Origin of the sequence: Streptococcus oralis subsp. tigurinus (assembly GCF_002096275.1) — a bacterium.
GTDB lineage: Bacteria > Bacillota > Bacilli > Lactobacillales > Streptococcaceae > Streptococcus > Streptococcus oralis_CN.
In genome coordinates, this window is the sequence record NZ_NCUG01000018.1 from 173,015 (window position 1) to 288,357 (window position 115,343).

Annotated in this window: 109 protein-coding genes and 3 pseudogenes (2 of these 112 running past the window's edge); 23 read left to right on the plus strand and 89 right to left on the minus strand. The window is 37.4% G+C overall.

Annotated elements, in window-relative coordinates; translation table 11 throughout:
* From B7725_RS05960 to B7725_RS06005, 10 genes are all read left to right on the plus strand, one after another.
* On the plus strand, positions 1-251 hold the 3' end of the coding sequence (locus tag B7725_RS05960) for a uracil-DNA glycosylase (protein WP_084875123.1). The gene continues 403 nt to the left of window position 1, outside the view; the window shows 251 of its 654 coding nt (coding positions 404-654); the start codon falls outside the window, past its left edge; it ends in the stop codon at positions 249-251.
* Positions 252-260: 9 nt separating this feature from the next.
* Positions 261-725: an NUDIX hydrolase gene (locus tag B7725_RS05965; protein ID WP_084875125.1), complete on the plus strand. Its 465-nt coding sequence runs from the start codon at positions 261-263 to the stop codon at positions 723-725.
* A gap of 12 nt (positions 726-737) precedes the next feature.
* Positions 738-2,006 carry a dihydroorotase gene (locus B7725_RS05970; RefSeq protein WP_084875126.1) on the plus strand — a complete coding sequence of 423 codons (1,269 nt, stop codon included), beginning with the start codon at positions 738-740 and terminating at the stop codon, positions 2,004-2,006.
* Between the two features lie 41 nt (positions 2,007-2,047).
* Positions 2,048-3,388 (plus strand): MATE family efflux transporter, encoded by a 1,341-nt coding sequence (locus B7725_RS05975; RefSeq protein ID WP_084875128.1) that lies wholly within the window; start codon positions 2,048-2,050, stop codon positions 3,386-3,388.
* A gap of 178 nt (positions 3,389-3,566) precedes the next feature.
* Positions 3,567-4,535: a thiamine pyrophosphate-dependent dehydrogenase E1 component subunit alpha gene (locus B7725_RS05980; RefSeq protein ID WP_084875130.1), complete on the plus strand. Its 969-nt coding sequence runs from the start codon at positions 3,567-3,569 to the stop codon at positions 4,533-4,535.
* A 15-nt stretch (positions 4,536-4,550) separates the two neighbouring features.
* Complete coding sequence (locus B7725_RS05985; RefSeq protein ID WP_000448714.1) at positions 4,551-5,543, plus strand: alpha-ketoacid dehydrogenase subunit beta; 993 nt, start codon at positions 4,551-4,553, stop codon at positions 5,541-5,543.
* A gap of 557 nt (positions 5,544-6,100) precedes the next feature.
* Complete coding sequence (locus B7725_RS05990; RefSeq protein ID WP_061598371.1) at positions 6,101-7,144, plus strand: dihydrolipoamide acetyltransferase; 1,044 nt, start codon at positions 6,101-6,103, stop codon at positions 7,142-7,144.
* A gap of 44 nt (positions 7,145-7,188) precedes the next feature.
* A complete protein-coding gene (gene lpdA, locus B7725_RS05995; protein WP_084875132.1) occupies positions 7,189-8,907 on the plus strand; it encodes a dihydrolipoyl dehydrogenase in 1,719 nt (572 codons plus the stop codon).
* A gap of 42 nt (positions 8,908-8,949) precedes the next feature.
* Complete coding sequence (locus tag B7725_RS06000; protein ID WP_084875133.1) at positions 8,950-9,939, plus strand: lipoate--protein ligase; 990 nt, start codon at positions 8,950-8,952, stop codon at positions 9,937-9,939.
* Between the two features lie 108 nt (positions 9,940-10,047).
* Positions 10,048-10,689 (plus strand): hypothetical protein, encoded by a 642-nt coding sequence (locus B7725_RS06005; protein WP_084875135.1) that lies wholly within the window; start codon positions 10,048-10,050, stop codon positions 10,687-10,689.
* Between the two features lie 79 nt (positions 10,690-10,768).
* Here the strand turns inward: B7725_RS06005 and xerS are convergent, their stop codons facing one another.
* The 5 genes from xerS to B7725_RS06025 form a co-directional block, all read right to left on the minus strand.
* Positions 10,769-11,839 carry a tyrosine recombinase XerS gene (xerS, locus tag B7725_RS06010; RefSeq protein ID WP_084875137.1) on the minus strand — a complete coding sequence of 357 codons (1,071 nt, stop codon included), beginning with the start codon at positions 11,837-11,839 and terminating at the stop codon, positions 10,769-10,771.
* 248 nt (positions 11,840-12,087) lie between these two features.
* Entirely contained in the window at positions 12,088-12,732 is a 645-nt protein-coding gene (locus B7725_RS10120; RefSeq protein ID WP_239823774.1) for a zinc-ribbon domain-containing protein, read from the minus strand.
* 32 nt (positions 12,733-12,764) lie between these two features.
* Positions 12,765-13,172: a zinc-ribbon domain-containing protein gene (locus B7725_RS10125; protein ID WP_239823775.1), complete on the minus strand. Its 408-nt coding sequence runs from the start codon at positions 13,170-13,172 to the stop codon at positions 12,765-12,767.
* Between the two features lie 133 nt (positions 13,173-13,305).
* Positions 13,306-13,593, minus strand: coding sequence for a hypothetical protein (locus B7725_RS10295; RefSeq protein WP_463606918.1), 288 nt, complete (start codon positions 13,591-13,593; stop codon positions 13,306-13,308).
* A gap of 175 nt (positions 13,594-13,768) precedes the next feature.
* Positions 13,769-14,269, minus strand: a complete 501-nt coding sequence (locus B7725_RS06025; protein WP_081103118.1) for a restriction endonuclease subunit S — start codon at positions 14,267-14,269, stop codon at positions 13,769-13,771.
* A gap of 265 nt (positions 14,270-14,534) precedes the next feature.
* On the opposite strand from B7725_RS06025, the gene B7725_RS06030 reads away from it, so the two are divergent.
* Entirely contained in the window at positions 14,535-15,548 is a 1,014-nt protein-coding gene (locus tag B7725_RS06030; RefSeq protein ID WP_084875139.1) for a hypothetical protein, read from the plus strand.
* Positions 15,549-16,021: 473 nt separating this feature from the next.
* A pseudogene (locus B7725_RS06045) lies at positions 16,022-16,548 on the plus strand (IS982 family transposase); the annotation flags it as partial.
* Positions 16,549-17,318: 770 nt separating this feature from the next.
* On the opposite strand, the gene B7725_RS06050 reads toward B7725_RS06045, so the two are convergent.
* Genes B7725_RS06050 through ylqF form a run of 3 tightly spaced genes read right to left on the minus strand, consistent with a single transcriptional unit; the run spans position 17,319 to position 20,499 of the window.
* Positions 17,319-18,869, minus strand: coding sequence for a ClC family H(+)/Cl(-) exchange transporter (locus tag B7725_RS06050; protein ID WP_084875141.1), 1,551 nt, complete (start codon positions 18,867-18,869; stop codon positions 17,319-17,321).
* A 12-nt stretch (positions 18,870-18,881) separates the two neighbouring features.
* Positions 18,882-19,661 carry a ribonuclease HII gene (locus tag B7725_RS06055; protein WP_084875143.1) on the minus strand — a complete coding sequence of 260 codons (780 nt, stop codon included), beginning with the start codon at positions 19,659-19,661 and terminating at the stop codon, positions 18,882-18,884.
* Positions 19,648-20,499, minus strand: a complete 852-nt coding sequence (gene ylqF, locus B7725_RS06060) for a ribosome biogenesis GTPase YlqF (protein ID WP_084875145.1) — start codon at positions 20,497-20,499, stop codon at positions 19,648-19,650. The genes B7725_RS06055 and ylqF overlap by 14 nt, the downstream gene beginning before the upstream one ends.
* A 211-nt stretch (positions 20,500-20,710) precedes the next feature.
* On the opposite strand from ylqF, the gene mazE reads away from it, so the two are divergent.
* Together mazE and B7725_RS06070 are read left to right on the plus strand one after the other, a co-directional pair.
* A complete protein-coding gene (mazE, locus tag B7725_RS06065) occupies positions 20,711-20,926 on the plus strand; it encodes a type II toxin-antitoxin system PemI/MazE family antitoxin (RefSeq protein ID WP_033585252.1) in 216 nt (71 codons plus the stop codon).
* Positions 20,910-21,266: a type II toxin-antitoxin system PemK/MazF family toxin gene (locus B7725_RS06070; protein ID WP_000560798.1), complete on the plus strand. Its 357-nt coding sequence runs from the start codon at positions 20,910-20,912 to the stop codon at positions 21,264-21,266. The genes mazE and B7725_RS06070 overlap by 17 nt, the downstream gene beginning before the upstream one ends.
* A gap of 33 nt (positions 21,267-21,299) precedes the next feature.
* Here B7725_RS06070 and B7725_RS06075 read toward each other — a convergent pair whose 3' ends face one another.
* From B7725_RS06075 to rexB, 3 genes are read right to left on the minus strand one after another with little or no spacing between them, the layout of a single operon-like run.
* On the minus strand, positions 21,300-22,478 hold the full coding sequence (locus B7725_RS06075) for a hypothetical protein (protein WP_084875147.1): 1,179 nt from the start codon (positions 22,476-22,478) through the stop codon (positions 21,300-21,302).
* Positions 22,479-22,495: 17 nt separating this feature from the next.
* Positions 22,496-26,149: a helicase-exonuclease AddAB subunit AddA gene (addA, locus tag B7725_RS06080; RefSeq protein ID WP_084875148.1), complete on the minus strand. Its 3,654-nt coding sequence runs from the start codon at positions 26,147-26,149 to the stop codon at positions 22,496-22,498.
* Entirely contained in the window at positions 26,146-29,421 is a 3,276-nt protein-coding gene (rexB, locus tag B7725_RS06085) for an ATP-dependent nuclease subunit B (RefSeq protein WP_084875150.1), read from the minus strand. Before rexB ends, addA begins: the two co-directional genes overlap by 4 nt.
* Positions 29,422-29,542: 121 nt before the next feature.
* Here rexB and B7725_RS06090 point away from each other — a divergent pair, with 121 nt between their 5' ends.
* From B7725_RS06090 to B7725_RS06100, 3 genes are all read left to right on the plus strand, one after another.
* Complete coding sequence (locus B7725_RS06090; RefSeq protein ID WP_009730153.1) at positions 29,543-30,352, plus strand: Cof-type HAD-IIB family hydrolase; 810 nt, start codon at positions 29,543-29,545, stop codon at positions 30,350-30,352.
* Positions 30,353-30,496: 144 nt separating this feature from the next.
* The gene (locus B7725_RS06095; RefSeq protein ID WP_009730152.1) at positions 30,497-31,405 is read left to right on the plus strand and encodes an ABC transporter ATP-binding protein; all 909 of its coding nucleotides are present in this window, start codon (positions 30,497-30,499) and stop codon (positions 31,403-31,405) included.
* A 10-nt stretch (positions 31,406-31,415) separates the two neighbouring features.
* Positions 31,416-32,171, plus strand: a complete 756-nt coding sequence (locus tag B7725_RS06100; RefSeq protein WP_000581981.1) for an ABC transporter permease — start codon at positions 31,416-31,418, stop codon at positions 32,169-32,171.
* A 38-nt stretch (positions 32,172-32,209) separates the two neighbouring features.
* Here the strand turns inward: B7725_RS06100 and B7725_RS06105 are convergent, their stop codons facing one another.
* The 17 genes from B7725_RS06105 to B7725_RS06185 all read right to left on the minus strand — a co-directional run bounded on the left by B7725_RS06105 (position 32,210) and on the right by B7725_RS06185 (position 47,372).
* Positions 32,210-33,088 (minus strand): sensor histidine kinase, encoded by an 879-nt coding sequence (locus B7725_RS06105; protein WP_084875152.1) that lies wholly within the window; start codon positions 33,086-33,088, stop codon positions 32,210-32,212.
* Positions 33,088-33,786, minus strand: coding sequence for a response regulator transcription factor (locus B7725_RS06110; RefSeq protein WP_084875154.1), 699 nt, complete (start codon positions 33,784-33,786; stop codon positions 33,088-33,090). Before B7725_RS06110 ends, B7725_RS06105 begins: the two co-directional genes overlap by 1 nt.
* Before the next feature lie 106 nt (positions 33,787-33,892).
* Positions 33,893-34,630, minus strand: a complete 738-nt coding sequence (locus tag B7725_RS06115; RefSeq protein ID WP_084875156.1) for a TraX family protein — start codon at positions 34,628-34,630, stop codon at positions 33,893-33,895.
* Between the two features lie 144 nt (positions 34,631-34,774).
* Positions 34,775-35,650 carry an N-carbamoylputrescine amidase gene (gene aguB, locus B7725_RS06120; RefSeq protein WP_084875158.1) on the minus strand — a complete coding sequence of 292 codons (876 nt, stop codon included), beginning with the start codon at positions 35,648-35,650 and terminating at the stop codon, positions 34,775-34,777.
* A 9-nt stretch (positions 35,651-35,659) separates the two neighbouring features.
* Complete coding sequence (gene aguA, locus B7725_RS06125) at positions 35,660-36,745, minus strand: agmatine deiminase (RefSeq protein WP_084875160.1); 1,086 nt, start codon at positions 36,743-36,745, stop codon at positions 35,660-35,662.
* A complete protein-coding gene (gene nspC, locus B7725_RS06130; protein ID WP_084875162.1) occupies positions 36,742-37,869 on the minus strand; it encodes a carboxynorspermidine decarboxylase in 1,128 nt (375 codons plus the stop codon). The genes aguA and nspC overlap by 4 nt, the downstream gene beginning before the upstream one ends.
* A complete protein-coding gene (locus B7725_RS06135) occupies positions 37,869-39,128 on the minus strand; it encodes a saccharopine dehydrogenase family protein (RefSeq protein WP_084875164.1) in 1,260 nt (419 codons plus the stop codon). The genes nspC and B7725_RS06135 overlap by 1 nt, the downstream gene beginning before the upstream one ends.
* On the minus strand, positions 39,125-39,985 hold the full coding sequence (gene speE, locus B7725_RS06140; protein ID WP_009730144.1) for a polyamine aminopropyltransferase: 861 nt from the start codon (positions 39,983-39,985) through the stop codon (positions 39,125-39,127). The genes B7725_RS06135 and speE overlap by 4 nt, the downstream gene beginning before the upstream one ends.
* Entirely contained in the window at positions 39,986-41,446 is a 1,461-nt protein-coding gene (locus B7725_RS06145; RefSeq protein WP_084875166.1) for an aminotransferase class I/II-fold pyridoxal phosphate-dependent enzyme, read from the minus strand.
* A gap of 592 nt (positions 41,447-42,038) precedes the next feature.
* Positions 42,039-43,055, minus strand: coding sequence for a hypothetical protein (locus B7725_RS06150; RefSeq protein ID WP_084875168.1), 1,017 nt, complete (start codon positions 43,053-43,055; stop codon positions 42,039-42,041).
* Positions 43,048-43,515 carry a hypothetical protein gene (locus B7725_RS06155; RefSeq protein ID WP_057489102.1) on the minus strand — a complete coding sequence of 156 codons (468 nt, stop codon included), beginning with the start codon at positions 43,513-43,515 and terminating at the stop codon, positions 43,048-43,050. The genes B7725_RS06150 and B7725_RS06155 overlap by 8 nt, the downstream gene beginning before the upstream one ends.
* A gap of 43 nt (positions 43,516-43,558) precedes the next feature.
* The gene (locus B7725_RS06160) at positions 43,559-44,353 is read right to left on the minus strand and encodes a DUF4261 domain-containing protein (protein ID WP_084875170.1); all 795 of its coding nucleotides are present in this window, start codon (positions 44,351-44,353) and stop codon (positions 43,559-43,561) included.
* Positions 44,354-44,401: 48 nt separating this feature from the next.
* Entirely contained in the window at positions 44,402-44,899 is a 498-nt protein-coding gene (locus B7725_RS06165; RefSeq protein ID WP_084875172.1) for a hypothetical protein, read from the minus strand.
* A 10-nt stretch (positions 44,900-44,909) separates the two neighbouring features.
* Complete coding sequence (locus B7725_RS06170; protein ID WP_084875174.1) at positions 44,910-45,464, minus strand: hypothetical protein; 555 nt, start codon at positions 45,462-45,464, stop codon at positions 44,910-44,912.
* Complete coding sequence (locus B7725_RS06175; protein WP_193431821.1) at positions 45,451-45,963, minus strand: hypothetical protein; 513 nt, start codon at positions 45,961-45,963, stop codon at positions 45,451-45,453. The genes B7725_RS06170 and B7725_RS06175 overlap by 14 nt, the downstream gene beginning before the upstream one ends.
* A gap of 18 nt (positions 45,964-45,981) precedes the next feature.
* Positions 45,982-46,833 carry a CbrC family protein gene (locus B7725_RS06180; RefSeq protein ID WP_084875178.1) on the minus strand — a complete coding sequence of 284 codons (852 nt, stop codon included), beginning with the start codon at positions 46,831-46,833 and terminating at the stop codon, positions 45,982-45,984.
* Between the two features lie 32 nt (positions 46,834-46,865).
* A complete protein-coding gene (locus B7725_RS06185) occupies positions 46,866-47,372 on the minus strand; it encodes a YfbM family protein (protein ID WP_084875180.1) in 507 nt (168 codons plus the stop codon).
* A gap of 119 nt (positions 47,373-47,491) precedes the next feature.
* Here B7725_RS06185 and B7725_RS06190 point away from each other — a divergent pair, with 119 nt between their 5' ends.
* The gene (locus tag B7725_RS06190; RefSeq protein WP_000495209.1) at positions 47,492-48,511 is read left to right on the plus strand and encodes a hypothetical protein; all 1,020 of its coding nucleotides are present in this window, start codon (positions 47,492-47,494) and stop codon (positions 48,509-48,511) included.
* A gap of 52 nt (positions 48,512-48,563) precedes the next feature.
* On the opposite strand, the gene B7725_RS06195 is transcribed toward B7725_RS06190, so the two are convergent.
* The 22 genes and pseudogenes from B7725_RS06195 to B7725_RS06295 all read right to left on the minus strand — a co-directional run bounded on the left by B7725_RS06195 (position 48,564) and on the right by B7725_RS06295 (position 63,884).
* On the minus strand, positions 48,564-48,875 hold the full coding sequence (locus B7725_RS06195) for a hypothetical protein (protein ID WP_084875181.1): 312 nt from the start codon (positions 48,873-48,875) through the stop codon (positions 48,564-48,566).
* Positions 48,865-49,233 (minus strand): hypothetical protein, encoded by a 369-nt coding sequence (locus B7725_RS06200; RefSeq protein WP_084875183.1) that lies wholly within the window; start codon positions 49,231-49,233, stop codon positions 48,865-48,867. Before B7725_RS06200 ends, B7725_RS06195 begins: the two co-directional genes overlap by 11 nt.
* 196 nt (positions 49,234-49,429) lie before the next feature.
* Entirely contained in the window at positions 49,430-50,212 is a 783-nt protein-coding gene (locus B7725_RS06205) for an NUDIX hydrolase (RefSeq protein ID WP_084854227.1), read from the minus strand.
* Positions 50,213-50,971, minus strand: coding sequence for a hypothetical protein (locus B7725_RS06210; protein ID WP_084854225.1), 759 nt, complete (start codon positions 50,969-50,971; stop codon positions 50,213-50,215).
* Positions 50,972-50,973: 2 nt separating this feature from the next.
* The gene (locus B7725_RS06215) at positions 50,974-51,978 is read right to left on the minus strand and encodes a hypothetical protein (RefSeq protein WP_084854223.1); all 1,005 of its coding nucleotides are present in this window, start codon (positions 51,976-51,978) and stop codon (positions 50,974-50,976) included.
* Between the two features lie 131 nt (positions 51,979-52,109).
* Positions 52,110-52,946 carry a DUF4300 family protein gene (locus B7725_RS06220; protein WP_084875185.1) on the minus strand — a complete coding sequence of 279 codons (837 nt, stop codon included), beginning with the start codon at positions 52,944-52,946 and terminating at the stop codon, positions 52,110-52,112.
* Positions 52,947-53,050: 104 nt separating this feature from the next.
* The gene (locus B7725_RS06225; protein ID WP_084875187.1) at positions 53,051-53,932 is read right to left on the minus strand and encodes a diacylglycerol/lipid kinase family protein; all 882 of its coding nucleotides are present in this window, start codon (positions 53,930-53,932) and stop codon (positions 53,051-53,053) included.
* 45 nt (positions 53,933-53,977) lie between these two features.
* Entirely contained in the window at positions 53,978-54,364 is a 387-nt protein-coding gene (locus tag B7725_RS06230; RefSeq protein WP_084875189.1) for a hypothetical protein, read from the minus strand.
* Between the two features lie 262 nt (positions 54,365-54,626).
* The gene (locus tag B7725_RS06235) at positions 54,627-54,869 is read right to left on the minus strand and encodes a hypothetical protein (protein ID WP_000781504.1); all 243 of its coding nucleotides are present in this window, start codon (positions 54,867-54,869) and stop codon (positions 54,627-54,629) included.
* 105 nt (positions 54,870-54,974) lie between these two features.
* Positions 54,975-55,541, minus strand: a complete 567-nt coding sequence (locus B7725_RS06240; protein ID WP_084875191.1) for a hypothetical protein — start codon at positions 55,539-55,541, stop codon at positions 54,975-54,977.
* A gap of 46 nt (positions 55,542-55,587) precedes the next feature.
* Positions 55,588-56,442, minus strand: coding sequence for an ADP-ribosylglycohydrolase family protein (locus B7725_RS06245; protein WP_084875192.1), 855 nt, complete (start codon positions 56,440-56,442; stop codon positions 55,588-55,590).
* 40 nt (positions 56,443-56,482) lie between these two features.
* Entirely contained in the window at positions 56,483-57,100 is a 618-nt protein-coding gene (locus B7725_RS06250) for an SAP domain-containing protein (protein ID WP_084875194.1), read from the minus strand.
* A 104-nt stretch (positions 57,101-57,204) separates the two neighbouring features.
* Entirely contained in the window at positions 57,205-57,333 is a 129-nt protein-coding gene (locus tag B7725_RS06255; RefSeq protein WP_000900001.1) for a hypothetical protein, read from the minus strand.
* An 11-nt stretch (positions 57,334-57,344) separates the two neighbouring features.
* Positions 57,345-58,151: an alpha/beta hydrolase gene (locus tag B7725_RS06260; protein ID WP_084875196.1), complete on the minus strand. Its 807-nt coding sequence runs from the start codon at positions 58,149-58,151 to the stop codon at positions 57,345-57,347.
* A 205-nt stretch (positions 58,152-58,356) separates the two neighbouring features.
* A complete protein-coding gene (locus B7725_RS06265; protein WP_084875952.1) occupies positions 58,357-58,974 on the minus strand; it encodes an RpiB/LacA/LacB family sugar-phosphate isomerase in 618 nt (205 codons plus the stop codon).
* A 26-nt stretch (positions 58,975-59,000) separates the two neighbouring features.
* Positions 59,001-59,267 (minus strand): transcriptional regulator, encoded by a 267-nt coding sequence (locus B7725_RS06270; protein ID WP_084875198.1) that lies wholly within the window; start codon positions 59,265-59,267, stop codon positions 59,001-59,003.
* 373 nt (positions 59,268-59,640) lie between these two features.
* Positions 59,641-60,429, minus strand: coding sequence for a class I SAM-dependent methyltransferase (locus tag B7725_RS06275; RefSeq protein WP_084875200.1), 789 nt, complete (start codon positions 60,427-60,429; stop codon positions 59,641-59,643).
* Positions 60,430-61,011: 582 nt separating this feature from the next.
* A pseudogene (locus tag B7725_RS09905) lies at positions 61,012-61,134 on the minus strand (phosphomethylpyrimidine kinase); the annotation flags it as partial.
* Positions 61,135-61,217: 83 nt separating this feature from the next.
* Positions 61,218-61,757, minus strand: coding sequence for an RDD family protein (locus B7725_RS06280; RefSeq protein ID WP_084875202.1), 540 nt, complete (start codon positions 61,755-61,757; stop codon positions 61,218-61,220).
* A complete protein-coding gene (locus B7725_RS06285) occupies positions 61,750-62,127 on the minus strand; it encodes a hypothetical protein (RefSeq protein WP_239823776.1) in 378 nt (125 codons plus the stop codon). Before B7725_RS06285 ends, B7725_RS06280 begins: the two co-directional genes overlap by 8 nt.
* A 53-nt stretch (positions 62,128-62,180) precedes the next feature.
* Positions 62,181-63,464: a cellulose synthase gene (locus B7725_RS06290; protein WP_084875203.1), complete on the minus strand. Its 1,284-nt coding sequence runs from the start codon at positions 63,462-63,464 to the stop codon at positions 62,181-62,183.
* Between the two features lie 75 nt (positions 63,465-63,539).
* Positions 63,540-63,884 (minus strand): hypothetical protein, encoded by a 345-nt coding sequence (locus B7725_RS06295; RefSeq protein ID WP_084875206.1) that lies wholly within the window; start codon positions 63,882-63,884, stop codon positions 63,540-63,542.
* A 184-nt stretch (positions 63,885-64,068) separates the two neighbouring features.
* On the opposite strand from B7725_RS06295, the gene B7725_RS06300 reads away from it, so the two are divergent.
* On the plus strand, positions 64,069-65,055 hold the full coding sequence (locus tag B7725_RS06300) for an AbiH family protein (protein WP_084875207.1): 987 nt from the start codon (positions 64,069-64,071) through the stop codon (positions 65,053-65,055).
* Between the two features lie 245 nt (positions 65,056-65,300).
* Here B7725_RS06300 and B7725_RS06305 read toward each other — a convergent pair whose 3' ends face one another.
* The 10 genes from B7725_RS06305 to B7725_RS06355 form a co-directional block, all read right to left on the minus strand.
* A complete protein-coding gene (locus tag B7725_RS06305) occupies positions 65,301-65,900 on the minus strand; it encodes a hypothetical protein (RefSeq protein WP_084875210.1) in 600 nt (199 codons plus the stop codon).
* A gap of 579 nt (positions 65,901-66,479) precedes the next feature.
* Entirely contained in the window at positions 66,480-68,156 is a 1,677-nt protein-coding gene (locus B7725_RS06310) for a recombinase family protein (protein WP_084875211.1), read from the minus strand.
* A gap of 91 nt (positions 68,157-68,247) precedes the next feature.
* A complete protein-coding gene (locus B7725_RS10000; RefSeq protein WP_004611466.1) occupies positions 68,248-68,409 on the minus strand; it encodes a hypothetical protein in 162 nt (53 codons plus the stop codon).
* A gap of 488 nt (positions 68,410-68,897) precedes the next feature.
* Entirely contained in the window at positions 68,898-69,308 is a 411-nt protein-coding gene (locus B7725_RS06320; RefSeq protein ID WP_048786796.1) for a sigma-70 RNA polymerase sigma factor region 4 domain-containing protein, read from the minus strand.
* A gap of 249 nt (positions 69,309-69,557) precedes the next feature.
* A complete protein-coding gene (locus B7725_RS06330; RefSeq protein WP_084875213.1) occupies positions 69,558-70,142 on the minus strand; it encodes an MptD family putative ECF transporter S component in 585 nt (194 codons plus the stop codon).
* 10 nt (positions 70,143-70,152) lie between these two features.
* Positions 70,153-70,857 (minus strand): energy-coupling factor transporter transmembrane component T, encoded by a 705-nt coding sequence (locus B7725_RS06335; protein ID WP_070496769.1) that lies wholly within the window; start codon positions 70,855-70,857, stop codon positions 70,153-70,155.
* Positions 70,847-72,364, minus strand: a complete 1,518-nt coding sequence (locus B7725_RS06340; protein ID WP_084875215.1) for an ABC transporter ATP-binding protein — start codon at positions 72,362-72,364, stop codon at positions 70,847-70,849. Before B7725_RS06340 ends, B7725_RS06335 begins: the two co-directional genes overlap by 11 nt.
* Positions 72,365-72,366: 2 nt before the next feature.
* Positions 72,367-74,076, minus strand: coding sequence for an ABC transporter ATP-binding protein (locus B7725_RS06345; RefSeq protein ID WP_084875216.1), 1,710 nt, complete (start codon positions 74,074-74,076; stop codon positions 72,367-72,369).
* A complete protein-coding gene (locus B7725_RS06350; RefSeq protein WP_084875218.1) occupies positions 74,069-75,856 on the minus strand; it encodes an ABC transporter ATP-binding protein in 1,788 nt (595 codons plus the stop codon). Before B7725_RS06350 ends, B7725_RS06345 begins: the two co-directional genes overlap by 8 nt.
* Positions 75,857-75,959: 103 nt before the next feature.
* Positions 75,960-76,532, minus strand: a complete 573-nt coding sequence (locus tag B7725_RS06355) for a TetR/AcrR family transcriptional regulator (protein WP_084875220.1) — start codon at positions 76,530-76,532, stop codon at positions 75,960-75,962.
* Positions 76,533-76,830: 298 nt separating this feature from the next.
* Here B7725_RS06355 and B7725_RS06360 point away from each other — a divergent pair, with 298 nt between their 5' ends.
* Both B7725_RS06360 and B7725_RS06365 read left to right on the plus strand, forming a co-directional pair.
* Positions 76,831-77,181: a plasmid mobilization protein gene (locus B7725_RS06360; protein ID WP_084875221.1), complete on the plus strand. Its 351-nt coding sequence runs from the start codon at positions 76,831-76,833 to the stop codon at positions 77,179-77,181.
* 5 nt (positions 77,182-77,186) lie between these two features.
* Positions 77,187-78,518: pseudogene (locus tag B7725_RS06365) on the plus strand (relaxase/mobilization nuclease domain-containing protein).
* A 68-nt stretch (positions 78,519-78,586) separates the two neighbouring features.
* Here the strand turns inward: B7725_RS06365 and B7725_RS06370 are convergent.
* From B7725_RS06370 to B7725_RS06515, 29 genes are all read right to left on the minus strand, one after another.
* A complete protein-coding gene (locus tag B7725_RS06370; RefSeq protein WP_005542084.1) occupies positions 78,587-79,243 on the minus strand; it encodes a hypothetical protein in 657 nt (218 codons plus the stop codon).
* Between the two features lie 42 nt (positions 79,244-79,285).
* On the minus strand, positions 79,286-88,009 hold the full coding sequence (locus B7725_RS06375) for a helicase-related protein (RefSeq protein WP_084875223.1): 8,724 nt from the start codon (positions 88,007-88,009) through the stop codon (positions 79,286-79,288).
* Positions 88,010-88,199: 190 nt separating this feature from the next.
* Positions 88,200-89,666 carry an RNA-binding domain-containing protein gene (locus B7725_RS06380; RefSeq protein ID WP_005542086.1) on the minus strand — a complete coding sequence of 489 codons (1,467 nt, stop codon included), beginning with the start codon at positions 89,664-89,666 and terminating at the stop codon, positions 88,200-88,202.
* An 84-nt stretch (positions 89,667-89,750) separates the two neighbouring features.
* The gene (locus B7725_RS06385; protein ID WP_084875224.1) at positions 89,751-91,457 is read right to left on the minus strand and encodes a DNA topoisomerase 3; all 1,707 of its coding nucleotides are present in this window, start codon (positions 91,455-91,457) and stop codon (positions 89,751-89,753) included.
* Positions 91,458-91,551: 94 nt separating this feature from the next.
* The gene (locus B7725_RS06390) at positions 91,552-93,033 is read right to left on the minus strand and encodes a CD1107 family mobile element protein (RefSeq protein ID WP_084875226.1); all 1,482 of its coding nucleotides are present in this window, start codon (positions 93,031-93,033) and stop codon (positions 91,552-91,554) included.
* Positions 93,008-93,247, minus strand: a complete 240-nt coding sequence (locus B7725_RS06395) for a hypothetical protein (protein WP_006627220.1) — start codon at positions 93,245-93,247, stop codon at positions 93,008-93,010. The genes B7725_RS06390 and B7725_RS06395 overlap by 26 nt, the downstream gene beginning before the upstream one ends.
* A gap of 12 nt (positions 93,248-93,259) precedes the next feature.
* Positions 93,260-95,266, minus strand: coding sequence for a CD1108 family mobile element protein (locus tag B7725_RS06400; RefSeq protein ID WP_084875227.1), 2,007 nt, complete (start codon positions 95,264-95,266; stop codon positions 93,260-93,262).
* Positions 95,267-95,269: 3 nt separating this feature from the next.
* Complete coding sequence (locus tag B7725_RS06405) at positions 95,270-97,699, minus strand: VirB4-like conjugal transfer ATPase, CD1110 family (RefSeq protein WP_142357354.1); 2,430 nt, start codon at positions 97,697-97,699, stop codon at positions 95,270-95,272.
* The gene (locus B7725_RS06410; RefSeq protein ID WP_040333537.1) at positions 97,611-98,000 is read right to left on the minus strand and encodes a PrgI family protein; all 390 of its coding nucleotides are present in this window, start codon (positions 97,998-98,000) and stop codon (positions 97,611-97,613) included. Before B7725_RS06410 ends, B7725_RS06405 begins: the two co-directional genes overlap by 89 nt.
* 3 nt (positions 98,001-98,003) lie before the next feature.
* Positions 98,004-98,267: a hypothetical protein gene (locus tag B7725_RS06415; RefSeq protein ID WP_040333539.1), complete on the minus strand. Its 264-nt coding sequence runs from the start codon at positions 98,265-98,267 to the stop codon at positions 98,004-98,006.
* A 17-nt stretch (positions 98,268-98,284) separates the two neighbouring features.
* Complete coding sequence (locus B7725_RS06420) at positions 98,285-99,148, minus strand: VirB6/TrbL-like conjugal transfer protein, CD1112 family (RefSeq protein ID WP_000466908.1); 864 nt, start codon at positions 99,146-99,148, stop codon at positions 98,285-98,287.
* Between the two features lie 19 nt (positions 99,149-99,167).
* Positions 99,168-99,383 carry a Maff2 family mobile element protein gene (locus tag B7725_RS06425; protein WP_000863833.1) on the minus strand — a complete coding sequence of 72 codons (216 nt, stop codon included), beginning with the start codon at positions 99,381-99,383 and terminating at the stop codon, positions 99,168-99,170.
* A gap of 3 nt (positions 99,384-99,386) precedes the next feature.
* A complete protein-coding gene (locus B7725_RS06430) occupies positions 99,387-99,698 on the minus strand; it encodes a single-strand DNA-binding protein (protein ID WP_005541371.1) in 312 nt (103 codons plus the stop codon).
* Positions 99,699-100,233: 535 nt separating this feature from the next.
* Positions 100,234-100,602, minus strand: coding sequence for an EXLDI protein (locus B7725_RS06440; protein ID WP_003042548.1), 369 nt, complete (start codon positions 100,600-100,602; stop codon positions 100,234-100,236).
* Between the two features lie 80 nt (positions 100,603-100,682).
* On the minus strand, positions 100,683-102,464 hold the full coding sequence (locus tag B7725_RS06445) for a VirD4-like conjugal transfer protein, CD1115 family (protein ID WP_005541372.1): 1,782 nt from the start codon (positions 102,462-102,464) through the stop codon (positions 100,683-100,685).
* Positions 102,461-102,946: a PcfB family protein gene (locus B7725_RS06450; protein WP_005541374.1), complete on the minus strand. Its 486-nt coding sequence runs from the start codon at positions 102,944-102,946 to the stop codon at positions 102,461-102,463. The genes B7725_RS06445 and B7725_RS06450 overlap by 4 nt, the downstream gene beginning before the upstream one ends.
* A complete protein-coding gene (locus B7725_RS06455; RefSeq protein ID WP_005541377.1) occupies positions 102,943-103,794 on the minus strand; it encodes an ATP-binding protein in 852 nt (283 codons plus the stop codon). The genes B7725_RS06450 and B7725_RS06455 overlap by 4 nt, the downstream gene beginning before the upstream one ends.
* Entirely contained in the window at positions 103,791-104,570 is a 780-nt protein-coding gene (locus tag B7725_RS06460; RefSeq protein ID WP_084875230.1) for a replication initiator protein A, read from the minus strand. The genes B7725_RS06455 and B7725_RS06460 overlap by 4 nt, the downstream gene beginning before the upstream one ends.
* Positions 104,571-104,657: 87 nt before the next feature.
* Positions 104,658-104,939 (minus strand): CD1845 family protein, encoded by a 282-nt coding sequence (locus B7725_RS06465; protein WP_005541379.1) that lies wholly within the window; start codon positions 104,937-104,939, stop codon positions 104,658-104,660.
* Between the two features lie 18 nt (positions 104,940-104,957).
* Positions 104,958-106,589: a 23S rRNA (uracil(1939)-C(5))-methyltransferase RlmD gene (rlmD, locus tag B7725_RS06470; RefSeq protein WP_084875232.1), complete on the minus strand. Its 1,632-nt coding sequence runs from the start codon at positions 106,587-106,589 to the stop codon at positions 104,958-104,960.
* 74 nt (positions 106,590-106,663) lie between these two features.
* Entirely contained in the window at positions 106,664-107,638 is a 975-nt protein-coding gene (locus B7725_RS06475) for a DUF1002 domain-containing protein (RefSeq protein ID WP_084875234.1), read from the minus strand.
* Between the two features lie 74 nt (positions 107,639-107,712).
* Positions 107,713-108,327, minus strand: a complete 615-nt coding sequence (locus B7725_RS06480) for a lysozyme family protein (protein WP_084875235.1) — start codon at positions 108,325-108,327, stop codon at positions 107,713-107,715.
* The gene (locus tag B7725_RS06485; RefSeq protein ID WP_162279016.1) at positions 108,327-109,301 is read right to left on the minus strand and encodes a nucleoid-associated protein; all 975 of its coding nucleotides are present in this window, start codon (positions 109,299-109,301) and stop codon (positions 108,327-108,329) included. The genes B7725_RS06480 and B7725_RS06485 overlap by 1 nt, the downstream gene beginning before the upstream one ends.
* A 7-nt stretch (positions 109,302-109,308) precedes the next feature.
* Entirely contained in the window at positions 109,309-110,565 is a 1,257-nt protein-coding gene (gene glyA / locus B7725_RS06490; RefSeq protein ID WP_084875238.1) for a serine hydroxymethyltransferase, read from the minus strand.
* 49 nt (positions 110,566-110,614) lie between these two features.
* A complete protein-coding gene (locus B7725_RS06495) occupies positions 110,615-111,046 on the minus strand; it encodes a GNAT family N-acetyltransferase (protein WP_084875240.1) in 432 nt (143 codons plus the stop codon).
* A 1-nt stretch (position 111,047) separates the two neighbouring features.
* Positions 111,048-111,650 carry an L-threonylcarbamoyladenylate synthase gene (locus B7725_RS06500; protein WP_084875242.1) on the minus strand — a complete coding sequence of 201 codons (603 nt, stop codon included), beginning with the start codon at positions 111,648-111,650 and terminating at the stop codon, positions 111,048-111,050.
* Positions 111,634-112,470, minus strand: coding sequence for a peptide chain release factor N(5)-glutamine methyltransferase (prmC, locus tag B7725_RS06505; protein WP_084875243.1), 837 nt, complete (start codon positions 112,468-112,470; stop codon positions 111,634-111,636). Before prmC ends, B7725_RS06500 begins: the two co-directional genes overlap by 17 nt.
* Entirely contained in the window at positions 112,470-113,549 is a 1,080-nt protein-coding gene (prfA, locus tag B7725_RS06510) for a peptide chain release factor 1 (RefSeq protein ID WP_001028815.1), read from the minus strand. Before prfA ends, prmC begins: the two co-directional genes overlap by 1 nt.
* The gene (locus B7725_RS06515; protein ID WP_084875245.1) at positions 113,546-114,136 is read right to left on the minus strand and encodes a thymidine kinase; all 591 of its coding nucleotides are present in this window, start codon (positions 114,134-114,136) and stop codon (positions 113,546-113,548) included. Before B7725_RS06515 ends, prfA begins: the two co-directional genes overlap by 4 nt.
* Before the next feature lie 122 nt (positions 114,137-114,258).
* Here B7725_RS06515 and B7725_RS06520 point away from each other — a divergent pair, with 122 nt between their 5' ends.
* A complete protein-coding gene (locus B7725_RS06520; protein WP_001117401.1) occupies positions 114,259-114,441 on the plus strand; it encodes a 4-oxalocrotonate tautomerase in 183 nt (60 codons plus the stop codon).
* A gap of 135 nt (positions 114,442-114,576) precedes the next feature.
* Positions 114,577-115,343: the 5' portion of a tRNA uridine-5-carboxymethylaminomethyl(34) synthesis GTPase MnmE gene (gene mnmE, locus B7725_RS06525; protein WP_084875247.1), read on the plus strand. It continues 607 nt past the right edge of the window; only the first 767 of its 1,374 coding nucleotides appear in the window; it begins with the start codon at positions 114,577-114,579; its stop codon lies off the right edge, out of view.

Genomic DNA, 115,343 nt, shown 5'->3' on the forward strand with positions numbered 1-115,343 from the left:
TATGGGAGCCTTTTACTGATGCTGTGATTCAGGTGGTCAATAATCTAGACAGACCAGTAGTCTTTGTGCTCTGGGGTGCTTATGCACGTAAGAAGAAGGCCTTAGTTACCAATCCTCACCACTTGATTATCGAATCAGCCCATCCCAGTCCGTTATCTGTTTTTAGAGGATTTTGGGGTTCCAAGCCTTTTTCCAAGGCTAATGCATTTTTAAAAGAGACAGGACAAGAGCCAATCGATTGGCTTAGATAAGGAGAGAATATGCCTCAGTTAGCGACAATTTGCTACATTGACAACGGAAAAGAACTACTCATGCTCCATCGCAATAAAAAGCCCAATGATGTCCATGTGGGTAAATGGATTGGTGTGGGTGGTAAGTTAGAGCGAGGGGAGACACCTCAGGAATGTGCAGCGCGTGAAATCCTCGAAGAAACAGGTCTCAAAGCCAAGCCTGTGCTAAAAGGCGTTATCACTTTTCCTGAGTTTACGCCTGATTTAGACTGGTACACCTATGTTTTTAAGGTGACGGAGTTTGAGGGTGACTTGATTGACTGCAATGAGGGAACATTAGAATGGGTTCCCTATGACGAGGTTTTGAGCAAGCCAACTTGGGAGGGTGATCACACCTTTGTTGAGTGGCTTTTAGAGGACAAACCCTTCTTTTCAGCTAAGTTTGTTTATGATGGGGATAAATTGTTGGATACTCAAGTTGATTTCTATGAATAAAGGAGAAAGCAGATGTTACTAATCAAAAATGGTCGTGTAATGGATCCCAAGTCTGGTTTGGATCAAGTGTGTGATGTTTTGGTCCAAGATGGGAAAATTGTCAAAATTGCGCCTGAAATTAAGGAAGAAGGAGCAGAACTGATTGATGCTACTGGGCTTGTAGTTGCGCCTGGACTCGTGGATATTCATGTTCATTTTCGTGAACCTGGTCAGACCCACAAGGAGGATATCCATACTGGTGCTCTAGCAGCCGCTGCAGGTGGTTTTACAACGGTTGTCATGATGGCTAATACCAATCCAACCATCTCAGACGTGGAGACTTTGCAAGAAGTTCTCCAGTCAGCTGCTAAAGAGAAAATCAATGTTAAGACGGTTGCGACCATTACTAAGAATTTTAATGGCCAAGACTTGACTGACTTTAAGGCGCTTTTAGAAGCAGGTGCCGTTGGTTTCTCAGATGATGGTATTCCACTTGAAAGCAGTAAGGTTCTCAAAGAAGCCTTGGAAACTGCTAAAAAACTTGGAACCTTTGTTTGTCTACACGAGGAAGATCCCGGCTTGAACGGCATTCTTGGCTTTAACGAAAACATTGCTAAAGACCACTTCAAGATCTGTGGTGCGACAGGTGTAGCAGAATATGCTATGATTGCGCGTGATGTCATGATTGCCTATGCAACTAAGGCCCATGTTCACATCCAGCATTTATCTAAGGAAGAAAGTGTCAAAGTAGTAGAGTTTGCTCAAGGTTTGGGGGCCCAAGTCACAGCAGAAGTGGCACCACAACATTTTTCTAAGACAGAAACTCTTCTTTTAACTCAAGGTAGCAATGCCAAAATGAACCCTCCGCTTCGTTTGGAATCAGACCGTCGTGCCGTTATCGAAGGTCTCAAGTCAGGTGTTATCACAGTTATCGCGACAGACCACGCGCCTCACCATACAGATGAGAAAAATGTAGAAGATATCACCAAAGCGCCATCTGGTATGACTGGTTTGGAAACCTCTCTTTCTCTTGGTTTGACTTATTTGGTGGAAGCTGGTGAACTAAGCTTGATGGAATTACTAGAAAAAATGACTGTCAATCCAGCCCAACTTTACAACTTTGAAGCAGGCTACTTGGCTGAAAATGGTCCAGCGGACATCACTATCTTTGATGACAAGGCTGATCGTACTGTTGGTCCAAACTTCGCTTCAAAATCAGCCAATTCTCCATTTATCGGGGAAACTTTAAAAGGGCAGGTCAAATATACTATCTGTAAGGGACAAATCGTCTATCAAAACTAGATGGGACTCTGCTCTATAAACTATAAGAATAGAGAGCGTATATGTACCCAACCCATCAATTTAAAGACAAGTTTGTTTTATTTCTTAAGATATTTTTCCCTATCCTGATTTATCAATTTGCCAATTATTCTGCCTCTTTTGTCGATACAACAATGACTGGGCAGTACAATACCATGGACTTGGCTGGTGTGTCTATGGCAACCAGTATCTGGAATCCCTTCTTTACATTCCTAACAGGGATTGTATCAGCCCTGGTGCCCATCATTGGTCACCATCTTGGTCGAGGTAAAAAGGAAGAAGTTGCGTCAGATTTTTACCAGTTCATCTATTTGGCCTTGGGTCTATCTGTGGTCTTACTGGGACTGGTACTTTTCTTGGCACCTCCTGTCTTAAATCATATCGGACTAGAAGCTCAAGTAGCGGCAGTTGCAGTTTCCTATCTTTGGTACCTTTCTATCGGGATTATTCCCTTGTTGCTTTTTAGTGTCATTCGATCATTGTTAGATTCTCTTGGATTGACCAAGCTATCTATGTATCTGATGCTCCTATTACTTCCTCTAAATAGTGGTTTTAACTATCTCTTGATATATGGAGCCCTTGGTTTTCCAGAGCTTGGTGGCGCAGGAGCAGGTCTAGGAACTTCTCTAGCCTATTGGGTTTTACTGGGAATTTCCCTGCTTGTTTTGTTCAAACAGGAAAGATTAAAAGCGTTACATCTTGAAAAACCTATTCCACTCAATATAGATAAAATCAAGGAAGGTGTTCGATTAGGTCTACCAATCGGAGGAACCGTATTTGCGGAAGTGGCTATTTTCTCCGTGGTGGGACTAATCATGGCTAAGTTTTCATCGCTCATCATCGCCAGTCACCAGTCAGCTATGAATTTTTCGAGTCTCATGTACGCTTTTCCCATGAGTATTTCCTCTGCTATGGCAATTGTTGTGTCTTACGAGGTGGGGGCTAAACGTTTTGAGGATGCAAAAACCTATGCTCGTCTGGGGAGAATAACAGCCCTTATTTTTGCTGGTCTTACCCTGTCCTTTCTCTACATTTTTAGAGATCGTGTAGCAAGTCTATATGGGAATGACTCTCAGTTCATTGAAACAACTGCTGTATTTCTGACTTACAGTCTCTTCTTCCAGTTAGCAGATACCTTTGCGGCACCGCTCCAGGGGATTCTAAGAGGCTATAAGGACACTATCGTTCCTTTCTATCTTGGCTTAATCGGGTATTGGGGAGTAGCGATACCTCTAGGATATCTACTAGATCAGGCAACTGACTTAGGAGCATATGCCTACTGGATTGGGTTAATTGCCAGCTTGATTGTTTCTGGTTGTTTGTATCAATGGCGTTTGAAAACCGTAATGAAAAGATTGAGCTAATTTTTGGAAAATATTCCGAAAAATAACTTTGTGAAAAAATGATCTAACTGAAGAGAATCCCTGTTAAAACGGGGATTTATTTTTTTACCTTGTGAAATTTTATCGGTCATATACTTTGACAGTGTTTTCTAAAAACGGTAAAATAGTAGAGTAAGTACAAAGTTAGAAAGGCAAGATTATGTCAACTTTAGATAAAAATCTCTTGCTAGAGATGTTCCTTAAGATGGAAGAAATCCGTCGAATGGACTTAAAAATTGCGCAATTAGTAAAGAAAGGGAAAGTGCCAGGAATGACGCACTTTTCTGTTGGAGAAGAGGCAGCTAACGTGGGTGCTATGTTGGCTCTCAATCCAGATGATCTAATTACCTCAAACCACCGTGGTCACGGACAAGCTATTGCCAAAGGAATTGACCTCAACGGAATGATGGCTGAAATCCTTGGCAAATACACTGGAACTTGTAAAGGAAAAGGTGGTTCCATGCACATTGCTGACCTTGATGCTGGTAACCTTGGTGCCAATGGTATCGTAGGTGGTGGTATGGGAATCGCTGTTGGTGCAGCCCTCAGTCAGCAAATGCAGAAAACTGGAAAAATCGTCGTCTGCTTCTTTGGAGATGGCGCGACTAACGAAGGTGTCTTCCACGAAGCAGTGAACATGGCTTCTATCTGGAACCTTCCAGTGATTTTCTACTGCATTAACAACGGTTATGGGATCTCTGCGGATATCAAGAAAATGACTAACGTGGAACATATCCATCACCGTAGCGCAGCTTATGGAATTCCTGGAATGTTTATTGAAGATGGAAACAACGTCATCGACGTTTATGAAGGATTTAAGAAAGCCGTAGACCATGTTCGTGGTGGCAATGGCCCAGTCTTGATTGAAAGTGTCACTTATCGTTGGCTTGGTCACTCATCATCTGACCCTGGTAAATATCGTACCCGTGAAGAAGTGGAATTGTGGAAACAAAAAGACCCAATCGAAAACCTTCGCAAATACCTCATTGAAAACAATATTGCAAGTGCAGAAGAATTGGAAGAAATCCAAGCACAAGTCAAGGAAGCAGTAGAAGCCTCTGTTAAATTTGCAGAAGAAAGCCCATTCCCACCACTAGAATCGGCATTTGAAGATATTTACGCAGACTAAGGAGAAAGAGATAAAATGGAAACAAAAACAATGTCCTTCCGTGACACCATTATCCTTGCTATGTCTGAGGAAATGCGTCGCGATGAAAATGTGTTCTTGATGGGAGAAGACGTCGGTGTCTTCGGAGGAGACTTCGGAACTTCTGTTGGAATGCTTGAAGAATTTGGTCCAGAACGTGTCCGTGACTGTCCGATTTCTGAAGCTGCCATCTCTGGAGCAGCAGCAGGAGCAGCCATGACAGGACTTCGTCCAATTGTCGATATGACCTTTATGGACTTCTCTGTTATTGCTATGGACAATATCGTCAACCAAGCTGCTAAAACACGTTATATGTTTGGTGGTAAAGGTCAAGTCCCAATGACTGTCCGCTGTGCAGCTGGTAATGGAGTTGGTTCTGCAGCACAGCACTCCCAATCTCTAGAGTCTTGGTTTACTCATATCCCTGGACTTAAGGTTGTAGCACCTGGCACGCCTGCGGACATGAAAGGACTGCTTAAGTCTTCTATCCGTGATAACAACCCAGTTATCATTCTTGAATACAAGTCAGAATTTAACCAAAAAGGGGAAGTGCCAGTTGATCCAGACTACACAATCCCACTTGGGGTTGGGGAAATCAAACGCGAAGGTACAGATGTAACAGTTGTTACTTATGGAAAAATGCTTCGCCGTGTGGTTCAAGCTGCTGAAGAATTAGCAGAAGAAGGAATCTCGGTTGAAATTGTTGACCCGCGTACTCTTGTTCCTCTTGATAAAGATATCATCATTAACTCAGTGAAGAAGACTGGTAAAGTTGTTCTAGTCAACGATGCCCACAAAACAAGTGGCTATATTGGAGAGATTTCAGCAATTATTTCAGAATCAGAAGCATTTGACTATCTAGATGCACCAATCCGCCGTTGTGCCGGAGAAGATGTGCCAATGCCTTACGCACAAAATCTAGAAAATGCTATGATTCCAACCGTTGAAAGCATCAAAGATGCAATCCGAAAAACTTATAACAAAGAATAATCTTGCATAAATTAAATTATGTAAGATTTTAGAGGTTTTTAACTTTAGTAACTTAAGATATGTTTTGTATCTAACTTATTTGTAAAGTTGTGACAGTTTTTTGACGAATCAATAATATTCGATAAAAAACTTAGTAAGTCTACTAGGTTGGTCGCCTAATAGCGACAACCGTAGTAGCTTGAGACACGTTTTGTGTCCAAGTTACTTGTAGAGTTGAACACGGGCTAAAAGCTCGGAAAAAAGATAAATCTCCTTGGCTTCATCAAAGTCTGCGTAGATTTCCTATTTTTCAGTCGCTTTTTACGCCCTTAGTATCATGTAATTGAATTCGGACGGAGGTCTGCGAAAAAAAGATAGATTTCCTTGTGTTCATCGAACACATCGTCAATCTCCTATTTTTTCATTGCCCTCTTCGTCCTTAATATCTTATATTCGAACACGGGCTAAAAGCTCGGAAAAAAGATAAATCTCCTTGGCTTCATCGAAGTCTGCGTAGATTTCCTATTTTTCAGTCGCTTTTTTACGCCCTTAGTATCATAATTAGAATTGGAGAGGTCATGGCTGATGACAAGCTAAGAGCGACTCCTGCGGCTAGAAAGTTAGCGGATGATCTAGGGATCAACCTCTACGACGTTTCTGGCTCAGGTGCAAACGGTCGTGTCCACAAAGAAGACGTGGAAACTTATAAAGACACAAATGTGGTTCGCATTTCGCCACTTGCAAAACGAATTGCCCTCGAACACAATATTGCTTGGCAAGAGATTCAAGGAACTGGCCATCGTGGCAAGATTATGAAGAAGGACGTTTTGGCCTTGCTTCCTGAAAATATCGAAAACGACACTATCAAGTCTCCTGCTCAAATCGAAAAAGTGGAAGAGGTTCCAGACAATATCACTCCTTATGGTGAGATTGAGCGTATTCCAATGACACCAATGCGTAAGGTTATCGCCCAACGTATGGTTGAATCTTACCTAACTGCGCCAACTTTCACACTCAACTATGAAGTTGATATGTCTGAAATGCTAGCTCTTCGTAAGAAGGTTCTTGATCCGATTATGGAAGCGACTGGTAAGAAGACTACTGTAACAGACCTTCTTTCACTCGCTGTTGTGAAAACATTGATGAAACACCCATACATCAACGCTTCATTGACTGAAGATAGTAAGACCATTATCACTCACAACTATGTCAACCTTGCTATGGCAGTTGGGATGGATAACGGATTGATGACACCTGTTGTCTATAATGCTGAAAAAATGAGCTTGTCAGAGTTAGTAGTAGCCTTTAAGGATGTGATTGGTCGTACTCTGGATGGTAAATTGGCTCCAAGCGAACTGCAAAATTCAACCTTCACAATCAGTAACTTGGGAATGTTTGGCGTTCAGTCCTTTGGTCCTATTATTAACCAACCAAACTCAGCTATCCTCGGGGTTAGCTCAACAGTTGAGAAACCTGTAGTTGTCAATGGTGAGATTGTCATTCGCCCAATCATGAGCCTTGGATTAACCATTGACCACCGTGTCGTAGATGGTATGGCTGGTGCTAAGTTTATGAAAGACTTGAAAGCCTTAATTGAGAATCCGATCTCAATGTTGGTTTAAGTCAGCTATTGTTTTTTTAGAGATTTAGATAAAGGAAGTAAGACATGGCCTTAGAAGTAATTATGCCAAAAGCCGGCGTGGATATGACAGAAGGACAAATTGTCCAATGGAATAAGAAAGTCGGAGAATTTGTAAAAGAAGGAGAAATCCTTTTGGAAATCATGACTGACAAAGTCAGCATGGAATTGGAAGCCGAAGAAGATGGATACTTGATTGCCATCCTCAAAGGAGATGGTGAAACTGTTCCAGTAACTGAAGTTATCGGTTACCTTGGAGAAGAAGGGGAAAACATCCCAACTGCTGGAGCGGCTACGCCAGAATCAAAAACTGCACCTGCAGCTAGTGCCTCAAACGACGACGGTAAGAGCGATGATGCCTTTGATATCGTTGTGATTGGTGGAGGACCTGCTGGTTATGTAGCGGCTATTAAAGCGGCTCAATTAGGTGGTAAGGTTGCCCTTGTTGAGAAATCTGAACTCGGTGGAACCTGTTTGAACCGTGGCTGTATCCCAACTAAGACCTACCTTCACAACGCTGAAATCATCGAAAATATCGGTCATGCAGCAAGCCGTGGTATCGTCATAGAAAATCCAAACTTCACTGTTGATATGGACAAACTTTTAGAAACTAAATCTAAAGTTGTCAATACCTTGGTAGGTGGAGTTGCAGGTCTTCTTCGTAGCTACGGAGTTACTGTTCATAAAGGAATTGGTACCATCACTAAAGACAAGAATGTCTTAGTTAATGGTTCAGAATTGCTTGAAACCAAGAAAATCATCCTTGCTGGTGGTTCAAAAGTCAGCAAGATTAACGTTCCTGGTATGGAATCATCACTTGTAATGACCAGTGATGACATTCTTGAAATGAACGAAGTTCCAGAAAGCCTTGTTATCATCGGCGGTGGCGTTGTCGGTATCGAACTCGGTCAGGCATTCATGACATTTGGTTCAAAAGTAACTGTTATCGAAATGATGGACCGTATCGTTCCAGCTATGGATGCGGAAGTGTCTAAGAATCTTCGCTTGATCCTTGAGCGTAAAGGAATGACCATCTTGACAGGTACAAAATTGCAAGAAATCATCGAAGAAAATGGTCAACTTCGTATCAAGGTTGAAGGAAAAGATGATATCATCGCAAGCAAAGCGCTCCTTTCAATCGGTCGTGTGCCGGATCTTGAAGGTATTGGCGATGTTGAGTTTGAATTGGATCGTGGACGTCTCAAGGTCAACGAATATATGGAAACTTCTGTTCCAGGTATCTACGCACCAGGTGATATCAATGGTACCAAGATGTTAGCGCACGCAGCCTTCCGTATGGGTGAAGTTGCCGCTGAAAATGCCCTTAAAGGAAATCATGCTGTTGCCAAACTTAACTTGACTCCTGCAGCTATCTACACTCTTCCTGAAGTAGCAGCAGTAGGTCTAACTGAAGAACAAGCTCGTGAGAAATACGATGTAGCCATCGGTAAATTCAACTTTGCTGCGAATGGACGTGCTATTGCATCGGATGCTGCTCAAGGTTTCGTAAAAGTCATTGCAGATAAGAAATACGGAGAAATCCTTGGTGTTCATATCATCGGTCCTGCAGCTGCAGAATTGATCAACGAAGCGTCAAGCATTATTGAAATGGAAATTACTGTTGAAGAAATGCTTAAGACCATCCACGGACATCCAACCTACTCTGAAGTGATGTACGAAGCATTTGCAGATGTTCTAGGAATGGCCATCCATTCACCTAAGAAAAATAAAATGAAGATAGACTAGACTGGAAGATTATTTCCAGTCTCTATCGTATAAAGGGATATCATGAAATACATTATCAATCATTCAAACGACACTGCTTTTAATATCGCCTTGGAAGAATATGCCTTTAAACACTTACTAGATGAGGAGCAAATCTTCCTTCTTTGGATTAACAAACCTTCTATCATTGTTGGACGTCACCAGAACACTATCGAAGAAATCAACCGTGATTATGTTCGCGAAAATGGTATTGAGGTTGTCCGCCGTATCAGTGGTGGTGGAGCTGTTTATCACGATTTAAACAACCTCAACTACACCATCATTTCAAAAGAAGATGAAAACAAGGCCTTTGACTTCAAGAGCTTCTCAACTCCAGTTATCAATACCTTGGCTCAACTAGGCGTTAAAGCTGAGTTCACAGGCCGTAATGACCTTGAGATTGATGGCAAAAAATTCTGTGGCAATGCCCAAGCCTATATCAATGGGCGTATCATGCACCACGGTTGCTTGTTATTTGACGTTGATTTATCAGTCCTTGCTAATGCCCTCAAGGTTTCAAAGGATAAATTTGAGTCAAAAGGTGTGAAATCCGTCCGTGCCCGTGTAACCAATATTGTCAATGAATTACCAGAAAAAATCACAGTTGAAGAATTCCGTGATTTGCTATTGGAATACATGAAAAAAGAGTACCCAGAGATGACTGAGTACGTTTTTTCTGAAGAAGAATTGGCTGAAATCAATCGCATCAAGGATACTAAGTTTGGAACTTGGGACTGGAACTATGGTAAATCACCTGAGTTTAACGTCCGTCGTGGAACGAAATTCACTAGTGGTAAAGTAGAAGTCTTTGCCAATGTTCTTGAATCAAAAATCCAAGACATCAAGATTTATGGTGACTTCTTTGGTATCGAAGACGTTGCTGCGGTAGAAGATGTCCTCCGAGGCGTTAAATACGAACGCGAAGATGTTCTTAAAGCTCTTCAAACCATCAACCTAGGTCGTTACTTCGCTGGAATTACAGCAGAAGAAATTGCCGAGGCAGTTGTTGAATAAAGTCAAAGATATCCATTCAACATGGATATCTTTTATCTTAAACTTGATATTCAAAAAAATGAGAGTATAATATAGAGGAAGTCTGAAACAAAAAGGGGATCAAATTCAATGATTAAAGTTCCAGTGGCAAATCTTGGTCTATTTGAACAGTTAGATCGTATCGTAGTGGCTTTTTTTAGGAAGCAACAATCTTCCAGTCCATATGATTTGAATGTCAGTATTACACAAGAACATCTTGACCAGAAAAAGCAAGAGCTAGAACCATTAGGCTATCAAGCTGTCCAAATACCATTAGGAATGGCTTTAGATAATATCATTCAACAACCTTATTATAAAAACTTAATCATTGGAGGACTTGCTCCCGACGAAATTATGGTTAGTAAAGAAGAATTAATACCTTTGAAAGATATTGTAGATAGTTTTTGCATTATGTACGCTGCAGCGAATAACAGACTGGAAAATAGTAAGGCTTATGAATTAATGAAAGATAAGACGGTTTATTTTATTGGTAAACTGTTAACTGATGATCTTAAAAGTGGTGACGAAATTTCTTATATGGGAATCGAAAGAAAATCAGCTGATGGTACTTCTTATGAAGCAGTAAAATGTTTTCTAACTAAAGAGAGTGCTGAGCAGTACAATGATTCAAAAAAACCTATAAGCTCAGCAAATCTAGCCTATCTGCAAGCCTTTTGGGGTAAACCAGTAATTATAGAGCCACACCGTAACTACTGGATTGAGTTTAAATAACTAAAAAACGAAAGATAAAAGGAATTGATCTTTCGTTTTTTAGCGATAGTTGATTTACATAATTTATAATATGTAACATCTATAAACTATCTAAAGCATTCTTTTGTTCATCATTGACGATATGTGTATAGAGGTCAGTGACTTGTGTGCTGGCATGTCCTAATTGGTGGCTGACCAAAACTTGCGATTTAGTTGCATCATAGAGCCTAGTTGCCAGGGTATGGCGTAGTTTGTGTGGAGTTACACGCACTTTGAAGTCCTCAGAATACTTGGCAACCATTTTTTCAACACTAGAAGCATCAATGCGATTGGGAACACCTCGATAGAGTGTCAAAAAGAGTGCTGTGTCCGACTTTTCTGTCTTATAGCGTTGATTTCGAATGGCTAGATAATTTTCTAGATAAGGCTTGGCGAAGGCAGCGACATTAACCGAGTCTCGTTTACCCCCTTTTCGAGTGACATCGATCACCATCATTTTGAGATTGAGATCTCTTAGATCCAGATTAACAGCTTCAGATAAGCGGACACCTGAGGCCAAGAGAAGGGCAATAATGGCCAAATCTCGCTCCTTGTTCTTATTAAAGGAAGATAGAGCTCGGTTGGAGAGCTGTTGTGGGTACTCTTGGTCGATATAGGTTAGAAAACCATCTGTTTCATCACCTAGAAAGAGTTTTTGCTTGATGTTTTCAGCTCTGGCAGCAAGAGTTTCTTTCTTTTTCTTTGTTGAAACTTTCTTCATTACATTACGATAGAAATAGGGCTCTCCTTGGTCATTTTCAACTTCCTCAGTTAGATACTTGTAAAGACTAGAAAGTGCTGACAAGGTCCGATTGATAGTTGTCTGTGAAACACCTTGCTTTGTTGTGTTAGCATTCAGCAAAGGACGTTCTCGTAGATAAAGAATAAAGGATTCCATATCTTTCTTTGACATATTTTCCAAGACCAATAAAGGAATATCAGCAATTGTATCAGCATTTGAAATTCCAGACTCTAAAACCCAGCTGAAAAAACGATCGTATTCCTTGAGATATTCGTACAAGGTTGTAAAACTATAGGGAACAGCCAGCTTAGATTGGTAGTATTCCAGAACATACCAGGGCATGATTTGTTTTAGTTTGTCGATTCGTTCCAGTAGAATCTCACGTTTCATGTATTTTCTCCATAATTAAGTCTACTAGTAGTATAGCATAGACTAATATATTTTTCAAGAAAATTATAGTTTTTCGGAAAGATGTTGTAGAGTTTTTTAGAAGTAATAAAAAAGAATAAAAAACATAACCAAAAATTTTTTTCAGGCAAAAATTGTTCAAAAATGTACTTTATTTAAGTGATAACTAAAAATTTTTCAAATGTACAATTTTGACAGAATAAGAACACTTTATATTATTTAAAGTGTTCTCATTTTTTTATATCTTTTTTAAACTGTACAAAATGTTCTTGCTTTCTTCTGTATCCTTTGCAAATTGAATATGCCTTTTTATTTCGCTTTCTGTACGTCATTCTTTCTTTAACTTGAATTTTATAACGATGATCTGGATTTTCTTGACATATCCACCATACAGACATATTACTCAACTCTGTGATTTCAGTTGGATTTGCTATTAGGAGGTTATTTACATAATCCCACTCATTCATTAGACTTTGTTGTGTTGTTGCTAAGTCATTAAACCCTTTTAAAACTTTTTGATTTCTACAATATGGACAAGAATTATCTCTGTAAAATTTTTCTTTAATGACTTGCCGATATTCTCCAGTACATACAGGACATTTCCACCATGCGGTATATGTTGAATTAACTCTTACTGAAGACATTTCTTGTTTATTTAATGTAGACCATTCTTTAATTAACCAAGGATGTGTTGTTTCTAGATCGTTATAACCCTTTGCAGTCTTTTTAAAAGAACAATATGGACAACATTGGTCGTTTTCGGAGCGTTCAGAAATTTTCGCTTTATAACTCCTGTGACATTTACGACAAATCCAATCAACTATTATATTTGAATCATAGAAGAAAGTATCAATATCTCCGTTAAGTTCTTTCACCCATTCATTGATTAAGTAGGGCTTAACATAGTTTACTGTTTCATTTGGTTTAGGGAGTTTTTATTGCAGTAAGGACATATAGAGTTAAGTTTACTAGAATTATTTTTTGTAAATGCCTCCAAAACAATCCCTAATCTTTCCTGAAATTCTAAATTGCAACAATCACAAATCCAAGTAAATATTTTATTCTCAGCTTCAACCGATCTCGTCACCTCATCAGTTTTTACTAAGTTCTTGCTACTCCAATAATCACATAATTCAGGATAAATATCTGGAATTGTATTATAGCCTTTTAATGCTTGTTCGTTATTGCAATATGGACAAGTATTAGGCACTTCTCTTCTAATTGGAATTGAACACAAGTATTCACCTCTACAAACGGAGCAATTCCACCAATATTTTTTTGTTTGAATGTGACTCAATGCTAAATGAACAGGCAATCCATTTTTATCGCTCCATTCTTCCTGTAATTATGGAAATTGTAGAGTATATCATTGTTAAAAACAAGTGTATCCCAATCACAGTTGTTAGGACATGTTTCAAAATTACTATTTTCTAAGTCGGTTCTTGAAATCATTTCAATAGGACTGCAATAAAAACTGACATGGCAACAAGGGCATTCCAATTTATACATTCAGAAGACTTATACCAGTATTCAGAAATAGATTTATCATTACTTTTATCCCAAAATTTCTCTAAATAAGGATGAGTTTCTTGTAAAGTATTATACCCTTTTAACATCAACTTATCATCACAATAAGGGCATCCTTCAAGATGCCTTTTAACAACACAACAGTCATATTGACCATGACACTTAAAACACTGCCATCTTACTAAGATGTCGGATAAGCTATCAATCATATTACTTTTTACAAGAGTTGGAATAAATTGCTTAAAAAGATTTCTATCTGTATGTAATTCCGATAAAGTATCTGAAATAAAAAAGAATGCTGATAAATCAACATTCTCTTCTTGTATTTTTTGAGAAAAAATGTTCCTTTTGTCTGTTTAGCTACCAAAAAGATACCATATAACCTTATTTAAAAACAGTTGATTTGCTCTTGCTGATGTATTCATTTTTATATTCAACAACGTCCTCAATAAGCTGTTTCTTTATTACTTGAATATATTTTTCCATGTATTCAAAATCAATAGTACCACTTTTTGTCACTGGAAGTTCAATATCAATATTTGAAATAACATCAAGAGCAAAAGAAGATTGACCCCAAGAAAAATTTGTAAAAGCTTTTTTCATCGAACTAATTAAATACAAAGCAATATTTTCTGTTAATTTCCCATATTTTTTATTTAACTTAAATATTTGAATCTTATCTCCTGTAAAGTAGGCATTTGGTTGATAATACATAGTTACAGTATCTTGACCGAAAGAAATAGTATTGGAGGGATTTAAAAATTTTTCATCAAAATCAATATATCCTCTGATTCCATTTTCACCTTCTCCTCTAGCAACATATGGGAATTCACCGTTAAAAGTAACAATATTCGCATTTATCTTCTTCTTAGTAGTAGGTATGATATCAAAAAAAAGTTAACTACAGAAACAACGGAATTAAATTTGTTTTTTGCGCTAAAATGATGCGCACGTTTAGAATAAAACAAGTATTAAAATTAATACAATTTTAACATAGCGGAAAAGAGGTGTAAAGAATAAATACTCTGAAAAGCTTGTATACATTTTTGATTCGTGCACAAGTATGTAAATATTGTAAAACAATTTCAAAATGTGGTAGACTAGATATGAATTTTGATGGACGATAATTAGGTCAGAGAAAAGGTTACAGATGGAAAAATTTGTTTTTATCGGAATGCTAGTGTTCTTGGCATTTGTGTTTATTGGAATATTGTTTTGGCTGCGTTTTAGAATGAAGAACACCTTTGAGAACGGTGTTCCAGTGTACGATGCCCCAGCAAATAATCAGACTAGGACGAGTAAGCTAAGCGTAGGAGAGTATGCAGTGCACATAATTTTAATACTAATTAGCGCTGTAATTGCCTTTAAGGTCATGAGCATGTTCCGTCATGGGGCGGCGCCAATTGGTGCTGCTATAATCACGCCTTCTATAATGTCGCTTTTCAATGCACGAAGGAGAACCGGGAAATCTTGGATGGGTATCGTTGCAGTGCTTATGATATTCGTGTTTTTGATGTTTGTATATATAATTATAGGTCTACCTGATAACGCACCTCCACTTAAAATTGACGGAACTGAAATTCATCTTACAGAGACTAAGATTTCGGATTTGATAGACAAGGGGTTTGAAATTTATGTGTCAAATGGTAGACATGATTATCCTAATTATAACGAGCTTTTGACAACGGGAAGCTATACTAAATACCAAGGAGCTGGGGTTAGCGTACCAAACGGCTTTAAGTCATATGACTCAGCAGTTTCGCGATCTACCTATCTTCTTGTAAAGAAGAATGTAGTTCTCGGATGTATAGGTGTTTACGGAGATAAGAGGAAGAGTACGGAGCTGAAGGACTGTGTAGTTACGCAGGTTTGCTTCGATTCTGAGTGCACAGCTGTTGCCAAAAAATATGAAATTTCATATAATATAGATGGTATAGATTTGCTAAAGAAGCTTGACGAAAACGAGTTCACGAAAGTATTTGGGAAAAAAATATGGCTGACTCCAAGCGAGCCAAGAGATGAATATTTGGGTCATTATGGCGTGCAGTGGGGAGCAGGTAACAATGAATTCTTTTGGAATCATTATTTTATGAATTTAGACCTTGATTCGAATAATGATATAGTTAATTTTAATTTTAGTTCTAATATTGCAGCAGAGCGATAGAAGAATTTGCAGGGATAATTAGGCAAAATGAAAAAGAAAAAAGTACTAAGTAAGACAAAGTATGCTATTTATCTTCTAGTGGTCCACCTTATATGCATACTTTTCACTATAAGCAAAATAGTGATACCTTCATGGGGTCACTGGTTAGAGACGACACGCTTTCTTTGGACAAGCTTTCCTACCTATGTATGCGTGTTAATAGCCATTCTCCCAATGGTATGCTTTTGGCCATATTTGATTAGTGCAGATTTTAAGCCGGGTACAGCAAAGACCTTGCTTGCGACTTTTGGTCTAATAGTAGGTAACGTGACTCTGATTTTGATATATACGACTATTTTGCACAAGGTATTATAGGTATAAAAAAATCCCTTTATAGGGATTTTTTGATTGCTTCAAGTAGCTCGTCATATTCTTCAAATGCTGGAACCTCTGGGTGATCCTTCTTGATTGATTCGGTGCTTCTAAACAAGAATCCTTGTGGGTGTCTCCTTGAAAGAAGTCGGTTTAATCGACGGTCAAGGCAGTTGATTTGGTTAGTCCAAATTATTCGGCAAGCCATAAATACTCAAATTTCTCCCAATAACATTGTCATCATAGATAGTTTCCCCTTATCACTTTGTCAACCAGTCCGTAACCATAGAGCACATGTTTTTAATGAACTAGCCGACATTGGTTACAATTCCTCTAAGCACCTTTGGTTCTATGGATTCAAAGTACATATGCTGGTCACCCCTATCAGGCTATATTCTGAATTATGTTGTAACGCCTGCCTCAGTACATGATATTAGGGCAGTTGATGACTTACTAGAAAATTGTTCTCAACCATATGTTTTAGCTGATTTAGCTTATCTTAGCTATGAACTCAGAGAACAGTTGAAACAGAAAGGTTACCATCTTTGGACGCCTTTACGTCAAAATATGGCAAGAGCTAAACAACATAATCATTTGTGCTTTTTTTGATGTCGAACAAACACTAGCTAGAGGCTTAACAAGATTGTAGTTGAGAATGGAGCAAATTGTACTGACTTATAATCTGAGATACTTTGAGATTAACTAGCACCACGAGTAAAAATCTATATCTTACTATCAATAAGACCTTAAATGAGCAGCAAAAAATGTACAATTGAACCACTACTTCTTCTGCACCTATTAGAGTAAAAATGTACAAATCAATTCCTTAAATCAGATGATGTTATGAACTAGAAAATATACAAAATAACACTTCAAAATAATGTACAAAATAAAAATAAAGTACACTCCTTAAAGAATGTACTTTCTGCTTCTAATTCAGTTGTATCAATGGTTTAGCTCTAGTTTAGTCAATTGTACATAAACTTTTAGTTTTAGAAGTAATAAAAAAGACTTAGACCTGTGTAATACGGATCTAAATCTTTGGAGTTTCTATTGTGAATCATTATCTAGTACTTTTTCTAGCTTCCAAATACTAAACCAGAATGAAATAGTCAGCAGAATAAGGAAAATAAAAAAGAGATTATCAGTAACGAAACTTCTGTTCATTCTACACATCTCAAGAGCTATATAGGGAGCTATGGGATACAAAATACATTCTGTATAGATTAAATACAGTAAACTCCTTTCTAGCTTTTATGCTTTATCATTTCTAACTTAATTATTATCTTATTTTTAAGAAAATTCAATTACTTGCATGTGAAATACCTTATCAGTAAGAAATAACCGATCTCATTACTGAGAATCGGTTTTCTAAATACATTAAGAAAGTATTTTACATAATTTATGTTATGCAAAATACTACAACAACAAATCTTTGACTTTTCCAATTTCACTTTTTGGAATCACTAGGTGAATCATATCACCCAGATACATTCTAGTTGAGCCGTGAACTGTTTGGCTCTTACCATTATGGACTTGGGTGGTGATGAGTACGTTATGTGGCAAGTTGAGCTCGTGAACCTGTTTTCCTGCTATTTTATCTGAAACAGGAATTTCAATTAGTGTTACTTCTCCTTCGTCTGTTGCTTCTTCTGGTAGCATTTTTTCTAGCATGGCCTCATAGACCGGAGCACCCTTGAGCAGATCCATGATGATGTAGGCGACTAAAGTCACTAAGCCAAGTGGCATGAGGTTGCGAATATCTCCAACCATCTCGGTTACGAGTATCATAGCAGTTAAGGGAGCCTTGGAAATTGCTCCAAAGTAGCCACTCATTCCTAAAATGACAAATATAGGGAATTGTTGCTGACTGACAAGTCCAAGATTGACACAAATAACACCAACCAGGGCACCAAGTAAGGAACCGAGAGCCAGAATGGGAAGGAAAATTCCTCCTGGGAGACCACTTCCATAACTAATCATGCTCCAAACAAAGCGAATCAAAAAGTAAGCTAATAGAATTTGGAAACTAAAATTTTGCTCAGTCAAGGAAAGAACGACCTGATTTCCACCACCGAGAATTTGTGGCAAGAAAATCCCGACTGGTATGATAAGGATAAAGGCTAGGATTGGATAATAAGCTCTATCTAAATGGATTGTTTGGCCAACCCAATCATAAACTCGACCAACATTGAGTACAGCCTTCTCATAGAGAAAACCAGAAAGCCCGAGAAAAACTCCCATAAGGAGGTATATCCAATACTGGTCTAGGGTCATGAGAGGGATGTTATCTGGCATATCCAGTACGGGGGTTAGGCCAAATATGAGCAGAGAAATAAAGTTTGCTACGAGACTAGCTGCTAAAGTTGAGACCCAAAAAAAGCGTGAAAAATGGTGGTAAACTTCTTCTATAACAAAGAGAAGACCTGCGATTGGTGCATTAAAGGCAGCTGCTAATCCTGCTGCAGCACCACTGGCAATCAAGGAACGTTCCTCTACTGGGCTAGATTTGAGCCACTTGGCAATGCCTTTACCACCAACTGCTCCAAGTTGAATACTTGGCCCTTCTCTACCTAGCATAAGGCCACTGGCAATAGCAAGAATCCCTAAAATATATTTTTTCCAGAGGACACTCCACCAGTTAAGAGTCATGAGTCCTTTTAATTCGGCTTCGACTTGAGGAATTCCTGAACCCTTGATATCTTTTTCCGATCGAGTCAACTTCGCACTGAGCCAGCTAACAATTAAATAAAATAGACCAACGGTAAAAAGATTGCGCACTAGGTGCGCTTGATCTTGATAGAGCCCTTGTATCAAGTGGAAGCCCTTTTCGATTAAGAAACGAAAGGATCCGACGATGAGCCCGACGACGAGACCGACAATAATCCCTCGTCCAACTTGGGATAATATAGTGCTTGAGGCAAATGCAAATTCTTTCTTGGAGCGGATTATTTCTGACTGTTCCTCCATAATTATTTCCTCTTACTTATCTTTCTTAGTTGAAACCAGTGTTTTGACTGGTTCAAAACTGGTTCGATGAATTTGGGTGACACCTAGTTTTTCCAATCCTTCTAGATGTTTAGCTGTTCCATAGCCAGCATTAGCCGTGAAATCATAGCCAGGATATTGGTTGTCATAGTCCTTCATAATATTATCCCGTGTCACCTTGGCCACTATAGATGCAGCTGCAATAGAGAGAGAGTTTGCATCTCCTTTGATGATTGCTGTTTGAGAAATCGGCAACTCCAGTTTCATGGCATCTATCAAGAGGTGCTCAGGTTGTGGACTGAGCTGGGAGATTGCTTCCTTCATGGCCAGTTTGGTCGCCTCGTAGATATTGACTTGGTCAATGATGTGATTATCCTTGATACCAATACCTATTGCCAAGGCCTGGTCTTGAACGGTTTGATAAATTTCCAGATGTTTCTTTTTAGGGATCTTCTTGCTGTCGTTGAGCCCTCTAATCTTACAATTTTTTGGTAAAATAACGGCTGCAGCGACCACAGGACCAGCCAGAGGACCACGGCCGACCTCGTCAACACCTGCTATTAAGGTCAATCCTTGTTTATAAAGCTCTTCTTCATAGGAAAGCATGGATTCCAAACGAAGGTTTTCATCCAGTTCTGCCTGAATGGCTTTTTTACGCTTGCTGATTTCCTTTTGAACTCCAGAACGAGTATCTTTTTCGAATTCTAGAAAAAGAGGATTGTCTAATTCTTTAACAGTGGCAAGAAGTTCTCTGATTTCTTTAATCGTCGTCATCAATGTCGTCCAATGTATCTAAGGTATAGTTACCGAGTTTTCCATCACGGACTTCCTTGACGAAGAGACTATAAAAACGGTCGTAATCATCTCGGAAACCGAGGGCACGTGTCATATCCATGATGATAACAGGTGCTTCTTCTTCTATCTTCATTTGTTTGAAGCGTTCAGCTAGCTTTTCTGGATAATGTTTTTTGAAATAATTGAGACCAAAAATAGTCACTTCATCCATTGGGAGTAGTTGATCTTTGATAGCTCCCGTCAAGGCTAGTTTAAGTGCGACAGCATCATCCTCAAACTTAGGCCAGAGAATCCCTGGTGTATCTAGGATTTCAAGGTCTTTATTGGTTTTTAGCCATTGTTGCCCCTTGGTAACACCTGGTTTATTGCCGACCACCGCAATCTTTTTACCAGCCAAACGGTTCATGAGAGTTGACTTACCGGCATTTGGAATTCCGATAATCATGGTCCGCAAGGTTTCAATTTTGATACTGCGTTCTTTCTGGCGTGCAATCTTATCAGCCATAAGCTTTTTAGCAGCATCAGTCACAACTTTTACAGTAACTTGCTCTTTGGAGTTGATTGCTAGAGTTTGAATCCCTTGTGATTCAAAGTACTGACGCCATTCTTTTGTCATTGCTGAATCAGCCAGGTCTGCCTTGTTTAAAATTAAGAGTTTGGGTTTATCACCAACAATTTTATTTAACATAGGATTTTGACTAGATAAAGGTAGACGCGCATCCACCAAAATTGTCACAAAATCAACAAATTTTAAATTCTCCTGAACTTGTCGCCGAGCCTTAGACATGTGGCCCGGAAACCATTGAATAGTAGCCATAAATTTCCCTTTCCGACTAAAAAAACGTAATAAAACGTTTTCTTTCTCACCATCTATTCTATCATAAATTAGGTGCTTTTGCACAGGCTTTGACCACAATAAATGACAAATAGTATTGGTCCGAAACATCTTTGATGCCAGTCACGATTTACTTGACTTTTTTTGCTAACAGGTATATACTTAGTGTATACTAATTCGTGGAGGTAGAGCAATGAATACAGTAAAGACTCGGAAGGTAGGAAATTCTCTCACTGTGACTATTCCGAAAAATTTGGGGATGACAGAAGGTCAAGAAATGGTTGTCTACAAAGGGATTGACGGAGTCATTGTCTTAGCTCCAAAAATGAAAGATCCTTTTGATGGGATTACTGATTTGAGAATGACAAATGATTTTGAAGGGGTAAGGTCACTTGATAGCGAAATCTGACTATATTCCTGAAAAGCAGGATATCATTTGGCTGGACTTTGATCCATCAGTCGGTCGAGAAATTCAGAAAAGGCGACCAGCCTTGGTTGTTTCTAGGAGAGAATATGCCTTGCAAACTGGTTTTGTGGCTGTCTGTCCCATCACTCATGGCCAACAACGGTTGGCAGAAAAAGGCTTGCTCGTTCCTGTCTCGTCGGATAAGGTAGATGGCGCTGTCAATCCATTTCAACTGTATACCTTTGATTTTCGGATGCGAAATGCTCAAAAAATAACAAGAATGGACACGCAGTGTTTTCAGAAAGTCGTCCAGCTTTACCAGTACATCTTCGGAGATACATAAATCCTACCATGCATAGACAAGGTAGGATTTTTTCTATATGAGTAACCTATCTAAGAACGGGTGAAGGCAATTGAGAAGAATTCCTCTAATCCAGCTTTCTTGTGCAGATGATAGATGTTCTGCTTGAAGGCATTCTTTTAGAAAATCGCGGACTTGTTCTGGAGCAATCTCAAACTCAAAGGCCTTCATCTTGTAGAAAAAATCGATGAGATGCTCAGATAAGTTTTCATCTGAAAAGGCTACTTCTCCACTTTTTCGAAATTCTAATAAGAGTCGAGCAAATCTGGCTTTTTCATCAGGCAAATCACGAAAATAGGAATTAAGAAGCCAAGTCTGCTTCTGCTTTCGTTCAATAGGATCTTGATTTGCAATTCGCTGATCCTTTTCCAACTCCTTTTGGTTTTGTTTAGTCTTGATAGCCCGTTCGTCTCTATTCTTACCAAAGAGGATTTTTTCCCATTTTCGTTCTTCTTGGGTCAAGGTTTCTGTAAAGCCGAAGTAATCTTGATAGGCTCGTTCTGCAGGCCCCATAGCAAGAATGAGGTTGTCAGCGTATTGCTTGGCGATTTTATCTCTTTTCTTGCGTTCTTTCTCTGCCTGAATCCGTAAATGCTGCTCGTAGTCGATTTTCTCCTTGCCTAGTTTGACAAGGTAGAGTTGGTCATCGGTCTTACCAAGTAGAAAAGGTTTGATACACTTTTCCAGCACTTCTTCCATACGAGCCTTCTTCTTTGGCTCTGCCTTGGTCCAACTTCCGCCTTGAAAGACCTCTAGGAAGAGCTGATAGTCTCTTTCAGGTGCGAATTGATTGCCACGATTGGCTTTGAAAACACCTTTTTCCCAAAACCATTTTAGAAGTCGTTCGTCAAAATCGCTTTTAGTGACCTTGATTTTTCCCTTTTTCTGAGCCTTTCTGGTTAGATTTTCAACTTTTCTGAGAAGTTTGTCTTCCTCTTCGAGTTGCTGGTCTAAAGTCAGTCGATGAAAATGGCGAACACAGTCGCTTCCTATAGGAAAGAGACGTTGGCCTGTAACTCCGTTAAAGAGTTCGTAGGCGTATTTTATGGCATTCCCGCAGACACAGTTACTACGACCAATGCCATTAAAAATCAAGGAAACTTCATTCCATTCCTTGGTAGCTTGATCCCAAGTATCTGCTTTTGAAGCCTGTAAAACCGCATCGTGCAGGGATTTTCTAACTGGAAGAGTCATGAGGTTTCCTTTCTAGGTTATACTTTTACAACTTGAACCTCGTCTTTACCGAGTAAAATCAAGTATTTCTCAATATTTTCAATCAAATAAGCTCGTGATAAGGCCTCTCCGTATAGGGCTAACTGACCACGATAGCGGTCTATGAGTTGACTTGGCTCATCGTAGCGGTCTGTCTTGTAGTCGAAAAGAACGATACGATTCTCATAAAGCAGATAGCCATCCAAGATTCCACGGACAACAAAGTCTTCCTGGCTCTTTTGGTCGCGTTTGAGCATAGAAAAAGGTTGCTCGCGGTAAAGATGGTCTGTATTGGCAAGAATTTCCTGACCAAGTGCTGTGTCAAAGAAAGCAAGAATTTTAGAAAGATTGATCTTGTCTCTAACAGCTGGACTAGTTTGAACTTGTTTAAGTGTTTCTGTTAGACTAGCAAGTGTTGGTTGTTGACTGAGGTCAATTCTCTGCATGAGTTCATGAGTGGCACTACCAATCTCTGCTCCAGTTACCTTTTTTTTAGTTGAAAAATCAGGTAAATTGAAGCTGATTTGCTTCTCTGGTGATTTGGTTTGGTTAGTAATTTCTACCCCTTCCATATCCATAACGGGTTCGTAGAATTTCTTGATTTGGCTTGGGGTTTGAACACTTGGTAGTTCAATAGCTGCGCGGTGAAAAGTATTATAAACTTCCACCTCTTTCAGCATTTCAAGGGCTTCTTTGATGATTTCTGACTGGCGGTTGTCTGCTTGAGAGCTGTCTTTTAAAGGGCTCTTGTTTTCCAATTCCCCGATAGCTTCTGTAGTCAACTGGTCTTCACCAACAAAGCGATAGCTAAAATTGAGATTGTCCTTGGCAAAAACTTTACTGATAGCCCAGATCCAATCTTGAAAATTTCTTGCTTGCAGTCTGGTATTGCTATCTAATTTTCCATTGTTTGCTGCTGGGTATTCCTTGGCTTCTAGCTTTTCACGAGACCCCTTACCGACAAGATAAAGTTTTCTCTCCGCCCTCGTCATGGCAACATACAGCAGACGCATCTGCTCTGAATAGCTAGCCAGTTGCAGTTCTTTCTCATTCTGCGTATAAGTTACGCTAGGAATGGAGAGTTTGATGGTTTTAGGATAGTGTGCTTCCGCTGCTCCTGTTTCCACCTTGGCAATGTATTTGACACCAAGCCCATTTTGACGACTGAGAATAACGTCTGACATCGAGTCTTGTTTGTTGAAGTCCTGATCCATGTTGAGGATAAAGACGTAAGGAAACTCCAGTCCTTTGCTCTTGTGAATGGTCATGAGTTCTACTGCATCTTTTGGCGGTGCGACAGCGACACTTGCAAGGTCGTGCTGAGCTTCTAGGACTTGGTCAATCATACGGATAAAACGAGACAAGCCCTTGAAATTACTCTTTTCAAACTGGTCAGCACGTAGCGCTAGGGCATAGAGATTGGCCTGTCTAGCAGGTCCGTTTGGTAAGGCTCCAACATAGTCATAATAAAAACGGTCATTATAAATCTTCCAAATCAAGTCATAGAGAGAGTGGGTTTTGGCGTATAAGCGCCAAGAATCCAAGATATCCATGAACTGATTTAATTTTTCAGCTAGAGATGTATGAATCAAGTTTTTCTGACTTGTTGTCAGTTTTTGAGCATTGACAAGCTTCTCGTAAAGATTCTCTTGTACTTTATCTTCTGATTTCTGAAGGGACAAGCGTGCCAACTCGTCCTCATCAAAGCTAAACATAGGAGACTTCATAAGGGCAACCAAGGCGTAGTCTTGCAGGGGATTGTGGATGACACGAAGAGTGTCTAGCATGACTTGTACTTCTAGGGATTGGAGATAATTGTTTTGCTCACCGTCGGTTTTGACAGGAATCCCGTACTCAGACAAGGCAAGTAGAATCTGATCATTTCGACTGCGACTGGAGGTCAAAAGTGCGATTTCTTTAAATGTAACACCTTTTTCCTGATGAAGCTTCAAGATTTCCTTGATGACCAGACGCATTTCCCCAGTGAGTTTAGTTTCTGCTTGGCTCTCTTCCTCCTCTTGCCCGCTATCGCCCTTATCGTAGAGGAGAAATTCTGCCTTGTTGTCTGGATTAGGAGTCAGTTTGGTATTGGCAAAAACAAGCTGGTGCATGCTGTCATAGTTGATTTCTCCGACCTCTTGGTCCATAAGGCGTGAAAAAACATCATTGGTTGCTGACAGAACTTCTGAACTACTACGGAAATTTTCCTTGAGGAGAATCAACTTGCCTTCTTGAGGATTTTGCGCATAGCGTTGGAATTTTTCATTGAAGATCTGCGGATCTGCCTGACGGAAACGGTAGATGGACTGCTTGATATCCCCCACCATAAAGCGATTGTGACCATTCGACAGCAATTCCAGCATCCGTTCTTGAATATGGTTGGTATCCTGATACTCATCGACCATGACTTCGTGAAATCGTTCCTGATAAGCCTCACGGACTTGTGGGAAATTCTCTAAAATCTCAATGGTTAAATGACTGATATCAGCAAATTCAAAAGAATTTTCCTGACGTTTACGTTCTCGATAAGCCTCCACAAAATCACTCATAAAGGTTTGGAAAGTTTTAGCTAGCTCCCAAGTATCTTCATGATAATGTTCTTGGTAGTCGAGAATGGTTATCTGGTCCGCCAGTTGTCCTAGTTTAGAAAACAGGGTCTTTCTCTCATCGTTATAGGCATCAGCCAGTGTCTTCAAATCGGACTTACGACTAGAATTAGCCAGAGCTCGACCATTTTTCTCCTTAGAGATGATGATAACACGCGCAAGCACTGCTTGATAAGCCTGACTATCGGACTCTTGATTTAAGGAGCCAATTTCACCCAGAACCTGTTGAACAGCTTCTAAATAGGCAGCTTTGGGAAACTCCTTGGCATCGTTATCCAGATGATAACGGAAGAAACTTTCCATGTTACAAAGCGCCTGCTTGATTTGCTCAGTTAGTTTGTCTTTCTCATTTGCAAAGTCAGCTTCTTCAAATCCTTTGAGAAAAGACTCGCTCAGCCATTTTTGAGGACTGCTGGTGGATTGAAGGAAATCATAGATTTTGTAGACTTGCTGGCGCAGGCCTCTTTCATCCTTGCCTCGCCCAGCAAAGTTCTTCACCAAACGGCTAAATTTCTCTTTATTCTCACCTTGGTAATGGTCTTCAAAAACCTGATGAAAAACTTCGTTCTTTAAGAGTAGCTGTTCACTTTCATTTTGCAGAATACGGAAGTTCGGTGCGATATCAATCAGATAGCCATGTTTGCCAAGGAATTTTTGTGTGAAAGAGTCCATGGTTCCGATAGCAGCGTTTGGCAGGTCTGCCAATTGGCGTCCCAAGTGTTGTTTGAGATCGACATCATCGGTTTCTTGGATTTGTTGGCCGATTTTTTTCTCCAAGCGCTCCTTGAGTTCATTAGCAGCCTTGACGGTAAAGGTCGAGATAAAGAGTTGGCTGATTTCCACACCACGCGCTAACTGATCCAGAATACGCTCTGCCATGACAAAGGTCTTCCCTGAACCAGCAGACGCTGAAACTAGGATATTTTGCCCCGCCGTATAAATGGCTTCGATTTGCTCGGCAGTTTTCTTTTGTTCCTTGCTCGAATTCGCTTCTGCTTCTTGCAATTTTTGAATTTCTTCCTCAGTTAAAAAGGAAATGGGCTTCATCGATTCAACTCCTCTCTTATTTTTTCAAACCAAGCTTGTTTGAGTTTTTCTCCGACCAGACGCTTGCCGTCAGATAAGTCTAATTTCTCAAGGAAACGGGCTTGTCCCAAGTGGTAATTGGCTTCAAAACCTGTGATGGCTTGGTGTTGCTGAACGTACGGGGCAATACTTCTGCCATTCTCTGTGTATGGATTGATGGCGAACTGACCTTCTAAAATCTTCTCAGCTGCTTTCTTATAAAGATGTGCATTGTAGTCTATCAAGAGCTGAAACTCTTCATCTGTCAGCTGATTGGCCTTGTTTTTGTTATATAATTCGCCCAAATGACTGCTTTCTTTTTCTAAAAAGATTCCCTGGTATTTCATTGACTTGCTGGCTTCTGCTACTGCTCCAGCCAAACTTTTAACAGCTAATAAAGATTGGACAGGTTCAGCCATTTCTAGGTACATAGCGCCGAAAAAGTTCTGCTCTCCTTCTCCCTTAAGAGCAGCAAGATAGGTTGGTAGTTGGGAATTGAGCCCATTAAAGAAATTCGGAAACTGGAACTGGGTCAAACTAGACTTGTAGTCTACCACTCCTAACGCTCCATCAGCTTTCAAACGGTCAATACGGTCAACCTTGCCTCGCACATGAACACTTCGCCCATTATCCAATTGAATAAATGCCTGGTCTTTGCCGCCAAATGTTGCCTCCTCTTGGATGGTTTCGATGGCTGGATTATGACGTAGGATTTGGCCAGTGGTCCGAGCGACATCAAGCAGAACTTCCTTGGTAAACTGGGCTTCCAAACTTTCCTGATAAATAGCCTCAAATTCGCGTTCCTGACCAGTTTCTTGGATAGCCTGTTCCAAACGTTGGTCAAAGGAATCTTCGTCAGGTAACTGCAAGGCACGTTCAAAAATACGGTGCAAGAAATTCCCGTGACTGCGAGCATCTGGACGCAGGCGTAATTCTTCCTGCAAACCAAGGACATAACGGAGGAAATAACTGTATTCATTGCGGTAAAACTCCGTCAAACCAGAGGTAGACAGGTAAAACTCTTTGTCAGCTGGATAGAGAGCCTGCAAGGTCTCTTTCTCTAATGGTTTGCTACTTGGACTAGTTGGGATAGCTGGATTTGTAAGGCCTTTTTGATCTAGTTTTTTCCCCATCACACGAGCCAAAACCTTGACAAAGGTCAAATCTTGCTCTCTATCACTCGTCTCGCCCTGCTGGTGATAGGCAACTAAGCTAGACAAGAGACTGTGATAAGAACCCATATCTTCCTTAGACAGACCTTTGTGATGAATCTTCTTCTCTGTCCGATTAAATCCAAAACTCACCAATTCCTGAAGATAGGCCGATTCTTTACTCTCATTTTCATTGAGGAGACTTGGTGCTGACAAAATCAATTGTTTACGAGCAGCATTGACCAAAGAAAGCATAGTATAGCGATTTTTCTTGAGATTTTCGCTACTTGCAATCAGTAATTGTGCTCCCTCTTCAGTAGCTTGGTTTAGGCTTTGTCTTTCTTCATCTGTCAATAGACTGGTGTTTTGCGCAATTTTTGGTAAATGATCCTGAGTCAGCCCAATAGCGTAGACAAAGTCAGCTGTCAGTGGTGCAATCAAATCGTAACTCTGCACCAGAACAGTGTCCACTGTCGCTGGAATAGTGCGATACTGAGATAAACTCATCCCTGAGTGGAGCAAGGCTAGGAAGTCCTCCAGACTAACTTGTGAACCATCAAAAACTGTCGCAAATTGTTCTAAAACATGACTAAAAGCTTTCCAAACTTCGGCTTGTCTTTCCTGTTCTAGAGCTTCCATAGTAGCTGTCAAGTCTTGCATCTGCTTGCTTAAAGCAGCGTTTGTTAGAAAAGTATTCCACTTTTGCAAGAGATTTTCGGTCTTGTGCTTCCGACTGGCAAATAAGGTTTCAAGTGGCGTCAAAACTCGCAGACGAATGGCGTTCAAACGTGCCAAATCAAATTTTCCGTGGTGGGATTTTGTGAAGGGCTGCTGAAAAGCTGGCAAGCCATTGATGCCAAGATAGCGGAGATATTGCTCAAAAGCATCAATATCATCCTGGCTAAGGTCAGTATACAAACCAGTTTTGAGGAGATTAATCAAATCTTCTTGACGAAAACGGTAGCGTTTCAAACGCAAAATAGACTCCACAAACTGAGTTAAGGGGTGGTGAGCCATAGATTCACTTCTACCAAGATAGAAAGGAATCTGGTACTGGTCAAAAATGGTTTTCAGTGATAACTGGTAAGAAGCCACATCACCCAGCAAAATACGGAAATTCTTGTAACTCAGTTCTGGATGGTCATGTAATTTCTGACGAATGCTACGGGCTACTAATTCCAACTCCTCTTTTTGCGTCAAGCAGGACCAGATTTGCAGATTTTCACGGTCCTTCTCATCTACATCTAAAGCAAGTTCTGAAAAATCATAAGAAGACTCCAGCAAACGAGAGGCCTTGTCAAAACTATCCATTTTCTCATGTGTCTGAGAACGATCCTGAGCAGGTGTTTGGTATTTTGCCCCCAAATGATGAAGAAATTCCACACTGGCTTGGTAGAGATTCCCTTCAGTGAACGGACTGGTATAGCCTTTCTTGCTTGCATAGGCCCCAATAACAATCTCAACACCCTTGCCATGGAGTAGATCCACCACGCACTCTTCCTCAGCAGAAAAACGGGTAAATCCGTCAATGACCAAGACAAGCTGACTAAAATCACTACTTACCTTGTCATTATCAATAGCCTCAATCAAATGGGACAACTGACTTCCCTGAGCCAACTGACCTTGATTGAGATAGGCAGTCACTTGCTCAAAAATCAAGAGTAAATCAGCTCTCTTGTCCTCATCCGTCAAACTTTCTAAGTCCAAAAAGCTCATCTGAGCAGTCATCATCTCATGATAAAGTTCAATCAACTGCTGGATAAATTGAGGATCCTGCTTAATAGCACCATAAACTCGCAATTCTTTAGGATCAAGTTCCGCAAGGCATTTATAAAAGGCCATCCCAAGGCCGATGTCATCTAGACTAGTTTTAGTCGGCAAATCATTCAAGACCAGGTAACGAGCCATTTGAGCAAAACGCGTAACGGTAATCGCAAAAGAAGCCTGCTGGGACAAGCATTCCAGCACGGCGCGTTCCTTTTCAAATGAAAGAGAGTTGGGGGCGATGTAGAAGACCCGCTTGCCAGCAGCAACTAGCTCTTCCGCCTCTCTGGTCAAGATTTCTGTCAAAGAAGTCCGAATATCAGTATACAGTAATTTCATCTCAGCCTCGTTACACTTTCTGTCATTATTCTATATTATACCATGATTTAGCCGAAGATTCTGCCTCCTTATCACCAAAATATGCTATAATAAAAGCAAAACACATAGAAAAGGAAGTCTTATGATTAAACTACTAGCCTTGGATATGGACGGAACCCTCCTTAATGAAGCCAAGGAAATCCCACAAGCCCACATTACTGCCATTCACCAGGCTATTGAAAAAGGCGTCAAATTGGTTCTCTGTACGGGTCGACCGCTTTTCGGTGTTCTTCCTTATTACAAAAAACTGGGTCTTGATCTCCAGAATGAGTATGTCATTGTCAATAACGGTTGCTCAACTCACCAGACTAGTGACTGGAGTCTAGTTGACTGGCAAGAACTCAGTCCAGCTGACATTGAATACCTCTATGACCTGGCTGAAAAAAGCGACGTCCAGTTGACTCTTTTTGATGAAGAACATTATTTTGTCCTCGGTGGTAAGCCAAATGAAATTGTTCAAAATGATGCCAAGCTAGTCTTTTCAGACCTGACTGAAATTTCCCTTGAGGAAGCCACTAGTGGCAAATATCGGATGTTCCAAGGTATGTTTTTGGGAAACGAAGAGCAAACAGACGATTTTGAGCAGCATTTTGCCAAGGAACTCTGCCAACGATTCAGTGGAGTTCGTTCGCAGCCTGTCATTTATGAAGCAATGCCCCTTGGAACGACCAAGGCTACTGCTCTTTCACGACTAGCTGAGATTTTGAAGATTGATTCCTCAGAAATCATGGCCATGGGCGATGCTAATAACGATATCGAAATGCTCCAGTTTGCAGGGCTTGGTATTGCTATGGGAAATGCCAGCGACCATGTCAAATCCCTTGCTAATGACGTTACAGCTAGCAACGAAGAAGACGGCGTTGCGCGTGCGATTGAGAAATATATTTTATAGAGAAAATTCCCAGTTAAATCCTTAACTGGGTTTTTGACATTTTAAAAATCAGAAAACTTTAGAAACTCTTTAGAAATACTTGAGCTTTCTTTGATTTCTATAGCTTATACTAAAGTTAGAAAAATAAATCAAAAGGAGAAAATCATGAAAACAGTACTCGAAATTCATGGACTGACCAAAGAATTTGGTAAACAAGCTATTCTTCAAGATCTTAGTCTAACGATAAAAGAGGGAGATATTTATGGTTTAATTGGAAAAAACGGAGCAGGTAAAACTACTCTTATCAAAATCATTACACAACTACTGTTTGCGGATAAAGGAACTATTTCCCTCTTTTCTAGTCAAGAACAAAATGAATGGACCAAAGCTCTATCTCGAGTAGGTTCAGTTATCGAATCACCTGTAGCCCATAATCACTTAACAGCATACCAGAATCTGAAATATTATTGTATGATACGTCATATTCCAAATGCTGATAAAGTCATTCAAGAAACACTGGATTATGTAGGTTTGTCAGATACAGGTAAAAAAGTCTTCCGTGATTTCTCGCTAGGAATGAAACAAAGACTTGGTATCGCCATTGCGCTTCTATCCAAACCTGATTTCCTGATTCTTGATGAACCCATTAACGGTCTAGACCCAATTGGGATCAAAGAATTTCGCCTCATGATCCAGCGACTCAATCAAGAAAAAGGCATAACTATCCTCATCTCTAGCCATATCTTGTCAGAACTCTATCTCTTAGCTAATCGCTTTGGTATTCTGGATCAAGGTAAGATTATCCGTGAAATCAGTAAAGCTGAGTTTGAAACACTGAGTGAGGATTATATTGTGCTTAGAACAGGCGATAAAGAAAGAGCTTGTCAGGTATTGAAAGAACAAATCCAGCTCCAGTTTAAGGTTGTGAACCCTGAAAATGAAATCCATATCTTTGGAAATGAACAAGATGTCAAACAGATTCTTAAGCAACTAACTTTGGCTGATGTTGCTATTGATGAGATATACTTTGCCCGTCAAAACCTAGAAGAATACTTCACACAATTGGTAGAATAGGAGAAAAATCATGATACATACCATTCGAGCAGATTTTTACCGTCTCTTTCGCTCCAAAGGATTCTGGATTACAGAGTTCATTCTCTTTGCTCTCATGCTAATGGGCGCAACAATAGGAGCTACAGGACATCTAATGTCAGTAAATACTACACCTGAAACAGAATTTCCGACCAAAGGTTGGGACGGGGTCCAAGCTCTTATCAACGCGTCTAGCAATGGTTCAAACCTCGTTTTTCTCTGCATCGTCCTGACATGCCTCGTTCTTGGAGTTGATTTAATCGGCAAACTCTATAAAAATAGTTTGACAGTTGGCGTTTCTCGTACAGAGTTTTTCCTTGCTAAATCCTTTGTTCTAGCAAGTATTGCTCTCTTACAACTCATCGCCAGCCTTGTTATTGCCTTTATTCCAGCAACTATCTTAAATGGATTTGGGACCATGCCTGATGGATTTATTGGCAATCTATTGATAACCATTTCCCTTCAATTTCTCTGCCTTCTCGCTTGGCTTTCGATTGTTTCCTTTATTCTCTACCTGACTCATTCTTATCTTGCTGTATTTATCGGCTATCTGATTAGTTCTATCATTCTTTCTACGCCAATGCTTCTTTTCCCAGACATTGAAATTCTACGATATTTAATCCTAGATTTTGCCTATGCTATGACTAGTAATAGTCAATCTATTCTCTATACCATCACGGTTTGCGTAACGGTCATACTTTTCTTCTCTTTCAGTGGACTGATTATTTTCAAGAAGAAAAGCTTATAAAAAGGACCTCCTCTAGAATATAGAGGAGGTTTCTTCTGTTAAAAATAAATAAAGACTGAAAACCATTCTCCATCAGTGGCTAGCTTCATATCCGCTCCAAGAAGATGAACTAATTCCTCAGTAATATAAAGACCTAAACCAGAGGATTCTTCTGTATCCGACATATTTTCAGAATAAAAACGATTACTGAGATTGTCTATATTCTTAATAGGTTTTTTGACTAGGTTACCAATTTCCAAAACAGGCCTATTTTCTTCCTTTTTCAAAGAAAGTCGAGCCTTCTCCTTGCCGTGCTTGAGAACATTTCCAAGGAGGTTTTGTATAATTCGATCAAGCAAGTCCTCATCAGTCGTCGTTTTCAATCCTGGTTCGACGTTAAAATCAAGAACAATCTGTGAAGATTGGAAAACGTCATAATAAGCTAAAGTCTTTTTCGTTATAAAAGTTGATAAATCAAGTTCTTCCAATTTCGGTTTGACTGCTCCTTCCATCAAATGACGGTATTCGAGGAGGGCCTCCAGACGTTTGGAAACCAAATCCTGATGATGTGCTATTTTATTTAAGGTTTCTGAACTATTATCGGGGTGTTTTATTAGTTGCTGGGTATATCCTGAAGCGATTGTCAAAGGTGTGCGAATATCATGAGCGATATTGCTGATGGCCATATCCAGGGTGTGTTTTTCACGCTTCATGATTAGCTGATTTTGCTCCACTTCTTGAAATAGATTCTCAATTTGGTTATGTAGACGCAAAATGGTCTTTGAAAAGAAATTTACACCAATCCTCTTCATGCTACCAGAGCGAATCTTTTCTTCGATTTGTCTGCTTAAATCTCTAATTGCTATATGATAGCGAATCAAAGAAATCGCCAAAATGATGTTAGTAAGGAGCAATATTGATATCAAAATGTAATTCATTATTTGTCTCCTTTTAATCGAACACCAACTCCCCAAATGGTTTCAATGTACTCATGATTTGGATCCAGTTGATGCAGTTTTTTACGGAGATTGCTTAAATGAGTGTTGAGCGTATTGTCTCCAGGCAGGTAACTTTCTTCCCAAATCAATTCATAGAGTTCTTCTTTGGTGAAGATCTTTTTAGGATGCTGGAGCAACATTTGGAGAATCTGGCACTCTTTCTTTGCAAGGCGAATGGTTTCAGTTGCGTTACTTATTTCAAAACTATCCGCATCGAATTGGATATTTTTAAAGTTTTGTACGAGGTTATCAATTTCTCTTCGATCTCCTGACTGATGTTCACCACTTTGGCGTAATTGCACGGTGACTCTGGCAAAGACTTCGTCCAAATCAAAAGGTTTTACTACATAATCATTGGCACCATCTAAGAGATATTGGCTGATGAGCTTTTTATCACCTAAAGCAGTAAGCATGATGACCGGAGTCTGACTAGTTTGTCGAATAGCTTGCAAGACTTGGTCACCATTTTTCCCAGGAAGCATGATATCTAGCAAAACGAGATCAATGCAACCTTTATCAAATTGCATTATACCTTCTGTGCCTGAAAATGCTTGAATCACCTCGTGTTCCTCTGCAAGAAGGGTTCTTAAAATTTCCTGGATTTCATTATTATCTTCAATTACAAGTATGCTCGCCATAAACATCGTCCTTTCTAAAACTATTATAACATGTTTTGTTGAGATTTCCAGATACAGAAAAGCTCCTCTAACATTTTAAGTTAGATGGAGCTAATGGGAATTGAATCTACTTAACCAAATAAGCAATCAAGGTTATAATCCATAGATGAGCTGGGTAGAAAATATAAAAGAAATATTTACTCCAACTAGTTTCTTTTCCTCGCTGTCCATTATACAAGGCCATAAAAGGAAATACGGTGATAAAGAGCCAGTCAGAATTGAAAAGCATCATTTCCAGTGTTTGGTGCCAAGTGTCGTAAATTTGGATGGAAGTCACTAACAAGAAGGCCCACAGAAAGGCATATAGGAGATTTCGGAATCCCTTGCGATTTCGACAAGAGTAACTAATCAATAGAAATGGTAGCATGGTGATGCCACCCTCAGTAAAAAGACATCCGAAAATCAAGAGAACAGCAACTCCAATCCGACGCCACAACTTCTCCTTTTTATCTAACTCTTTTCTGGGAAAGCCAAGCCAAAGCATGGTAACACCGATGGCCAAAGTCAAGAAAATATTATTATTGATCATTACTCCTTTGGATACAAATAGGGCATTGAGTAGGCTATTTCCAGCAAACATAATAAGCGCCCAACTCCAAAGGCGGATAAGGTAGTCTCTCAGGTTTCGAGTATGGATGAATCCTTCCATGGCCATATAGGCAAACCAAACTCCCACACAACGGGTCAAGGCGTGAAAGATACCTTCCCACAGAGGAGAAACGATCCCTGAAATATGGGGAATATGGTCTAGAACCATTACTGCCGCCATCAGGTACTTCAACTGTGTCGCATTCCATTTTTTCATAATAAACCTCTTTCTTTTTGATCTACATAGAGTATAGCATACATTTCCACGTATAATCGTACACCCATCTTACATTTAAAAAGCCTATCTTACATTTTTGTAAGACAGGCGTGAATATTAAAAGTTTATTATGAAAGTTACCTTCTAGTCCGTAATTCGTTGGTACATTTCTGGTCTTCTATCACGAAACAGTCCCCAGTTGAGACGTTCACTTGCTCCCTTGACAAGGTCATAGGTCGCTAACAGAACAGCTTCACCTTGTCTTTCAGCTTTCTCTAAAATAGCTCCTGTTTTATCCGTCATAAAGGACGAACCGTAGAAGTCAAGACTGGAACTTTGTCCACCATTTTCCTCACTAGGAGTGACTTCTTCCAAACCGTAACGATTGGCTGCAATGACCGGGACAATATTTGCTGCTGCGTGCCCTTGCATAGTACGTTGCCAGTGACCACAACTGTCTGTATCCAAAATTGGCTCTGAACCGATAGCGGTTGGGTAAAAGAGCAATTCTGCCCCATTCAACGCAAGACAGCGCGCTGTTTCAGGGAACCATTGATCCCAACAGATGCCAATCCCAATCTTAGCGTAGCGCGTATCCCAGACTTTGAAACCAGTGTTACCAGGCGTAAAATAAAACTTTTCTTGATAATAATGGTCATCTGGTATGTGGGTCTTCCGATAAACGCCCAGGACTTCCCCATCAGCATCAATGACAGCGATAGAGTTATACAAGACATTGCCATCTTTTTCATAGAAACTAATCGGTAGAACGACCTTTAGCTCCTTGGCAATTCCTTTAAAATGCTGAATGGCTGTATTTTCTGTCACCGACTGGGCATACTGGTAGTAGTCATACTGGCGTTCCTGACAGAAATAGGGACGTTCAAACAGCTCCGGCAAGAGAATGATTTGTGCGCCTTGTTTTGCAGCTTGGCGAACTAAACGTTCCGCTGTTTGGATATTCGTTTCCACATCCTTAGCACATTGCATCTGGATCGCTGCAACTCTTACATTTCTCATCTTTTTCTCCTATTCTGGGATTTGTTGGGTGATACAGTGGATATTGCCACCACCTAAGAGAATATCTCTGGCTGGTATTCCGACAACTTTACGGTCTGGCAAACACTTACTGAGAATATCTAAGGCCACTTGGTCGTTTACATCCTCAAACTGGGGCACTAAGACAGCCTTGTTGGCAATATAGAAATTGACATAGGAAGCTGCAAGACGTTCACCAGCATAACGCTCTTCTTCCCCTTCTTCATAGATGTAGCCTGGCAAATCCTCTTCGGTTACAACTTGTCGAACTGCAGGGATAGGCAATTTATGAATGGTGAAGGGACGCCCTTTTGCATCCGTTTCCTTCTCTAAAAGCTCTAAATCAGCTACTGACATGGCATATTGGGGATCATTTTGATCATCTGTCCAAGCCAAGACAAGCTCCGCAGGACCAACGAAAGCGGCAACATTGTCAACGTGTTCATTGGTTTCGTCCTGATAAATACCATAAGGCAGCCAGATAACTTTTTCAGCGCCAAGGCACTCTAATAAGGTGTTTTCGATTTCCTCTTTACTGAGATGAGGATTGCGTCCAGAACTGAGTAAGCAGCTTTCAGTCACAAGAATGGTCCCTTGACCATCGCTATGGATCGCACCGCCTTCCAGTACAAAAGGTTTGGCATCGTAAATAGGCATCTCCAAGGCCTCAGCAAAACGACTGGCTACTTGGTTATCTGCTTTATAGTCTTGGTAGAGACCATCTACAGCCCCACCCCAGGCATTGAAAGACCAATCAACTGCCATTTTTTCTCTTTGATCATTGAGGAGAATAGTTGGACCAGTATCACGCGCCCAGGCATCATTTGTCTGAATATCTAGATAAACAACCTTGTCTTCAAGATATGATTGTGCTTCAGATAGATAGTCTTGCTCCACCAAAAGGTAGACTGTTTCCCCTTGAGCAATCGTTTTGATAATCTGGCTAAAAGCAGCTTTAGCGGCCTTGCCTTCAAATGGCCAAGAACCTGGTCGAGTAGGCCATATCATGAGAGTCCCATGATGGGGTTCATACTCTGCAGGCATACGATAGCCTGCTTTTTTCGGAGTTTCTATCATGATAATCTCCCTTTAAAGTCTTGATAGCCGAAGGCTTTGACTAAGCTGCAGTCTCCCTGCTCGTCCATAAGATAGAGACTTGGCAAGCCAATACCGTTAAAGGTATTATTTTTGACAAATGAGTAAATAGCCATATCTTCGAAATAGAGTCTGTCACCGATTTGGACTGGATTATCAAAGCTATAATCGCCTATCACATCACCCGTCAGACAGGTATTGGAAGAAAGTCTATAGGTATGGGCTTTTTCCTGTGGCTCAAAGCCATTTCTCAAAGGTGGACGATAGGGCATCTCAAGTACATCAGGCATATGGCAGGTTGCAGAGGCATCTAAAACCAAGATCTCCATACCATTTTCGACAATATCCAATACCTCCGTTGCTAGATAACCTGCATTGAGTGCAATGGCTTCACCAGGCTCAATATAAACTTCAAGATTGTAAGTTTCTCGGATACGCTTGATTTCAGAAATCAGCAAATCTACATCGTAGTCTTCTCTAGTGATGTGGTGTCCACCACCCAAATTGAGCCATTTAACTTGATGCAAATAGGATCCAAACTGCGCTTCTACTGCTTTCAAAGTTGTCTCTAAATCATCTGCCCCTTGCTCACAAAGAGTATGAAAATGAAGTCCGTCCACCAAATCCAACAAATCACTAGGAATTTTATCAAGTGTCACACCAAAACGTGAACCTGGTGCACAAGGGTCATAGAGCACGTGGTCACCCTGTGTTGAACATTGAGGATTGAGACGTAGACCTACACTAATACCAGCCTCACGACAACGAGGCCCATGTTTACGCAATTGTTTCTCAGAGTTAAAAACAATATGATCAGATATTTGCAGTAGCTCTTCCATATCTGATTCCTTGAAAGCAGGCGCGAATACATGGACTTCCCCCGGAAACTCTTCTCTAGCTAACTTCGCTTCATAGAGTCCACTAGCTGTTGTCCCAGATAGATACTGGCTAATCAAGGGATAGGTTTTGTAGAGAGAATAAGCCTTCTGGGCGAGCAAAACCTTGCATCCTGCCTCTTCTTGTACATATTGTAGGATACGGCAATTGGCTTCTAACTTGGCCAAGTCAATGACATAAGCTGGTGTTGGTACTTGTTCTAGTTTCATTAGTCCACCATTTGTGGATTTTCAACCACAACCCAAGGCAAGCCATACTCATTCAAAGCTTCCATGAATGGATCTGGATCCAATTCTTCAAGGTTATAAACTCCAGGTTGTTTCCAGGTTCCGTTCATCACTAATTTGGTACCAATCATGGCTGGAACGCCTGTCGTGTAAGAAATTGCTTGTGACCCAACTTCTGCGTAACATTCCTGATGGTCGCAAACATTGTAGATATAGATGGTCTTTTCAACACCGTCTTTGACACCTGTAAAGATACAGCCGATATTGGTCTTTCCAACAGTGCGTGGGCCAAGGCTTGCAGGGTCTGGAAGCAAGGCTTTCAAAAATTGGATTGGCACAATGTCTTGTCCATTAAAGTTAATAGCATCCGTACGAAGGAGACCAACGTTTTCCAAGCATTTCATGTGCGTTAGATAAGATTGCCCAAAGGTCATAAAGAAACGAATGCGTTTAACACCTGGAATGTTTTTGGCAAGTGATTCGATTTCTTCATGGTGAAGGAGATACATGTCTTTCTGTCCAACTTGAGGGAAGTCATACTCACGCTTGATAGACATAGCTTCGACTTCAACCCATTTCCCATCTTCCCAGTAAGAACCTGGCGCAGAAACCTCACGTAGATTGATTTCTGGGTTAAAGTTTGTCGCAAATGGATAACCGTGGTCACCACCATTACAGTCTAGAATGTCGATATAGTGGATTTCATCAAAATAGTGTTTGAGGGCATATGCTGAAAAGACACTAGTCACACCTGGGTCAAAACCAGATCCAAGAAGAGCTGTCAAGCCTGCTTCTTTAAATTTCTCCTGATAAGCCCACTGCCACGAGTAGTCAAAGTAGGCTGTAAAACCAAGTTCCTTGCAGCGTTTTTCATAAATGGCGCGCCATTCTGGGTCTTCTGTGTCCTCAGCCTCATAGTTGGCCGTGTCGATATAGTGGACACCTGTCGCCAAACAAGCATCCATGATGGTTAAATCTTGATAAGGCAGAGCTACGTTCAAAACAGCTTCTGGCTTGTAGCTTTCAATCAAGGCAATCACTTCTTCTACCTTATCAGCATCAAGAGCAGCTGTCTCAATCTTAGTATTTGTTTTACCTTCTAATTTAGCCTTCAAGTCATCGCATTTTGACTTGGTACGGCTAGCAATCATAATCTCTTTAAAAGTTTCGCTATCTTGGCAAATCTTTGAAATAGCAACTTGGGCAACGCCCCCACATCCAATAACTAATAAACGACTCATTTTTTCCCTTCCTCTTCTTCTAAAATGTCCTCTACATACTTGGGCAACATAAAGGCTCCCACGTGTAAGTTTGCAGTGTAGTATTCTGTGAAAAGCTGGCGTTTTTTCCAGCCTTCCTTGTCAAAATCTTTGACAGGGTGGTATTTTTTAGATGCAAATCCAAACAACCAATAACCAGCTGGGCTAGTTGGAATATGGGCCTGATAGACCCGGCTGATTGGAAATGCTTGATTGACCTTACGGTGCATGCTTCGGCAAGCTGACTCATCCTCGTCAAAGAAGGGACTCCCATGCTGATAGATCATGATACCATCTTCTTTGAGAGCTCTGAAGCTATTACCATAAAATTCCTTGGTAAAGAGACCTTCCGTATGGCCAAATGGATCTGTTGCATCGTTGATAATGATATCGTAATCATCCTCACAGTTTCTCAAAAATCGCAGTCCATTTTGATAATAAATCGTAACACGAGGGTCATCTAGCCCTGCAGCAAAATCTGGGAAATACTCACGACAAACCTCAACCAGCATTTCATCTGGTTCCACAATATCGATTTGCTCCAGTTCAGGATAGAGGGTTAATACTTGGGCAACACCACCGTCACCACCCCCTATAACCAATACTTTCTTGGGATTTGGGTGAACAGCCATGGGAACGTGAACCGTCATTTCGTTGTAGACAAAATCATCCGCATCTGAGAATAAAACATGCCCGTTTAAAATCAGTATTTTCCCAAAAGCTGGTGTATCCAAAACTTCGATATCCTGCCATTCACTTTTACCAGCGTAGAGTTGCTTGGCTGTTCTTAGGGATAATTTCACATCTGGAGTATGAACTTCAGAAAACCATAAATCCATCTAGTTCTCCTTTCTCTTAATGACGTTGATGCGATTGACCTCTGGATCTTCCGTCCCTTGGAGAGAGCAACCACGTTCCTTGGCAAATTGGATATAGTCTACAATTTCACGTGTAATGCGTTCACCAGGAGCCAAGATAGGAATGCCTGGAGGGTAACACATGACAAATTCCCCACAGACTTGTCCAACAGACTGGTCCAGGGTCAAACTTCTTCTCTCTGAATAGAAGGCTTCTTGAGGAGACAGTACCAACTCAGGCTGGATATATTCTCCAGCAATCAAATCTTTTCCATCCCTTGAGTAGAGTCTCTTGATATCAGCTAAAGCACCAACTAAACGTTCAATGTCTTGGATGCGGTCACCGATGGAAATATAAGCCAAGATATTGCCAATATCCCCAAACTCAATCTGAATATCATATTCGTCTCGCAGGAGGTCATAAACTTCGATACCTGTTAGCCCAATTCCCTGAGTGTAAACTGACAGCTTGGTTACATCAAAATCACAGACTGACACACCGTCTATTAACTCTTTTGAGTAGGCATAATAACCACCGATAGCATTGATTTCACGACGAGCATACTCAGATAGTTCAATAACCTTTTCAAAAGACTCTTTGCCACGAAGGGCTAAGTTCCGTCGAGAAATATCCAAACTAGCCATCAACAAGTAAGAGGCAGATGTAGACTGGGTCAGGTTGATGATCTGACGAACGTACTCAGGATTCATCTGCTCCCCGATAAGAAGGATGGAGCTCTGGGTCAAACTCCCACCAGACTTATGCATAGAAACCGCCGCCATATCCGCTCCAGCGTCCATAGCAGATAGTGGCAATTTATCTGTGAAATGTAGATGAGCTCCATGGGCTTCATCCACTAAAACAAACATGCCAGCTTCATGAGCCATTTCCGTCAATCCCTTGAGATCTGAACAAATTCCATAGTAAGTAGGGTTGTTGATTAGGATAGCCTTGGCATCTGGATGATCCTTTATAGCTTGAGCCACACGGTCATTTTCAAGTCCTAATGCGATGCCGATTTTGGGATCTACACTCATCTCGATATAGATGGGAATGGCACCACATAGAACCAGCGCATTGATAGCAGATTTGTGGACATTTCGTGGCAGAATAATCTTATCTCCAGCCTTACAGGTGGAAAGAATCATGGTTTGAACTGATGAGGTTGTTCCCCCAATCATCAGAAAGGCATGGGCTGCACCAAAAGCATCCGCAGCTAATTCCTCCGCATCCCGAATAATCGAAATAGGATGGCCGAGATTATCCAAGGGTTTCATCGAATTGACATCAATGCCAACACATTTTTCTCCTAACAGTTCGACAAGTTCTGGATTTCCTCGTCCACGCTTGTGACCTGGCACATCAAAGGGGACAATCCTTTTCTTGCGTAGCTTGACCAAGGCCTCGTAAATTGGGGCTTGGTTTTGATCTAACTTCTTCAAGACATACTCCTTTACCGTATTTTTAGCACCTCAAGAAGATAAAGGCGACTAAAGGTTGACTTATGAAAAAAGAGCAGGTTTTCACCTGCTCTGCAATCTTCTGACGTGTGTATTTTGGTTTCTGTTGAGTATGTCTGTTCCTGATGTTTCCTAACTCTCTAGTAGCAAATATTACGTACTTTATTGATCGTTTCACAAGATGACGTGTGCTTTCACCACACTAAAAATTTATGAATTAGGACAAGCGTCCTAACATCAACTTATAAAAGTAGGCTTTTAACCCTATCAATAATGTGGCCTTTCAACCACGCTTCGGCATTCAACCCTGCCTGTCCGTAGGCATTTTTTACTCGGGTTTATATTTGCTAGAAAACATCATCTCATTTTCTAAGCCTTATAACTATACCATGTTTATAAGAGCTTGTAAAGGATTTTGTGAAACTTTTTTAAACAATTTCTTTTTTTGTTCGTGAAATATTACTCAACAATAAAAAGAAACCGTTTAAAATTGAAATCAAAAAACAAAAACAGGAACTAAATTGATTAGTTCCTTTGTTGAATCATAAGTATAGTCAGTTATTCAAAATCTTATCTACTTATCTCGTGCTACTTGAACAGCTAGTTCAAAATCAGTCATCATATAATTTTCATCTAGGCGGATGAGACCATAGTACTCATTCCAAAATAGCGAATCACTGTTGCTGGACCACTTTAATCCATACCATAGTTGAGTGACATCACTTGTATTTGATGGTGGAATTGACCATAGATGCTTCTTTAAAGTTTCTTGAACAAGAGAAACTTTCAGTCGTGTAGTCAAGTCAAGTTCATTTAATTTGAAAGTAATAGAATGTTTTTTCGCTGCCTCAATACTGTCCTTGTTAAATCGAACCTGAATAACCTTAGAATCTTCTATAGCCACATCATGGTCCTCAGCACCGTAAAAGGAAATACTGCCCAGTACTATGCCATCTTTTGCTAGGAGATAGGGAGCATAAGGAACAGCATTGCTATCAAGCCTGAAGCCTTTTTCGATGGTAACTGTTTTATCTCCAGGATACTTTTGGAAACTGCCATCTGTCAGGAGCTCTTCGTAGTCGCTACCACCATCGCCCTGTCTTACATAGATGTCAAAACCAGCATCCATCAGCTCACTGGCTTTAGTTTCTCCTAAAATGATTTTACTTTCATTAATTTGCAAAATTGGTGCTTGAGGTGGCAAACCAATCGTGAGATTAAACATGACTCCTACCAGAAAGACCATCAAAGTTATAAGGAGGGCAAGTAAAGACTTTCCAGTCCTTTTTCTTGCATTGAAAAGAGCCATTAGAGCAGGTAGGAGGATCATTTTGGATAAAATAGAATTCCCCACACCACCTCTATTTAAGGTCTGAAAAGCAAAGACTCCTGCAATAGCAATCAGGGACAGGTAGACCAAAATCTCACCTAGACCCAGCTTTTCAGTTCGAGTTTGTTGGTTTACAGGCGTTTCGTACAATGACTGCCCATTCTCCTTCCTCTTTTTTAGAAAGAGATAAAAGCCCAGACCAAGTAGCAGATTAAAGATTGCAAAAACTATTAAAGTACCTATTATCGCCGTTCTAGCCATGGCTCTCTACTCCTTTATGTTCTCTCACAAATCTTATCTTTCTCTTTAGTACCCAATTCCCAATCAATAAAACCAGCAAGAAGAAGGGGCCGCCTTCTATCAGCACAATGGGTAAAGCCACTAGAGCAATCATCAAAAAACTAGCTTTCTTTTGACGCCAACTACCGCCCCATTCTCCGTTTATCAGTGCCCCTAAATAGTCGATGTAGTCAGTAAACCAAGTCAAAAAGGGATTTTGAAAATCATTGAGCCTTAGGTAAATGAACATAGCAGAATTTAGAAAAACATAAAGAATTCCAAGGACTAGAATAATCTTTTGACTAGTTCGAGTAGCCTCTAAAACGATTTTTTCTCTGTTTTCTGGTTTTATTTCCTTGAGACTTGGGTTCTTACAAGAGAGTTTTTCAAATCTATAGACCAGAAATCGGTAGAGATAATACTTGTTTATATCACGCTTCATAAAACCCCCAATCTAGGAAGGACACTCAATTATAAATCATGGTTTAAACATCTAATTTCAAGGAATTTCCTTCCAAATAGACGGCTTTTGATTCAGTGATTTTGATTTTTTGATCTTCTGAAAAACCAATGGTTTCACCGTCCTTCAAGGTGACATCACTGCCTAAAACATACTGAAGAATAGACAAGAGAAAATAATATAAGTCATCGCTATCCATGACAGAATCAATGATTTCAATCTCAGTTTTTCCAAACTCTTTCAAACCATAAGTGTAAATGCTGGTCTTATCTTTTTGATTGATAATCCCCATATAGATCCAGAGTTGAAGGGGAAGCATTTCTTCTTTCAAAAGGTCAGCTAGGTCTAGATAAAGATCTTTGGGCAAGAGCAAGGTGGTAGAACCCTGATAAATACCAATAGCTGATTGACTAGTTTTTAGGATAGAGGCATTGACTTTAGTTAATAAGGAATAAGTTTCTACTGGCGAAAGATTGTCAGACAAAATAGAAACAATGGCGTGTTGTGTGTGCTCCTGTGTTTCCTTCTCAACATCCTGCCAGAGGTAAGAATAGGCATACAATTCTTCAAATTCTTGACTTGGGATGGGTAAATCTATTAAAGCCATCCCAACGAGAGCGCCATCAATCACAAAGGTTGCACTAGAATCATCCCCAGTAATTTCGGAAACTTGAAGCCCCCAATGAGATTTCAGTTCCTGAACAACTTGGTCTAAAGAATAGGCTTGATTGCCTTTGAAAAGGGGCATGGACAAGATCAGTTGTTTTTTCTTCGCTGACTTTTCTTTCTTACTAGCAAATAGATTTTTTAAAAAATTCACAGGACTTCTCCTTTTTCTCATATCAGTTGGAAAGCAAAGCTCTCTTACTCAAAGTAAGTCGCCATACCAAGTTTCCTCATCCTCAAAACCGTAAAATTTCTCATCAAGTAGCCAATTTCCATCCACCAATCTAAGTACAAACTGATGCTTCATTTCTAAAGCTTCTTGATAATGGGTGATGACTCTTGCTTCTTCAGCCTTTGTCATGATGAAATCTACAGAAAAATCATTCCTTTTAACATAGTTATACTCACTTGGGGAGCTATAAGAAATTCGAACTCCTCCTTCCAAGTAATTTTTAGTCACTCGTCCAGTTAGAAGTTGCATTTGCCTCTGAAAATAGTCATCCATAAGTTCATTCCACTTGGGATGAATTTGATTTGCTGGGATGCCAAGGCCTTCTTTTTCCTTATCCAGTGCTCTGTTACGCTCAAAAATCTCCTCTTCTAACAAGGTTAAACTTTTGAGTAAATCAAGCAAGGGTGGGATGATTATTTCCGCCATAGCTCGATAGTTTTCAGGGGTATTTTTATAGTTCACTCTCATGATTCCTCTCTTAACACTCCTGGATTAATTGCTTTACTTCTATGTCTGAAAGTTGTCCATCCATGTAGAGTTTCCTAAGTAAATCTTTATCTACGGTAATTTCATAATAGTCAGTCACAAACTCATGAAATCTCTCAAAGCTATCAAAAAGGTGAGAAAGCAACCATTCTCCGCCATCCTGATCTTGGTAAGTGTGTTGATGCGCGTGACTGTCATACCAGATAAAGAAGGTTGTTTCATCTTTTTGATCTTCTGAATAAAGTGAGAGATACTTCTCATCCAGTCCTTTATAAAAACCATCAATGACGTCTTGATCCCACTCGTCAGCAGCAAACTGGCTTAAACCACTTTCATGATCAAAACCTTTTATGAGGATCATTTTATCAGTCAAAATCACATCTAGAGAATCACCAGAGCCATTGTCAATAAGGTAGCGGAGTCCATAGTCTTCCTCAGTCTTAATCACGAGTCTGAGCCAATCCTCACTCGGATCTGTCAAATGCTCATCAATGACCAGCAAGGCATCTAAGCGCGTTTTTATCTTGTCCCAATCAATCTTTCTCATCTCTAAAAACCTCCTTCTTATTCTTCGATTTATCAAGATCACAAGCTCTGTAACGAGCTGTTAGATAGCCTGAAAAGCTAATCTGAGGGATATTCCACTCATTAGGCAAATAAATCGAACAATCTACCTGGTCACCTAGAGGGGAACTTGCTGAGAAAACATATCTTCCCAAATCCTCATTATTAAGATTTCTTTCAACTTGACTCAATCTGCTAGTATTGAACCAGTCTTTAAACAGTAACCAGATTTGCTCGGCATCTTCGTTTAATAGGGAGACTTTCAAGTTGTAGCTGATTCCGACTCTACATCTTTTTTTGAATCCTGACTCATCAGCCTTACAAACTTTTATCGATCCCTTATCATACTGCCAGTTATCACTATCTAATAGGGAAAATTGAGCAGATAGCTTGTCTTTAAATCCCTGCATAGTATCAAATAAATCTTTGGAGGCAGCTTCGAATAATTCTAGTTCTTCCATAGTCTTCTCTTTAATTTTCATAGCGAATCACATTCCGATTTAATCTGCATCAACCCAGATCTGGTATTTTTGACAATGTAGACATCTAAACAAATAGCCACAGATAGGCCCGTCTTTAACCAAGTAATCTTCTACCTCTTGATATTCTTCACGCGCTTCATAGTCTGCCAAGACTTGCTCAGCGATTCCCATATCCTTTAATTCACGAGTTCCAACTGTACCCAAGTAAGCACAATAGTCTTGGCAACAAGATAACCAATGTTCTCCCTGCCAACTTATGTAGCCTGGAGTCTGGCAAAAAAGCAGCTGATTCTTTTCTGGATCAAATTCACCTTGCCACTCAGCATCTTGAATAAATTCCGCATCGAATTTCTTGGCTGCTTGACCGTTTGCAATGCAAGTTGGGCAGAGATGTTCTATCTCTTCAATACTATAGGGTCTAAGAGCATAATAAACATTGCTTTCTTTCTCACAAGATGGACAAGGCTTGGCTTCTCCTTCAACAAATGAACCTGTAGCTAAAGGGTCTGGATGATAGATAAAATGTGGCAAAGACTGTAATAGCTTCTGTCTTTGCTTCTTCTCTTCTTTTCTTAGAGGACGAGGAAGAGCAAAACGATCGCCATGACTCTGACTCATTTCTTGTAAACGGCTCAGTTTCTTTATCTGTTTTCGATCAGGTTTGTCTAAGATTTCGGTAAATAAGCTATAGGCACTGGTGTAGAGACCCAATTGTTCATAGAGGTCAACTAAGACTTTCTTCGCCTCTAAATCCTCAGACTTAGCTAATTCATCAGCCAAATCATAAAGGGCTGCAACACTTGAAGGATTTCCATCTTTAGCATGGTATTCCCTTGTCCGGGTGATATATTCTTGTAAATATGGATTCATCTGGCCACCTTCCTAATGGATGACATAAAATCTTAACAAATAGTAACTAGGACATTTCCATTGAGCTCCAGAATCTTTTTGTAAAAGTCTTTCATTTTGACAAAGCAGGTTAAAATATCATCCTTGATTTCTTCCTCTTCCTCAAGATAATCCCAAATATCAGGATACAAGTCTGCTTTTTTACAAGCTTCCATACTAAAGTTAGCCATAGCTCTGTCCATGTCAAAACTTTCTAAAGCTTCTACGATCTCAGCTATCTTGTTTTTTTCAGTATAGGCCATATATTCAGATACATCCTCTAGAGGAGTCACTCCTAAAACCGCTTCTCTCAAGGGATTGTCATCCAAAAATTCTGAACTACTAAATCCTGTCATGACAAAGAGAAGAGCATCCCACATTTTGTCAATATCTAGTAAGATATCATGACTATCAGCGGAATCCTCTGCAAAATCTAACAGGTCATCTTCTTGATTGGAAAGACCTTTTATTTGTTCTAATTCATTGTCTGATAAATATTGATAATTGGCAATTATTCCCATGATTTTTCTCCTTTGAATCTTGTAGGATAATACTGATGTTTTTAGCTCTATTTCTATAGAAAATGCTATAATGGAGCTAAGAAATTGTTTTATTGAATGTTAAATAGGGGGAAATAGTAATGTTCACTAGTATTGTTTTGGGTTTTTATGCTCTTTTCTTTCTATCCTTGTCCTTTACTATCTATCTCTATATCAGACTTGTAGTTGCGGTCAGACAAGGGAAAGATGTCCCAAAATGGATCTATAAACTCGGCCATGCCATTCAAGGTAGAATTCACGTTGACTATGAAGAAATCACAGATGCTAATGCCCTTAAAGAGATTCATTGGTTCTTGCTGATCTATTTAATCGTAAATCTACTGGTATTGGCTGGCTTCTACTATCATGGCAATAGCTTTCCGCAAGCAATTTATGAATGTTTGAAAAAACAATTTTTTATCGTACTTGTTAGTATGGTTTTAAAAAGTATTGGTAAATTTATTGTACTAGCTATAAGAAAAAACTTTCATAACAGTCATGCTTATGCATCAACCAACGCTTTTGTCGGGACAGCCTTTTTAACGAGTTATGTTTTTATGTTTTGCATGATGATGAGTGGTCTTCCAGCTCAACCTGTTCCAGTAACCATTCAAGATACCACTGTCATTATCGGGGAGAGCAAGGCTTCCGAGCTTTTAGAGCAAGGTTTCACCTTCGAAGATAAAGGTGCAAATAGTCCTATCACCAATCCAAAAAACGACCATTTCTACTACGGCCAGCTTCTCGAAATCAAGCGTGAAGATCAGTCCTATGGTTTTATGATCCTTACTCCTACTGGCAAAGATACTGATCAACTCAAAAACTGTGTCATTACCTACTATAGAACGCCTAAGGATGCCCATCAATTGCAGGGAATTTCTATCAATCATGTCAGTTTAGCAAATCTCAAGCTCCAAGATTTTCAAACAAGAAAATTAATCGATATCTTTGAAGTCAATCCTGCTGATTACAATGTCGCTGAGACTGACTCAAACTACATCCTAACCATTCAAACGGCAGATTACGACCTCTGGAAAAGATACAGGATTGAAGCCAAGTTCAATTCAGATGGTTCCATAGATAGTTATGGTGTTAGAGCTCAACACAGTATGTGGGAATAATATAGTATCATTTCAATACGAGCAAGTATAGGATTAAGTCAATGATTAAAAACTACTTAATCTTATGCTTGTTCATTTTTTCTTGGAAAATATCTGTAAGAATTTGTCGCAATTCTTGGGCTTCCTTTTCTGGTAGCTGGCCTTCTTGTTCAGCGACTGCGTATAATTCTGGGAACTCAAGCGAGATTCTCTTGACAGTACGTGTAATAGCATGTTTTCTAACGAAAAAAGGTATACGTTTTATATATTCTTGAGGGATTAAGGCGATAATCTTATCGGCAGTTTCCTTATCGTTAAGCTTAGAGAAAGTTAGTCCCTTTTTAATCATTTCTTGTTCTTTTTCTGTAAAATCTTTAATATCCATTGTGTCTCCTTATAACTATTTTATTTGCTACTATTATACTATTTTTTAATTGGCCGAATGAAAAATCTCTATAAGTCCTCTTTTGCCCAAGAACGGAATCTGTTGTAACAGGTAGTTTTTTCAGCAACTCTTGGATATCAATATCTTTGGGAAGAGGATTCAATTCTCCCAGACTATTTTCCTGAAGGTGTGCTGCAAAGATAAACTCTCCCTTGTCCCAATCCATAGCAGAATCGTTGATAACATCTACTGGCGACAGGTCCAGCAGTTCTTGTTCTTGCGCTATAAAAGTTTCGTAGATAAACTCAAAAATAGCTTCCTTATCAATTTTTACAACTCTTAATGTATATTCATCCATGCTTGCTATCCTCTAATCATATCAATTTAACTATCATTCGGTTGGTAACTTCTTATCCCACTCTTTAGGCAAATCATCCCCAAAATACTACTTTTAGAATTGAACCCACTTATCATTATCCATAATAAATGGTTTAGCTAGACCTTCACCTGTATAGTTTTCGTATTTGAAATATAGATTTAAACTTCTTAACCATTTAATTATTACGGTTTATATGCATCTGTATTTGAAATTTTGAAGCTTCTGTCATCGGATATTCTAAATATTCTTCTAGTTCTTGGTCTGTTACAAGATGGATTTCATCCACTTCAAATTCTGTGTCTTCTCCGCATAGATTTAGTTCTTCAAAAGCAACGTCTAATTTAACACTACATAATGCAATAGGTTGTAATTTGATAGGCCCAATATAAATCCCATCTAAATTTATATTCTTTCCACTCACAACAATACCTAACTCTTCTTCAAGTTCTCTTTTCACACTTTTAAATATAGGGTTTTTATCTAAAATATCAAGATAGTCTACAGCTCCAGTAACAGCTACACTTACAAGAGAATTACCTATTACCACTTTCGAACTTCGTTTAACCAGTATTTTCTTAGAGAATTTGTCCTCGATCATTACACTTATAGCTAAATTATTTGAAAAATTTTCTTTTGATAGAACATTAAAATCATTAACATCCTGATTTTTCAAATTTTTTACTTTACTATTTATTATTTTATTATCAACTGTAATTTCTTTACTATACAAAATATTACTTGTTAATAACGAGTAAAAATCTGTTTTAGAAAGATTTATAGTAACAAAATTTGAAGTATCATCGAAATCAATATTTTCTAATCGTAGCGAAGCAGAATTAAAAGAATTTGCATAGTACTTATCAACTAAATACTTAGTTTCACTTTCAGTAAAAATTGAAATGAAATTAGTATCAATTAAATTAAATCTGATATTTTTTTTATTAAAATCTAAAAACATTTAAATTAATATCCCTTCTAATACACTAGCGTCATCTTTTTTCCCATATATTATATCAATTTGATTGTTAGAAATAATACTCCTTGAATTTTCAACTAAAGATTTTGAAGAATTATATGAATTAAAATAACCATCAGTCATAAGCATAAAAGTCTTAACTTCGTTTATAGGGATTATTCCTTTTTTAGCGTAACTTATACTTTTGGGACTCATTGAACCGATAGGATAGCCATTACTTTGATTAGCTTTCAATCTTGTTTCTCTAAAAATAGCAAGCCTATCCTTTGAATCTATATTAGTATTAACTGAAAGTGAATTTAATAGTTTTAATTGATTATTTTTGGAAAATTCAGTAATTCTTTTATCGGTAATTGTTTTTCCATTCAAAATAAGATAACAATCACCGAGAAGCAAATATTCAAATTTATAACCAAGTTGTCTACAAATTATGAAAGAAAAGGTAGGTAGTTTTGCGAAAAATTCTTCTGAGAAATCTATAGATTTTAAATATTTAGAAGTAACATTGGAGACAGCCTGAGTCATAATTACATCTAAGTTTTTTTGATTATTACAAAGTAAACGCAATTCATTTGAGAGTTCATTTACATACTTAGAGACTGTAATTCCAATCTGACTTGTTGAATCAAAAACATCTGTTGCACCATCAATAATCCAACAACAATTATCGTTAAATGACACAACATCTTCGTTTTCTTTTGACGTCCCTTTTATAGATTCGATATATTTTATTTTAATCATATTTAATTTATCCAATAATTTGAAAGTATTATTAAAATTATTCCAATAATCGTTGTGATAATTACTGATAGAATTTTTTTATTGTTATTTTGGATTAGTAAAGTAAAAGCTGAAAATCCAATTAATAACGCTCCCAACATAAGTAATATTAATTTCATTGCAATTTCGGGATTGTTTACTGCAATATTTCCTGAACTAATAAGAAAAGCTATTATTCCGGAGAAAAAAGCTAAATACTCCAGAATATTTGTCTTATTATCATTAAGAATATCCGTTATTTGATTAGATTTACGCGTCAGTTCATTAATTGTTTTTTTGTATTCAACCTTTAATAGTAAATCATTATACTCCGGAATCCTTGCCCTATCATTTTCAATATCAATAGCATAGAGAATATGAGCATTAGAGTCTTCAAAATTATTATCAATTAGCTCTAATCTAGCTAACGTTATATAATAAGTTGCACTATTATACTTTTTCAAACATTTTTTTATATATTCATAAGCTAATTTTTTTTGCTCGTTACTTATAGAATAATTTTGTTCAAAATAAGCAGCAACAACTGAAGCATAATGATTATAGAAGCCAGGATAGTCTGGATCATAATCATTTTCTTTATTGTTAATTATATCTATACATTCCTCTGCAAGTTTTAATGCTGCCTCATATGAATCTTTCTTATTTCGACTAAGTTCATAAGAACTTTTAGTAAATAAAAACAATGGTTTTTTCCCATATAATTCTTCATTATTATCTATTAATTTTTTTAACTCTGTGTTACTTCTCATTCTCCTATAAAAGACTACGAGAGTATAAAAATAAGGAAAATTATCAATTTCATTAGTAGAACTATTGACTTTCTTATATAAGAAATCTATCATTTCTCTATTATAAAATAAGTTGATATTTTCTACTACAAAATCTGTTATTGATTTGGAAAAACTTGATGTTGTTTCATCCGGTAACTCTTTATAGAATTGTAAAACTCTTTTTTCATCAAAACTCATTTATAATCCCCCTTTAAAAAAATATAATCTATTAAAATTTAATAATGAATTTATTCTAACATGAAAATACTACTATGTATAGTATAGTTGAATTGTTTTTGAATTAAAGTATTGTTTTCTTAATTAACATTTTAATAATCGGAATAGACCCACTTATCATTGTCCATAATAAAAGGCTTAGCTAGACCTTCTCCTGTATAGTTTTCGTATTTTGTATCTAGATATTTGTAACAATCTTCCTTGGTCACAAATTTGATGGCTTGATAAGGCTCCTCAAAGGTTAACTTTTCGACAAAGAGATGACCATCCTCGCTTGGTACAAGAATACCGACATGGCCGATAAAGAGAGATTGACCATCCAAGTCATCATGGACGACTACGGAGAGCATTCTTGCATTTTCATTAAACTTGAATTGAGAAAGGAATTGTTCCATCTTTGCAGCATGCACCTTAACATCTGTCGTTGCTTCGGTCTTGACTCTTGAGAATAAAATATCAAAAGCATCCTTGTCTTCTGCATCAAAGACCTTACCTTTGTCAATGGCATCATTATCAACAAACAAGAGAGAATCATCTTTCTCTAATTTAGGAATTTCGATAGAATTTTTTAATAAACAATAACTGTTAATACGACAGTTGGTACCGACAAAATCACCCTTTTTAGGCGTCCAAAGATTGCTTATCTTTTCAACATCATAGTCTGTTTTGGTAAATGTAGAAAAATCTCCAGTTAAGCCTACTGAACCGACAGTCGCGTTGTAATCATTGACAAGGTTGAAAAATGCATCGACACTATCTTTATCCAAATGTGCAGCCAAGGCTTTCCGAACTTCTTCTGCACTCGGTTGATTGTTCAAATTGCTATAAATTGCTTTCCAGGAAACCTGATTCGACTGTGATTGAGTCACTGAAGTTTCAGCAGTACTATCAGAAGTCTTTTGAGTTTGACTACAAGCTAATAAGGTCAAAAGAAGTGTTGAGCAAAGACTAACAGTTGCTAATTTTTTTAATTTTCATAGGCTTTCCTTTATTAAAAAATATCGTTAAAAAGACTTGTCAAAGTTTAAAAATCTTATTCTTTCGGTTGAAAATAGACCTCAATATGCTGACCTAGTACCTTGATTTCTACAGGTAGATTATCGGATTTGTCACCATCAACATCCGTTTCCAATTCACTATCTGAAGAGATTTTTATATGTCGAGCTTTCAGATACTCGATATTGTCATTTACGACAACATCCCCTTTTAATAAATCAGGGATAACTGACAATTTAGTAAGAATTGACGCATCTTTTAGAATCAAAATATTAGCATAACCATCCTTGTCTTCATCAAAGATTTTTTTGTCAGCGAAATAATTTGTGAGGAGAACTAAAACATGACTGGCTGGGCCAATGTAATTACCATTATCAGTCTCAACTTTAATGTTAAATGCTTGATCTGTAACCACAGACTTCATGGTATTAATCGCATAGGCGAGCATACCAAACTTTGTTTTATCTTCTATCCCAACGTTGTGGATAGCTTCTGGCAAAGAGCCAATACTAAAGATATAACCAAAATAATTTCCATTTGATTTTCCAATATCAATCTTGTTTGTAGAACTGAAATCAAGCTCGTCAATAGCACTATCAATATCCTGAGAGATTTCTAATAGTTTCGTAATGAGATTTCCAGTTCCCCCTGGGATAATCGCCAGTTTAGGAATATAGTCTTTTTCAGCGATACCAGAAATTACTTCATTGACGGTCCCATCTCCACCAAAAACAAGAACAGCATCATAATGCTCTCGAGAAGCTTCTTCAGCAAAGTTTGTGGCGTCTTGTGCTTTCTCCGTAATTTTAATTTCCACATCTTCAAAATAGTCTCTAGCTTTATTCTCCAGTTTCACCTTATAATCCAAGGCTTTTTCACCTCCAGATGTTGGATTGATGATTACCATAATTTTATTCATTTATTGTTCTCCAGTCATTAGATTTTCTTACTTTAACTAACCATCTCAAGTTTGGTCCATATAAATTTTGACCGCTTGGTATTCCTGCTCTTTAGCATAGGCAAACACCTCTGAAGCTCTAATGTAATCAAAGATATTTTCCTCTAAATCTTCATCCCAGATCGATTCATGAAATATTTCATTCTCTTGACATGCTTCATAGAAAATATCGAGGTGAACCTGATAAAACTCTTCATCTTCATTTGAGGCTTGTCTTACTAAGGATAGTTGAAACATTGGCTTATCAGATATAGCTGTAAATGTCCCTGTTTCAAATAAAATCATCTCATCCTCAATAGGTTCACGACACAAGTCTTCAAAGATTGCTACCATTTCCTCTAAGGGCATCTTATCGGTGATTCTTTCTCTTAAAAATTCAAGTGATTGCTTCATATTTTTTCTCTTTCTAGATGTTTTCGTTCTTAGAATAATCCTATTAAAAAATTAAATTCCTACACCTTTTATTATACTACATTAACAGAAAAAAAGACTGAACCAGACGGTTTTCACCTTGGTTTCAGTCTAGATCTTTTTGATAATCGGAATAGCCACTGTAAGGACGTCTATCCCCAAATTAATTCCTTGTACTTGGTAGTGATAGATTGGGGCTAAGCAAAATTTAAAACTCACAGATACAACTTTCTTCTCACATTCTTTAGAAATTCTCACGATTAACTTCTTCAAAATAGTCATCCAGATGATGGTAGATTTGCATATCTTCTTCTGAACCATCTTTCAAAACTGCAAATACCTTCACTTTATCATCATTGACAAATACGAAATTATGTTCACCAAAATAAGCCTGATAACCCTTGTCAACTAAGGTCCAAAGTTCATCTTTTGTTAAACCAAAAATATCTTTTTTTACAAGATAGGTTTTCCCGATTTCCATTTTCATGATAGATATTTCTCCTTAAGAAGCTAGATAGTGCTAGATGTTTCTCTTTACTGCTCAATCCGTCTACTAAAGCAGTGGCATACACTCACAAAAAACTTTGGTTGACTATTGAATATCTTCCATCGCTTCTTTCACATATTCTTCGACATCTTCAATCTCTACAAAAAGCGGGTCTAAGTGGCATAAGAAGTGCCAATCTTCGGCGCCTCGTTTTCCGTAGAGAATCGCTTCGCCGTCTTCACTTCCGAAAAAGCTTCTGTCAACTTCATACCCTTTGCTTTCTAAGAAAGCTTTTGCCTTACGGAAGTTTGCTTCTCGTGCTTCGACATAAGCTTTCACTTCATCGTTATTCACGACATAAGCATCGATTTTTGTAGCTCCTTCGACCACTTTATCGTTTTTAACGGATAAATTCGAAATTTCTTTCCAAATAATGTCCACATTTTCCTCAGAATTAAACGAAAACCTAGATAAAGGGACATTGTTGCCGTTGAAGACAATTTCCATATAATCCGGCAATTGTTTGGGTTTCACATACTCCACTTCAAACCCATCTTCGTTTTCTAAAGTATATCCCGGGATTTGCGCTACAAAGGCTCTTCCCTCTTCTAAAGAATCAAACGCGACTAAATCCTTTTGATAATCACCTTGATACAATTCCAATATAACCATCGATAACCCTCCGTCATTCAGTATCGGTCCGCATAACGCTTATCTATTATTTTATTACAACCGTTTCTTCCCATCGTCTAAGCACCTCTTTCAAAGGCTCATCTAGATAGCTTAAGGCCTTATCCTTAATCCACTCAGGAATTCCATAAGCTGCCTCGGCGATACTTCCTGTGATTGCTGCAAGAGTGTCGCTGTCCCCACCAAGAGAAATCGCATTTCGAATCGCATCTTCAAAATCTGTACTTTCTAGAAAAGCAACGATGGCCTGAGGAACCGTATCCTGACACGTTTCATTGAAACGGTACGTAGGTCGAATTTCATCTAGTGATTGAGAAAGGTTATACCCATACTGCTGCTCTATATGCTCTTTTATGAGTCTCTTACACTCTATAGGGTTATCGTTGATTGGTTGCTCGTAGTCGCCACAGTAGCCTCCGAAGTAATACCGACACATAAAGATAGCATCAGACGTCGCCATAGCGCCCTTGATACCTTCAGGATGATTATGGGTGACTTCTGCAGAAAGTCGTGCAAGCTCTCTAGTTGATGGCGTCATACCAGTTCTCGCACAAAAACCGCAGTCCATGACCCAAGCACATGGAGAAACACGCATAGCAGATCCATTTCCAAAGCTATTATAAGGCTCACGATTGTCACTATTGATCCAACTACTAAACCGAGCACCGTAGCCCGCATCGGGATACAACTTGCCGTATTTCTTCATAGCATCAATAAAGTCATCCTGGTGACCACCATTCATAATAGCCTCAGCAACAGCGCAGGTCATGACAGTATCATCTGTGAAAAAACAATCCTCACGAAATAAAGGAAAATCCTTCGTTTTGATATTGTTCCATTTGTAAACAGATCCTACAATGTCTCCGATAATTGCTCCAAGCATAAGATTCCTCCTTGTAAACTATTGGTTTAGACTGATTTTTCTACTTCCTATACTCGTTTATTCTATCAGCATATTCAGTCAAAAGATTTTTTGAATAAATTTTTTCATTACTTGAATTTCTAACTTCTTTCCAAAGGATGGAAGCTACTTTTAGTTTATTCGAGTAATTGTGACTATTTTCGTCTGCACAGAAATCCTTTAGAAATTGGTTCCATTGACAAACCGAATGATCATACTTGGCATAATCTGAATTTCCATGATAAACTTTTAGCATATCCTGTATTGTGAAACTCAAATCATTGTCGCTTTTTACTTTTCTCCAAGCAGTCGCCATATCGGCAGTAAATTTAAAGGGCGAAACCTCTGTTAAAGTTGAGAAATATTCTCTAAAGTCTGCATTAAAGGAGAATTCACATTCAAGTAAGGGCGTATCTAAGGTAAGGACTTCTACTCGTTTCTTTTTCCTTTTTACTGTTGATTTTTTAATCAATTTCCCCTTAAAGTACTGCTCAATATTATGATTGAGTTCCTGTTTTGTACATCTATATTCAAGCCCTAATGACTTGCATATCTGTGAAAGTTCATCACGATACCAATAGTATTTATTAAACTCATCAAACGATGTGATTGCATCAAACTTAGGTCTGTTCTCTATCAATATTTTACCTCCTTAAAAACAGTTTAGGTTTTCATCTCAAAATAATGGAGTTTTAGTTTCTTTATTTTGAGGATTAGCTACGTTTCTCTAACAAGCTCATACACTCAGTGGTTCGGACTTACCGTATCATCCGTGAAAAAACAATCCTCACGAAATAAAGGAAAATCCTTCGTTTTGATATTGTTCCATTCGTAAACTGAACCTACAATATCTCCAATAATTGCTCCTAGCATCCGTTTCCTCCTTATGGCATATCAGATTCGTTACACATTTCTAATGAATCACTCTTTAAAAGTGGCACTACCAAATCAATCCACTCTTGAGGCAGGTAAGCTGATAAATAGCCGTGATTATAGCCCTTTGCTTCATACAAAATCGTATTTGGATGTAGCTGCTGAAATAATTTCGCCGATGCTTTCACACAGTTTAATTCTTTTTCACCATAGATATACAAAACCTGAGCTTTGCTAGCAGAAATCATATCTTTCAGCTTGTAACGCCCCATATAGTTTTTGTAAATGGTCACCATTGTTTTGACAGGCGTCCTGGGCAGATCCTCCAAATAATAAGCTTTTATTTCCTCTGGATAAGCCAGTTTAGGATAGAGTTTGTTCATCATGCTTAACTGAAGTTTGCAAGAGAATTTATTGAACATCAGTTTACCAAATAGAGACACTAGAAAGATGCTGATTTTAGCTAACCTTGGTTGAGGAATACAGAGGCTTCCGTCTATGATGGCCTTCTCAGCAATTTCACTGTCTAAAGACAAAAGCTCCATGGCAATTTGACCACCAAGTGAAACACCACCGATTGCACACAATTTCCCACCACAGTTTGCTTTGATATAGTCTAGAATCTCCAAAGCAGAATCTTCAGTAGAAACATAATCAAGTTGGTATTCCTCGCCGTGGCCATTCAAAGTGGGTAGAATAACACGGTATTCTTCTGACAAGATTCGTGCTTGACGAAGATAATTCCACCAAGAACTGCCACCACCATGTATCAGTAAGATAGGAGGCAAATTCTTATCACCAAATTCATGGAATTTCATGTTTAAACTCCTTACTTTAGAACTTTCACTAGCTACATCCTTGTTTAATCAGCTCGTATAAGCAGTGATACCGCCTCAACATGAAACGAGTGAACACTAAGCATGTTAAGTGAACATGTATGTATGTGGGAATATGTCTATAAACCTTTTGACGATAGCATAAGGTTATCGTTAAAAAGTATTACCCCGACAAACTGTGATTTACTCATTTCATTAAATCAGCTATTTCTTTCTTCCCATACGCCTTTACATTTTGAATTACATCCTGTTTCCTCTTGATTGATTCAAACAATGATATATCTAGTACATTTGCGAATTCTTCAAACTGAACCTGCCCGATTCTTCTTATTTCTTTAAGTTTCTCAGCATCTCTTACCTTTCTCTTTGCCTCACTTTTGGGGTATCCTTGCCCAAATGGCTCCGAGAAAAGAGCTTCTATTGTTCTTTCAAGATTTTCAGTACCTGACCATGTATAATTTTCACCTAATGGTAATGATATCGCATTTCCATTATTAATCTGAGCAAATAAATAGGCATCATTCGGTGTAGGTGCATACCCGCAAATGACATCTGGCATACTATTACAAGCAAGCATCATTCCTTGTCCGGAAGAACAGCCCGTAACAACGAAATCAACTGTCCCACTTGCTAACAAGATACCTACAAGAATAGAAATCTCTATATACGAATATTTTTCATTTTCTTCCATCGTACAGCCAAAATTTATAACCTCAGATTTCTTTGGAGCATACTTTAATACAGCATCATAGATTATTTGATTTTTAGTCGCTTGCGAACTTGCTTGAATAACTCCGATTCTCATCATTTCCCCTGCTACTTCTAATTTAATTATTTCTTTTTCTTTGGTTTTGGTGCAAGTAATTCATCATACATTGAATTAAATAAGTCGGTTAAAAATTCTTTGTTGTCACCATCATCTACCAATGGCATTTCTTTGACTCCATCATATGGTAACTCATACTTTGCATTTGGCATATATGCTATTGAAGACTTCACAGTCTTCACTAAAAAACTATCATCATAAATTCCACCGACAAGTTTAGACCTTAGTCTCGAGTTGCCTAAGCTGGTTAGACTATTTTTTCTTTGTTGCATGATTATAACCGTAGTGTTCCCAGCAGTACTCGTCCTTCAGTTCACATCGTTCATTCATGCATTCCTCGCAGATATTAAGCGTCTCACATTCCATATCAGCTTCTGAAAGTTCTCCAACAAGTTCCATAAGATCTGTAACCGGTACAAATCTTCTACAGTACTCGCAATACTAATATATATTGTTGTTCCTGATAGGAGCAACGGTCAGTGTACCATCCAAGTTTGTTGTCTTTACATAGAGCATTATGCCTACCTCCTTTGTTTTGGTATGTACATATACGCTCGATTTTCAATAAATAGCAAATTAAATATCCACCAGATTTTGAGTTTTTCACTACAACTACACTATAAACTGGTACTTGTCATGGAAGCCTCATTCAGATTTCAACTCATAAAGACGATATATCTTTCTGTACATTTTTCCTGTAAACATCAACTTAAAAAAGTGTTTATCGAATCCAGTCAATTCACTAACAAGATAATCCGGCGTAAAAGAATGCTCTGCTACGAGTGAAATTCTTGTATCTTCCAATAATTGTGTGATAGAGTCTACCCCATATAATGTGGATACGCCCACTTCATTTACAGGATTCTTATATTTAGACGCTTTTGCGCCAAACACAGTATACACATCCATTAATATATGGAGCTCTCGGTATTTTTCATTCAATATGCGAAGCATTTGCACCAACTGATCATTAGTAAGATACATACTAATTCCTTCCAATACCACAATGGCACAAGCAGCATCAGGCAAGGCGTACAAGTCGGCCTGATTAGTCGCATCCAAGATCTTCATAGAATAATTCTGAGATTCGTTATAATATTTTTTCCTGATTGCAATAACCTCTTGAAAATCACAATCAATCCATTTTGCATCTGGTTTCCCTACTCTTAAACATCTGCTGTCCAACCCGCACCCAATGTGGATAACAACAGCATTCACACATTGCTCTATCATCTTGCAGGTCCAGTCATCGAATACGCGTGCCCGCATTGCCATGTTGTAGCACAGCCATTTTGATTTGGATTTTCCTCTGATTGTAAAGCCTTCTTTGTCCCAAATCTTTTCTGCTATTGGATCATGGAGGATTATACCTTTTTTACTCATCTGGGCTTTCCCATAAAGTGGGATATACAATGTTTTATTCACTTCGTTCATTCAGCTCACTCCCATAAATTCAAATTTCTATGCAACATCTATTCCACTGTCAAGTTTTGCCCTTAGTCTCGAGTTGCCGGAACTGCGGTCGATCTTATTATCCATATCACTGTTACAAGCTATGACATCTAATCCACTGCCTAAACCCTACCGCAAATTTTTGCCCTCAGATAGATTTGCTCAATCGATATGTTTCCACATAAGAAAACCGAGCTATTCACGAAGGTATCCCAATGACGTATACCTCGCAAAAAGCCCGGAAATACGCCACTTTTTAGCTAGCTAACAACATGTGCACCGTCTTTGGGTGCCCAAAGTGCCCTCGGCACTTTAACCGCTCTGGAGGGCTTGCGCACCTAACTGGCTCTTTAGAGACTTAGTAGGTTCCATGCAAGGAATTCCCAAAGCTTTTCTTTGGTGAATTCTACTGCTGTGTTTGTAAACTCAGGCTTCACTGCTGTTCGTCTTCGTTAACAAACAACATGCCTCAACATGTGGTGCTAGCAAACTTCTATATTATAGAATGAAAGTAAGTGAGTTGTTGTTTAAAATTAAACTTTAGAATGAAACTATTTTATAGTGTCACTTAATAAATTTACTTGCTAACTTGTAAACTTTTTGAATCTCTTTACTCTTAACGTCCCAACTATCAAGTTCTTCTTTAATTAAATCAGGAAATTTTTTGCTAATATCCCTACAAAGATTCGTAAATTCAATATTTTCATTCATATAGACACTTCCAAACTATGTGTATTTTTTCTTTGAGGACAGAATAGACAATAAGTATCCTAGTCACCTTTTTGCTGAACTTGCGTATGGGCTAGCAGGTCTCCAAGATGCCTCTTATCTTTCCTAAACATCGTCATTGCCAGTAAGGAAACTGCAAGGAGAGTCGCCGAAATCGAGGAGATAATGGACAATACATCAAAATTACTATAGAAACCATGTATCGTGCCCATATGACCTATTTGCCAAGGTAAAAATTTAATCGTGTTTCTGATCAAGCTAGCTTGTACTGTTTTTTTCTGGTAGACCAGTTCAAGTCCTGCTTTTACCTTCCCAAAACTTCCATTATTTGCATAATCCAAGAATGTGAAAAGGATCATAATCGGCAAAACAGAGGTGAAAAATACAAGACACTGCGACTGAATTTCTGTAAACTCTGGGACGCCATTAAAAAAAATGATGTAAATAAGCATAGAACATAAAAACAGAAGCCCTAAATAAGCGAGTATGAAAAGATAATCGAATAGAAATTCTGTCATTCTTTTTTTAAACAAAATAGGATTAATTGCTAACATCTTCATCGCATTCTCCCCCTTACTCATCTCCCATTATAATATTCGGACAAAGATAATTTAATTTGCTGTGGCGCCTCCTCGAATTATAAAAACCTTCGATATACTTAAAAATTCTATCATTCATTAGTTCATTAATAGGTTTATAGAATTTATTATAAACATAATCACTTTTAATTCTATTTTTCAAACTATACAGATATGTCTTGTTAGTTTTCTCATTTTTTGTAGTTTCTTCATTTCCTGCAAGATTTAAACCAATAACTAAAACACAATCTTTTTCAGATGTTGAGTTATCAAATTCAAAGCCTCTAACTCCAAGTCTTGAATCATGCTCAGATATAGTTAAAGCTTCTTTTATTTTCTTTATAAACTCATTAATTGTTGAACTATTTGTCATAATTATAACTCCATTATTTACAGCTTTCTATAACAAACATTTGAAAAATAAAGTTACCAGTAGTACCTTTTCTCACTTAGAAATTGTTCTTTTTGTTCTCTAGAATTGTCATGATTTCTGATTCCTAACAATTCGTCTGTTGAAGAAACTATTGGGTCAATCCAGTCAGCTTTGGATCTAATCCAGTCAATTTCTTCTTTACTAAGTTTCCCTGCTATCTCCAGTTTATCAGCCATCAATCTTAAATCATTTGCTGTTTGAAAATCTTCCAGCATATTAAGAAGTGACATTGTCCGCTTCTTCTCTTCTTCGATTCTATTTTGTAATTTTCTTTTTCGCTCCTGCTCCTCTTCGTATTGTCTTGCTCTCTCTTCACGTTCAAGTCGTAAGTTCTTAACTTTATAATACTCTTGGTAAATTAAAACGATTATTTCTGGGATTGATTGTTCAAGTGTGAATTCTTTAGTATCTTTAATGTATTTGCCATCTATTATCTTAAATCGAAATTTTCCATTTGGTATATAGTCATACTTCTTTATTCTTGGTTTATAAGCATATCCATTAAACTTAACGCTATCATTGTACTCTGCTAGTTCTTTAGCTTCTTCTTTTGTTAATTCATGACTTACTTTGTCTGTTGATTCTATAACTTCAAAACGAACAATATCCTTATCAATTTGAATATCCCAATTTGAAGTTACATTATCACCGATTCTTTCAATTACAGTAACTAGAGTATCTAAAATGCGATATAAACGTGGAAGAGAATTTAATGAAATACTTTTTACAAATTTAGGTTCTTTTAAATCATTATATCTGTGCCTAGAATCAAAGTAAGGATAAGAAGCTGCTTTTTCCCTCTTATTCCACTCTGTAATTTTATCCCTTAGATTAGCTACAGATTTATGTAATCTCTTATTTGGAGACTGGTTTAGGTTTGAAACTGCTTCAATAATACGCTCTGTTTTATCGTCCTCTATAAATGATAATGAACTTCTTATACTAGTTGTATCAAGTTTAACAGTATCTTCGTTTTTAGACTCCGTACTATCTTCTTTATGTTTAGCAGCTTTAATTCTACTGTTCTTTAAACTTTTTCTATCAATATGAACCTCATTTATGTCATTTTGTGATAATGGAACGATAAGTTCACTTAGGTCTTGTCCAGTATTCTTACGATACCAATAACTACCCTTTGGAATTGGGATTTCAAATTCTTTGCATTTCTTGAGTAAGTCAGAATAACTTAAATCATATTTCAATGAAACTTGTTTCGCACTTATCTCCCAGATTTCTTCATAGAGTTCTTCTCTAGAAAAGGTCTTTATCATCTTCATCTGAAACACCTTTACCCTTATATTTTACATCACCATTTTTATATTTACCAAGCGAAAATGCAAATTCAAAAACTTCTAATTCTTCACTTCTGCATTTTCGCTTAATATAAAAAGTAAATCTTGTTTTAAACCGTTAAATTCCTCTATAATTTTATCTAAACTAGTTTCAATATTCTCAACACGGATCTCTGATAGTTTTCCGTGGTTGTATGAAATCATTCTTTCAGCGATAATATGATATGACCAACTCTCAGTGGAACGTCTGTCTCTTTCTTCGTTATGAATAGCAAAACCAATTGGAAGAAGATTGTTTCTAAGACCTATAGCAACTGCCTGTGAACTTATACCTAAATAATCACCAGCAATTTTTAATGTGATTTTATTTAATTTTCTAATATCTTCGTCAGTATATTTTGGCATGTTTGTACTCCTTTGTCATAATCCAAAATGCAATATCATCTAATTTAAAATATCTTGATGGACTGCTTCTAGTTGTTTTCTCTACCAATCAAATTAATAAGTTCCACATCTTAAAATATGTAATATAGGTCTACTACTATTTATCTCAATAAGTTGGTATAATATATTTCAGGAGGTAGAAAACTTGAATACACTTTTTATTATTGGAAATGGGTTTGATATGGCCCATCAATTAAAAACAGGATACAATGATTTTAGAAAGTTCATAATAGACACTTGTAAAGAATTTGGTAGTAAATTTGACTTTAATAATGCTATTAATAGAATTGAACTTGAAGGTTTTAAAAATTTAACTATCCCTGAAGTCGATGAAGACAGCAAAAAATCATTTAAAGATGGCGGATATTATGGATTTAACTATCATGAAGGTAATCTAGAAGCTTATGAATTCTTTTTCACTCTAACCGAATATGCAAATCATGATAAAAATGTCGATAATATTACATGGAATGAATTTGAAAAAAACCTTTCTAAGATACCTTTCAAACAAATTCTAAAGGATAAAAACATCTGTTTAACAAAATTAAATGATTTAGTTTGTGTATATAAATTATGTCAAAATGCTGCCTTCTTTGATTGGATAAACTCAAAAATACATAATCCTGAAAAAATCAAAGTTAGAAGCAAACTTATTGATTCGTATTCAAATGCTGCTTTTTATTTGGTCTTTAACTACACTACTGTTTTAGAAAGAAAATATAACATTGAAAAAAATAGAATTTGTAATATACATGGTCAAGTTACAAACTCTGATCAAATAGGTACAGAAAACAATCTAGTTGTAGGTTTCAAAAGTGAAGTGCCTTTAATATTACAAGCCATTCTTCATAATTCCTTACTAATTAAACCAGTTAGAAAACTTTTGAAAGAAAATATAGATTTTTTTAATAGCCTATCCACTTTGGAAGAAGTCTATGATTTCGGTCTAAATATTGTACCATCTGACATACCTGATATTCCGTATTTGAAAGAGATTATTAAACATACTGATTCAAATACAAAATTTTATGTCAACGACTATTATCTTACTGAGCAAAATAAGAACGACATACAGAACAACTTAAAAAATTGGGGATATAATGGTGTGGTTCAATTTATTAATATGATGTAAAATTTAAGACTCTAAAGGCAAAAAATATCAATTGTTTCCATACTTCCTGCTTTCCTAATCAACTTTCAAATATATAGCGTTTTCATTGTTTTCTTATCCTATTATATCATTATTCAAAATAAAAAACTGCAACTTACTAGTTGCAGTTAAACACAGATTTACTTATATTCGTTCTATAAATTGACTAAAGTTAAATTTTGGGTATTAAAGGATTGAAATATTCTCTTTCTAATCTATAACTATACCTATTCTGTTCGAGTTTCAGCTAAATATATTCCCCATTCAGCTAATTCTTCAGGCAAATCATAAACAGTTTTTCCATTACTTTCATAGATTTCAGAGATTCCTGGTGAGGTCTTAGAAAAAGTTTTCCAAGCTGTCACTAGTTCTTCTACAAATTGAATATTATGAGGTTCAAAAAAGTCATTAAATTTTGATAGTTCTTCACTATAAATTGTCACAACATTATAGCTATCAAGCATGATCTCATCATGACTTTTATGCCCACCAAATCCAAACTGACTTAGTCCATCATTAATAAGCAAATCACCGTATCTAATCAACAGTGCTAGGCATTCCTCTCTTGAACAACCATCAATATAATAAACATCCTTATGGGATTCCTTGATAATATTCTTTGCTACCACTTTTTCTCTATCAATACTGACAGGCAATTCCAAAATAAAAAACAAGAGCTCGTCATGAATCGCAATAAAGTGTTGAAAAACCTCTAATATTTTTTCTGCGTGTACATTCGCCGTCAAATGATGTTCAGTTAACTTTGTAAATGATTCAAATAGGTTTTCTACTAAGCTAACTCGGTGACCTTTTACTAAATTCAACATTATGCGTCCTCCAGAGAATTTTAACAATATTCATATTTATAATTTCATTATACCATTAAACCCCTAAAAAGACTGCAACTTCCCAGTCACAGTCTTTTATCTGAAAGCTAATTCATTCGTCTATAAAATGTGATAAGGACTATATTCAACTAATTCAATTAACTTTTTTCAACATGCAATAGTATCTGCTGATTACTGTTATAAAACTTTTGAATAGATAAAATACTTCTTCTTTATGTTTATTAGTTTATATGTTTGTACGGATGAACGTATTTTATCATAAAAATTTTCATAGTAACAGTTTCAAAAGAAAGTCAAGACAGATCCGACTTTAATTCCATAGAACGATTTCAGATTGAGTTAGTTATCATAAAACAGAGTGGGTACGTTTCTATTCCCACAACCTCCTTGTCAATGGAAACAACACTGTACCCCCTAGGGTTTATGGAAATAGATTGAGAACCTATCAGGTTAGCACATTAAGACACTCAACTTGTATTCTCACTCTGATACTTATCCCCTTTATAACAAAAAGTCTTGCTATCAAGGCTTTTCTTAACCCCTTACGTTACAAGGTTTCTACGCTTTTACCAGCAAAGCTACACACTCAACTTGCTCATTATTGTCCAAACCTATATTTAAATCTTCATCGATGATAGGAAGTTTAAAAGTAATTGATTTTAGCCATTGCCCATTCGGTTGCTTTTCTTCGTAAATTTGAATTTCAGAAATCAAAGCTGTAATTAACTGTCTACGCTCTACATCATTCATTACCTTGTAGAGTTTATCAAAATAGATCAAAATCTTATATATGTTATCTCCTGTAAGTTTCTCAGCTTCAATAGTTTGTTTCTTTGCTTTCGCATCAATTAACAATGATTCTAAGTCTTCAATCTTATCATACATACGATAAAGTCTATCGTCTAAGTCCTGTTTTCTTCGTTTGTAGTGCTTATCATCAGCATCTAAATTATCTATTTCCTCAATTAGCTTAAATTTCGTAGAATGGCTCTTCCTCAATTCTTTCTGGTAATTATCTATCTCTTTTTCTATTTCAGAGGTATCTACCTTCATGTTAATTTTTTCTTGCATCATAGAAGCAAATTTGGGATTGCTTACTATCTTTATAATTACCTCAGCAACTGCATCATCTAACAATTCTTCTCTGATTTGTTTATTGTAAGTACATTTATGACCTCTTATCATATGCCTATGTTTACAGCCATAGTAATAAAAATCTTTATACTTTGTACCATCTTTCTTTTTCTTGATACACTTGTTTCCAAACATTCCCACTCCACATATCGGACATTTTACAATTCCTGAAAGCAGATGTGTGCGTGTATCTTTCCCTTTATTCACATGCTCATATTTCTTTGCTTGAGATTTTAACTTAACTTGAGCCGCTTGCCATAGCTCATCAGAAATTATAGCTTCATGAATACCTTCAGCTATTAAATATTCATCTTGTTCAACTTGCTTATATTCATTTCTTGTTCCATGAACTTTTTCTAAAGTTCTTCTTCCAAAGGCTATTTTCCCGTTATATACAGGGTTTTTTAATATCTTTCTTATAAGACCTGCATCAAACAATGGATTTTTCCCATTTTGTCTTGGTATTTTTCTTATACCATGATTTTCTAAGTATTTAGAAAGTCCATTCGCTCCAATGGTTGTATTTACATACTGATCAAAAATAGTTCGTATCGCAATTGCTTCTTCCTCATTGATTATCAATTTCCCATCAATAAGTTGATAACCATAAGGAGCAAAACCTCCATTCCATTTGCCCTCTCTTGCCTTTTGAATACGCCCTTCCATTGTTTGAACACGAATATTTTCTCTTTCAATTTCAGCCACAGCTGATAAAACTGAAATCATCAATTTACCTGCATCTTTGGATGAATCAATCCCATCCTCAACACAAATCAAATTGACTCCAAAATCTTGCATTGTTTGTAGAGTTGATAAAACATCAGCAGCATTTCTTGCAAATCTCGATAATTTAAATACAAGAACGAAAGACACTCCATCCTTTCCGGTTTTTATATCTTCCATCATACGAGTAAACTGAACTCTACCTTCTATAGATTTTCCAGACTTACCTGCATCTTCGTATTCACCAACAATCTCATAATCATTATAGAGAGCAAAAGCCTTCATTCTTGATTTTTGTGCCTCTAAAGAATAACCGTCTATCTGTATTGATGTAGATACTCTTGTATAGAGGTATACTTTTATTTTTTCTTTTGACATAGCATTAACCTCAATATCCTTTTTTCTATATCTTTATATTTATACCAATTATGGTTTGTACTCATATATCAAGTATATTATATCACTTTTATTACTTTTTCTCAATCTGCGTTCTTGCCATGTCAAATTTATTTTTACCTTCTGTACTTTTTACTGGAGTTGGATTTGGAAGATTATCTAAATCTAAAACTCCAGCATACTTTGTAATCAGATTTGCTATCAAATCAGCCAATCCATTCCAGTCATTATCCACTAATACACCTCCTCCGCTTTAAATTCTTTATAATCAAACATTATTTTTCTTACTAAGTTTTATGACATTGGCAGGTGCATTGGCTGCTACATAGGAATCTCACCTCCGCCCCTTGTTCCAGACGAGGCAGCTTAAACTATTGAAGTATCATTATCACCACTTACATCATCGAAATAAGCTGCCACGCTTATCTTTTATGTATTCCTATCTATCGCTCGTTTTCTTCTAACCTCGGCAATATACCGGTATTCATTTAAACCAATTTTCATCAGCAGAAAAGTCTTGGCGTAGGTCATAATTCTCAGTAAATGGATAAAGTCCTACCTTGGTCTATTCAGTTGTCAAAGAGCAATATTTGAAAGGGATTGTTTTCTCTACATTTTCCTATTTGCCATAAGCAGGCGTATCTCTTACCCAAGAAAGTAAAGGAGGTCAAACTCCCCTTCACTTTACATAAGGAAAATTTGACCCCTTTGGTTACCGAAGTTTTAAAGTTCTTCGATGAATTTTTTCAGCTTTTCAAGAATTTTGTTTCTTCTTTTGATTAAGGCTGGATGTGTAATACTTTTAAGCTTTGCCACTGAACGAACCGTTTCATCATTGAAATACAAGCGTTCAATAATATCTCTTTCTTCTGCATTGAGTCTTGATATAGCATTTCTGACTGCTTCGATCATCATCTGTGTTTCAACAATCTTTTCTACATCAACACTTTCATCAACAATATTATCTACAAAGTGTCCGTCATGATCCAATGATGAAAAAAAGAGCAAGTGGTTTTTCTTGTCCACCTGCTCTAAATACTTTTCGTGTTCTTTTTCTCGCCAGTAGACTTTATATATCTGCTCGCTGACTTTAACCCTTTGTCCGTTGACATAAAGGTAATATTCTTTTGACATTTTATTTCCTCCATTTCTTTTTTGTCTGCGTTTTTAGACAAAAAAGGAGGACTTCTGCACATAGGCATAATAAGTCCTCTGAAATGAAAGAAACTTGCTCTTTCTCTATATTTTAAATTTGATTTTTTATGATAATTACCAGTATCAAAAAGGTCTATTAGTTTTTCCTTTATGAATAACAGACCCTAAATAATACATAGCAATTACCTCCATTATTTAATCCATTTTTCCCTCACAAACAAAGATTGATTAAATCACTCCTGCTTTTTCAAAATGTTTTTTAAGTATCCTTGTTGCAACAAATGCTCCTGTGCAAGCAAGAACAAAAGTTATCAAGCCAAATCCTACTGCCCACGAAACTTTGAAATAAGATAATGCTTCATTTATTTGTGCTTCGCTCATTTTCCATTTTGATGCTCTTTCCACAAAAGAAGCTGTTCCGAATAAAATTACAGGAATTACTGTTCCTAAAAAATCTGCTAATGCAAATGTCCCATATCCAATAATCATTCGTCCCTTGCTCTCATAATTTCCTATAATCAAATCACATATAATTCCACCGATTACAGCAAAGACTGCATGAGGCAAATGTCCTCCTGACAATGCAATTAAAGCAAGAAGCGTTCCTGATATTGTAAATACGCCATTCTTTTTAACTTTCAAAGCCATAAGGATATAAACGGTAGCAGCTACCATAAAGCTAACTCCTGAAGCAATAAATCCTCCAATAACTGTTGTTGCCATAGCAAATGCAACCGCCATGTATATGACAATTCCAATTGCATTAAAGATTCCGATTGTAATAAAATCACGACCATTCAATTTGTTTTTCATAAAAGTCCTCCTAATAAATTTTCTGTATTACTATCACAAGAGCAATCATCAAAGCTCCTAATAGTCCAATCATTAAGTCTGTTTTTCTAAACCGCAATTCTGTTAATGTTACCCTCTTCTCATCACTATCAAGTCCTCTAATGAGTGCTGAAGCTGACAATTCATCTGAAATCTTAATCATTCTCATTAAAAGCGGAACAAGTGTATATTCAATGTATTTAATTGGGTGTAGCAATGGGAAAAATCTACTTGTTACTATTCCTCGAATCTTCATATTCTCTTTTAATGCCTTGAGTTCTATTTTTATAGTTGGTACAAACCTAAGCAAAACACTAAAAGGTATACCAATGCTTCTTGGTACTTTCATTCTATTTAACGCTTCCAGCATTTCACTTACACTTGTAGTCTTAGTTATATATCCACCAAACATAGCGATTAAGGTCATTCTTGATGCAAAGTAAATAAACATATATATTGCAAATACAATACTTGCTTCACAAAATTTTCCAAGCCCTAACTCTATGCAGTATAAAATCACAAAAAACAAGATAAAGCGTAACGCTCTTTTCCACATCCCGCTATATAAATATAGAAAAAAGGCAAAAACAATTAGTACAAAAAGTAGAATTGTATCACTTATAAAAAAGCTCGTAAATCCAACAATTGGAAGTAGAGTAAGTTTTATTCTCGGATCTATAGTTTTTCTATCTGACAAGCTCTCTACCTCCTCTCATCTTGTCTAATATGAGAAATTTATTACTTTCACTCATATCTAAAACAGTTTCTATTTTTCCATCTCCCATTACCCATAGCTTGCTCACTGTGTTTGCTAAAAACTCAAAATCATGACTTATTACCAAAACTGTTGTCCCAATTTTCAATTGTTCTTCAATCAGTTTTGTGACGGAAAGCATTGAGTCTTTATCACAACCTGATGTTGGTTCATCATAGATGAAAATCTTTGCCTGTTTCATCATTCCACAAGCTATTGTCAGTCTTTGTTTTTCTCCTCTTGATAAAGCAAACGGATGCTTATCAATGTATTTGTCTAAGCCAAGTACACTTAAAATAGACTTTGCCTTTTGAGTATTTTCTTTTTTATCTTTACTTGAAATACCAAGTAGCATTTCATCAAGTACACTTTCCGAAAACAACTGATAGTCTGAATCTTGAAAGACAAAATATGACATATCCATTAAATCTTTATGATTAAGCGACTTATCTTTCCTCGCCCATATTTTTCCCTCTTCTATCTTCTCAAGTCCTGAAAGCACTCTTGCAAAGGTGGTTTTCCCGGTACCATTTAAGCCGATAAGACCAATGGCTTTTCCGTACTCCATGTTGAAATCAAGATGATTTAAAATGTACTGTTTTTTCTTCTTTCCATCCTTAGCTACATTCGGATAGCAAAATTTCAAGTCTTTTCCGATGATACTTTCATCATTTAATTGATATGAATCTTTCTTCTCACTTATCCTGTATTCTTCTAATTCAAGAGTTCTTAGTCCATTTTCATCCCAAAACGCCCTTTCAAGATAGATAACTTCTTCCCGACTCAAGTCTTTCGTAATTTCTCCGTCTTTCATCAAAAGAAAACGGTCAAATAAAGACTTTACATAGTACAAACGATGTTCAATTAGAACAACCGTTGTTCCTTTTTTCTTTAATTTCTCCAAAATTAAAAACAGGTCAAATGTTGCTTTCATATCCAAATTTGCTGAAGGTTCATCTAAAATTAAAACTTTCGGATTCATCGCATAGATGCTTGCAATAGCTATCTTTTGTTTCTGTCCGCTTGATAATTCAAAAACAGATTTTCCTTTCAGTTCCTCAATATCCAACTCTGCATATACTTCTTCTACTCTCTGTTTGATTTCATCTCTTGATTTGCAGATAGTTTGAAGCCCAAAAGCTATTTCTTCATCTGTCGTTGTCGTGAAAAACTGACTTCTTGGATCTTGAAATACAGTCCCTACAATATGCCCTACTTCATGAAGTAATAATTTGCTTATATCTTTTCCGGACGCAAAGGCTTCTCCTTTCATTTTGCCTTTGTAATAATGTGGAATAAGACCATTCATTACACTTCCAAGAGTGCTTTTACCACTTCCACTTTTCCCTGAAATTAAAACAAATTCACCTTTTTTAATTTCAAGATTGATATTTTTTAAAGCAGTTCGCCCATCTTCCCATTCATAAGAAACATCTTTTAACAAAATCATGATTACACCTCATATTGAGCTTTCCATAATTTTGTGTAGTAACCATCTTTCTCAAGAAGTTCCCCATGCTTTCCTTTTTCAAGTAAATTTCCTTTTTGAAATACGAGAATTTGGTCAGCTTTTTGAATTGTTTTTAAATGATGAGCCACTACAAGTACAGTTCTATTCTTTGCAAGTTCTGTAATAGCATCTTGTATCAAAGATTCATTTACAGGATCAACATTACTTGTCATTTCATCAAGAATTAAAATCGGTGCATCTTTCAGAAAGGCTCTTGCAATAGATATTCTTTGTCTCTGTCCACCTGAAAGAATCCCACCATTTTCTCCAATATCAGTTTTATAACCTTTTGGTAAATTCATAATGAAATCATGTATCCTTGCCTTCTTTGCAGCTTTAATGATTTCCTCTTTTGTAGCTCCTTTTTTACCTACTCTGATATTTTCTTCAATCGTGTTATCAAACAGTTGAACATTCTGCATGACAATGCTGATACGATCTAAAAGCTCATCATAAGGAATATCCCTTATATCAGTTCCTCCAAGTGTAATTTTCCCTTTATGCACATCATAAAATCTTAGAAGCAAGTTGGTTATAGTAGTCTTTCCACTACCTGATTCTCCAACTAAGGCTGTCATTGTTTTTTCAGCAATAGAAAAGCTCAATTTTTCCATTTTAAATTCATCTTTTTCATAAGAAAAATCTATGTTTTCAAAAGCTATATCATTATCTTTCGGAACAATTCCATTCACTTTATCCGGGATTACATCTGCATATAAAATTCTTGAAAGTCTTTCGTAACTATCTATCGCCGAAACATAGTACATATAGTGTTGTTCCATAGAAGCGAACGGCTTATAAAACTCTTTTGAAATTACTGCAAAGATAATAAAATGAAGTACATCAAGACTTCCCTTTGTAACAAGTATTGCTCCTGCAATTAAAAGAACTAAATATCCAATATCCAGTAAAAACCCAAATATAGATAGCTGTTTTGCCTTGAATCTTGAAGCTACTTTGCTTGTTTCTCCAAACTTTTTTGTCTTATTCATAAGCTCATTATCCAAGCTCTTATTGTTTGAAAAACTCTTTAATACAGGTATTCCTCTAACATATTCAACAAATAAGCTAACCATATCAAGAAGTGCTGAGTTGTTCTGATTTTCTATTTTTTCAGATTGCTTAATTGTCAGATATAGAAAGATAAGTGCAATCGGAACAGATACAGCCATAATAATAGAAAGTTTGAAATCAATACTTGCAAGACCAACAAATACGACTGCACCTATCAAAAAATCACCAAACATTCTCGACCACACGTGTCCTACAACAAGGGACATATTATCAACATCTTTGTGTAAAATTGTATTGATCTCTCCCAGTCTTTCATTGGTATAAAATCCCAAACTGAATTTCTTTAATTTGATAATCATGCGTTCTCTTATTTGCTGAACAATATCAAAACCTGCACTATGCTTTTTCATATCTGCGACCATATTACAAATACCTTTGAAGACTACAAGTAATCCAATCGCAATAAAATATTTATAAAGCATATCTAAACTCGTCCCATCAAATATCTGAAACAGTATAGAAAATACGATAACAATCATGGCTATGGAGCTTAGTCCATAAAGGGCAAAGAAGACACTTGATATAATCAAATCTCTCTTGCCGGTTTTTGTAAGTAGTTTTAACATTTCTCTAAACATTTTCTGTTACCACCTCCGTACACTCGCAATCCACTCCGTTCCTTGCTCGTGAAAGACTATTATCTTTCAAATTCCATCTATCAACTTTGTTCTGTGCATCAACCATATCCTTATAAAAATCACATCTTTTCATCAACTCTTCATGGCTTCCTGCATCAAGAACAACACCCTTATCCATAACTATAATTTGGTCTGAATCTCTAATCGTATTTAGATGATGAGCAATTGTAATGATGGTTTTATCCTTACTTAAATCATCAATCGCTTCACCGATTAGTCTTTCATTTTCACTATCAACAGCTGCCATTGCCTCATCTAATATTAAAATCGGTGCATTTTTCAGTATCATTCTTGCAATAGAGATTCTTTGTTTTTCTCCACCGGATAACTTAACTCCCATTTCACCTACTCGTGTTTCATATCCATTTGGCAATGCTGAAATAAAGTCATGACATCTCGCTTTTTTGGCAGCTTCTATGACTTCTTCTTTTGTCGCATTAAGTTTCCCGATTGCAATATTGTCAAAAATACTTAAATCGAAAAGGATGACCTCCTGTTGCACACTTCCAATAAGATTTGAAATATTTTCCTGACTGTAATCCTTTATATCTTTCCCATTTATTTCTATTCGTCCGCTGTCAGCATCCCAAAATCCCATAAGCAAATTAGATACAGTACTTTTCCCACAACCACTTGCTCCTACAAAGGCATTCAAACTATTTTTCTTAAAAGTCAAATTGATATTTTTAAGCTCAAATCCATCTTTTCCGTATGCAAAATTCACATCTTTAAATTCTATGTTTCCAAATTCTAAACCTTGTTCTATCTTTTTGTTTGGAAGTGGAACTGTTAAAACTTTTCCAATCGCCTTTAATGCCTCCTTAAATACAATAGAAAAATGTTGCAATGTAGCTGTCTTACTTATAGATGCAGTAAACGCAGATGATAAAATAATTGCAAGGATAAAATTAGGCGTTGTAATATTCCCCTGATAAAGAAAGATACTTCCCAAAATCATGACAATTACCACTCCAATTTCTATAAATATGTCAATGAGTCCCATTGGAATTGTAATTGCTCCCATGCTCTTTTTAACCCAGTAAATATATTCTCTTGCCGTTTTTAATGTTCTTTCACTAATCTCCTCTTCTTTAGCAAAAGCCTTAATAACAGAAATATTTTTTACATATTCCATTAGCTCTTCTCTCATCTTGTTTTCATGGTTAAAGTAAATAGCAAAGTTTTTATCCATTGTTTTCTGTGAAAGAACTTTTACCAAATACATGAGTGGAACTCCGGCAATCATACCAAGTGCAAGACGCCAATCCACAAAAATCATAGCTACAAAAATAATGGTAGGCAGAAGTGTAACTGACATTATTTCCGGAAGACCATGGGCAAGGTATACTTCCACTTGCTCTACATCATGTTGAACGATATTGGTAAGCTCTCCTGTATTATGTTCTTTGAAAAATCCTAAACTTAGTTTTTTTAAATGACCGATAATATCTAACCTAAGTTCTGTCAATTTTTCATAGGCTTTTTCATGGGCAACCTTTGTTGCAAAATAATAAAACACACCTTTTAATGCAAATGATATAAAGATTCCTAAGAAAATATATTTCAAATTATCTTCGCTAATATTGTTTGTAATTAAAGAACTAATCAAATATACGAGTAAGATTTGTGGTATCAAATCACATACTATTTTTAAAGCAAGAAGTAAATTGGATAAGCCATTTTTTCCAATCACTTTTTTTCTTAATTCTTTTTCCGGCATGAACAACGCTCCTTTCAAAATTGAATAATATTGAATTTTAATTCAGTATTAAGGTTTAAAGTAAGACTTTGCTGATTACGCAAAGTCTATTTTTTAGTGCTGATTACAGGGATTCCACTCCCTTGTAATAACACCTTGCAATAAGTTTTAGCATATCTTTTGCCCACTTTTCACTTTGATAGTGCCTTGCTATTTCAAGAAGCCCCTCTGTAAAGTTACTGGCTAAAATATGGGCAAGCATTGGATCATATTCCTCTTTCGATTGTCTTTTTAAACTTACTTCAATATGAGCCTGCATTTGAGATATGAGTTTTTGTTTTGCTTCTGTATGCTTTGTACCTGAGCTCTTATCCATTAAAATAATTAACTTCTTACGCTCTTTTAAAAGTTCATGAATATAATTTTCTCCAACTTCATCAAACCTTTCAGAAGCAGAACCTTTTTCCAAAGACTCTTCCTCATCAAAGGCTGACTCGAAATTTATATAAACTGAACTTACTACTGCATCAAACAAAACTTCCTTATTTTTGAAATAGGTATAAATTAGTGCCACAGGAATATCTGCTTCTTTTGCAATTTCTGTTAATTTGGCACCTCTATAGTCCTTTTCATAAAATACTTTTTCTGCTGCTTCTAGTATTCTATTTCTAACTTCTTCTTTTAATACTTGTGCCATAGCACACCTCTTTCTATTCCAATACTGAATCTTTATTTAATAATAAATTATAATTCAATATTTGTCAAGTTACATGTGGAAATCATGGCGTCCTTATGGTATAATTTAGTAGTAAATTCAAAACTTGCTTAACGCTTGCTATCTAATTCATTCTTATGTAACAAGCACAGTAAGTGTACGGACACTTACGAAAAAATTGACGAAGCAGCCCTTTGGGATCTGCTTCTTTTTTTATCAATTTTTAGCTTGTTAGGGAGAACCCTAAGACCCCGAAATACACCTAAAGGAGGAAATACCTATGGCAAATAGAATACGAAACGAAAGACTTGAAATTAAACTAACTGAAGAAGAAAAGGCTCTTTTTGAAGAGAAAAGAAAACTTGCAAAATGTAGAAATATGAGTCACTTTATCCGCAAATGCGTTTTAAAAAAAGAAATTTATCAAATAGATTTAGAACCGTTTAGAGATTTACAGGGCTTGCTTTCCAACGCAACAAACAACATCAATCAAATTGCAAAGCGAGTAAATTCGACAGGTGTAATCTATAAGGATGATATAAATGCTATGAAAGAGCAGATTGAACATTTCTCAAAAGAGCTATGGCAAATTCATTCCCTGCTGCTTAACAAGACTTCAGGAGGTGATTAGTTTTTATGGCTATTACAAAAATACACCCAATAAAATCTACTCTTAATCTTGCTATCGACTACATTGTAAATGGAGATAAAACAGATGAGCAGATTTTAGTCAGCACTCATAAATGCCATCAAGAAACTGCCCATACACAATTTTTAAGGACACGAAATGATGCAGGAACAAAGGGGAATGTTCTTGCAAGGCATCTTATTCAATCCTTTTTACCGGGAGAAACTACGCCTGAAATAGCACACCAGATCGGCATGGAGCTGTGTAAAAAGATATTAAAAAATGAGTATGAATTTGTCTTATCTACTCACATAGACAAAGGACATATTCACAATCACATCATCTTCAATAATGTAAATATGGTAACGAGTAGATGCTACCAATCCAACAAGAAAAGCTATCATCAAATCAGGTATCAAAGCGATAAGCTATGCAAAGAAAACAACCTATCTGTCATTGATGAGTTTTACGAAAGTTATAAGAAAAAATACAAAACAAACGGTAAATCTTGGTATGAGAATGAACAGGCAAAGCGTGGTACTTCTTGGAAAAGTAGACTTCAATTTGACATTGACAGAATGATTAAACAGTCTAAGGATTGGGACGATTTTCTAAAGAAAATGGCTGATCTTAGCTATGAAATTAAGTATGGTAAACACATTGCTTTTAAACCGAAAGATAAGCCGAGATTTACAAGATCTAAAACAATCGGAGAAGATTATACTGAAGAAAGGTTAAAAGAACGCATTGCAGAAATATCATCTATTAAAACCCCTGCTGTCAAAAAACGCATTGGCAATGTTATTGATATGAACACAAATGTTAAAGTAAAAGAAAGCAAAGGCTATGAATATTAGGCAACTAAACACAACCTTAATACAATGGCTGAGTCTGTTATCTTTCTTAGAGAGCAAGGAATTAAAACCGTTAAGCAACTTGATGAATACATTCAGAAAACTGTTGATGAAAGGCAAGGTCTACAAGATAAAATCAAGTCCATTGATAAGGAAATGCAGGAGCTTTCTGCAACTATGGAGCAAGTTTATACTGTCAAAAAGCATCGAGAATACTACAAGGAACATAAAGTAAATCCATCTGACAAGGCATTTTTTGAAGAGTACAAAGCTCAGATTACCCTATATGAAAGTGCTCTCTCAGAGCTTAAAAAATCTTATTCCAAGCTCCCAAATTCAAAGGATATTTTAGCTGAGCTTGATAAATTACAAGAAAAAAAGAATAGCCTTATGCAAGAGTATTCTTCCTCAAAATCCACTATGGACGAGCTTTATAAGATACGAAAAAATTACGGAATTTATATGGGTAAGGAGATGGAGAGATAATCTTTATCTCCTTTTTTCGCAAATAAAAAAAGTGTCGGTGCAGTCCCAAGACCACACCGACCATAAGTTTATCTCTCAGCTTCTTTTGATGTTTCTTTCTTTTCTTTAGGCTTTTCCTTATCTTCAGCCTGATATTTTTTGATAGCTCCAAGTACAGACCCTTTCTTTTCTTCTTGCCCTTTCATCTGTTCTTTTGCCTTTAAGAGCTTTGAAGAAAGTACCCTGATGTTGGTATGTTCTTTACCGTTGTCATCAACAGAAGTTCTGATTTGTCCAAAAAGCTTAACAAAATCTCCCTGCTTAAAGTCCTTTGGAATATCACTCTTTTCTCCGTATGCAGAACAATTATGATATACTTTATCTCCTTCATCATTTTTTGAAACAACGGAGAAATTCGCCACCTTAAAGGTTTCTCCGTTCTTATTCTCCCTTTCAACTATATCGACCTTTTCTACAATATTTCCAACGATATTGACAAGGTTATCTTTCTCCTCTTGAACATAAGGAAGATCTTTAATCTGCCCCTGTTCTCTTAAATCTTCAATCATGTAATCAAATTCCTCATGCAGTAAATTAACGGTGTCATTGTCCATATAAGCGTCATATAGCTTGTCCAAAGCACTTTCATCATTGATGCCTTTTTCCATGCTTATAATCGCCTTTACAAAGTCCTTGTGGTTATTTACCATATCTTCTATTTGATTTCTCATTGCTTTGTAATCCATGTTTTTATCTCCTTTCATGGTAAAAGGGAGCTTTTCGCTCCCTTATCGTACATATTCCTGTTCTTTTGTTGTTTGTTTTTCTTCTGCCTTACTCTCGCTTTGATAAGCTCTTATCTGTCCTAAGATAGATGGTTTATCACCCGTTTTCTGCGTGGCTTCCTCTTTGGTATGCAAGTTATCTTCCACATCATAAGTTGACTCAAAATAATCACTGTCCTTAAAGTCATTATCATATCTATCCGGAATACCGTCATTATCGAGGTCTTTTGCAAGTGGATCATAGAAGTTTCCTTCATCATCAATATCGAGTCCCGTTGCTGCTCTTAAATCTTCGGAATCAACATAAACTAAATCACTAAAAGAGGACATTTCCATTTCATTTTTCATGTTCCTTAGAGCTTCGTTTCCTCCTTTATTCTCGTAATCAAAGCTCTCTGTTTTGATAGGTGTATCATCAATGTACTGCGTCCAAGTTTTCTCCTCTAAATCAAGCTCATATTGAATACCATGCCTTTCATCCGGTGTATTGGTATAGGCGATGCCGATATGCTTCAAATCAGGATACAAGGTATTAAATTCATCATAGCTATGATTTTCTTCGTACTCTCTGTTGCAGAAATCAATGATTGCCCTTTTTACATCTTCTACAAGCAGATTATCATTTCTCTTTTCTTCCACTTCTCCCATATCAAGGAGCTTATTCAGTTCTGCAAGTCTTAATACCTTAGTTTTTAGCTCATCTGCTTTTTCAAAAGGCTTTTTTAATTCTTCTTTGGCATTTTCCAGTTGTTCCTTTGTACTGATAAGTTTTTCTTCAAGCCTGTTTAATTTCTCAGGCATTTTCTCAAGAGCGTTATCAAGTCTTGTAATGTTACCGTCCGCACTTGTTCCAAGCTCTCCTGAATGCTTTGCAGCACCGTTTAGGCTAAAGTTATGTTCATTGGTAAAGAAGTTATAGCTTACCTCTAAATCCATATTTCTATACTTGCCTATCATCTTACTTTCATTGATTTTTACGGTCTTGATAGCTTCAAGTAGCTTTTCTCCTGCAATCTTTTTATCAAATATTCTCTCGTCTTTTATGGTAATCGAAGTAAACTTTTCCTCACCCTCTGCTTTAGGTTCTACATTTGCCATATCTTTCTTTACAGCTTCAATGAGTTTTTCCGTCCTTGCGATTTCTTCCGGATAGTTTTTTGCGACCTTATCCTCTAACCTGTAACGATTGGACTTGAAGTTTGCTTCCAGCATTTTAAGTTTTGTAACCTCATTATCCAGATCCATCTTTTCCTTGATTTTTGGATCACCTGTTGCAAGTGCCTTAATCTCTGCATAGTTAAGACTGCTTTCATCCACATCTTCTGCCACTCTGACAGGTGTTTTACTGGTCATAATCTGAGAAATGAATTTCTGCTTATTTTCTATGGTCTGCCAAAGATAAGCATCAAAGGTATTCTCTGTAACATAACGATAGATATTAACCTCTTTATTTTCATTGCCCTGTCTTACAATTCTACCTGCACGCTGCTCTAAATCGGCAGGACGCCAAGGGACATCGAGGTCATGAAGTGCAATCAACTTGTTTTGGACATTCGTACCTGCTCCCATCTTCTGAGTAGAGCCGAGTAATATCCTCACATCTCCTTTTCTTACCTTTGCAAAGAGTTCATCTTTTTGTTTGTCGGAGTTTGCTTCATGGATAAAGGCAATTTCTTCCTTTGGTATCCCTAAATCTACAAGTTTATCTCTAATATCATCATAAATGTTAAAACTATCATCACCCTTTGGTGTGGACATATCGGAAAATAGTAGCTGTGTGGACCTATCTTCTTTTGTCTTATCCCAAATGGCAAACACATTTTTTACACATACATTAACCTTACTGTCAGGATTATCAGGAAGTAGGGGATTGATTAAACGCTGATCTAAAGCAAGTTTCTTACCGTCATTCGTGATTTTAAGCATATTATCTTCATCCGGCTCAACCACCCTATTTCTTACATCATCAGCTCTTTCAGAAAGGCTCTTTAGGATTTCCTTTTGCTCCTCACTTGGCAAAGTTTTAATAACTTCATAGTGTGCTTCAGGTGTTGGAAGATTGAGCATATCTGCTGTCTGAATATCTGCAACCTCCTTGAACATAGACATAAGCTCCGGAAGGTTATAGAACTTGGAAAATCTTGTCTTTACTCTATACCCTGTACCTTCAGGAGAAAGTTCAAAGGCAGACTGTGTTTCCCCAAAGGTAGAAGCCCAAGAGTCAAAATGCTCTAAATTATTCTTTTTAAGACTTTCGTACTGAAGATAACGCTGCATAGTATAAAGCTCCGTCATAGAATTTGATACAGGCGTTCCTGTGGCAAATACAATACCTTTTCCACCCGTCATTTCATCCATATATCTACACTTCATAAACATATCGGAGGACTTAAATGCTTCACTTTGACCGATACCTGCTACATTCCTCATTTTTGTGTATAGATAGAGATTTTTGTAATTGTGTGCTTCATCCACAAATAGCTTATCTACACCCAGTTCCTCAAAGGTAATGACATCATCTTTCTTAAAATCATCATTTAATTTTTCAAGCCTTGTTTCCAACTTTTTCTTTGTCTTTTCAAGCTGTTTTACCGTAAAGTTCTGATTTCTGTCATGCTTATATTCCTCAACATAATTTATGATTTCATCAATCTGATCCTGAATATGCTTCTCTTGATATTCCTTACTCATCGGGATTTTTTCAAACTGCGTATGCCCGATGACAACGGCATCATACTCTCCTGTGGCAATTTTGCCGATAAATCTTTTTCTGTTTTTCGGCTCAAAATCTTTCTTATCTGCCACCATAATATTAGCGGATGGATATAGCTGCATAAACTCTCTGCCGATTTGCCCTGTCAAGTGATTCGGAACGACAAAAAGAGATTTACTGCACATTCCAAGTCTTTTACTTTCCATTGCGGAAGCCACCATCTCAAAGGTCTTACCGCTTCCTACCACGTGAGCAAGGAGGGTATTTCCTCCATAAAGGCTTCTTGCTATGGCATTTCTTTGATGAGATCTTAAATCAATTTCTGTGGTCATTTCCTCAAAAGAAAGGTTACTTCCGTCATATTCTCTGTTACGGATGGAGTTAAAACGCTCATTATACAGTTTTACAAGTCTGCTTCTTCTTTCCTGATCATTAAATATCCAGTTCTTAAATTCTTCCTTTAGAAGTTCTTGTTTCTGCCCTGCAAGAAGCGTTTCTTTTTTGTTTAGCACAGAAGTTTTGGAGCCGTCCGAATTTACAATCTGGTCAAATACCTTTGTTTCTTTTAAATTTAGGGCATCTTCAATCAGCTTATAGGCACTTACTCTACTTGTACCGTAGGTCATTTCAGCAAGGTCATTTCCTCTGTCTTTGCTTTTTCCTTCAATATTCCATTCGCTTGTAAGATTTGAAAACTTAACCTTAATATCCCATCTTGCCCAGCCCGGAGTTTTCAGTGTTTCAAAGATGAATTTCTCAATATCTTTAATCGGTATCCAAGTAGCACCAAGTCTTACATTGATTTCATTTGCTTCAAGCTCCTTTGGTAAAACTTTTACAAGCTCTGCCTTTTGGTATTCTAAACGGTTCATCTCATAGCTTATCAGCTCTTTTTCTTTGCCATCTTCCGCATATCCAAGATGAGGTAGCTCTCTTTCCGTTTGTCTAAGCTTTGCAAGGTAGCTGTCTACAATGGCAATCTTATCTCTAATATTTCCGCTTAGGTACTCATCCTTTGTTACATAGCCGTACTTATATGAATTACTACCGTTTGCACAAGCGAAAGGCAAATCTCCATCTTCGGGGTTAAAGGATAATGGTCTATAAAAGTTTTGTTCTTCTCTGATATTTAGATAAATTTCTCCTCTAAGTTCTTCTATCAAAGTTGGTCTGTCTTTACCTGTAAGGCTTTCCATATACTCAAAATCCACATAGCCTTTTTCAGATACTGATAAGACAAGAGCTTCAAGGGAAGTGTCCACATGGTCGATAACTTTTGCCTTTGTGATTGTTCTTTTTGAAAAAATATCTCCCTTAGCCTTAAAGTTTTCTTCTTCATCAAGAATTTCAATGGAAGATACAAGAGGGAAATTGCTATCCTCTTTTAAGGCTCTGGTATTGCTTAAATTATTTATAAAGCCATGCTTCTTTGAAAAGTTGTCATAGACTTCATTGAGCTTTTCTTGAGCTTTCTTTACCTCATCATCGGAATAGTCCTCTTTCTGCTTGTAGATAACATCTTTAAGGGCAGTATTCAGTTCAAGATAGTCCTTAATCTTTTCCTTATTTTTCTCCGTTACTTCTTTCTTTACAAATAGGGAGTTTTCTCTGTAATAGACTTCATCATCAATAACGGTATAGGAAAAGTTTTTGACATCATCCGTTGCAGGAACTGAAGTAATTTCATCATCTAAAAGCTCTATTTCTTCATACTTTGCCTCTTTAGAGATTTCTTCGCTTGCTTTTGTCAGAAGCTCTTTTAAGTCGGCATTTTCTTTCGGTAGACAAGCAAGGGTGTTTCCAAATCTTCCTGAAACTTCACGCGTTGTGCCGAGTACCTGTTCAGGATGATCTACAAAATATTTGTTATAGGTAAGACCATTTTCATCTTCAGCAAGGTGTATCCAGTCCTCATCCCTTTCTCTGATACTATCTCTTTTCTTTAGGAAAATAATGTCCGATGTTACTTCCGTTCCGGCAACTCCCTTAAAGGTATCATTTGGAAGTCTGATTGCCCCTAAAAACTCTGCTCTTGCTGCAAGGTAGCGTCTTACACTTTCGTCCTTTTTATCCATCGTTCCGCTTGATGTAATAAAGGCAATAATACCGCCGTTTCTTACTTTATCAATGGACTTGGCAAAGAAATAATCATGGATAAGGAAGTTATTTTTGTTATACTCCCTGTCATTTACCTTGTATTCTCCAAAGGGTACATTGCCGATAATCGCATCAAAGAAGTTATTGGAAAAGGAAGTTTCTTCAAACCCCTTAATCTGTATATCACTTTCAGGGTATAACAGCTTTCCAATTCGACCGCTTGCAGAGTCAAGTTCAACACCGTAAAACTTTGACTTACTCATTTCATCAGGAAGATTTCCGATAAAGTTTCCAACTCCCATACTTGGCTCTAATATATTACCGCTCTTAAATCCCATACCTGCAAGCGTCTTATATACGCTGTCAATCACTGTTTTCGGTGTGTAAAAAGCTGTTAGGGTAGACTCTCTTGCAGCTTCATATTCAGATGGTGATAAATTTTCCTTTAAGAAACTTCTTGCTTCTTTCCACTGTCCCTCCTTGCTCTCATCAAACACATCAGCAAGTCCGCCCCAGCCGACATACTTTGAAAGGACTTCCTGAGCGTTAATATCTAAATCTCTCTCACCTCTTTCAATTCTATTTAACATAGAGATTGCTTCAAGGTTGCTATTCAGTCTTTCGCTTGGAGATAACTTTTCAGGGAGCGTTTCTTCTGTAATTTTAAAGTTATGAGCTTCCGCTTTCCTTATTTGAGTTTCTTCAGTAGTCTGCTCTGGCAGTTTATATGTCAGGTTTTCAAATACCCTCTCAAGGTCGCTTTCCATACGATAAGGAATGACATCGGAGCCTGTTATCATCCCGCCAAAATACTCGGTGTTGTCCTTCACCGTTACCGTATTTAGGTTCTTTCCCATATCATCAAAGCGTGTGATGGTATGATCTTTGTCCTTGTATTTAACTTCATCACCGACAATAAAGTGCGGTCTTTCAAGACTTATTTTATTCAGCAAGTCCTCATTATCTTCAAAAGCTACAATTGGTATCTGATGATTGCCGGATCTATTAGGATCAAGCCACAAATCATATCTTCCTATGATTTCATTTTTAGAAATTTCTCTGACTTTATATTCTTCATGATTAAAATAGACGGTATCGCCTGCTTTAACTGCAAACTCTTCTAAAAGTCTGTCCTCTTTTTCATTCAGCTCTACTTCTTCTCTTTCTTTGAGGTAATCAAATAAGGTAGCTTGAACTGTGCCACGCTTTGTAGCTTCTTCTGTTTCTTCAGGTGCTTCAAGCCCTACTTTATCTTCAAAGCTAAGTTCTCCATTAAAGACAAACTGAAGCTCCTGCTCATCCATTTGTTTTATAAGCTCTGTATCTTTAAGTTCTCTAAAGGTCTTTGGAAAATCTTCTAAAATGAGCCTTTGTGCGTTTAGTTCTTTCAACTCATCAAGATTAAAATATCCCCATTCAGGCTCAATCCCAAGCACAAGTCCAAAGGCATCGCCGCTTTCCCTGTCATACTCCGTCATATACCAAGTCCAGTTACTTCTAAAGGGAATAATATATGCGGCATGAACCTGCTTATCCGCTAAAGCTACATCCTCCTGTGCGTAAAGCTCCGGTACTCTTTCAAGCATTTCATCTGTCATTAAGTTTTCAGGATAATCTTTGGAATAATATTGTGGTTCTTTTGTTTTTTCTATTTCTGCCTTATTTTCTGTTTCTTTTTCTTCAAGATAGAGATTTTTAGAAAGCCGCTCATCGATATGCTTTGCAACACTTGTCCAAGTAAGAAACACATCATTACAATCATTTTTCTGTAATTTAAGTCCCTTTGCATCGTGCCATTCATCACTTCCCATTGCCCCTGAAATTGCATGGGAATGTCCTCCGATTCCATATTCGTCTTTTAGGAAATTGGCTTTTTCCTGCAAAGTATGATTTTCTTTAAAAAACTTGGTGATTCGTTCTTTTCCTCTATCAACGCCGCTTCCTCTTGAAAGGCTTTCAAGGACTTCATCTTCTGTAATAAAAGGCTTTACCTTCGTAAGTTCTGTCAGATTGGTACTGTATTCCTTTCGTGGCAGCTCAAGTTCCTTGAGTCTTTGATAAAGGCTATCAACCTTGTGATAATGAAACCTTAGTACATCTCTGTTTTCTTTGTATCCATCTAAAAATCTTTCGTATTCCCTGATTGTTTCTTTCAGATATTCAGGATTTTTTAATGCTTCAGATAATCTTTTCGTTTCTTGCGGAAAGCCACCACCTCTTTCAAAAGAGTTGAAATATCCTTGCTCTATTCCTTCTTCGCTTAAATCGTGCGTTAGATACCATAAGGATTCTGAAATTCTATCCCTTTCATAGTCCTGTGCCTCTAAAAGTTCTACATTTGTAGCAAACTCACCGCTATTAAGAAGCTCTTTTATTCTGCTTGCTGCATCACGCCAGCTTAAAATTTGTGTATTATCCTCTCTTGCCGATGTTCCATAAGCTAAATGAATACCTTTATCCGAATACCAGGAAGATACTTCTCTTTCATCAATGTAAAATCCGTTTCCTCCTCTAAAGGTATCTTTGAGGTATTCTCCCAATTCTTCTACTGTTTTTTCTTTGGAAAACTCAGCAATGATAGGAAGTCTGCCGCCATCATGGTTTCCTCCGTTAATAAGGATAGTGTCTATATCTTTCTGATTAAGAGGAATAGTAAGCCTCATCTGTCCATAAGAATTTTCAGGCAAAGAAAAAGAAGCCTTATCAGCTTCTCTTATCTCTATTTCAGTATTTTCTTTTAGATTTCCACTACTTCCTTTATGGTCACTTCTTTGAGAGCCGAAATCATTGCCCCATACTGCGGGTTGTTTTCGTCCTCTATCTTCCAAGCTGCCATCAGTTTCGGCTTCTCCGCTCTCATAAAGTCTATCGCTTGTTTTTGAATATCCATCAGGTGTCCTGTCAGCTTCTTCTCCTTGTATAGATCCACTAACATCTCGAAATGGCTCTGCTCCTCGCTCTCTGAAAGATAAGTGAGTCTCATCACTGCGTAAATCGGATTCGGGAATTCTTTCATGAAATCCGTCTGTTCCTCCAAGCTGTTTAGTGTATTCTCCCTGATTTTCTCTATTATCTCGTCCGTACTCTCCATTTCGGAGAACTCGCTCGTTTTCATTTCTTTTCTGATCATCTCGTCGAAGTACATTTTCTTCTACCTCCTCAATTTCTTCTCTAATCTTATTATATCCTGCTTCTTTACCTCTTAAAACTTCTTTGTCAAGCTCTTTACTTTTCTGAATGGTCGCATCAATAATCTTTCCGCTAATATCCGATACGCTTTCACCAAGACTCATTAGAGATATGCTGTCAAGTCTTTGAAAATTCTCTCTTAAAAGCTCATAATCTATCGAATAATCTAACTTAAATCTTGACGCTACCGCATAGCTTACCGAGTCCCTTACAAACTTGGTAAAGGGTATTCTATCCTCATCCGCTACTCTAAGTTCGTTCATAAGACTGTCTATCTTTTCATCTCCGTAAAGCCTGCTTAAAGAAAAGATATTTTCTAAGGTGCTTTCACTTTCCTCATAGCCCTCATTTTTTATCATTTCCTTTAAGACATCCCTATGAGCTTCCTTATCAAATCTCCAAAGATTGACCTCATTGACATCCCTGTTTCTTGAAACCGTCTGGCTTATATCAAAGATATAGTCCACCTTCTTGTATGTGCCGTAGTCCTCCAAAATTGGGATACCCTTTTTACCTCTCATAACGGTACGGTTAAATCGTTCCCTCCAATAGTCGAACTTTGCACAGGCTGTCGCTTCAGGATTTCTATCATAGATACTAAGCTGACTTCTAAAGTCATATCTCTGATTGTTTCCGACAACCTTTAGTAGCTTCAGATATTCTGCTTCACTTTGAAGCACATCTTGTTTTACAAGCTCCAAAATGTTATGAAAATCATTTATTCGCATTTTTACCTCCTTCTTTTTTCCAAACAAAAAGGTGGTTAGATTTTACTCTAATCACCTTTAAATTCTATGTGCTGCAACTTACTGCAACTTAATTTTTCTGTTTTGACTTACTAAAAATCCTTATTTTACTAGGTTTTATCTCCCATTCATACTGCATAAATCACGATTTTGCAACTTACTGCAACTTAAATCAAGCCCAAAAAGGAATATACTTCATATATCTCGGAGCTGTATTTTCATCAACTGGCTTAATAAGTTTGGCTTCTAATGTATCTTTAATTATCCTCGATGCTTTATATTTATCTTTATCACTTATATCAAATAATTCTCTGAGTGAATTATTCGTTATGCTCTCTCCATTGACATAGACAAAGCAAGCCTGCATATAACAAGTTCTTATTCTATCTTCTTTACTAATCAAGTCAAAAGGAGCTTTCAAATAGAGAGTTACTTTTGTGAATTTATCACTTTGATTTTCGATTTTAGGAGCAAGCATAGAATTCTTACTTGTCGCATATACTATCTTATCAAAACCACTTCCTCTTTCTTCACAAATCCCACATTTGTGCATAAATCCTGCAAGATTTTCATTTCTTGAAATCGGAACTGTATCAACAATGCGGTCTATCGAAACCAATGGCGAACCTGCATTTGAAAATTCTATCCTATCTTTGAATAACTCAACCATAGGACTTGTCCCTTTTTGTTCAATAGCTTGATGAATCATGATATTGGCAATTAACTCACGAATGGCTATCTCCGGATAACCCAACTTAGTTTTTCTTATAGAGTCTTCAATTATCTCTTCCTGTGGAATGACAGTCAAAACATAATCTACAATTTCCTCATATGAAATAGCATAACCTTCACTAAATACTTTTTCCCGTATCGTGTCAAGTCTATTGTTCTCTTTATACCAAATTACTCTTATAGATTTATGAGCTAAACTCTCAAAATTCTTTAAATCTTTTGAAATAAGTAATGCTCCTAAATTAGTAATATCATAGCTTCCGGAATCATTTCTTTTTATAAACTTTTCATTAGTAAAATCATCCAATATTTTATTGTTATTTTGTGGTAATGCAACCCCCATCTTTTCATAATATCCCGCTACATTCAGTACATCTAACACCTCATGAAACGAAATATTATCTTTTGCATTTCTTAATTCAAACGGAGTTGTATCAAAAGCTGCCCATAGAGATCTCTCTTTATCAGGATATTCTTTCAACTTCTTCTTATTTGTTCCAATTCTAATATACTCTTCACCTGAAAACTTAATTGGCTGCTTTTCTGCACATGGAATTTCGAGTAATACTACATTTTTATCCTCAATTTCTGTTTTATAAAATCTGAAGTCTATTCTTGGATTTGTCATTCGAGATAACCATGCTTCAAGTTCTTCCGAACCTTTTTTACTCTCCCTATAATCAAATGTAGTTCCTACAATTTTATGTGTATTATCATCAATACCCCAGAGTAAATATGCTTTAGGTCTTCCCCATAAAGTTGCAGAATTGCCTAAAGCAGAAATATACTCACCTATCATCTGAGGTTCATCGTTATTATGCTTAAATTCAACCCATTCTGTTTCACTTGGCAAAGAAATCAACTCTCTGATTAAATTTTTTATATAATCTTGATTTTTTATTGCCATCTTAATTCTCCTAACAATTACAAATAAATTGCTTATATTATAGCATTTTTAGAGGATTTTTTCCACTCTGAAATTAGTTACCTCTTACTTTGCGTATGTCAGAACAGCCTCTTTTAGCTCATTTTCAATCGCTTCTAAAAATTCTTCCTTTGAAGATTTTCCCTGAGCAATATCCGATAATTCCATTTCCCATTTTGCGGTTGTTTCTGCTGATTTAAAGGTATCGGATAATATTGTTACAAGGCTAATCCCTTTATGCGTGGCTACAAGATTTTTCTTATCCCTTTCTACAAAGCCCTTAAAGATTAGATTTTCAATAATTCCTGCCCTTGTTGCCGGAGTGCCAAGCCCTTTTCTTTCCACTTCTACACCTTTTTCAAGTGCGTCATTTCCTGCAATCTCCATAGACTTTAGAAGCGTATCTTCTGTAAAGTGCTTGGGAGGTTGGGTAAATTTTTCTTTAATCTCTTTATTTTCAATGCTTAAAGCATCATCAACATTTACATTAGGAAGTTCTACATCCTCATTCTTCTTGGACTTATACTCTTTAAGATATTTTGTAAACCCCTCGTCTTTAATTACCTTTCCTGAACTTGTAAATTCAAAGCCGTCAAATTCAGCTACTATCTTCGTTATATTTTCAATGAGTGGATAGCCTACACTTGCGTGAAATTTATCGGATATAAGGAAATAAACTTTTGCTTCGCTTGGAGGAAGCTCCGAAACATCTTCCTTTAATGAACTGATTGTCGGAATAATCGCATGATGATCCGTAACCTTTTTAGAATCAAATACTACCTTAATACGCCCTGTGTCAAAGTCATTCTTACCTAAAATGTTATTAACCGTACTTACAATCATATCTTCCGTTAAACATCTGCTGTCTGTTCTTGGATAGGTGATGAGCTTTTTCTCATAAAGGCTTTGGGCATAATCAAGTGTCTGTTTAGCACTATATCCGAAATACTTATTGCACTCTCTTTGAAGTGTTGTAAGGTCAAAAGGTAAATCAGGTTTAGTAATCTTTTCTTTCTGAATGACATCGGTTATTTCAATCTTATCGCCTACTAAATTTAAGAGCTGTTCAGCAGCAACTTCATCATCAATTCTATCCGTTGATAGTGTAAAACCATTTGTAGAAAGCTCTACTGTGTAATATTTTTCTTTCTGATAATTTGCTATCTCATCATCTCTTTTTACGATCATGGCAAGAGTAGGTGTCTGCACTCTGCCAACACTGTAATTTTGCTGATACAGACAAGAGTAGAGCCTACTAATATTCATTCCGACTAACCAATCCGCAATCGCTCTTGCCTGTGCCGATTCAAAGAGATTATCATAGTCCTTTCCGTCTTTTAGATTATCAAAGCCCTCTTTAATGGCACTATCTTCCATTGAAGAAATCCAAAGGCGTTTCATCTTCTTTTTACAATTCACTTGATTATATACAAGCCTAAAAATACTTTCTCCCTCACGACCTGCGTCGCAGGCATTGATAACCGTATCAACCTCCTTATCATTCATCAGCTTTTTAAGGATGTTAAACTGCTTCTTGGTTGCTTTTGCTACTTCATACTTGTAGTCGCTCGGAATAATCGGTAAATCAGCCATATTCCACTTGGCGTACTTTTCATCATAAGCATCCGGATTTGCCATTTGAATTAAATGTCCAACACACCAGCTCACCCTATATCCGTTTCCTTCATAATATCCGTCTTTCTTTTTATTTGCTCCAATAACCTTTGCAATGGAGATTGCAACACTTGGTTTCTCTGCAATAACTAACTTCATCTGTGTTTTCCTCCTGTTATAAATCAAAATAGGGCGAAAGATGTTACTCTCCCGCCCTAACTTTGCACTCAAAATAATATGTTTTTAGGTGCGTTTATTCTTCATCTTCTACTTCATCTGCATCATTTATTTCTTCCTCGCTTTCAGCTTCAGAAAAGAAATCATCATCTTCCTCCTCTAAGGCTTCAAGTTCTTTATCTTCTTTCTTTTTCACAACCTTAAAATAGTAGCCTGCTCCTAATGCACCACCTACTACAAGAAGCAAAATAATATAGGTTCCTAAATTACCCTTTTCGTCCTTCTTCTCAGGCTTTACTTCTTCCTTAACAGGTTCTTCTTTTACTACTTCCTGCTTTGGTGCTTCTTTTTTCTCCACCATGTTAATCAAATCATCTTCAGATACTTCCGTAAGAAGCATTACATTCTCACTATCTTCATCATGATTGATGATTAAATAAAAGGTCTTACCGTTTTTCGTTTGAAAGGTAATAAACTGCCTTGCATCTGCCGAATACTGATCCGTTTCTTTGTTATCGCTGCTATCTCCATGATGAATCGGATACTCCTTATTTGCATTATCTTTATTCTCCGTAACGGATGCTCTCGTCTTTGACGGAGATGAAGCCACACCCTTATTGGTGTTTACGCTCTTACTCGTACCATCCATTGATGAATCCTGACTGTTATTCGCAGGAGCTTTTGCCGTCAACTTATTGGGATAGCGAACTTCCTTTTCTTTCTCCTTTACTTCCGTTTTGCCTTTGTCGGTATCCTTTGTAGTATTACCTGAGCTTACCGAATCCGATGAGCCTTTACCGGTACTACTTACAGAAGTCTGTGGTGTTTGATGAGAAATACCTGAACTTGTCTTAATTCCGGAAATAGGACTAATCGGTGTAACTGATTGTGATGTTACAGGAGCTTTATTTGTTTCAGTTGCCTTTTTCTCAAGCTCTTTCACCTTTTCCGTCAGCTTATCTATTTCCTTTTTCATATCTTCTGATAAGTCCTTATTTCCCTTATCTTTTTTCATTTTTTCTTTCAGGCTATCAATTTCATCTTCAAGATCTTTAATTTTATTCTTTTGCTTATCACTTAATTTGTCTTTATCCTTAAGTTCGCAATTTAACTTATCAAGTTTATCCTGAAGCTCTTTTGCCTCTTTTTCTATTTTTGAAACATCGTCTTTAGAAAGCTCTGTCTGCGTTCCCTTATCCTTAACCTCTATCTTTGCTACCTTACGGATAATCTCATCTTTTCCATCTCCCTTTACCTCATAAAACAGAAATTCATCAATGAATTTCATATCATCTGGGAGCATTGGAAGATCTCCGCTATCAATAAGTTGTCCTTTCTCAGCCTTTATCTTTTCTTCCTTAAAGACCTTTTCATCTTCAAAGATATACCTTACATTTACTTCAACTTCCGTTTGAACAGCTTCGTTTTTTGTTGGAGCTTCAGATTTTTGCTCCTGTGCATAAACAACCGTCCAAAGACCTAAAATACAACTAATACTTACAATTACCGCAAGTGCTACCGTCCAAAACTTATTATTCTTTTTCAAACTGGTTTTCATTTGTTTTCTCCTTTTTCATTTCTACTTTTTGTCTGTTTACTTTTGCCATCAAATCACTGATTGTGATGTTATTTTTTCTGCAAATCGTAATGATTTCTTCATTTTCAAGTTCTTCTTCACGAATAAACAAAGACTCCAATTCTTTATCAATCAGAGCCTTTTTATCCTTTAACTTCTTTATTTTATTTTTAACTGTTGTGAGTTCTTTTTTCACATTATTCCCTCCTTATCTTCTTACATTTGGCGGAAAACCGAAACCTACAGGATGATGTTTACAAAATGTTGCAATCCAATCATCTAAAGTGGTTACTCTTATTCGTCCAATGTTATCAATGACCTTACCATCCCCGATATAGATCCCGACATGACCATAGGTAAGTCCTGCACTGCCTCCACTGCTACTGCTTTCCACTGCTACAAGCATTCCAACCTTTAGTTTTGACCTGTCTGACGTAAAGGTATAGTTTCGATACATATCATAGGCATTTCCGCCTATATATCCAAGTCCTGCATTTTGATAAACCTGAGATACCCACATGGCACACCAGCCTGCACCCGGAGATGGCGTAATGTATGCTGCTCTTACTATTTTCTTTTGAACTTCATCAGATGCCTCATATTCTTTACCTCCACCAACACCTCCATTTGAAGCACTTAAGTCGCTATTTCCAAATGCCTCTCTCATGTTTCCTTGTGCAACAAATAACGCTTCATAATGCTTTAGATTATCAGGATGGTTTGCAAATACCTTTCGGATAATGCTATCCATCTCTTTTTTATGAAGTGTTACAATAAGCTTTTTATACTTATAAGGTTCTTCATGGCTTTCGGTATGTTCATTCCCATTTTTATCGGTATAAGTTTTTGTAACTGTTCTGTACCTGATTTCTACTTCTTCCCTGTACTCAAGGTCATACATGGATTCAAACAATTCTTTTAGTATGGAATTTACTTCAAAAGCTTCTTTTACTTCTCCGCACCTTGATGTAATGTAGGATAAAAGCTCATGGACATTATGACCGATGTACTCTGTGTTATTTAAGATGTACTCATCATAGCCGGGATGGTTACTTTTAACATTATCAACTTCATTTTGAAGTTCCTTTTCCATAGCAGAAAAGTTCTGATTGATTTCACTTAGAACATTCGGCTTTGACAAATAGCTTGTTGTAAGAACTGAACTTGTAGAGTTCGTAAAGCCTGTCATTCCTGTTCCTGCAAAATTAATAAAGAAAGTTCCCAAAATAATAAGACCTATGAAAATAATCATAAGTCCCTTTGCTTTTCTTACTATAAATTCCTTTGAGCTTTTCAGTGTTCCGATAAGTCCCTCTTTAATTCTATCTCTAATCCTTGACTTATTCTCCCGACGAATCGCTGCCTTTACTTGATTTTTCTTTTGAATTCTTTTATAGGCACTTGCTCTTTTATACTCATCTGTCTTTTTAAGATTCTCTTTGGCATCACGAAATTCAAGTTTTGATTTACGCTTCCTTATTTTGTAATCCTTTTTTGTAAGGTCACAGCCTTTTTTCGCTCTTTTCCTATTTGAGTAATTCTTTATGCCATGAATTAGTTTAGAGCTTGCGTCCGCTGTCTTTTCTCCTGCTTCTACCCCTTTATTTTCATCACTTCCATGAGATAAATAATCTCTTACCGTTTCACTTCCTTTGGCAAGTCCAGAAAGTGCAGATACTTTTACCATATCTTTCTTTAGCTTTTTCTTCTGCTCTTTATAAATACTGCTATGAACTTTTTTGCTTGCAGTATCTTTTCCAGTCTTTTTATCTTCAGGTTTATTCTCCTTTAACACATCATCCTTTTTCCTTGTATAAAGGCTTTCGGTATAGTTTTTTCTCTTATAATTTCTCTTTTGAGCTTTTTGGCTTTTTGAGAAGCTATTTGTATTTTCTGCTTTATGATGAAGATTATCCTCGACATCATAGGTTGACTCAAAATAGTCGCTATCCCTAAAGTCATTGTCGTATCTGTCTATAATCCCATCATTATCAAGGTCTTTTCCTAAAGGATTATCATCGTCATTTATCTTACTTGTCTTTTTATGAACTTTATCCTGAAATCTCTCTTTATCGTGGACTATCTTCCCCCTATAATCATCGTTATGCTTTAGTTTACTTTCTTCAGGTGTAATGCCAGTTTCACTATGGAGAATTTCCCTTTCAATACTTGCCTTATGCCTTTCCTTGAAATCCTTTTTCAGCTTCTTTCCCATAGGCTACCTCACTTCTTCCGGCTTGGTAGTCATCTTCTGATATAAAATTGTATCTTTCGGAAACTTATCAAGGAAAGGCACAATGGTATTTCCAAAGAAAAGTAGTCCCTCACCTTCATTTGAATTAGTAACATATCTGAGCTGTGGAAGTGAGATTTTAAGTTTTCTTGCAAGTATCTCTCTATCTCCTGATGCTTGATTAAGCATTAAGACAAAGTCTGTATTGTCAAAGATATTTTCTATCTCATTACTCATAAGTAGGTCTTTGACATTCTGCGTAATACCTGTTGGAATACCTCCCCATTTACGAAATCTTTTCCAAATCTCTACGGAATAGGATGCTGTCTGCTCATCTTTTAAAAGCAAATGGAACTCATCGATATAGTACCTTGTAGCCTTGTTTCCTCTGTTTTGTGACACCTTATTCCACACCTGATCCTGAATAACAAGCATTCCTATTTTCTTTAGCTGACTTCCAAGTTCTTTAATATCAAAGCAAAGGAGCTTCTTATTTAAGTCCACATTTGACCTGTGATTAAAGACATTAAGAGAACCTGATACATATATTTCCATCTCTGTTGCCAGCTTCTTACCAACCTTTTCCTCCTGTCCTTTTAACATATCGTATAGGTCTTGTAGTATTGGCATATTACAAGGCTCTGGGTTTTCAAAATACTTTTCATAAATTTTAGGCAGACATCTATCTATAACGGACTTTTCTTCTGCTGTAAGCCCACTACCGCCAACTACAAGCTCAAGCATAGACATAATGAAATTTGCCTTGTCTTTAAGAGGTGCGTCCCCATCACCGTAGTTCATATTTATATCAAGGGGATTTAAGTAGTCTTTTGATTTACTGCTGACTTTTATCACTTCTCCCTTAAATTGTCTTACAAGGTTTCCGTACTCTCCTTCCGGATCGCAGATAATCACATCATCATCCGTTACTAAAATCGCATTTGCCATCTCTCTTTTGGCACTAAAGGACTTACCACTACCCGGAGTTCCTAAAATTAAGCCGTTCGGGTTTTTAAGTTTCTTTCTGTCCGCCATAATGAGGTTATGGCTCAAAGCATTTAGTCCATAGTACAGACTGTTACTTGAGTTGATAAAAAGTTCCTCTGTGGTAAAGGGCATAAAGACTGCTGTTGATGAACTTGTCAGTCCTCTGTCTATTTCAATCTTATTTACTCCAAGAGGCAGCACACTCACTAAACCTTGTTCCTGCGTATGGTCAAGCCTTTTTATTTTACAGTTGTGCTTATTGGCAATAGAGCTTATCTGAACGATAGTGTTATCAAGCTTTTGCACTGTCTTTGCAAAGTTCATAAAAACAATACTTACCACAAACATACGCTCATCTCTTGTCTGCAAATCTTTTAAGAGGCTCTTTACATCTTCTCCATAGGTAATTAAATCACTTGGGAGAATATCCATATCATAACCTGAGCGAACCGCCTTTTTGTTTTCTTCAATCCTCATCTTATCAATATCAGTGTTTTTTCTTTTTACCATCTTGATGGCTTCAGACTGGTCAATCGCCCTTATATGAAAAGAGATATTGATGTTATCATCAATATCCAAAAACTCCGAAAGCATACGGTCGGACAGTTCACTGGCAAGGATTTGAAAATGACTTGTTGCACCGATGAATTTTCCAAACTTAAAGTATCTGCTTGGCATAAAATTAAATTCATCCGGCACGATATATGTTTTGGTACCTTCTTTTTTCTTTAAATCTTTGTAGGAAAATTCAAATGTTTTATTTGGATTTAAAACATCATGAAGTATCTTTAGCCTTTCTTCTCCGTTTAGGCTTTCTGCTCTCACACCCATGCTCTTTAGATTAGATAATATATCCATCTCCAGTCTTTCAAGTTTTGATGTTGCCTGCTCTAAATTATCCGCTTCCACTGTAAAGGTTACATACTTTGATTTTTTAAGTCCGTTATTTCCCTTTACAATCTGGCTTTTAAGCATCTCTCTAAATTCAAAGCGTATATCGTCAAAACCGTCCTTTTTATCCGGTATCTGAATTGCCGACTTCATTTCTTCGTTTCGTCCGAGCTGATTGATATATGAAAACTCAATGCTGATGCTTGGATCGAAAGAGTTTAGGAAGTTTGCAAACTGATTAAAAATCAAGTCCCTATCTTCATCTAAAGCAAGCTGATAGTTAATGTCCTGAAAGGCTATACTTTTACTGAAGTGCTTTTCATCAAGCTGGCATATTCCGCTTTTTAGAAGCCTTAGATAGGGAATGGTATCTTCTACCGTATATCTTTTCGGTTCTTTCTTAAAGATAAGGTCAAGGATTCCTCCCTTATCTTTTTTTGACTTGCAATTACTTTTCTTTAAGTCCCGCTTTTGACTTCTCAATGCCTTTTCGTTTTGCATGAGTTTTATTTGCTGAATTTTTCTTTTCTTGTTCAAGGTAAACCTCCTTTCTCACTCTCTTTTTTGGCTGATAAAACTTATGAAGGTAGATATGCTTAAAATATTTCTCAAAGGTCAGTCCGTCCTTTTCAAATAGTGTGATGAAAAAGATAGGAAGCGTGGACACGATAAGGAATATGACAGCTATGTCATTTGGCACAAGCTTCCTCATAAATAAATATACTGGTATTCCAACCAGTCCTGCAAGTGTGAAGCCTATGAGCTGCCTTTTCGTTAGGTTAAAAGCAACCTTTGTCTTTACCCTATTTAAGTCTTTAGGGATTGGTACATACGCCATATCTTACCTCCCATCTTCTTTACCCTTTGACAGCTCCTCAAAGTGTTCATATACAGAGCCGATTTCTTCCTGAATACTCTCTATCTGTTCATTCGTACTTTTGTTATATCTTTCCTGCATTAAGCAAAAATCATTATGGCAGCGACCGATGTCATCTGTTCTTTCTTCCAATTCTTTTACCTTGTTATGAAGCCTGATTCTATCAATTATCGCCATAATACCTGCTCCAATTATTACTGCTGTAAATGTTGTTTTTCTTTTGTTCATCCTATCATTCCTTTCTTTTAGTGTGCATTTAATACGCTTTTGGCCAGTGTTCCGCTCTTTAGCATCATTAACCCCAGCAAAACCGCATAGCCAAGTATCGTCATGGTGCTTGTGTGTATATCTGTTATCTTAATTGTCTTAACTAATACTGCGTATATTCCAAGACAAACCATTAAAAAGAGTCCCTGTAGTCCAAGTGCAAATAGTCCTTTGATGTAGTTTGTTCCAATCTGTCCCCACTCCTTGTTTCCCATTGTGGCAAATGGAATGGCTGAAACTGATGAGTAAACATAAATCTCAAACATTCTTCCATAAACTACAAGCATAATCACAACGGATATTACCTGTATAGCAACCTTTATGAGTGAGGTTTCAAAGAGAATCATGACAAGTTCTCCAAGTCCCTTTTCTTTTAGGGTATCCATCATTGCCACTATCTGATCTCCGGAAACGGTGGCAGAGGTATTTATCACCCCTGCCGCCTTATTTACCATGTGCTGTGCCACATCAAAAACTGCCATTGAAAACTCAAAGGCATGGGATACTAACCATACAGCGATCCACATCTTGATGATGTACTTGAAAAATTCAAAGGTATCTGTATCGTGCATATTGTTCTTTTGCATTACCATATTGATAAGCTCGATACAAAGAACTGCTGTGATGATTAGTCCCGCTATTGGAATGATAACGGAATCGTTAATGCTTTTGATAAAGGCAAATACATCTCCGTTCCATCCCATAGGAGTTTTTCCTACATCTGTTGCAACTGCACCAACTTTATCGTTGATGTCAAGAAACATGGACTCTAAGTTTGCTTGAATACCGCCCAGTAGAAGCTCCTTAAAGAATTCTTCTATCTTGTCGAATATTCCAAACATCTAAGCTCTCCTTTTCTTCTTAATTAAGTACATTGGCAAGTAGTGGAATGAGCTTAAGTCCGATAAGAACGATACCTCCTCCAGCCATAAGCTGCTTAATACCTTGGCTCTTAGCACCGGGATTGTCATTACCATATCCTTCCATCAAGTTGATAACGCCCCATGCTCCAAGTCCTGCACCTACTGCCATAACCAAAATCTTTAATACATTAACTGCCTGTGTAAAAAATGCCATAAGTTATTCCTCCTCGTTTTCTTCTTTCTTTTCAATCTTGTTATATGACTTCACTACAAAGTTTTTGTAAGTCTTTCCCTCTTTTTCACGCTTCTTAAAGTAACCAAAGATGTGGATTAAATCACCTTTTTCAAAGTCCTTTGCTTTCTCAGCTTTTTCTCCATAGGCTGCACAGTTGATGTACTCCTTTCCCTTTCCGTACTTTTTTACAAGCGTAAAATTTGCAACTTCTACCGTTTCTCCGTCTTTTTCAAAGTTTGAGAAAGTAGGTTCCGCCACTAAGTTGGCGTTGATGTTAATCATTTCTTGTTTCATCTTTTTAAATTTCTCCTTTTCAATTCAATAAAAAAAGCGACCAGAAGTATTACTTTTCCAATCGCTGATACTCTTACTATTTAGTTTTTTCTTAGTGGGACTTCTGATCCTTATCATCTTATCTCCTTTATTGTCTTTAACATATTTAAGGGAATTAGCATTTTGTCGTGTATATATTAGTGAAAGGTACTTGAAAAACTAGTCCGCTAATTAGCGAGTTTCCCCTATTTATTGATCGCAATATAAATTGAAAATAGGTATGAAAAAAGACGATAGATTTTTTTCTTTTCTATCGTCTTACGCATTTAGTATTCAATTTTTCAGTTCAATAAACTAGGATTTATATTTTACTTACAAAATAGTATGAAAAACTATACGAATAAGTAGAATTAAAATTGCACCTACTACTCATACAGCAATTACTTTTTGAAAATTTCTTTTTTCTTGTTTAGCCGTATAATTATACCATTTCATAAACGGATACCTCCAAAATTCCAAATTTACTTAATCTAATAAATAGGGAGTTCAAGATGTACTAAATATCCAGTACTTCTACTATTTCTCCATTTTTTTCTTTAAACATAATTTTTTTGACCACTTCTTCTCCTAAATATTTTGTAAACTTAGTCAATTCTGTTGATACTTCAAATACTATATTATGTTTTATATCACTTAATTCAAAACTCGAATCATATCTTGTTTTATCTGACCAATAGTTCCAATTTATATCTGTCCTTTCATAATAAACATAGTTTCCCTTTGGAGTTACAAATACTCTTTTATTTATTAACTTCTTTTCATCTTCGGATTTAAATATTTCAGAATACAGCTTCATCCCTTTAAATACTTTGTAATTGCTAATTTTATCATTTGAAATATTTAATTTAATTTCTTCATACTTCATAGAAAACCTCCACAAATTCAAATTTATCTAGCTTTATTATATCAAATATACCCTCGACCATATAGTTATAACAGTAAATCTTACAATCTTGTAATTACCGTATTTCTATTAAGCTTAACCTTGCCTTTTCTCTTTATATATTCTTCAATATCAAACACATTCTTCTTGTCATAATCTTCTAAGAACTTATAGTTCTTATGCTTTGTGATGTCGAATTTATCTGAAAGAAAAGGTCTTACACCTCTAAGCTGAAAAATACATTTACTACCGTCCATTACAGTAATCTCATCTTGGCTCATCAGTTCCTTACCTGTCTTTTGATAATTTAAACCAAAGCTCTTTTGATTTGACCTTGTTTCCGATGTGTTATATAAATCTATCGTTTCTTTTCCCAGTGTTTCAGACAATTCTTTTAGTGTCGTTTTCTCCTTGCCACCAAGAAACAAGGTACTATCACAGTTACCTACGATTGTATCGGCATTATCCTTATAGATTGCCTTTAACTGAGATTGTGCTTGAAGTATGATACTTGCTGATATTTCTCTGGAACGGATTGTTGCTATAAGTTTCTCAAACTTTGGAATTAAGCCGATGTTTGCAAATTCATCAAGCAAGCATCTCACATGGACAGGTAATCGTCCGCCATATACATCATCTGCCTTATCACATAAGAGATTAAAAAGTTGTGAGTACATAATGGAAACTACAAAGTTAAAAGTATCGTCTGTATCAGAGATGATAACAAATAGTGCTGACTTTCTATCTCCGAGGGTATCAAGCTCAAGTTCATCTTCTTTCATCAAGTCCCTAAGTTCCCTAATATCAAAGGGAGCAAGTCTTGCACCACATGAAATAAGAATAGACTTTGCTGTTTTTCCGGCAGCCAATTTGTACTTTTTATATTGCTTCACTGCAAAGTGTGTAGGCTCTTTCTTTTCCAGTGCTTCAAAGAGTCTGTCTATCGGATTCATATAGGTTTCATCATCTTCTCTAACTTCTGAAGCGTCTATCATATCGAGAAGTGTTGCAAAGTTCTTTTCTTCTCTTGGAGCTTCATAGAAGATGTAGCCGATAAGGGCTGTATAGTAGAGCTTTTCAGCTTTGACCCAAAAATCTTCACCTGCTTTTTCGCCCTCTCCTTTCGTATTTGCTATGATTGTCTGCACCAATTTCAGAATGTCTTTCTCAGAACGGATATAGGCAAAGGGATTGTATTTCATGGACTTTTTGAAGTTAATGGTATTTAAGATTTTAATCTCATAGCCATTATTCTCAAGCATCTTGCCGCACTCAAGGACTATCGTTCCTTTCGGATCGGTTACGCAATAACTACTGTGCATTTGCATAAGGTTTGGTTTTACATAAAATCGGGTTTTTCCACTTCCTGAACCACCGATAACAAGCACATTTTTATTTCTCGCATACTTTGGATTAGCCGGTCTACCATTCATTGTTAATCGCTCAGTTTGTGTAAGCAAAATATTATTTTGAAACTTTTCATCCATATATGGCTCTATATCTTTTTTAGTTCCCCATCTTGCCGATCCATACTCTTTTCCCTGCCTAAACTTTTTAGCGTTTTTCCCTTTTGTATAGACAATGAATTTGATTAAAGCAGCCACTCCTATACCTATTAAAATATCCGCCGGATGAATACTCGGAAGAAAGCTCATTGTGTTAAGCTCCAATATCCCCTGAAATATTTTATCTATCACATCTCCTCCAACATAGCTTCTTACATGATTTGAAAAGATGTTTCCTAAATAGAAAAATGCAAGATAGGGAATATTCTGCTTTAGAAACTTTACCTTATCCTGCACCTTAAATAAGCCTTTGATGTCCTTTAATATCTTATCTATCATAGGCTCTGCTCCTTTTGTTTATTCTTGATTTTATCTTTGGAAACAGAGTTTTTAGCCATTTCCTTGAACTTTTCAATATTCTTATGGATAGATTCTTTTCTTTCCGTTTTCTTTTCCGATTCTGACAGGGCATGCTTAAAGGCTTTCTCCATAACCTTCATATCTTTAGCTTGAAAGAATACTGAATATTTCCCACTCTCCTTATCTTTCATGACTGAAAACTTTACGCCATACCGATTAAGTTCTTTTTTCAGTTCCTTAAGCTCTGCTTCTTCAACCGGAATTTCTTCAAGCTGTCCCTTTTTAACCATATCTTTTAGCTTTACTTCATTTCCGTTGCTATTTACAAGTTTTTCAAATCCTCCAAGCTTTTCTGCTTCTTTCATCAGTTTCTTTAATAAGTTCAGAATTAGCTTTCCTGTTACTTTAGCAGCTCTTACTTCCATATTCAGCGTTTTTCTTGCTATTTCTTCATTGATCAAGTTCTCTCACCTCCGTTCAGTAACCTCTCTTTATTACGAGCCAGCTTATCCTTTTGAATAGCCTTTCTAAAATCTTCTCCTACAACCATAACAGGAATACACATCTCTATAATTCGTGAATAAATCCTCTGATACTCCACACTTTCTGTACAATTTACAATTGTGTCGTAAGAAAGGTTTGTGGTGAAAATAGTCGGTTTCTGTTTTAAATACCTGTTATTCACAATGTTATATACCTGCTCTTTAGCATAGCTTGTATCTCTTTCAATTCCTAAATCATCCAAGATAAGAACAGACGTATTCACAAGCGATTCTATATATGCGTTCTTGTCAAAATCAAATCCTCCCTTTTGCAGTTCATTGATAATCTGTGAAAAATTTCTTATTTTAACGCTTATTCGATACTGTTCAATAAGGCTATTTGCAATGGAGCAGGCAAGATAGGTCTTTCCGCTACCTACTGAGCCATAAAAAAGGAGTCCGATGTTTTCTTTTTTCATTTCCTCATATTTTTTTACAAAGTTCTTTGCAATGATAAGGCTTTGATTTTCTTCTCCCTGATAATTTTCAAATGTGTATGACCACTGAATAATCGAGTTAAAGCAGCTACTCTTTAATCGTTCAATCTCCATCTGCTTTTGTCTTTCTTTTTCTTTTGCTTCTCTATTTCTATCGCATTTACAAGAAATCTTAAATATCATCTTGTTATCAAAGAACTCCATCACTTTTCCGTCTTTTCTTTCATGGCAGACTTTGCAATAGGCGTGTCCATCTTTGATATACTCTTTTTCAGGATCATAAGAGTACTCTACATCCTCTATCATTACTTTTTCCAATTCTTTCATCATAGGTGTTCTCCTTTATCATATTCTTCCCATGTCAGTATATTTGATGTTTTCACTTCTTTTCCTCTCCCCTGATCTTTATAGAACCAAGAAAGGATTGTTGCTTTATGGTCTTTATATGTCTTTCCGGTGCTTTTGATATATGCAGATAATCTCTCAATGTAATTATCAAGCTGTGAGTTCATTATGATTTGTAAATCGGATATATCTTCAGCAGCTAAAAATACATTTTGAAATGTTCCAAGTCCGTTTACACCAAAACTATATTCTCTCTTACTATACTTACTCTTATTATTCTCTATATAGTTAGAGTCAAGATTTTGAACTTCCTGAAGTTCATTTTCTTTACTTCTGAGGTTAAAATCTTTTACTTCTGAAGTTAAGTTTTTTGACTTCTGAAAGTCATTTTCTTTTACCGCTAATATGCTCATAAAGTCTTTAACATATATGACATTCGGCTTACCAAGCCCAAGCCTTACTCTTTCAATCAGTCCGATTCCTTTTTTCATATCGAGTTCATCTAATGTTTTTATAGCTGTCGGCTTTGAGATATTTCTTCTTCTCATAATTTCTTCGACTGTGAAATAGATAAATACTCTGCCTTCCTTGTCCACCCAATTATTCTTAAAGGACATTCCTGTTCGTTTCAAAAGCATAGAATAAAGGATAATTGCTTCAGCAGACAGTCCCTTAAATTCTTCTCCGTCTACCAATATTTCAGGTACTTTTAGAAAGTTAAATCTTTCTGCTTCTCTGTTATAGAAATAGTCAAAGTCCATCGCTTCACCTCCTCCCCAAAAAATTGGCAAAGAAAAAGACGATAGTTTTTCTTCTATCGCCTTTGGTAACCATTTGTATGAATTTTTTTAGATTGATTTTATTGCTTCATTGATTCCCTGAAGGAATGCTATAACAGCTGCTCCGACCATCGGTATTCCATAAGGACTTAACAAAAATCCTAATACCAATGCCTCAATGCCAAGTGATATATCTTTTTGCATAAATGATCCTATTGCAGCAACTATACACATCAGCATTAAGAAATACAGAATAGTTGTTCCTATGCCAAGTATAAATGTCAGAAAGGCAGTAAGGATACTCAGCAGCAAGCTGATTGGAAATAAGATTATTTTTATTATCCATCTCATAAATACCCTCCATTTCTACTAAATCATTTTAAAATGCTTTAACGCATCCATAATAGCTTCCTCTTTTTCCAGTGTGCATTGTGGAATAGCCTGTTTCTCTTTTTTTGATTTATTATAATGCTCCCTCAGTACAATTCCACATTTCTTTTTAATCTGTGCAATATAGAGTGTCGAAACCTTTAAATCAAATTTTTCCAATATATATTCCTTGATTTGTGCATAAGTCGCTTTACTTTCAGCACTTGTCAAATCAAGCTCATCAAGCTTAATTTCAACATCTATATGTTTGTCGACATCAAGTTTGGACAATAACGCTACCGTCTCGACGTGATGCGTTTGAGGAAACAAGTCCACCGGCTTGACTTTCCTCAACTCATATCCCAATTCTTGGTAGAGTTTGATATCACGCGCCATGGTTGCGACATTGCAGGAAATATAGACGATGCGGTCAGCTCCAGTTTGGCTACTTGCTTTAATAAAGCTTTCGGTCAAGCCCTTGCGTGGAGGATCAACCAAGATAACGGTTGGTTGGATGCCTTCCTTGAGCCAATTCTTCATGGCATTTTCAGCCGTGTCACAAACATAGTGGGCGTTGGTGATATTGTTTAATACAGCATTCTTCTGGCTATTCTTTACTGCTTCTGGAATCACTTCAACACCGTAGACTTCCTTGACATGCTTTGCAACAGACAATCCAATCGTTCCAATACCCGAATAAGCATCGATCACCACGTCATCTTCTTTTAACTCCGCAAAGTCAATGGCTGTTTGATAGAGTTTCTCCGCCATTTCAGTATTGACTTGGTAAAAGGCTGGGCCAGCGATTTGGAAATCATTGCCCAACATCTGATCCGTAATATAGTCTTGACCATAAAGAGTCTTCCATTCCTTACCAAAAATCGCATTGGTATTCTGGTCGTTGATATTTTGCATGACAGAGACAATCTCTGGGAACTGCTTGATTAGTTGTTCAATCAATTGGTCAACACGAAAAACTTTCGGACGAGTGGTCACCAGAATAACCATGATTTGTCCTGAATAGTGCCCACGACGCACAACGAGGTTACGAATCAAGCCAGACTGTTCCTTCTCATCATAGGGTTTCAAATCATAACGACGGAGTAAGTCACGTAGGGCTACTACTACCTCATCAATCACCGGATCTTGGATAAAGAAATCTTTGAGTGGCATGAGATCATGCGAATTCTTACGGAAAAAGCCCGTTTCCAAGATACCATTCACTCGACGAACGGGCGCCTGAGCCTTATTTCGGTACTTGACAGGATTTTCCATACCGAGCGTTTCAGCAACATCTACATCGGTAATACCAGCAATCTTATAGAGACTATCTTTGACTTGCTTGGTTTTAAACTTGAGCTGCTCTGGATAGGCAAGATGCCCCAAGTCAGCAATTCCTGATCGTAGATAAGCTAGGTCAAGGTCTTGGTTACGATGTGAAGAGTAAGTAAGGTATTCTTCAACTTTTCCATAGCCAATCTTTTTATTGACCTTAAGGACACGCATGAGAATTTTCTCAGTTGGTAGAGCATTTTCTACAAAGAAAACCAAACCATCCACCTTAGCAACCCCAGCACCTTCATGGGTCAAATCAACAATTTCAACTTCTACAATATCATTTTTCTTTAACATATTTTTCACTTTCTATCGGCCGACAAAAAAAGACGGCAACATTTCTGTTACCATCTATTATATCATGAAATGACCTAAGCACCAAAACTCTTGAAAAAGTTGACAATAGCTTGCCATAGGGAGCTAAAGAAGTTGCCCCCGTCTTCTAGCGCTTTATTGGCATCAAAGTTGAGATTGATGTTTTTAAAACTATCTCCAGCTTGGGACACAATGCTTTCCTTGAGGTCATTTAGGGTTTTAGTGAAATCAGCATTGTTCAAAATGTCACTCTTTGAGAGATTGAGGGCAAAATTGATGATGATATTGACCTGGTTTCCTGTTATAACCTGATCAAGTTTGTAGTTTTTCAAGGTGTCTTCAACAATTTTGCGGACATCTTCTTCTGTCAGACTTCCTTTGGCTTCTTTTGCCTTTGCGATTCCTGCCTTGATATCTGTCATAGCCGCATTGAGTTTATTGGCATCATAACCTGACTTGTCCTTGTTTTCAGCATTGATATCGGACAAGGCTTTTAGTTCTTCTTGGGCTAGGTCTTTATTGGATTGCGGTACTTTAGCACCATTGGCCTCTAACGAGTAGTAAATCCCTGCTAGGGCGCTCTCACCTGTAACTGGAATAGGAGCTGCAACTGTGATTTTGGCATGCTCCACTCCCAAGGTCACTGCTGCGTTACGGTACATATCCTGCGTCACCTTGGTGATATTTTCAGGCGTTTCAATCTTGACTTCTAGAGGCGACTTATCACCTAACTTTTGAATCTTAGCTGACGAATAGAGCTGTAGGCTAGCGTCATTAGCCACATTCATGATTTTCGAATAGATATCAGGTGTCATAGTTTTGATATCTTTGGTGTCTTTTGATGCATCATAGCCAAGTTTGCTAAGAGTTTGGTTTTTCTGGTCTTCAGATAGAGAAGAACCTAGGACATATTCTGGTTGTACATAGGTTTCATCGATTACTTTTTGAACATCGGTTGCTGCGTGGACACTCGTCATAGCTGTTGCGACCCACAAAACTGCAGCACTTGTTAGAAAGAATTTCTTTCTCATGGGATATTCCCTCCTTTACCTTTCTAGGGTAATAAAACAATCTTAAAGAAAACTTATAGCAAAAAACACCTGGTCTAGCCAGATGTTGAAAAGAAAGTGAAACATTTGATGATATAAAGGTTTAGTTGTACCTGTCTAGAATAGTAATAGTTTCCACCATTTACATAGAGTTCAGCTCCGTGAAAGATAGAAATAGGGTGAATATAACTATAGGTCTTCCCCGTGGTATTCCCAAGGATTGGAGCGACTGTTTCTCGGGAATAACGCTTGGCCAGTGCTAGTGTATTTTTCTTGCCATTCTGAGCGATAAAGTCTATATAGGCAGGTCCAAAATTATAGGCTTGAACAGCGGTCCAGACATCTACCCCCTTGCTCTGAGCTAGATAGAGGTTATCTGTTAGAGTTTGAATACCTTGACGAATACTGGAGGCATTATCATTGATAGTGTTGGTTGAGCCACTTGCAGACTCACTAGACTGCATAACATCCCCTTCTTTTCCCTTCGTTTCGGTATAAATCATGGCGAGCACAAGCTCTTCATTGGCTAGAGTATCTTTTTCACTCAAGATTTCTCGAACCATAGGTTGATAAGTCATGACTTGCTTGACATCTTGATGGATATGATAGACTTTATAGACAGCGAAAAGGAAGACTGCTAGCACTAGCACTCTTCGTAGTAATTTAAACATTATTTACTTTGAATATCCTCGATATTTTTGATTAAGATAGAATAGGTTCCATTGTCATTTTGGATAAACTCAACAGACTCCGCATCTTGGTAAACATTATTGGGAACGATGAGTTCAATTCCATTTGACAAGGAAAGTTTTTGGTTTTCAAATTTCTTGAGCTGACGACTGGCATCAATTTCATCGAACTGGACTGGTTCTGGTACAGCTTCTTTGACTTGGTCAATAAAGCTCAAACGAGCCGTCAGATTGTTATCAAAAAGGTCGTTAGCTAATTTCTCGGGTGACAGTTCATTGCTTTCTTCCAGATTGTTAAAAATTGCTGATTTGACCTTGGATTGAAATTGAAAATCATCTGTGTTAAAAGTTTCAGCAATTCTCTGGGCTGTTTTTTCCAATTCCCTGATGGATTTCTTGGGAGAAATCTTAGGAGCAACACTTAAGAGATTTTCTGAAAAGTAGTTCAAGAAAGTCCCATTGTACTTGATACGTTTTTCGATGAGGTGGTACTTGCGACTCTGTAGATTAACCACCAAGGCCTCGTCAGCCCCCGTTCCAAATCCAGGTAGATTATTCTGAGTTAGCTTGATTGGATTATCAACTTCTCCTCCGAGGTGGGTCAAGGTTTCCCGCAGGGCAATTCGTAAGAAAGCAAAATGCTCTACACCTTCTTTAGAAAATTGTACAAAAACCAAGTCATTGGTCTTGAGGTTTTCAGAAATACTGAATTCCTCTTTCCAAAGATTAGCCAGTGTTACTGATGTCTCCAACAAATCATCTGTGATGTGATTGAAGAAGGGATTTTCTTCTTCGAAAATCCCAGTCTTGGCTTCATCTGAATACACACGTTCGATTTTTTTGCGCAGGTATTCTTCGATTTTTGGAGTGATATTGAGAAATTTATCCGCTAGAAACAGCTCAGTATCGTCTGGGCTGAACTGATGGATAATAGCTTTCTTAATATAAATGTCCATAAAAGTATTAGTCCTCGTATAGTGGGAAGGCATCTGTCAATGCTTTGACTTCGCTTCTCACTTCTTCTAAGACAGCTTCATTTTCTGCATTCTTAAGGGTTTTAATGATAAGTTCAGCAACTTTACGGCTTTCTTCTTCACCAAATCCACGTGCAGTGATGGCTGCTGCTCCGATACGAATTCCACTTGTCTTGAATGGCGACAAAGTTTCGTAAGGGATTGAGTTTTTATTTAGGGTTATATTGACTTCATCCAGCAAGTTTTGGGCAACTTTTCCGTTTTCAACAACCTTGGTTACATCAACAAGGAAGAGGTGGTTTTCAGTACCACCAGAAATGATACGGAAGTCAGGGTCTTGCAAGAAGACAGCTGCCATAGCCTTGCTGTTTTTGATGACATTAGCAGCATATTCCTTGAAAGCTGGATCCAAAACTTCTTTGAATGACACCGCCTTAGCAGCGATAACGTGCTCCAAAGGTCCACCTTGGATACCAGGGAAAATAGCTGAGTTGATTTTCTTAGCTAGGTCTTCATCATTGGTCAAGATCAAGCCACCACGCGGTCCACGAAGGGTTTTGTGGGTCGTTGTTGTCGTGATATGAGCGTATGGCACTGGGCTTGGATGAAGACCAGCTGCCACCAAACCAGCGATATGGGCCATGTCCACCATTAGCTTAGCCCCAACAGCATCTGCGATTTCACGGAATTTTGAGAAGTCGATAATTTGAGAATAGGCTGAAGCACCCGCTACAATTAGTTTTGGTTTTACTTCTTGGGCTTGTTTCAAGATAGCATCAAAGTCCAAGAGTTCCGTTTCAGGATCCACACTATAAGAAACAAAGTTGTAGGTTTGACCAGAGAAGCTAACTGGAGCTCCGTGGGTCAAGTGTCCACCTGCTGCCAAATCCATCCCCATAACGGTATCACCTGGATCAATCAAGGCCATGTAAGCCGCACAGTTGGCTTGGCTTCCTGAGTGAGGTTGGACATTGGCAAATTTAGCACCGAAAATTTCTTTTGCACGTTCAATAGCTAGAGTTTCTACCACGTCTACTACATCAGTTCCACCATAATAACGGCGTCCTGGGTAACCCTCGGCATATTTGTTTGTCAAGATAGACCCTTGAGCTGCCATAACAGCCTTGGAAACCACGTTTTCGGAAGCAATCAACTCAATGTTGTTTTGTTGGCGTTCTTCTTCTTTGGCAATAGCATTCCATAGATCAGCATCGTATGCTTTAAAATCATCTTTGTCAAAAATCATAGGTCTTCTCCTTTATAGTGTGACTGGTCCTTTAGTTTAAGAAAATATACTAAAAGATGCGAATAAACCGTTTCTGCACTTTATCACAAGTATAACCAACTTTTTCATAAAATGCATGAGCTCCCAGACGATGATCAGCAGAGTTTAAGCGGATAAACCCATAACCCCGTCTTTTTGCTTCTTGATCCAACCCTTGCAGTAAGCTTTTACCAATACCTTGCCCTTGTGCTTGAGGTAAAACTGCTAAGGCTAAGATATTAAATCCTGCTTTGGAATAAAGAGATTCATAAACCTCAGCGTGGACATAGCCAAGTAGGACATGACTGGCTGCATCCTCATAGCCAAGTAGGAAATGATGGGAATCGTGAGACAGTCTAGCTAGTTGACCAGCCGTGTCCTCTGGACTAAAAGAATAACCCAGAACCTCTTGGTTGATATCACAAATAGCTTTTACATCTGTTTCTTGCAAATCTCTTAGCATCTCATTCCTCCTCAAAAGAAATCTCTGGCAACTGTGCAAGAATATCCTCTCGCTTAATCGCCCCCTGGCGTAAGATTTTCACCTTGTCTCCAGACAAATCCAAAATCGTCGAATCCTGTCCAGTTAGAAAAACGTCGTCCTCCAGACCCAGAACCTCTTGGTCAAAATCCTCTAGAATTTGAGCAAAGGTCACTCCACTCGCCTGACCCGAGATATTGGCAGACGGCCCAATCAAGGGTCCTGTCTCTCGAATCAAATCAAGTGTAATGGGGTGACTCGGCATCCGAAATCCCACCGTTGCAAGACCAGAGTTGACCCAATAGGGAACTCGGTCATTGGCTTCGAGGATAATGGTCAAGGGACCTGGTAAAAAGGTCTCTACAAGTTTTTCTAGATAAGTTGGCTGATTCTTTGAAAAGTGTAAGATGTCCTCTAGAGAAGCGACATTAAGATTGAGTGCCTTATCTCTGGGACGACGTTTGAGTTGGTAAACATGGTCGACAGCTTTTTCATCTAAGGCCTTAGCAAAGAGACCATAAACTGTCTCGGTAGGTAAAACGACTGCTCCGCCCTTTTCTAACTCTTGTCTAATCCTGTCCATCATCAACTACAACCATCCTATCTTGACCAAATTGGTCCTTGAGTATTCGTGCTCGTTTTTCAGGAAAATGTTTCTTAAAAAGCGCAGGAACACTTTGACCTTGCCTGTATCCAATTTCAAGGTAAATCTTACCACCATCTGTGAGATAGTCTTTTGCATCTTCCGCAATTCTACGGTAAATAGCTAGGCCATCCTCATCTGCAAAGAGAGCTAGATGAGGCTCCGAATGTAAAACATTCAAACCAACCTCTGACTCATCTTCACGAGAGATATAGGGTGGATTGGATACAATTATATCATATTTTTCAGAAATTTCTGCAAAACAATCAGATTTTTTAAAAAATATATTAAGATTTTGATTTCTAGCATTCTCTGATGCAACCTCTAAGGCATCTTGGGAAATATCTGCTGCTGTCACTGACCAACCTGGTCTGTTTTTTGCTAATCCAAGAGCTATGGCGCCACTACCTGTTCCGATATCAAGAACTGAAAGGTTCGTCTCAAGATTTTCGGCTAGGATGAGTTCCACCAACTCTTCTGTTTCTGGACGAGGAATCAAAACCCGCTCATCTACTTTTAACTGCATTCCAAAAAAATCTGCGTGACCAATGATGTACTGTGCCGGTTTGTGAGCCACTAACTGCTGGTAAATTTCTTCTACAAATTGTTTTTCTTCCTCTGTTACCTCTTGTTGAAGAGCAAAGACAAAGTCCGTAAAAGAGAGATTTTTTAAGCTACGATAGACAAAAGAGAGGCTTTCTGCTTCCTCTCCTTGTCTTATCAACTCTTCTTCAAAATCTGAAAATAATTGAGCTAATTTCATTATTTGTTTAATTCTTCTAATTTTTGTGTTTGGTCATAAAGAACCAAGGCATCCACAACTTCATCCAATTTACCAGACAAAATGGTATCTAGTTTTTGGAGAGTCAAGCCAATACGGTGGTCTGTGACACGGTTTTGTGGGAAGTTATAAGTACGGATACGTTCAGAACGGTCACCAGTACCGATAGTAGACTTACGTTCAGCGTCTTGTTCATCTTGAGCAATCTGAGCAAAATGGTCAGCAACACGCGCACGAATGATCTTCATAGCCTTCTCACGGTTTTTCTGCTGGGTACGTTCTTCCTGCATTTCAACCTTGATATTGGTTGGCAAGTGAACGATACGAACAGCAGTCGCAACCTTATTGACGTTCTGTCCACCAGCACCAGATGCGTGGTAGATGTCAACACGAAGGTCTTTTGGATCAATATCGTATTCTACTTCTTCTACTTCAGGCATGACAAGGACAGTTGCAGTCGAGGTATGAACACGACCTTGACTTTCTGTCACAGGAACACGTTGCACACGGTGGGCACCAGATTCATACTTGAGTTTAGAGTAAACAGACTGACCTGAAACCATGGCAACGACTTCTTTGAAACCACCGACACCATTCATAGAAGCCTCCATGACTTCAAAGCGCCAACCTTGGGCTTCCGCATACTTTTGGTACATAGTTAGAAGGTCTCCGGCGAAAAGTGCCGCTTCGTCACCACCAGCCGCTCCACGGATTTCAAGGATGATATTCTTGTCATCATTAGGATCTTTTGGAAGAAGCAAGATTTTTAATTTTTCTTCGTATTCTTCTTTTTCAGCCTTGGCATCTTTGAGCTCTTGCTTGGCCATTTCTTCCAAGTCCGCATCTCCGCCTGATTCCTTAATCATCTCCTCAGCATCAACGATGTTTTGAAGGACTTGTTTGTACTCACGGTAGGCAGTTACCGTATCACGAGTAGAAGCCTCTTCTTTGGACAATTCCATGAAACGTTTGGTATCAGATACCACATCAGGGTCACTCAGCAATTCTCCTAATTCTTCATAACGGTCCTCTACAGCTTGTAGTTGATCATAGATGTTCATTTTTCTTTATTCTCCTTATTGATTTCAGGGGCAAAATAATGTTTACGGCAGACTGAGATATAGGTTTCATTGCCACCAATTTGAATTTGTTCGCCATCATAGACTGGCACACCATCGTGCGTACGCAACACCATAGTCGCCTTTTTCTTACAGTACTGACAGATGGTCTTGATTTCTTCAATCTTGTCTGCTAAGAGCAAGAGGTATTTTGAACCTTCGAACAAGTCATTGCGAAAGTCATTCTTCAAACCAAAAGCCATGACAGGTATGTCTAGCTCATCAACAACACGAGCTAGGTCATAAACATGGTGACGCTTGAGAAACTGGGCCTCATCGACCAACACACAGTAAGGTTTTTCAGGTAAGTCTCGGATATAACCAAAGATATCCGTCGTTTCCTCAATCGCAATGGCTGGGCGTTTCATGCCAATTCGACTCGACACATAGCCAACACCGTCACGCGTATCCAGAGCCGAAGTCATAATCACAACTCCCTTTCCTTGCTCCTCGTAGTTATAGGCCACCTTGAGAATCTCAATCGTCTTACCAGAGTTCATGGTCCCATAACGATAATACAACTGTGCCATGCTTCTATTTCACGTCCATTTCTAAATTTTTGCTACATTCTAGTATATCATAATTTTCTTAAGCTTTAAACGGCAAAATGTGGTAAAATAGAAGAAATCAAAAACTAGTGGAGGAAGCTATTATGCCATTTGTACGCATCGATTTATTTGAAGGACGCACCTTAGAGCAAAAGAAAGCTCTTGCTAAGGAAGTAACAGAAGCTGTTGTTCGTAACACTGGAGCCCCTCAGTCTGCTGTCCATGTCATTATCAATGACATGCCTGAAGGAACTTACTTCCCTCAAGGTGAAATGCGCACCAAATAAACTAGCTTAAGCAGAATTGCTTAGGCTTTTTCAATCTCCAAGTAGCATCCATTGAAGAAATAGCCTAAATTTGTTACAATTTGAAAAGATACTTGGAAACTACATCCTAAGAAAAGAAATACAAAAGGAATTAGTATGATTACACGTGAATTTGATACCATCGCTGCTATCTCTACTCCACTAGGTGAAGGAGCCATTGGTATTGTCCGCCTGAGTGGAACTGACAGTTTTGCCATTGCGCAAAAGATTTTCAAAGGAAAAGACTTGAGTCAGGTGGCTAGCCACACTCTCAACTATGGTCACATTGTTGACCCTCAAACTGGTAAGGTTATGGACGAGGTTATGGTTGGGGCTATGAAGTCTCCAAAAACCTTCACTCGTGAAGATATTATCGAGATTAACACCCACGGTGGGATTGCAGTAACCAATGAAATTCTCCAGCTAGCTATTCGTGAAGGAGCTCGGTTAGCAGAACCTGGTGAATTTACCAAACGCGCCTTTCTAAACGGTCGTGTGGACTTGACACAGGCTGAGGCGGTGATGGACATCATCCGTTCCAAGACTGACAAGGCTATGAATATCGCCGTCAAACAATTGGACGGTTCTCTTTCTGATCTCATTAACCATACTCGGCAAGAAATCCTCAACACACTTGCGCAAGTCGAGGTCAATATCGACTATCCTGAGTATGATGATGTTGAGGAAGCTACTACTGCTGTTGTCCGCGAGAAGACTATGGAGTTTGAGCAATTGCTAACCAATCTCCTTAGGACAGCCCGTCGCGGTAAAATCCTTCGTGAGGGAATTTCTACTGCCATCATCGGACGCCCCAACGTTGGGAAATCCAGTCTTCTCAACAATCTCCTTCGTGAAGACAAGGCTATCGTAACAGACATTGCTGG

Bases quoted from the DNA above. Each gene is read 5' to 3' on its own strand.
- B7725_RS06285 (WP_239823776.1), bottom strand. From the start codon at position 62,127: ATGACAAATAGTTCAACAATTAATGAGTTTATAAAGAAAATAAAAGAA.
- B7725_RS06135 (WP_084875164.1), bottom strand. From the start codon at position 39,128: ATGAGTCGTTTATTAGTTATTGGATGTGGGGGCGTTGCCCAAGTTGCT.
- B7725_RS06175 (WP_193431821.1), bottom strand. From the start codon at position 45,963: ATGAAAATTAAAGAGAAGACTATGGAAGAACTAGAATTATTCGAAGCT.
- B7725_RS06205 (WP_084854227.1), bottom strand. From the start codon at position 50,212: ATGTTTTTAGATTTTAATAAAAAAAATATCAGATTTAATTTAATTGAT.
- B7725_RS06360 (WP_084875221.1), top strand. From the start codon at position 76,831: ATGGCAAATAGAATACGAAACGAAAGACTTGAAATTAAACTAACTGAA.
- rlmD (WP_084875232.1), bottom strand. From the start codon at position 106,589: ATGTTAAAGAAAAATGATATTGTAGAAGTTGAAATTGTTGATTTGACC.
- ylqF (WP_084875145.1), bottom strand. From the start codon at position 20,499: ATGGCTACTATTCAATGGTTTCCGGGCCACATGTCTAAGGCTCGGCGA.
- B7725_RS06495 (WP_084875240.1), bottom strand. From the start codon at position 111,046: ATGCTAAGAGATTTGCAAGAAACAGATGTAAAAGCTATTTGTGATATC.
- B7725_RS06095 (WP_009730152.1), top strand. From the start codon at position 30,497: ATGAAAACAGTACTCGAAATTCATGGACTGACCAAAGAATTTGGTAAA.
- B7725_RS06225 (WP_084875187.1), bottom strand. From the start codon at position 53,932: ATGAATAAAATTATGGTAATCATCAATCCAACATCTGGAGGTGAAAAA.
- B7725_RS06005 (WP_084875135.1), top strand. From the start codon at position 10,048: ATGATTAAAGTTCCAGTGGCAAATCTTGGTCTATTTGAACAGTTAGAT.
- B7725_RS06350 (WP_084875218.1), bottom strand. From the start codon at position 75,856: ATGCCGGAAAAAGAATTAAGAAAAAAAGTGATTGGAAAAAATGGCTTA.
- B7725_RS06410 (WP_040333537.1), bottom strand. From the start codon at position 98,000: ATGGCGTATGTACCAATCCCTAAAGACTTAAATAGGGTAAAGACAAAG.
- B7725_RS06340 (WP_084875215.1), bottom strand. From the start codon at position 72,364: ATGATTTTGTTAAAAGATGTTTCTTATGAATGGGAAGATGGGCGAACT.
- B7725_RS06375 (WP_084875223.1), bottom strand. From the start codon at position 88,009: ATGCGAATAAATGATTTTCATAACATTTTGGAGCTTGTAAAACAAGAT.
- B7725_RS06520 (WP_001117401.1), top strand. From the start codon at position 114,259: ATGCCATTTGTACGCATCGATTTATTTGAAGGACGCACCTTAGAGCAA.
- B7725_RS06430 (WP_005541371.1), bottom strand. From the start codon at position 99,698: ATGAAACAAGAAATGATTAACATCAACGCCAACTTAGTGGCGGAACCT.
- B7725_RS06305 (WP_084875210.1), bottom strand. From the start codon at position 65,900: ATGTTGAATTTAGTAAAAGGTCACCGAGTTAGCTTAGTAGAAAACCTA.
- B7725_RS06370 (WP_005542084.1), bottom strand. From the start codon at position 79,243: ATGGATTACAAAGCAATGAGAAATCAAATAGAAGATATGGTAAATAAC.
- B7725_RS05980 (WP_084875130.1), top strand. From the start codon at position 3,567: ATGTCAACTTTAGATAAAAATCTCTTGCTAGAGATGTTCCTTAAGATG.
- B7725_RS05990 (WP_061598371.1), top strand. From the start codon at position 6,101: ATGGCTGATGACAAGCTAAGAGCGACTCCTGCGGCTAGAAAGTTAGCG.
- xerS (WP_084875137.1), bottom strand. From the start codon at position 11,839: ATGAAACGTGAGATTCTACTGGAACGAATCGACAAACTAAAACAAATC.
- B7725_RS06185 (WP_084875180.1), bottom strand. From the start codon at position 47,372: ATGGGAATAATTGCCAATTATCAATATTTATCAGACAATGAATTAGAA.
- B7725_RS06485 (WP_162279016.1), bottom strand. From the start codon at position 109,301: ATGGACATTTATATTAAGAAAGCTATTATCCATCAGTTCAGCCCAGAC.
- B7725_RS06465 (WP_005541379.1), bottom strand. From the start codon at position 104,939: ATGAGATGGATAATAAAAATAATCTTATTTCCAATCAGCTTGCTGCTG.
- glyA (WP_084875238.1), bottom strand. From the start codon at position 110,565: ATGATTTTTGACAAAGATGATTTTAAAGCATACGATGCTGATCTATGG.
- B7725_RS06290 (WP_084875203.1), bottom strand. From the start codon at position 63,464: ATGAAGATGATAAAGACCTTTTCTAGAGAAGAACTCTATGAAGAAATC.
- B7725_RS06190 (WP_000495209.1), top strand. From the start codon at position 47,492: ATGTTCACTAGTATTGTTTTGGGTTTTTATGCTCTTTTCTTTCTATCC.
- speE (WP_009730144.1), bottom strand. From the start codon at position 39,985: ATGGATTTATGGTTTTCTGAAGTTCATACTCCAGATGTGAAATTATCC.
- aguA (WP_084875160.1), bottom strand. From the start codon at position 36,745: ATGATAGAAACTCCGAAAAAAGCAGGCTATCGTATGCCTGCAGAGTAT.
- B7725_RS06215 (WP_084854223.1), bottom strand. From the start codon at position 51,978: ATGAGTTTTGATGAAAAAAGAGTTTTACAATTCTATAAAGAGTTACCG.
- B7725_RS06330 (WP_084875213.1), bottom strand. From the start codon at position 70,142: ATGAAAAACAAATTGAATGGTCGTGATTTTATTACAATCGGAATCTTT.
- B7725_RS06355 (WP_084875220.1), bottom strand. From the start codon at position 76,532: ATGGCACAAGTATTAAAAGAAGAAGTTAGAAATAGAATACTAGAAGCA.
- addA (WP_084875148.1), bottom strand. From the start codon at position 26,149: ATGAAGCCCATTTCCTTTTTAACTGAGGAAGAAATTCAAAAATTGCAA.
- B7725_RS06460 (WP_084875230.1), bottom strand. From the start codon at position 104,570: ATGGACTTTGACTATTTCTATAACAGAGAAGCAGAAAGATTTAACTTT.
- B7725_RS06030 (WP_084875139.1), top strand. From the start codon at position 14,535: ATGGAAAAATTTGTTTTTATCGGAATGCTAGTGTTCTTGGCATTTGTG.
- B7725_RS06475 (WP_084875234.1), bottom strand. From the start codon at position 107,638: ATGAGAAAGAAATTCTTTCTAACAAGTGCTGCAGTTTTGTGGGTCGCA.
- B7725_RS06105 (WP_084875152.1), bottom strand. From the start codon at position 33,088: ATGAATTACATTTTGATATCAATATTGCTCCTTACTAACATCATTTTG.
- B7725_RS06180 (WP_084875178.1), bottom strand. From the start codon at position 46,833: ATGAATCCATATTTACAAGAATATATCACCCGGACAAGGGAATACCAT.
- B7725_RS06345 (WP_084875216.1), bottom strand. From the start codon at position 74,076: ATGTTTAGAGAAATGTTAAAACTACTTACAAAAACCGGCAAGAGAGAT.
- nspC (WP_084875162.1), bottom strand. From the start codon at position 37,869: ATGAAACTAGAACAAGTACCAACACCAGCTTATGTCATTGACTTGGCC.
- B7725_RS06075 (WP_084875147.1), bottom strand. From the start codon at position 22,478: ATGACTCTTCCAGTTAGAAAATCCCTGCACGATGCGGTTTTACAGGCT.
- aguB (WP_084875158.1), bottom strand. From the start codon at position 35,650: ATGAGAAATGTAAGAGTTGCAGCGATCCAGATGCAATGTGCTAAGGAT.
- rexB (WP_084875150.1), bottom strand. From the start codon at position 29,421: ATGAAATTACTGTATACTGATATTCGGACTTCTTTGACAGAAATCTTG.
- B7725_RS06230 (WP_084875189.1), bottom strand. From the start codon at position 54,364: ATGAAGCAATCACTTGAATTTTTAAGAGAAAGAATCACCGATAAGATG.
- B7725_RS06110 (WP_084875154.1), bottom strand. From the start codon at position 33,786: ATGGCGAGCATACTTGTAATTGAAGATAATAATGAAATCCAGGAAATT.
- B7725_RS06170 (WP_084875174.1), bottom strand. From the start codon at position 45,464: ATGAGAAAGATTGATTGGGACAAGATAAAAACGCGCTTAGATGCCTTG.
- B7725_RS06150 (WP_084875168.1), bottom strand. From the start codon at position 43,055: ATGGCTAGAACGGCGATAATAGGTACTTTAATAGTTTTTGCAATCTTT.
- B7725_RS06235 (WP_000781504.1), bottom strand. From the start codon at position 54,869: ATGAAAATGGAAATCGGGAAAACCTATCTTGTAAAAAAAGATATTTTT.
- B7725_RS06320 (WP_048786796.1), bottom strand. From the start codon at position 69,308: ATGTCAAAAGAATATTACCTTTATGTCAACGGACAAAGGGTTAAAGTC.
- B7725_RS06310 (WP_084875211.1), bottom strand. From the start codon at position 68,156: ATGTCAAAAGAAAAAATAAAAGTATACCTCTATACAAGAGTATCTACA.
- B7725_RS06415 (WP_040333539.1), bottom strand. From the start codon at position 98,267: ATGAACAAAAGAAAAACAACATTTACAGCAGTAATAATTGGAGCAGGT.
- B7725_RS06260 (WP_084875196.1), bottom strand. From the start codon at position 58,151: ATGAAATTCCATGAATTTGGTGATAAGAATTTGCCTCCTATCTTACTG.
- B7725_RS06195 (WP_084875181.1), bottom strand. From the start codon at position 48,875: ATGGATATTAAAGATTTTACAGAAAAAGAACAAGAAATGATTAAAAAG.
- B7725_RS06280 (WP_084875202.1), bottom strand. From the start codon at position 61,757: ATGAGTAAGGGGGAGAATGCGATGAAGATGTTAGCAATTAATCCTATT.
- B7725_RS06455 (WP_005541377.1), bottom strand. From the start codon at position 103,794: ATGATGAAAGAATTGGAAAAAGTAATGATAGAGGATGTAGAGTACTCT.
- B7725_RS06050 (WP_084875141.1), bottom strand. From the start codon at position 18,869: ATGGAGGAACAGTCAGAAATAATCCGCTCCAAGAAAGAATTTGCATTT.
- B7725_RS06295 (WP_084875206.1), bottom strand. From the start codon at position 63,884: ATGCCAAAATATACTGACGAAGATATTAGAAAATTAAATAAAATCACA.
- B7725_RS06380 (WP_005542086.1), bottom strand. From the start codon at position 89,666: ATGGCAATAAAAAATCAAGATTATATAAAAAATTTAATCAGAGAGTTG.
- B7725_RS06390 (WP_084875226.1), bottom strand. From the start codon at position 93,033: ATGAAAACCAGTTTGAAAAAGAATAATAAGTTTTGGACGGTAGCACTT.
- B7725_RS06265 (WP_084875952.1), bottom strand. From the start codon at position 58,974: ATGAGAATCGGAGTTATTCAAGCAAGTTCGCAAGCGACTAAAAATCAA.
- B7725_RS06385 (WP_084875224.1), bottom strand. From the start codon at position 91,457: ATGAAGTTAGTTATTGCAGAGAAACCAAGTGTTGCAATCTCCATTGCA.
- B7725_RS06155 (WP_057489102.1), bottom strand. From the start codon at position 43,515: ATGAAGCGTGATATAAACAAGTATTATCTCTACCGATTTCTGGTCTAT.
- prfA (WP_001028815.1), bottom strand. From the start codon at position 113,549: ATGAACATCTATGATCAACTACAAGCTGTAGAGGACCGTTATGAAGAA.
- B7725_RS06400 (WP_084875227.1), bottom strand. From the start codon at position 95,266: ATGGGAAAGAAGCTGAAAAAGGATTTCAAGGAAAGGCATAAGGCAAGT.
- lpdA (WP_084875132.1), top strand. From the start codon at position 7,189: ATGGCCTTAGAAGTAATTATGCCAAAAGCCGGCGTGGATATGACAGAA.
- B7725_RS06090 (WP_009730153.1), top strand. From the start codon at position 29,543: ATGATTAAACTACTAGCCTTGGATATGGACGGAACCCTCCTTAATGAA.
- B7725_RS06500 (WP_084875242.1), bottom strand. From the start codon at position 111,650: ATGATGGACAGGATTAGACAAGAGTTAGAAAAGGGCGGAGCAGTCGTT.
- B7725_RS06200 (WP_084875183.1), bottom strand. From the start codon at position 49,233: ATGGATGAATATACATTAAGAGTTGTAAAAATTGATAAGGAAGCTATT.
- B7725_RS06240 (WP_084875191.1), bottom strand. From the start codon at position 55,541: ATGGTTATATTGGAATTGTATCAAGGTGATTATCAAAAGGATTTAGTC.
- B7725_RS05985 (WP_000448714.1), top strand. From the start codon at position 4,551: ATGGAAACAAAAACAATGTCCTTCCGTGACACCATTATCCTTGCTATG.
- B7725_RS06275 (WP_084875200.1), bottom strand. From the start codon at position 60,429: ATGAACGAAGTGAATAAAACATTGTATATCCCACTTTATGGGAAAGCC.
- B7725_RS06000 (WP_084875133.1), top strand. From the start codon at position 8,950: ATGAAATACATTATCAATCATTCAAACGACACTGCTTTTAATATCGCC.
- B7725_RS05970 (WP_084875126.1), top strand. From the start codon at position 738: ATGTTACTAATCAAAAATGGTCGTGTAATGGATCCCAAGTCTGGTTTG.
- B7725_RS06420 (WP_000466908.1), bottom strand. From the start codon at position 99,148: ATGTTTGGAATATTCGACAAGATAGAAGAATTCTTTAAGGAGCTTCTA.
- B7725_RS06115 (WP_084875156.1), bottom strand. From the start codon at position 34,630: ATGAAAAAATGGAATGCGACACAGTTGAAGTACCTGATGGCGGCAGTA.
- B7725_RS10295 (WP_463606918.1), bottom strand. From the start codon at position 13,593: ATGATTGATAGCTTATCCGACATCTTAGTAAGATGGCAGTGTTTTAAG.
- prmC (WP_084875243.1), bottom strand. From the start codon at position 112,470: ATGAAATTAGCTCAATTATTTTCAGATTTTGAAGAAGAGTTGATAAGA.
- B7725_RS06055 (WP_084875143.1), bottom strand. From the start codon at position 19,661: ATGACGACGATTAAAGAAATCAGAGAACTTCTTGCCACTGTTAAAGAA.
- B7725_RS05965 (WP_084875125.1), top strand. From the start codon at position 261: ATGCCTCAGTTAGCGACAATTTGCTACATTGACAACGGAAAAGAACTA.
- B7725_RS06270 (WP_084875198.1), bottom strand. From the start codon at position 59,267: ATGCAACAAAGAAAAAATAGTCTAACCAGCTTAGGCAACTCGAGACTA.
- B7725_RS06515 (WP_084875245.1), bottom strand. From the start codon at position 114,136: ATGGCACAGTTGTATTATCGTTATGGGACCATGAACTCTGGTAAGACG.
- B7725_RS06480 (WP_084875235.1), bottom strand. From the start codon at position 108,327: ATGTTTAAATTACTACGAAGAGTGCTAGTGCTAGCAGTCTTCCTTTTC.
- B7725_RS06100 (WP_000581981.1), top strand. From the start codon at position 31,416: ATGATACATACCATTCGAGCAGATTTTTACCGTCTCTTTCGCTCCAAA.
- B7725_RS06165 (WP_084875172.1), bottom strand. From the start codon at position 44,899: ATGAGAGTGAACTATAAAAATACCCCTGAAAACTATCGAGCTATGGCG.
- B7725_RS06210 (WP_084854225.1), bottom strand. From the start codon at position 50,971: ATGATTAAAATAAAATATATCGAATCTATAAAAGGGACGTCAAAAGAA.
- mazE (WP_033585252.1), top strand. From the start codon at position 20,711: ATGAATACAGTAAAGACTCGGAAGGTAGGAAATTCTCTCACTGTGACT.
- B7725_RS05975 (WP_084875128.1), top strand. From the start codon at position 2,048: ATGTACCCAACCCATCAATTTAAAGACAAGTTTGTTTTATTTCTTAAG.
- B7725_RS06245 (WP_084875192.1), bottom strand. From the start codon at position 56,442: ATGCTTGGAGCAATTATCGGAGACATTGTAGGATCTGTTTACAAATGG.
- B7725_RS06425 (WP_000863833.1), bottom strand. From the start codon at position 99,383: ATGGCATTTTTTACACAGGCAGTTAATGTATTAAAGATTTTGGTTATG.
- B7725_RS06440 (WP_003042548.1), bottom strand. From the start codon at position 100,602: ATGAAGTATGAAGAAATTAAATTAAATATTTCAAATGATAAAATTAGC.
- B7725_RS06255 (WP_000900001.1), bottom strand. From the start codon at position 57,333: ATGCTAGGAGCAATTATTGGAGATATTGTAGGTTCAGTTTACGAATGG.
- B7725_RS06445 (WP_005541372.1), bottom strand. From the start codon at position 102,464: ATGATAGATAAGATATTAAAGGACATCAAAGGCTTATTTAAGGTGCAG.